We start from the raw sequence: 111338 nt of genomic DNA, 5'->3' as shown, positions 1-111338 counted from the left end.
TCCGGGTCTGCGGTCACCAGCGGTGTCGAGGTCGCGACGGTCGCATCCGCCGGGTCCAGCGCGGGATCCATGCCACGGACGGCCACCGCCACCTCGAGGGCGGTGGGGCGCTGGGCCGGGTCGGACGCGGTCATCGCGGTGAGGAGCGACTTCCACTGGTACCCGAGCTCGCCGGGGATCGTCGGCGGCGCGTTCAGTCGCGCCATGAGGGAATCGTGCGTGGTGGTCTGCGGGTAGGCGCGGCGACCGGTCAGCGCTTCGAGGAGCACGAGTCCCAACGCGTACACGTCGGCTGGCGTCGCCGGGTCCGCACCACGGACCAGCTCTGGGCTGAGATAGGCGACCGTGCCCATCAACGAGCCAGGCGCGGTCATCCGGGTGCTGTCGATGAGGTACGCGATGCCGAAGTCAGCAAGCTTCGCGCGATACTCCTGGTGGGGCAGGATCGTCGGTCGCAGCAACACGTTCGACGGCTTGATGTCGCGGTGGACGACCCGCGCCGCGTGCACGGTGTGGAGCGCCTCTGCGAGGTCGACGGCCATCGCGGCGACCTCGGACGACGGAAGCGGCGACCGGGCGATGCGTTGGGACAGCGTCGGACCGTCGACGTGCTCCATGACGAGGTACGAACCGTCGCCGGCGACGACCCTGGCATCGAACAGGGTGACGAGGGCGGGGTGGTTCAGCGACGCCAGCAGGCGCGTCTCCGAAGTGGTCCTGGCGCCGTCGGTCGCATCGGTCGTGCCCGGGCGGAACAGCTTGACCGCCACCTTGCGCCCGAGCACCTCGTCGGTCGCCAGATGGACGGTCGCCATCCCGCCGGCACCGATCGGTCGCTCGAGTCGGTACCGACCATCCAGGAGCTCGCCGGTGCGAGGCGGCGCGGTAGCCGGGTCGGTCATGGGTGGCGCGGTCGGTCCGGTCGTCAGAGGACGGGGCCGTCGTTGTCGGTCGTGCTTCGGCGGGTCACACGCTCGCCACTGCTGGGGTCCACGGCGGAGCGAGTCGTCGACGACACCTGTCGGTGGCGCAGCACGAGCACGAGGGAGATGAGGAAGACGACAGCACCGGCCGCCATGAGGATGTATCCGATGAGTGTGAGGTCGACCGCGGGGACGTCGACGTTCACGGCGAAGGCGAGGATGGCGCCGATGACGATCAAGGCGATTCCGGTTCCGATACCCATGACAAGCTCCTCCTTCAGGTGACCGGGACCTCGGGCGGGCGTGCTCGAGCGCGTTCCACGGACGCCTGCATCTATTATTGAGTCAATCACGGTTGAGTCGTCGGGGGTTGTGTCGGTGGAGTCGCTGGCGGTAAGGGCGTCGAAGTTCGCCGCGCTTTCGGAGCCTGCGCGGCTGCGCATCGTCGATCTCCTGGCGCTCGGCGACCTCTCGCCGACCGAGATCCAGCTCGCCCTCGGGATGGGCTCGAACCTCGTCGCCCATCATCTGAACGTCCTGCAGCGGGCCGGGATCCTGTCGCGGTCGCGGTCAGAGTCCGACGGTCGCCGCAACTACGTGCGGCTCGTGCCCGGGGCGTTCGACCGGCTCGCACCGGCGCCGATCCCCGCCCCGGCGCGGGTCGTGTTCGTCTGCACGGCGAACTCCGCGCGGTCGCAGATGGCGGAGGCGCTCTGGCAGGACCGCAGCTCCGTCCCCGTCGCATCGGCGGGTAGTCGGCCAGCGAGCGAGGTCAACCCGGGCGCCGTTCGGGCCGCGGCGCGCCACGGCGTCCGGATCCGTCCGAGGGTCCCACGCGCGACCTCGGAGGTCCTCCGGCACAGCGACTTCGTCATCACCGTGTGCAACCGGGCGCACGAGGAACTCGAGGGGAGGGACGACCTGCACTGGTCGATCCCCGACCCTGCCGCGCCCGCGACGGACGAGGCCTTCGACGAAGCGTTCCGGGACATCCGCCTGCGCGTCGACGAGTTCGTCAGTCGGCTGGCGCCGGCCGCCGGGTAGGAGCGGGACGCCCTGCGGTGGCAGCTGGTCGCGGCACCGACCTCACCCGGCGTCGGGCAGGAGTTCCGGGCACTCGCCGCCGGGGACGGTCGCCAACTCGAAGTGCCAGATCTCGTTCGCGTAGGTCTGGCAGAGGCCGTAGTCGGCGCCGTGCTCGATGAGCCAGTAGTCCGCGTCCGTCGCGCCGATGTCGACGGCCGCCCCGCGCGTGTGCGAGGAGCCGTCCGGCGTGGCGACGTACTGCCGGGCGGCCGACTCGCTGCCGTACTGGAGGATCGCCTCGTCGAGCAGGTGCTGCTGGTACGCCGTGCTCCGCCAGCCGGAGCTCACGTACAGCGCGATGTCGTCCTGCGCTGCTGCGTCGGTCGCCTGCTGGACGGCCTCCAGGAGGTCCGCATCGAGGTTCGCGATGGCCGGGAGATCGGTGTCGTAGGCCGAGTACCGGTTCTCCTCCAGCACACCGTCGTCGGCCCCGAACGCGCCATCCGTCGTGGTCGCGGTTCCGGCATGCGCGTCTCCGGACGGCCGCTCGGCCAGTGCGGTGATCCCGCGAGTGATGGTCGGCGCGACGCCCGTGCACGCCACCAGGGCGATCGCGGCGGTGAGGGCGACGGCCGTGGCGGCGAGGATGACGACGGCTCGGTCGAAGCCTCTGCGGGCGACGGTGCTCCGTCGGCCCGGGCGCCGGTGCGGCTGGTGCTGGATGTCGTGCTGCATGATTCCTCCTCGGTCGGTCGTCGGTGTTCGGCACGCGACGACCAGGCCCCAGTCCAGCTCGTCAGCGGTTGCGCGGGCGTCGGATGATCACCAGACGGTTCCGAAACACGGTGCCGCCTACGATCGACACGACGCCCATCGCGGGCGCCGGAGTGACGCCATCGACGCGTCGTCCGTCACGAACACCGGAGGTCCCATGCGTGTCCTGATCGCCGAGGACGAGCAGTACCTCGCCGAGAGCATCCTCGAGGGCCTGCAGCACGAGGGGCTTGCCGCGGACCTCGTGTTCGACGGCGACACCGCGCTCGAGCGACTCGCCGTCAACGCCTACGACGTCGTGGTGCTCGACCGTGACCTCCCTGGCACGCACGGCGACGACGTGTGCCGCTGGATCATCGCCCAGGAGCTGCCCTGCCGGGTGCTCATGCTCACCGCGGCCGCCGACCTCGACGACAAGGAGAGCGGCTTCGAGATCGGCGCCGACGACTACCTGACCAAGCCGTTCGAGCTGCGTGAGCTCGTCCTCCGGCTCCGGTCGCTGGCGCGTCGACCCAAGGCGTCGCTCCCGCCCGTCCTCGAATACGCCGGTGTGCGGCTCGACCCGTTCCGCCGCGAGGTGTACCGCAACGGCCGGTACGTGCGCCTGGCGAAGAAGCAGTTCGCGGTGCTGGAGATCCTGCTTGCGGCCAAGGGCGGCGTCGTGAGTGCCGAAGAGCTCCTCGAGCGCGCCTGGGACGAGCACGCCGACCCGTTCACGAACGCGGTGCGGGTGACGATGTCGACGCTCCGCAAGGTGCTCGGCGAGCCGTGGATCATCCACACCGTGCCGGCCGTCGGCTACCGGGTCCTGCCGCCGGGTGAGGCTCCCGCCGAAGCGAGCGGTGCGGACATCGACGACGAGGACGACGAGGTGGGCGCATGACCGCCGCTCCGGCCGTCGGTGACGACGCCCGGCCGACGTGGATGACCGCTCGCGTCAAACTCACCGCGACCTATGCGGCCTTCACCGTCGTGACGGGACTCATCGCGCTCATCGTCATCAACGTGATCATCTGGCGGTTCCCCGACTACCCGCTCGCACTGGCGAGCGATCCGAGGCAGTTGTCCGGCATCACGCGCGGTGAGATCCGCGATTCGCTCATCAACTACTCGATGCTCGCGCTCCTCGCGATGGCCGTGATCGGCACCGGCGTCGGCTGGATCGTGGCCGGACGGGTGCTGCGGCCGCTGCGGGACCTCAACGCGGCCGTTCGCGCGGCGGCGGAGGGCTCGCTCGACCACCGCATCGCGATGACGGGTCGCCGCGACGAGTTCCGCGAGCTCGCCGACCGCTTCGACGACATGCTCGCACGCCTCGAGCAGTCGTTCCTGACGCAGAAACGGTTCGCGGCCAACGCCTCGCACGAACTGCGGACACCGCTCGCGACGATGAAGATGCTCATCGAGGTCGCCCAGGCCGACCCGGAGGGCCGTGACGTCGACCGAGCGTTGCGGCGGCTGCACGAGACGAACGAGCGGGGGATCGCGATCGTCGAGGCGCTCCTGCAGCTGAACCAGCTCGACCGCCGACCACTCGTCACCTCGCCCGTCGACTTGGCGGCGGTGGCCCGCGACGCGTCGCAGCTCATCTCGCCGGAGGCCGCGGACGCCGGGGTCACGATCTCGTCGACCGTCCGGAGCGCATCCGTGCGCGGTAACCGCGTGCTCCTCCAACAGCTGTTCACGAACCTGCTGTCGAACGCCGTGCGATACAACAGCGGCCCGGACGGGTGGGTTTCGGTGTGGGTCGGACCCGACCCGCAGGCGCCGGGACGCGCCGTCGTCGTGGTCAGCAACTCGGGGCCGCTGCTCGACGAGGCCGAGGTGGCGCGGTTCGTGGAGCCCTTCGACCGGCGGGACGCGCGGATGGCGCGGGCTGCCGGTCGCGATCGGGGGAACGGTCTCGGGCTGACCCTGGGTGCCCGCATCGTCGAGCTGCACGGTGGGTCGCTGCGGCTCGCACCGCTGCCGGCGGGCGGGCTCGAGGCGACGGTGCTGTTGCCGGCTCACGACGCCGACCAGGCCGGAGCCTGACCGCGGAACGAGGGAACCTGGAACGATGGAACGGCCGACCGATCACGGGATCGGTCGGCCGCTCAGGCTGGTGTGCCGGTCACTGCACGGCGCAGGCCCTGGCCTCATCGAACAGGTCCTCCGGCAGGTCCCACGCTCCGTTCGCATCGGGGTCCGGGACGTCGAACCCCTGGTCACGCAGGCACTGGGCGCGGAGCCGGAGCTCGTCGGAGATCTCGGCCTTGCTGGGCTGGTCGGGGTTCACCGGCGGCGGGCCGAGTTGGTCGGCGCAGGCGTCGTAGGCCGTGTTCATCGCCTCGCCACCGTCGAGGGTGATCGCGGTACCGGGTTCCGGGTCCGGGACGTCGAACCCCTGGTCGCGCAGGCAGCCCGCGAGGGAGATCGTGTAGTCGTCGAACGCCTCGGCGTACGAATCGGCGGTCGAGGGCGATGCACCGCTCGACGGGGCCTCCGCGGATCCGGAGCAGGCGGTGAGCCCGAGCATGAGGGCGAGGACGGGGACGGCGAAGCCGATGGCTGTGGGTCGGCGCATGGGTGGTCCTTTCTGACGGGCGACCGGTGTCGGTCACCTGGCCATCCCATCAACCGGCCTGTTCCGTCCTCGTCTCCCGATCGCCAGACGTCCCCAACACCCCGCCCGTGCCCGCGAACTGTCACCAACGGCTCGTCGGGGCGGCCCGGACTGGCAGCACGTGACAGTTCGCGGGAAGGGGAGGGGTCAGTTCATGCGTGTGACGATCCAGACGATCAGCGTTCCGACGACGAAGGCGACGGGGATCCACCTCCCGGATCGTCGCAACCTGCGGCCGGATGAAGCGACACCCGGCGGCGGGGTGAGCAGCCCGATCGCGGGTGGGCCGGCCTGAGCGCCGGGTGCAAGCGGGTGCTCCGGAGCTCCGGACGTCTGCGGCTGCAAGCGGTCGTCCCGCCACCGAGCCCACTGGTCCAACTTCGTCATCAGCGCGTCGACGATGCCGAACAGCCAGGCCCAGGTGTCGGGATCGAGGGTCGACACCTCCCGTTTCGTGTAGAGGAACAGCCAGTCGTCGATGATCTCCACGTCGAGCTCGGCGGCGTGGTCGATGAACCTCGCCATGATGTCCGGCGTGAACAGGTAGAGCGCGTCGCGTTCGTAGCCTTCGGGGCAGTAGAGCGTGAAGTGCCGGTCGAAGTCGCCTTCCAGGGAGAGTCGCTGGGCCCGTTGGAACGCCGCCGGGAGGTTCGAGCCGAACCCGTTGTTGCCGATCGCATCGAGCACGATGTTCGGCAGGGGGACGTCGAGCTTCACCGCGACGTATCCCCAGTGGTGGGTCGTCGAACTCTTCCCGTGACGGACCGTGTACCGGTAGTTGCCGAACTCCACGGCGCGGGGACGACCACCCCGCAGCACGTCGGTCGACTGCCGCGACGATCCGATCCCGAAGATCATGCCGGGGAACGGAGGGTAGCTGAGGTCTGCGGTGTAGGTCATCCCGTTGGCCGCGGCGAATCGGGAGAGGCGGAAGCGCTTGATGCGCCTCGTACGCCAGGAGAGGACTGCGAACACCGCGACGGCGGCGGCCGCGAGGAGCCCGATCCCGAGCAGCGGCGTCGGGCCGGAGTCGCCTCGAGAGGGCGAGGGCAGCGTTCCCAACAGGACGAACCCGGCGACGGTGACCACGACGATCGCCGCGAGCAGGCCGATGAACAGCCGGGCGGACGGCGCGCGATGGAACGAGGGCGCTTTCGCCATGGCGTCACGGTCGATGGGGTCGATGAGCGCGCGGGTGTCGATCGTGCCGTCCATCCCCTCACGCTACCTGCCCGCGAACGGTCACCAACGGCCAGTCCGAGCGGCCCGGACGAGCAGCACGTGACAGTTCGCGGGCAGGGGGAGGGGACTACATCGAGCGGCGGAGCCAGCTTTCGACGCCGGAGACATGGACCGTCACAAGAGCACGGGTGAGTTCGGTGTCGCGCTTCTCGAGGGCGTCGACGATCGCGTGGTGCTCCTGCAGGGTGCGGGCGACGGCCTTCTCCTCGGTGAGGCCGCGCCAGATGCGGGCCCGGACCGTCTTGCTGCCGAGCGCGGCGAGCAGACTCGCGAGGTAGGCGTTGCCACTCAGCTCGATCACGCGGGCGTGGAACTGCAGGTCGTGCGCGACGAGGTCCTCGACCGTCGTGGACTCGTCGACCTCGTCGACCATGCTGCGCAGCTCCGCGATCCGCTCGTCGTCGAGGTGCTGGATGGCCATCACCGACGCGGAGGGTTCGAGGATGCGGCGCACCTCGAACATCTCGATGAGGGAGGCGTCGGCGTGCATGTCGATGACGAACGACATCGCCTCGTGCAACAGACTCGGCTCCAGCGTCGTGACGTAGGTGCCGTCGCCGCGGCGGACGTCGAGCACGCGGATGAGCTCCAACGCCTTCACCGCCTCGCGGAGGGAGCTGCGGGAGAGTCCCAGGGTCTCGCTGAGCTCCTTCTCCGGAGGGAGGCGCTGACCGGGGGTGAGGTCGCCGGCGACGATCATCGCCTGGATCCGCGCGATCGCCTCGTCCGTGACTGCCATGCGACCCCCTGCTCGAGCGAGACGGTCACGTGGAACACCGCCTCGCGCCATGATACATCCGACGTTTCCGCGGGCCGCGCCCCGACCTGCCTCCACGCACCGCCGACACCTGGCACCTTGTGTTACGTCAGGTTGAGCGCCCTCTCGCGGCCCGTCCGATCACTCCCTACTGTTGCTGCAACCCGACGTCCCGGTGCGCCCCGACCGCACCGACAGCGGACGCCGGCACGCCCCACCACCCCCTGCACCGTCCCGCACCCCACCGTCATCTGGAGTCCCCATGCGTCGTCGATCGCGCCTCGCGCTGTCTCTTGTCACCCTGGCCGTCGTGGCCGGCCTCGCCACCGGCTGTTCCCTCAAGCAGTCCTCGTCCAGCGAGTCGACGAGCGGCGCCGCTGCCAGCTCCGCCGCCTCCGACGTCGACGTCCCCTCGCTCGAGGGCAAGACCGTCGGCGTCGCCGCCAAGGACGTCGTCCGCGACTTCGGCCGCCTCACCTACCAGGGTGTGCAGGACCGCCTGGAGGAGCTCGGCGCCAAGGTCGTCGCCACCCAGGCCGACGCACAGGACGACAAGCACCTGGCCAACGTCGAGAACCTCGTCTCGCAGAAGGTCGACGCGATCGTCGTCATCCTCGGCGACGCGACCACCCTGGCCCCGGCGTTGCAGCAGGCGAAGGACGCCGGTATCCCGGTCTTCACGATCGACCACGCCAGCGAGAACTCGGTCAACAACATCGGTTCCGACAACTGGCAGATCGGCTCCACCCTCGCCCGCACGCTCGCCGAGGACATCGGCGGGAAGGGCAAGGTGCTCGTCTTCAACGGCTTCTACGACGTCACCCCCTGCCAGATCCGCTACGACGAGTTCAAGCTCGTGCTGAAGAACTACCCGAACATCGAGATCATCGAGCCCGAGCTGCAGGACATCTACGAGGGCACCATCGAGGACGCCAAGCAGAAGACGAACGACGCGCTCACCCGCTACCCCAAGGGCGAGATCTCGGCCGTGTGGTCGTGCTGGGACCTCCCCGCGATCGGTGCCTCGCAGGCCATCGACGCGGCGGGCCGCGATGAGATCAAGGTCTACGGCGTCGACGCCGAGCCCGGAGCGCTCGACCTGATCCAGGACCCCGACTCGGTGTACCAGTTCACGGTCGCACAGCAGCCGACCCTGTTCGGGACGACGAGCGCGAACAACGTCGCCCTGTACCTCGGTGGCAAGCAGGACGAGGTGCCGCTGAGCACCTACCTCGACGCCGTGTTCATCGACAAGGCGAACGTCGCCGACGAGCGCAAGCGACTCGGCCTGGAATGACGCACGACACCTCGATCGACGGTCAGGCCGCCCAGCGCTCGCTGGGCGGTCGGCCCGGTGCCGCCACGACCGAAGCCTCGGCTCCCGCCGTGAGCATGCGTGGCATCGCGAAGGACTTCGGCGGCGTCCGGGTGCTGGACGACGTCGACCTCGAGGTGCACTCCGGCGAGGTCGTCGCGCTCGTCGGCGAGAACGGCGCGGGCAAGTCGACGCTCATCAAGATCCTGACCGGCCTCTACACGGCGAGCGAGGGCGCCATCGAGATCGACGGCGAACCGGTCGTCATCCGCAACCCGGGTGACGCCGAACGCCTCGGTGTCCGCGTCATCCACCAGGACCGCCACCTGGCCGGTCGACTCACGGTCGCGGAGCAGCTCTTCCTCGGCTCGCGCACCGCGTTCCTCACCGGCCGGCAGCTCGACCGCCGCGCCGAGCGCGAGCTGCTCGACCTCGTCGGGCTGGACGTACCGGGCAAAACCCTCGTCGACGAGCTGAGCGTCGCCGAGCAGCAACTCCTGCAGCTCGCGATCGCGACGATCACGCGCCCGCGGGTGCTCGTGCTCGACGAACCCACCGCACCGCTCGCCGCCGGCGACGTCGAGCGGCTGTTCCGCACCGTCCGGACACTGCAGAGCCAGGGCGTCGCCGTCATCTACATCTCCCACTACCTGCAGGAGGTGCGCGACATCGCGTCCCGCGTCGTGGTCCTCCGCAACGGTGAACGCGTCGGCGCCCTCGACCTCGCCGATCCCGACGCGACCCTCGACGCCATCGTCCAGCTCATGGTGGGGCGGAGCGTCGAGGAGTTCGGCGACCGCGAACGGATCGTCGCCGACGCCGGCGCCGAACCGGTGCTCGCGATCGACGGACTGACGGTCCCCGAACGCCTGCACGGCGTCTCGATCGCCGTCCGTCCGGGCGAGATCGTGGGCGTCACGGGCCTCGTCGGCTCGGGCCTCGAAGAACTGGCCGACGCGGTCACCGGCTTGCGTGCGCACGGCGGAACCGTGCGGCTCGGCCGGGCGTCGATCCGCTCGCCGCGCGCCTTCGTCCGGGCGGGTGGGGCGTACGTCCCGGCGAACCGTCACCGCGACGGCATCCTGAACCGTCAGTCCGTCCGCGAGAACCTCACGCTCGCCGCGCTCGACCGCATCACCGGGCTCGGCGGGATCCTACGGGGTCGACGCGAGCGGGAGATCGCCGCAGACCTCGTCACGAGACTCGACGTCCGGCCCGCGAACGACACCGCGGTGGCCGGGAGCCTCTCCGGCGGCAACCAGCAGAAGGTCGTGCTCGGTCGGTGGCTCGCGGCCGGGTCGACGGTGTTCGTGCTCGACCAGCCGACCTCCGGCGTCGACATCGGGTCGCGTCAGCAGATCTACGCGGAGATCGACGCGCTCGTCGCGCAAGGCGCCGGCGTCCTGCTCGTGAGCGTCGACCTCGAGGAACTGATCGGGCTCGCCGACCGCGTCCTCGTGCTGTACCGCGGGACGATCCGGACGGAGCTGCCCCGATCGCAGGCGACCGCCGACACGATCCTCGCCTGGTCGACGGGCGCCGCCTCGTCGTCCGCCGACGCCTCGACCGGCTCCGAGACCGAGCCGTCACCCACCCGAGGAGCCTCCGCATGACCGCGCTCTCCGCTCCACCCGCTGCGCCCTCGGCTGCGGCGGAGTCCACGACGAAGCGTCGTCCGGTCTCCCGGTTGGGACTCATCGGCTACGCGATCGTCGTCATCGAGGTCGTCGTCTTCGCGGTCGCCTCGCCCGGCTTCCTCGACCCGGCCAACCTCGCGACGATCCTCACCCAGTCCGCGGTCTACGCGATCGCGGCCTTCGGCCTGTCCATCGTCGTCGTCACGGGTGGTGAGGACGTCGTCCGCGGCGGCATCGACCTCTCCATCGGCGCCGTCCTCGGCTTCTCCGGCGCGCTCGTCGCGGTGCTCCTGCAGGCCGAGCTCGGTCTGCCGCTCGCGCTGCTCATCGGGCTCGGAGCCACGGCGGTCATCGGGCTCGTGAACGGTCTCGTCGTCGTCGCCGGGATCCGCCCGCTCCTCGTCACCCTCGCGATGATGAGCATCGTCACGAGTCTCACGATCGTCATCACGAACAACGTCAAGGTGCCCGTCTCCGACGCCGGGCTGGTCTGGCTGCGGAGCGGACATGTCGTCGGTGTCCCTGCCGCGGTCGTCGTGCTGCTCGTCGTCTTCGCGGTCGCCGCCTTCGCCACCGGGCGGACCAGCTGGGGCGTGAAGAACGCCGCGGTCGGGCAGAACCCGACGGCCGCGCGGGTGGCCGGGATCCACGTCAACCGCCACATCGTCGTCAGCTACGTCCTCGCGGCGGTCCTCGCCGGGATCGCTGGCGTCCTCATGACCAGTCGGTTGTCCGCTGCCCTGCCGGGGATCGGCGAGCAGTCGCTCATCGACATCCTCCTCGCGACATTCCTGTCCATCGCGTTCTCCCGTCGGCTCGTCGTCACGATCACGGGGACCCTGTTCAGTGCCGTGTTCGTCGCGATCCTCACCAACGGCTTCAGTCAGCTCGGCGTCCCGAGCCAGTGGATCGGCATCACCAAGGGTGTGCTGATCCTGCTGGTCCTCGCGGTCGCCGCGATCCGCGAACGGAGCGTCAAGCGATGAGTGTCGACACACGCGCACAGTCCTCCGCGACCAGTGGCCTCTCCGTCCCGAACGCCGGGTCGGCTGATCCGGGAGGAGGCGGCGGCGGCAAGCGTCCCGGTGGCCCGCTCGCGAGTCTGACGGTCCGAGGCCTCGGTGCCGCGGTCCCGCAAGCGCTCGCCCCCGCCGTGCTGGCCGTGCTGCTCATCGTGTTCGCAGTGCTGTCGCCGTCGTTCCTCACCGCCGACAACCTGCTCGGGGTGCTCAACCAGAACGCGCTGCTCCTCCTCGCGGCCGTCGCGATGACGGTCGTCGTCCGCGCCGGTGGCATCGACCTCTCGATCGGTGTCGCCATCGACCTCGCGGCGCTCACCGCGTCGGCGCTCCTGGCCGACGACTACGTGGCATGGGTGGCGATCGTCGGCGGTCTGGTCGTCGGTCTGCTCGTCGGGGCCGTGAACGCGTTCCTTATCGTGGTGCTGCGCATCCGACCGTTCCTCGCGACGCTGAGCGTCTGGTTCATCGGTGGTGGCGTGCAGCAGGTCGCGACCGACGGCGGGTCGCCCATCTATCTGTCGCGGAGCAGCGTGCCGGACGAGTTCGCGTGGTTGGGTGCCGGCACCGTGCTCGGCGTCGCCGCACCGATCGTCGTCGCCGTGCTCGTGCTGATCATCGTCTGGGCTGCGCTCGAACGGAGTCGCTGGGGTCGGGTGCTGATCGCGGCGGGGGAGCAGCCGACGGCGACCCGGATCTCCGGGCGGTTGGCTGGGACGTCGATGGCGACGGCGTTCATCTTCGCCGCCGGGATCGCGGCCATCGCCGGGCTGATCCTGGCCTCGCGGAGCCAGGGCTTCGTCGCCAACAGCGGCCAGCTCTACGTGCTCGACTCCATCGGTGCGGTGTTCATCGGGACGACGCTGAGTCGGACCGGGCGGCCGAACCTCTTCGGAACGCTCGTCGGTGTGCTCATCTTCGCGCTGCTGACGAACGGGATGAACCTCGTCGGGCTGTCCTTCTACTGGCAGGGTCTCGCCCGCGGCGTCGTCCTGATCCTGATCCTGCTCCTCGGCGTCCTCCTGGCGAGCGACCGGTCCCGCAAACCCCTCACCTGACGCCCACCCGACCCTCGCTGTAGTGGTGTGGTTGCGCCAGCGCGGTGCGCTGACGCGAGGAGGAATGACTCGGCGTGCGCGCGCCCCACACGCGTGAGCGCGGGTCTCTGGAGACCCGCGCTCACGTCCATGCCCCGCGGTGACGTCAGCGCACCGCGCTGGCATCACCCGAAGGGACGGATCAGACTCGGAGGTCGAGCCAGGCGACCTGCTCCGGGGTCAGCTTCAGGGACAGGGCGTCGGTCGACGAACGCGTCTCCTCGATGGACCGCGGCCCGATGAGGGCGAAGGTCGGGAAGTCCTGCGCCAGCACGTAGGCCAGGGCGATCGCGGTCGGCGCGACACCCAGCTCGGTGGCGAGCTGACGGGCACGGGCCAAGCGCTCGAAGTTGTCGTCGCTGTAGTAGCAGCGCACGAGATCCGGGTCCGACAGGTCCTCGGGTTCGGCACGCCCGGTGAAGAAGCCGCGTGCCTGCGACGACCACGGCAGCAGCGGCGTCTTCGTCTCCTCGAGCCACGCGCGGCTCGTCGGATCCGTCACCTCCACGCACCCGGCCCACGGTACGTCGAGTGCGCGGGCGAGACCGAAGTGGTTGCTCAGCGCCGCGAAGCCCCGCTTCCCGTTCGCCGCCGCATAGGCGTTCGCCTCCTCGAACCGCTCGATCGACCAGTTGGAGCCACCGAACGCACGGATGCGACCGGCCTCGGCGTGCTCGTTCAGCACGTCGACGAACTCGCCCACCGGGACCTCGACGTTGTCGCGGTGCATCAGGTACAGGTCGAGGTGGTCGGTGCCGAGCCGGTCGAGGCTCTCGAACAGCTGACGCGAGATCGACTCCGGGTCGCAGAACGGCGTGTGCGCACCCTTGCCGATCACCACGACGTCGTCCCGGAGGCCACGGTTGGCGAGCCAGCGTCCGAGCAGCTGCTCCTGCAGGCCGTCGCCGTACAGCCAGGCCGTGTCGAAGGCGTTGCCGCCGCGCTCGAAGAAGTCGTCGAACATCGCCGACGCATGCGACAGGGTCTGCTGGTTGTCGACACCCATCACGAGGCGGGAGATGTCGTGGTCGATGCCCGCGATGCGGCCGGTCGGCATCGGGAGTTCGGCGCGCACAGTGAGCGGCCGGCCGGAACCGGTCGGGATGTCGGTGTCGATCGACTCGAACGGGTACTCGAGGCCGACCGCTTCGCGCCAGCGGTCGAGGGTCGCCGCGTTGCCGAGCGAGTCCGCCCAGCGCATCTGCGGTGCCTGACCGGCGTCGGCGAACGCAGCGACCGCGTCGGCCTGGATCGCGTACTGCGGCGCCCCGGGGATGTGGATCGACTCCGTGCCCGAGACGGTGCGGACCTCGATCGTCGACCCGTCCTCGACCGACGGCAACCACGGGTCGGACACGATGATCTGGCCCGTCGAACCCGTGACGACGACGCGGTTGTCGTCCTGCACGCGCACGCCGCTCGTGACGTGCGCCGTGATGCCTGACGGGAACACGAGCGACGCGCTGGCCCACTCGTCGACGCCGGTCGAGCCGATGGTGCCGTTCCCGGTGACCTCCGTCGGGTCGGCGAACGGTGCACCCACGGCGGCACCGGCGACGAGCCTCGCGATGGAGACCGGGTAGCCACCGACGTCGAGGATCCCGCCGCCCGCCAGCTCCGGGTTCATGAGTCGGTGCTCGGCCGGGAGGTTCGCGGCGAACGCGAACGACGCCTCGATGTGCTCGACCTCGCCGATGGCGCCGGACGACACGAGTTCGACGAGCTTGGCGGTCTGCGGGTGGAAGCGGTACATGAACGCCTCGGCGAGGTACACGCCGGCACGACGGGCGGCCTCGATCGCGAGCATCGCACCGGCGCGGTTGACCGAGAGCGGCTTCTCGCTGACGATGTGCTTGCCCGCTTCCGCCGCTTCGATCACCAGCCGGACGTGTTCCGTGTGCGGGGTCGCGATGTAGACCGCGTCGACGCCGGGGTCGGCCAGCAACTCGGCGACGGAGCCGTACCCGCGGACGGGAGCCGTGCCGTCCCCGAAGCGCTCGCCGAACTCCTCGGCACGCGACGCGTCGCGACTGGCGACGGCGGCGAGTCGACCGGTGCGACTCGCGTGCAGCTCGGTCGCGAACCGTTCGGCGATCGTTCCGGGTCCGATGATGCCCCAGGCGACGTGTTCCATATGGTGGTGCTCCTCAACGTTGATCGGCGGTGCGATGGTCTGTGGTGAACGTCACCGTGAACGTTCACGGTGTGAGCGTATCAGTACGATGTGACCATGACCAGGCCCCGCGACGATCACGCTCCAGCGCGAGCGACGATCATCGACGTCGCCCGGGTCGCCGGTGTCTCCCGCCAGACCGTGACCCGAGCGCTCAACGGGATGCGCGACGTCAGCGACGCCACCAGGCAACGGGTCGTCGAGGTCGCAGCCTCGCTCAACTACCGACCGAACCGCGCTGCGCAGCACCTGGTGAGCGGCCGGACGACGACGCTCGGACTGGTCGTCGACGACCTGCGGAACCCCTACTACCCGGAGCTCGCGGCCGCCCTCGTGCAGCAGGCCGCAGAGCGCGGATGGACCGTGTTGGTCGCCGAGGTCGGGGGAGCGGCGAACGCATCGGGCGACCGACCCGCCGCAGCGGATCGCGGACCGGACCTCCCCGACGCGGAACGTGCGCAGCTCGCCGAACTCGCGCGGCAGGTCGATGCGGTCGTCGGGCGCAACGGCGCCGACCACGGAGCACTCCAGGGCGCCTTCGCCACCATCCCGTTCGTCTCCCTCGGCGACCATCGGCCAGAGGAGTCCGAGGCCGGAGCGGACCCGTCCGACGCCCAGCCCGCGCTGCAGGTGGCGGGCGTCGACATCGACTTCGAGGACGGCATCCGACAGGCGCTCGCCCACTTCGTCGCGACCGGGCGCCGGTCGATCGCCATGATCGACGCCTCGGCGGAACCGTCCGGACGTCGTCTCGCGTACCGCGCGTTCCTCAAGGAACACGGCCTGCCGTGGTCGGAGGCGTCGGAGACCTGGGCGGAGGACACCCACCAGGGCGGGGTCTCGGCCGCCCTGCGGTGCCGCGCCGCGATGCCCGACGTCGACGCCGTACTCGTCTTCAACGACGTCATGGCGGTCGGCGTGCTCAAGGGCCTCGCCCGTGCCGGGGTCGGCGTGCCGGAGGACGTCGCCGTCATCGGCATCGACGGACTCGACCTCGGTCGCTTCGTCACCCCTGAGCTGACGAGCGTCGCCGTCGACAAGGGTGACATCGCACGGCACAGCCTGGAGTTGCTCGACGGCATGATGTCCGGCACGCTCCCGCTTTCGGGGCCGTCCGTCCGACGCTCGGTGGGTGTCTCGCTCGTCGTCCGCGAGTCCGCCTGAGCTGATCCACTGAGCCACTCCGCCTCAGCCGCACCGGCCCCGTCGTCCGGACGGTCGCGGACGACACGGCAGACTGGTCACATGTCTGAACTCCTCGCCCTCTGTCGCGTCGAAGCCCTCCGGGTGGACGACGGGTCGATCGGTGTCACCGCGATCGACAAGCGCCCGGTCGACGAGCCGCTGCACGTGCGGCCGATGGGGCTCTACGGCGACGTGCAGGCCGATCGCAAACACCACGGCGGCCTGACGAAGGCGCTCTACGCCTACGCCGAGGAGGACGCGCGGTTCTGGGAGGGCGAGCTCGGTCGGGAGATCACGCCGGGGCTGTTCGGGGAGAACCTCCGTACGCAGGGGCTCGACGTGAACGGTGCCGAGATCGGTGAACGCTGGCGGATCGGCGACACCCTCGTCGTCGAGGTGACCTGTCCGCGCACCCCGTGCGGCACCTTCCAGCGGCGCCTGGGCGAGCCACGGTGGGTGAAGCGCTTCGCCGACGCCGCACGGCCCGGCGCCTACCTCAAGGTGGTCAAGAGCGGGACGGTGCAGGCGGGCGACCCGATCGAGATCGTCCGACAGCCCGGCCACGGCGTGACCATCGCCTCCTGGTTCGCCGCGGCGGACGAGGCGCAGGCCGTCACCCTCGAGCAGTCGGAGCGGTCCGGCGCCGTGGTGCTGGCCCCCGAGATCCATGAGTCGATCAAGCAGCTCCGCCGCAAGCCGACCGTCTGAGCTTCGCCGTCGCGTCCTCGCACCTGTGCGACCGCTGAGTGCAAGCCCCGCCCGGAACAGTCCGGAAGCGGACGCTGTTGCATACCATGGAGCCGAAGACCGGAGCACGCGGGGACCCCGCACGGTGCTCGGCACGAAGGAGGAGTCACGATGAGTGCAGCAGACGAGCAGAGCACGACGACCGAGCGCGCGGTGCTGGCCGGCGGATGCTTCTGGGGCATGGAGGACCTCGTCCGGAAGATGCCGGGCGTGAAGTCGACGCGCGTGGGCTACAGCGGTGGCGATGTCGCCAACGCGACCTACCGCAACCACGGCACCCACGCGGAGGCCCTCGAGGTCGTCTTCGACCCGAGCAAGCTGTCCTTCCGCGAGCTGTTGGAGTTCTTCTTCCAGATCCACGACCCGTCGACCAAGAACCGCCAGGGCAACGACGTCGGCCTGAGCTACCGCTCGGCGATCTTCTTCACCTCGCCCGAGCAGGAGCGCGTCGCGCGCGACACGATCGCCGACGTCGACGCCTCAGGGCTCTGGCCCGGCAAGGTCGTCACCGAGGTCGAGCCGGTCTCCGAGTTCTGGGAGGCCGAGCCGGAGCACCAGGACTACCTGGAGCGCATCCCGTGGGGCTACACCTGCCACTTCGTGCGCCCGGGCTGGAAGCTCCCGCGCCGCGCCGAGGTCGCGGAGCAGGCCACCGCGTAAGTACCTTCGCAGCGCCCGTCACCTCGGTGTCGGGCGCTGTGCTGTGCGTGGACCGGCGGGCTCAGACCGGCAGACTCAGACGCCGTCGGCGCGCGAGGAGTTGACGGCGTCCGAGGCCAGTCGTGGCGCGAATCGCGGGTCGAACTGCAGCGGTGGATCGTCGGGTGACGCGAGCGACGGTTTGCCGAGGCGAACCCACTCGAGGTACTGGAGGTAGGGGTCGGACCCGGCATCGACCGGCGCATCGACGATGCGCTTGCGTCCCCACGGCCACTTCCACCCCACGATCAGCATCCTACGGACGGTTCCTGAGGATCCGCGGACCATCACGGCACGATCTCGCAACGATGCCATCGCCTCGTGCTCGTTTCGTCGGACGGATAGGGGAGTTGTCCATCCCGCGGCCGTGCTGTCATGATGAAGCACGGCGGTGATAGCTAGACAGTCGAGATACTTCGACGGTTGTCCGGACCCGGTCGTCGCACCCGCCGAGAGAGGTCGTTCCATGGGCTCCACCGGTAGCGAGACGTCTGAACTCCGCCGTGCGTGGGTGGAGCAGCTCACGGCAGACCGCTTCGGCGTCTTCGTGGGCGACCGGCGCGTCGGGTTCATCGACGTGGACTGGCCACTGCACGTGGCCCTGCGCGGAACCGACTACGAGACGGCGGTCGAGGTCGATCGCGCGATCCGGTTCGATCAGGCGCTGCGTGCCGTCCTCGCCGCCTGAGTGGCCTCCGGTGTCCGGCGGCTATGATCGCAGCACGATTCGGGTGGACGATAGTCGTTCGGGCCCGCGAGGCGGAGGGGGACTGGCATGACCGACTCCTTCAGTGCCGAGCCGTGGGCATCCGGCCTCCCGGTCCTCGAGCTGCCGATGTTCCCACTCGGCTCCGTGCTGTTCCCACACATGCCGCTCGCCCTGCGGCTCTTCGAGGAGCGCTACCTCACCATGTTGGCGCACCTGCTCGAGGCCGAGGACCCGGCGTTCGGCGTCGTGCTCATCGAGCGTGGCCGTGAGACGGGAGGCGGTGAGCACCGCTTCCGCACCGGGACCGTGGCGGAGATCGTCGAGGTCGACGGCGGCGAGGGCTTCGTTGCGGTGATCGCCGAGGGCGGTCAGCGCTTCGAGGTGACCGACTGGCTGCCGGACGACCCGTATCCACGCGCTGAGATCCGAACGCTCGACGACCTGGAGTGGGACGCGCGCTGGGAGCCGCTGCGGGATGAGACCGAGGCGGCGGTGCGGCGTTCGCTCGCGGTGGCCAGCGAGTTCAGTGAGCAGCAGTGGGCCTCGGTCGTGGAGCTCGCCGACGACCCGCTGGAGTCGTCCTGGCAGCTGGCGGGCATCGCGCCGGTGAGCGAGATCGACCAGATGCGGTTCCTGTCGGCCGGTTCGCTCGAAGAGCTGCTGGTCGGCGTGCGCGATCGCGCCACCGAGGCCGGCGAGGCCTTCATCGCGGGTGGCATCGCCGACGCGGACGACGAGGACTGGGACATCCTCGGCGACTGAGCCCCGACGCCGCGCCTCGACAGGCTCGGTGACCGGAGTGGTCGTGACCGGGTGCACTCGGTGACCGGTTGGATTCGGTCCCCGGAAGCTCGCCTCCCGCTCCACCATTCACTGACCCTCCCCTCCGCCGGTCACTGAGCTTCCCTTCCGCCGGTCACTGAGCCTGTCGAAGTGCCCTTGCGCATTCGTGGAAACGCTTTACTATTTCCTATAGGATCTTTTTGACCGGGAGCACCAGCCCCGAGCAGTCCCTGAGCGCAATGGAGCATCATGACGGATACGACCGCGACCGCGTCGACCCCCCGATGGACCGCCGACACCTGGCCCATCGCCACCTGCCTGCACGGCATCCCACCCGTCGACCGCAACGGCGTCTCCCTGCACGACGCGGAACCCGAAGCGTGGGACGACCTCTTCGCGCAGGTCGCCGGCGTCGGGTTCACCCTCGCCGAACTGCCCGACAGCCATGTCCGGCCCGCCGACCTCGAACCGTCTCGTCGCGACGAGTTCCTCGCCATCGCGAAGTCGCACGGCGTCGGCGTCCCGTCCGTCCACCTGCAGCGGCAGAGCGTGATCATGCCGGGCCACGAGGAGCGCAACCTCGAGTACGCGCACCGCACGATCGACGCCGCGGCGGAGTGGGGGATGCAGGTCTTCTCCACCGGCCTGCACCAACCGTTCAACGACGCGCAGCGCAAGGCGCTGTGGTTCTGGACCGCGCAGGGCCCGAAGGACCCCGACGACCCCGAGGTCTGGAACGCCGCCGTCAGCCGCATCCGCGAGCTCGGCAAGCACGCGGCCGACGTGGGCCTGCCGCTCGCACTCGAGCTCTACGAGGACACCTACCTCGGCACCGCCGACAGCGCGGTCCGGTTCGTGGAGGAGGTCGGGCTCGACAACGTCGGCCTGAACCCCGACGTCGCGAACCTCATCCGCCTGCACCGCCCGGTGGAGGACTGGCGCGAGCTGTTCGCCAAGACCCTGCCCTACGCCAACTACATGCACGTGAAGAACTACACCCGCGACGAGGCGGCCGACGGCAGCTGGGCGACGTCCGTGCCCTCCACCATGGAGGCCGGACTCATCAACTACCGCCAGGTCTTCCGCGACGCCGTCGAGCTCGGCTTCAACGGCATCATCCTGGCCGAGCACTACGGCGGCGACAGCCTCGGCATGTGCTCCACCAACCAGAAGTACATCAGGACCCTGCTGCCGCAGGCCTGATCCAGACGACCACAGGAGAGCCTCATCATGACCACACACACCATCGCCGTCGTCGGATCGGGGTACATGGGCGGCGGCATCGCCCAGGTGCTCGCGCTGTCCGGCGCCACCGTCCGCATCGCCGACATCTCCGAGGAGATCGCGCGCAAGAACTACGACCGCCTCATCGCCGAGGCCGAGCAGTTCGTCGCCGACGGACTCTTCCCGGCCGACGCCGTGGAGCGGATCCGCGCCAACGTCTCGCCCGCCGCGTCCATCGAGGAGGCGGTCACCGGAGCCGACTTCATCGAGGAGGCCGTCCCCGAGAAGATCGAGATCAAGCACGAGACCCTCCGTCGCATCAGCGCCGCAGCCTCACCCGACGCCATCATCGGCTCGAACACCTCGACCATCCTCATCGGTTCACTCGCCGAGGCCGTCACGAACCCGGAGCGGTTCCTCGGCGTCCACTTCTCGAACCCTGCCCCGTTCATCCCCGGCGTCGAACTCATCCCGCACGAGACCACAGCCGATGCGGCGATCGCCACCGTCGAGGAGATCGTCGCGGCGACCGGCAAGGAGACCGCCCGCATCAAAGACGCCACGGGCTTCGTGCTCAACCGCCTGCAGTACGCGCTGTTCCACGAGGCGACGCAGCTCGTCGAGGAGGGCGTCGCGACGCCCGAGGACATCGACACGATCGTCCGCACCACCTTCGGCTTCCGGCTCCCCGTCTTCGGTCCCTTCGCGATCGCCGACATGGCCGGACTCGACGTGTACTCGTTCTGCTACGCCTCGCTCCAGACCCGGTGGCCCGAGCGGTTCGCCACACCGGACTCCCTCAAGGAGCTCGTCGACGCCGGCAAGTTCGGCACCAAGTCGGGTGCCGGCTACCTCGACGTCCCGGCCGACCGCACCCCCGAGCTGATCGCTTACCGCAACAAGGCGTACGTCGCGATCAAGCGGCTCATGGACGAGCTCGGCCCCGCACCCATCAACTGAGCGCGGCGCCGACCGAACGCAACGTCCGACTCGATCGGACACCGACTTCACCACTCCCACGCAGAAAGGCCGGCCATGACCGCCACCACCTTCCCCGAATCCAAGACCGTCGTCCTCACCGGCGCAGCCTCCCCGCGCGGCATCGGTCGCGCCTCAGCCCATCACCTCGCCGAACTCGGCTGGAACATCGGGATCATCGATCTCGACGAGGCTGCGGCGCAGGCGGTCGCCGCCGAGATCGCGGAGCAGCACGGGGTGCAGGCGGCCGGCGCCGGCGCGAACGTCGCCGACGAGGCGCAGGTGCGTGCCGCGTTCGACGCGCTCGAGGCCGCCCTCCCACAGCTCGTCGCCCTCGTGAACCTCGCGGGCGTCGCCTCACCGGTGCCCTACCTCGAGGTGAGCGCCGACGAGTGGCAGCGCGTCATCGACATCAACCTCAACGGCGTCCACTACACGACCCGCCGTGCGGTCGAGTCGATGGTGTCGAACGGCGTCGGTCGTGTCGTCAGCCTGTCGTCCGTCTCCGCCCAGCGTGGCGGCGGCACCTTCAGCAAGACGGCCTACTCAGCGGCGAAGGCCGGCGTGATCGGCTTCACCCGCAGCGTCGCCCGCGAGCTCGGCCACGACGGCATCACGGTCAACGCCATCTCGCCCGGACCCATCGACACCGACATCATGGGCGGCACCCTCACCGAGGAGCGCAAGACGGCCATGGCCGCCGACGGCGTCCTGCCGCGCATCGGCACCCCGCGCGACATCGCGGCCGCCATCGCCTACCTCATCAGTGAGGACGCCGGCTTCGTCACCGGTCAGACGCTGAACGTCGACGGCGGCCTCTACATGCACTGATCCACCACACGCACCACGAGCGAACGGAGCAGCACCATGCAGCACCTCACCGGTCAGTGGACCAAATCCCGGTTGATCTTCCTCGGTCTCGGCGTCGTCTTCGTCGGCATCGGCCTCTGGATGATCATCCCCTCGATGGTCTCCTGACCACCGCCAGCAGCAGCAGTAACGCCAGTAGCACCCACCCGCACCAGTCATCTCAAAGGAGAGTGTCTTGTCCACACCCAATCCGCCGGCGATCGGATCGACCAACGATCCGGCGCTGAAGTCGGCGATCCGCAAGGCGTCGAAGCACCTCATGCCGATGCTCGTCATCCTGTACTTCGTCGCGTTCCTGGACCGCACGAACGTCGGCTTCGCCGAGGAGGCGCTCAGCGTCGACCGCGGCATCTCGAACGGTGCCTTCGCCCTCGGTGCCGGCATCTTCTTCATCGGCTACGCGATCTTCGAGATCCCGAGCAACCTGCTGCTGAAGAAGTTCGGCGCCCGGTTCTGGCTCGCCCGCATCGCAGTGACCTGGGGCATCGTCGCCGCCCTGTTCGCCTTCACGACGAACGACACGATGTTCATCGTCCTGCGCTTCCTGCTCGGCGTGACCGAGGCCGGGCTCTTCCCCGGCGTCATCATGTTCCTGTCGGAGTGGTTCCCGAACAAGGTCCGCGTCCAGATGTTCTCGATCTTCTACCTGGCACAGCCCTTCTCGCAGATGCTCGGCGCGCCGCTGAGCGGTGGCCTCATCAGCTTCGGTGACGCCCTGACCCCGTGGCACGGCTGGCAGGTGATGTTCTTCGCCGAGGGCATGCTCGCGGTCCTCGCCGGTTTCGCCGCGCTCTACTTCCTCACCAACTCGCCGCAACAGGCGAAGTGGCTGGACCAACAGGAGAAGGACTCGTTGACGGCCGCGATGGAACGCGAGGACACCGTCCGGCAGTCGGACGGCCCGACCGGTATCGCGAAGGCGATGACGAGTTGGAAGGTGTGGTACTTCACCATCATCTACTTCTGCCTGCAGATCGCGGTGTACGGCACGACGTTCTACCTCCCGCAGCAGGTGTCGAACCTCATCGGTCAGGACGTCGGCTGGCAGGTCGGTCTCGTGGCGGCCATCCCGTGGCTCGTGGGTCTGTTCGCCTGCTACTACGTGGGGCGGAACGCGAACACGGTCGTCCGGCGCCGCACCTGGGGCACGTGGTTCTACATCTCCACCGGCGTGTTCATCCTGGCCTCGGCCTGGGCGGGTGCGAACAACCAGCCGATCCTCGGCATCCTGTTCATCACCATCGCGGTGGCGAGCTTCCTCTCGGTCGGGCCGATCACGTGGGCCTACCCGACGGCGTTCCTCACCGGAACGGCTGCGGCGGCGGGCATCGGCCTCATCAACTCGCTCGGTAACCTCGGCGGCTTCGTCGCCCCGATCATGCGCACCGGGATCAACGAGAGCGTGCCGACCGACAGCGGTGTCTGGGGTGTGGTCTCGCTCGGCGTGTTCGCCTTCCTCGCGGCCGCGATGCTCTACTGCACCCGGTTCTTCCGTGGGGCGAAGGCGGACGAGCTGCTCGAGACGACGGCGACCCGCACGGCGCACTAGTCACGACGCAACTCCCGGACGGGGTCGATCGCTCAGGCGGTCGGCCCCGTTCTGCGCCCTTCGACAGGCTCAGGGACCGGAGGAAGGCGGCTCAGTGCTCGGCGTCGGTGCGGGCGCGGGTGCGCACGAGCTCGATGTGCGAGCGCATGGCCGCCGCGGCGGCCTCGGGGCCGTCGGAGAACGCGTCGAGGATGGCTCGGTGCTCGACGACGGCCTGGTCGGCGTCGGTGACACCCGTCTCGACCGTCTGGCGCATGCGGTGCACGCGGGTGGAGATGCCCTCGGACATGTCGAGGAGGAAGGGGTTGCGGGTGCCCTCGAAGATGAGGTGGTGGAAGTTCCAGTCCACCGCGAAGTACTCGCGGAGGAGTGCGACGGGGATCTCGCCGGCCGATGCCGCGGCGCGCACCCTGGCGGTCATCTCGACGTGCTGCGCGAGGGCGACCTCGAGGGCCGGGACGAGCTCGTCGGCGTGGGCGGCGGCCAGCGCGGTGGCGCCGCTCTCGAGCACGATGCGGGCGTCGAACAGCGACTCGAGCTGATCGTCGGCGAGCGGCGGTGCCACCCGGTAGCCCTTGTGGGTGACGCGGGTGACGAGCCCGGTGCGTTCCAACTGGACGAGTGCCTCACGGACGGGCGTGGGTGAGACGTCGAGGTCGCGGGCGATGGCGTCGATGGACAGCCGGGCGCCCGGTTCGATGCCGGAGCTGAGCAGCATGTCGAGCACCAGCTCGTAGACGCGGTCGCGCAGACCACGGCGCTCGAGCGAAGAGGAGGCGCCGAGCGGGAACACGGCATCAACCACGGCAGGCTCCGAAGGGTGTGCTCGAGGCGTCGTCACGGAGGGGGACCTCCGGTCGAGCGGCCGCGATGATCGTCGATGACCAGTTTACGGGGCCTCCAGCTGTCATCGCGGCAGGTCGGAGCCCGCGCGGTCGAGACCGGCCACCTCGTCGAGCACCAGCGCGAGGGCTGCCGGATCGTGGGCGAAGCGGCCGAGGAAGACCCCGTCGACCGCGTCGCCGATCGTGGTGAGCAGGCCGGGTCCGGCGCTCCCGCCGTAGATGACGGCCGAGGAGGTGTCGACCACACCCCTCGTGTCGAGGACGTCGAGGTGACCACGCAGCCGGAGGCACACCGCGCGGATGTGGGCTGGACTCGCGGCCTCAGAGGCGCCGATGGCCCAGTGCGGTTCGTAGGCGACGATGAGGCGGCCCACGATCCCGGCGGCGACCGCCCCCGCCAGGGCGTCGTCGAGCTGTGCGACGCATTCCTCAGCCGCCGTCTCGGCGTCTCCGCGCTCGGCCTCTCCGATGCACAGCACCGGCGCGAGCCCGTTGCGGAGCGCGGCGGTCGTCTTTGCGCGGACGACGTCGCGCGTCTCGCCGAACAGTCGGCGTCGCTCCGCGTGTCCGACCTCGACGACCTCGCAGCCGACCTCGCGGAGCTCCGCACCGCTCACCTCGCCGGTGAACGCCCCGGTGTCCTCGGTCGCGAGGTCCTGAGCCCCCACGGACGCGACGCCGTGGAGCCGCTCGACCGCGCCGGTCACCGAGAGGTATCCGGGGATGACGAACAGCTCAGCCGCGCCGGATCGGAGTGCGTGGTGCTCGGCCGACACCCCCGCGACGACCGAGCACCAGTCGAGCGTCTGCGCGTGCCCGAAGTACATCTTCAGGCTCACGCCGACGAGTCTGGGACGTCCTGACATCAGGACGCTTCGTACGCGCTGATCTCCTGCACCTTGTCGTTCGACGCGCTCGAGGCGTCGAACTCGTAGGTGAGCCACTCGCGCACGTTGCGGCGGGCGAGTTCGATGCCGACGACGCGCTGGCCCATGCAGAGCACCTGGGCGTCGTTCGACAGCACTCCGCGTTCGACGGAGAATCCGTCGTGTGCGGTGACGGCTCGGATGCCCTGGACCTTGTTCGCCGCGATCGCGACACCGAGGCCCGTGCCGCAGATGAGCAGCGCGCGGTCGGCCTCGCCGCGGGCGACGATCTCGGCCGCGGTCACCGCGACGGTCGGGTAGTTGGTGTGGCCGTCGGCGTCGACCCCGACGTCGACCACGGAGGCGACCAGATCGCTCGCCTCGAGGTCGCGCTTGAGGATCTCCTTGTAGTCGTAACCGGCGTCATCGGAGCCGATGACGATTCGCCAGGTGCGGGTCATGGTGTGCCTTTCGTTGTTGGAGCGGGGCCCGTCGACAGGCTCAGGGACCGGTGCAGGGGTAGCTTCAGGGAGCGGGTTGTGTGTCGGTGGATCGGGCGTCAGCGCTCGGCGAGGAGGGTGCCGACACGCTCGACGATGAGGGCGAGCGAGACGGCTCCGGGGTCCTCGACACCGACGGCCTTCGAGCCGTGCGAGCGGGCGCGGCCCATGCCGGGCATGAGACCGGCCGTGTCGTGGGCCGCGGTGGTGGCCGCTGCCGCCGCCGTGGTCCAGGCGGTGGAGAGGTCGTCGCCGGCGGCGACGCGCTCGGCCAGCGTGTCGGCGAACGGGACCAGCGCGTCGACGAGCGTCTTGTCGCCGACGGACGCCTTGCCGTAGCGCATGACGGCGTCCTTGGCGGCGGTCACGCCCTCGCTCACAGCGGTGGCGGTCGGGCGCTCGGCGTCGCCGAGGCGCTCGCCGAGGGTGCGGAGCATGACGCCCCACAGGGCACCCGAGGTGCCACCGGCGCGGTCGGACCAGGCGTCGCCCGCGCGGTCGAGGAGGGTCGCCACGCCGGCTCCGGTCTCGCGCAGGCGTCCGGCCTCCTCGGCGGCGGCGGTCGCCCCGCGGTCCATGCCGATGCCGTGGTCGCCGTCGCCGACGATGGCGTCGAGGCGTCCCAGCTCGTCCGCGTGCTCCGCGAGGAGTTCGTGGATCGCGGAGATCGCGTCGGCCACGACGGCCGCCGACTCCTGCGACTCGAGCGAGGCGTCCGGGACCTGGAAGGCGACGTCCTCGGTGTCGTCGGCGGCCACGGTCTCGAGCGCGCCGGTGTCGACGGCACCCGTGCGGAACGCGGGTGTGTCCGCAGCGGCACTCCACAGTCGCTCCAGCTCCTCGTCCACCCAGAGCAGGGTGAGCGAGACACCGGCCATGTCGAAGCTCGTGCAGAACTCACCGACCTGCGGGTCGACGAGGGTGATCCCGGCGTCCTCCAGCAGGGAGGCGATGCGGTCGTAGACGACGAACAGCTCTTCGGACTTCACGGAGCCGAGGCCGTTGAGGATCGGGACGACACGCGCTCCCTTCGGCGTGACGCCCTCCGGGATCTCGGCCTCGGCCAGGAGGTGGTGCACGAACAGCTCCGCCAGTCCGTCCGCGGAGGGGATGTCGGTCTCGTCGATGCCGGGCTCGCCGTGGATGCCGAGCCCGACGGCCATGCGTCCCTCCGGCACGGAGAACAGCGGTTCGTCGGCACCGGGCAGCGTGCACCCGGAGAACGCGACACCCATCGAACGGGTCCGGGCGTTGGCCAGGACCGCCACGCGCTCGACGTCGTCGATGGAGTACCCACCAGCGGCAGCGCCGCCCGCGACCTTGAAGACGGTGAGGTCGCCCGCGATCCCGCGGCGCTTCTCGAGTTCGGTGGGCGGTGCGCTGAAGATGTCGTCGGTCACGGTGACGGTGCGGCAGTCGATGCCGTCGGCACGCACGGCGTCCTGGGCGGCGGTGAAGTGCAGGACGTCGCCGGCGTAGTTGCCGTAGCTGAGGAGGACGCCCCGTCCCTGCTCGCTCGCGCGGACGACGCTCTCCACCTGGTGCGCGGACGGCGAGGCGAAGAGGTTGCCCATGGCCGCGCCGTGGGCGAGTCCTGGGCCGACGAGGCCGGCGAAGGCGGGGTAGTGGCCGGATCCGCCACCGATCACGAGGGCGACCTCCGGTTCCGCGGACTTCGTGGAGCGCGACACCCCGCCGGAGACCTTGCGTACCCAGCGTCCGTTGGCGCGGACGAAGCCGTCCACCATCTCATCCGCGAAGTCGGCCGGTCGGTTCCAGAGCCTGGTCATCTGCATCTCCTCGTCATCGAGTCCGTCGATCCGGCGCAAGCCGGCGCATCGCGACAATCCTATAGGATATTGGAACCGACCGGAACCCTGAGCTGCGCAGAACTCAGGAGACCGCCGGCGGGTCGGCACCGTCGGGCAGCAGCCGGAGACGACGCGCCGGGGAGCACCTGAGTTGTGAGCGTGTGACTCGAGGGGCACACGTCGACGGCGTCCCGACGGCTGAACCTGCCGAGGCTCGAGTGGGGGAGACTCGGCCCCGGCAGGTTCGGCGATCGGGACGCCGGCGATCAGGGACGCGTGGCGGTCGACTCCGTCTGCGCGGATTCGACGCGTTCCGCTCGGCGTGCCGCGAGGAGCGAGGGCGTGATCGCGAAGGTGATGCTCGATGAGCGGCGCGGAGCGGTCGCCCGCAGGAAGCCGAGCCGCTCGGCCAGGGCGATGGACCTGGTGTTCTCCGGCTCGATGACCGCCGTCACGGTCTTCGCCCCGACCTCGCGGAACGCCAGGTCGATCATGGCGGCCGAGGCCTCGCTCGCGAGACCGCGTCCGCCGACGGCGGGGTCGAGGACCCATCCGATCTCGACCGAGCGCTCGGCGGGCTGGACGTCGCGGAGGTGCAGGGAGACGTCGCCGACGAGCCGTCCGTCGTGCTCGACGGCCAGGGCGAGGAAGTCGCCCGACTGCCAGAGGCGGCTGTGCCGGACGCGGTGGCGCAGGTGCTCGCGGGACGCCTCCCGGTCGCGGACGGGCCACGGCAGGTGCTCGACGACCTCGGGCGTGGACTGGATGCGGTACCAGGCCTCGGCGTCCTCCAACCGGTGGCGACGCAGGACGAGGCGGTCGGTGCTGATCGGGTGCGCGTCGACCGGAGCCTCGATCCGCGGCCCGCGGAGGAAGCGAGGACGTGAGACGCCTGCCGGGAACAGGGGACGCAGAGCCCGGACCGCGGCGGCGAGGCCGCTCCGGATCCGGTCCGCGGGCTCGGCCGTCGCTCCGGCCGTCCGGCGACGGCGGGGGGCGAACGACGTGCCCAGGGGCTCTGCTCGGGTCATGCCCTCCACGGTAGGCACCGCACCCATGGGCTCGGCCTGAAAAGATATGAGGCCTCTATGAATCGCCCGTCGCTCCCGCGCCTCGCAGCTCGACGACGGATAATCGACCCATGCCCTCCGACCTGCCAACGCAGATCGTCGACTCGGGGCGCCGCCGGGCGGTCCTCGCCAAGCTACCGCGGATGTACCGGGCCGACGGTTCACCCATCCGCGTCCTCCTCGTCGACGACGAAGCGGTCCTGACCGACCTCGTGAGCCTGGCCCTCGGCTATGAGGGGTGGGTCGTGGACGTCGCCACCAACGGTCGCGAGGCTGTCCAGCGCTACCGCACGGAACGTCCGGACGTCGTCGTCCTCGACATCATGCTGCCCGACATGGACGGGCTGAGCGTCCTCCGCCAGCTCCGCAGCTTCTCGCAGGGGGAGCCGGAATCGGGCACCCCGACCCTGTTCCTCACCGCACGCGACTCGGTGGACGACCGCATCATGGGACTCACCGCGGGCGGCGACGACTACATGACGAAGCCGTTCTCGCTCGAGGAGCTCGTGGCCCGCCTCCGTGGTCTCCTCCGCCGCACCGCGCACGTCGTGTCCGACGACGACTCCCGCATCACGATCGGCGGGCTCTTCCTCGACGAGCGCAGCTACGAGGTCAGCCGCGACGGCGAGCCGGTGGCGCTCACGACGACGGAGTTCGAGCTGCTCCGCTACTTCATGCGCAACCCGAAGCGCGTGCTGAGTCGCGCCCAGATCCTCGACCGCGTGTGGAACTACGACTTCGCCGGCAAGGCCAGCATCGTCGACCTCTACGTCTCCTATCTCCGCAAGAAGATCGACGCCGACCGGGCGCCGATGATCCACACCGTCCGCGGTGTCGGATACGTGCTGCGGCCGGTCGAATGAGCACCGCTTCGGTTCCGACTGCGGGCGTGCCGACGCCTCGGGTGGACCGGCGGCACCCGTGGACGCTCCAGCGACGGCTGGTGACGGGCATCGCCGCGGTCATCGCCGCGGTCCTCGCGGTGTCGGGCATCCTCACGATCGTCACGGTCGAAGCGTCGGTCACCGCCGTCGTCGACACCCAGCTCACGGGATCGATGGAGGCCTTCGAACACTCCGTGGTGAAGTTCCACGATCAGCAGGCCGGTGGGGGAGCCGTGGTCGACCCCGATGCCACCCGCGGCGAGCCCGGTTACGTAAAGCCGTTCGTGGACTACGTCGGCCATGGTCCCGGCACGCTCATCGCGCTCGTCGCTGACGGTGCGATCGTCGACTCCGCGCGCTTCACCCAGTCCAACGCTACGGCGCTCGACGTGCGGACGAAGGCGCTCATCGAGGAGGCCGTCGCGGCCGACGGCTCCGAGCGACAGAACATCGAGTTGGGATCGCTCGGCGGGTACCGGCTCGAGTTCCTCGACCACGGCGACGGCGAGACCCTCGTGGCCGGCGTCTCGCTCGCCACCCCGCGAGCGGCCGTGCAGCAGGAGGCGATCGTCATCGCGATCCTCGCCGTGCTCGCGCTCGCGGTCACCATCATCGGGGCGATCATCGTGGTACGCCTCGGGCTCCGACCATTGTCCCGCGTGGCCGCCGCCGCCGAGGAGGTGTCCACGCTGCAACTCGAGCGCGGTGACACCGGGATCGACGTGCGGGTCGATCAGGCCGACACCGACCCTCGGACGGAGATCGGCAAGGTCGGCGAGGCGCTCAACGGCCTCATCGACCACGTCGACCGCGCACTCGCCGTCCGAGCCGCGACCGACAAGCGCATGCGTCGGTTCGTCACCGACGCGAGCCACGAACTCCGGACGCCGCTCGCCGCGATCCAGGGCTACGCCGAGCTCACCCGTCAGGACAGTGAGAGTCTCCCGCCCATGACGGAGCACGCGCTCGCCCGCATCGAGTCGGAGGCGACCCGGATGAGTTCGCTCGTCAGCGAGTTGCTCCTGTTGGCGCGTCTCGACGAGGGCCAGGATCTGCACCTCGACGACGTCGACCTGAGCGACCTCGTCGCCGCCGCCGTGAGCGACGCGGCGGTCTCGGCGCCGGCGCACCACTGGTCGGTCGACGTGCCGGAGCGCGCGATCGTCGTGCGCGGCGACCGCGAGCGCCTGCATCAGCTCGTCGTGAACCTGCTGTCGAACGCCGCCGTGCACACCCCGGCCGGCACCTCCGTGGTCACCCGCATCAGCGCACCGAAGAGTCCCGACGAGCCGCAGCGCGCCTCGCTGACGATCGCCGACGACGGACCCGGCATCGACGAGGCCTTCCTCCCCGAACTCTTCGACCGGTTCGCCCGGGCCGACTCGTCGCGCTCGCGTGCGGCCGGCAGCACGGGCCTCGGGCTGGCGATCGCCCTGTCGATCGCCGAGGGCCACGAGGGCTCGATCGAGGTCGCCTCGTCCTCCGCCGGCACGACGTTCACGGTGACGCTGCCGTGGTCGGGTCCGTCCGAGGAGCACCCCGCGGTCCGCCCGGCGGCCGACGCCACCGGCTCGCTGCCGGAGACGGTCACCTCGACGCGAGGCTGATCGCACGACCGCGGTCGTCGAGTTCCATCCGGTCACCGAGCCGCTCACGGTCACGGTCACCGAGCTTGTCGAGGCGCCCTTCGACAGGCTCAGGGACTGGAAGGGGAGGGGTGGCTCAGGGAACGGACCGGATGCTTTCGGGGGCCGATCGGCGGAGCGCGATGAGCTGTTCCGCCGAGTGCGCGAGGTGCGCGCGGAGCTCCTCCTCGCCGTGGTCGCCGCTGAGGGCGTCGACGAGTCGGTCGTGCTGGGCGATGAGTTCCTCCGGCGGGAGGACGCTCCGGAGCTGCACCATGAACAGGCCGAGCTCGGCGAGCAGGCCAGCGTGCGCCTCGCTCAGTCGAGGGCTCCGGGCCGCGGCGACGATCGCGTGGTGCAGCTCGGCGTGCGCGACCTCGATGGCGCGGTGATCGCCGGGCCGGTCGATGCAGATGCGTCGGAGGTTGTCGTTCGCCGCGATGATCGAGGCCGGTGGGCGCGACGACGGCTCAGCACGTGTTCGCAGCAGCCGGACCGCCTCGGCCTCGATCGCCGTCCGGTACTCCATGAGGGCGAGCACATCGGCGTCGCTGAACGACCGCACCCGTGCGCCGCGGTAGGCCTCGAACGTGACGAGGCGCTCCGCCGCGAGCGCCTGCAGTGCCGCCCGGACGGTGTGCCGGTTGACGCCGAACCGGACGGTGAGGGCGGTCTCCCGCAACGGCTCGTCCGCGCCGAGTCGTCCGTCGAGGATGTCCTCCCGCAGTGCATCTGCGACGGCGTCGACCGCGGTCATCGGGCGACCTCGCGACGATCGGTGCGCGTGGGCACGACGAGGATCGCGAGTCCGGTCACGAGCAGCGCTGCACCGACGATGGTCGAGGGCCCGAAGGACTCTCCGAGGAGCAGGATGCCGAGGAGCGTCGCCGTCAACGGCTCGAAGAGCGTGAGCGTCGCGACCCGTGACGCGGGCAACCCGCCGAGCGCGTAGCCGAACAGCAGGTACCCCGCCACCGTGTTCACCAGCGCGAGCCACACGACCGCGAGTGCGCCGGGTGCCGTGAGGATCCAGGCGGTCTCGGTGGCGAGGAGGATCGGCACCGAGACGAGCGCCGCTCCGCCGAAGAGCGCCGCCATGGTGCCGAGCGGTGTCCACCCGTGTTCGATGAGTGCCTTGCTGCAGAGCGTGTACAGGGCGTACGAGGCTCCGGCGCCGACGGACGCGAGCAGCCCGTCCACCGAGACGGTCCCGATCCCGCCGCCCGTCACTCCGGACAGGACGGCGACACCGGTCGCGGCGACGATCGTGGCCAGGAACCAGCGACCGCTCGGGCGCCGGCGATGGATCGCCCATTCGAGGAGGCCGGTGATGGCGGGTGCGGAGCCGAGCGCCGTGAGGGTCCCGATCGCGACACCGTTGCGTTCCACTCCGAGGAAGAAGAACGGCTGGTACGCGGTGACGCCGACCGTACCGACGATGACGGCGATGATCAGGACGGGCCTCCCGAGTTCCACGGCGCCGGGGCGAGGCGGCCTCGTGGACCCGGAGCGATGGGCGAACGCCGCCCACACGAGGACGAGCAACGCTCCGCCGAAGACGATGCGTGCGGCGCCGAAGGCGACCGAACCCACCTCGATCGGCAGGAGCGCGTGAGCCGTCCCCGTCGTCCCGAAGCACACGGCGGCGAGGATCGCGGCGGCGACGGGCAGGCGCCCCGCGGCGGTGCTGCTGCCGGTCGTCGGGGTCGCCATCGGCGAACGGGTCATGGGGACAGCTTGCCGCAAGATTGTGTAACAATCAACGGCTGCATGGGATGTCCGGTACACACGCCACGACGCCCACCCGCTCGAGGAGCGGACGGGCGTCGGGAGGGAGACCGGGTCAGCCGGCGTAACCGCCGCTGATCACCGACACCCCGAGCAGGAGGGCTGCGCCGGCGGCGACGATCAGGGCGAGCGCCAGCATGGTGCCGGAGATGATGACGGCGGTGAGGGCGAAGCCCTTCGACTTCGGCTTGCGGGCGAGCGCGATGATGCCGAGCACGAGCGAGGCGATCGGCAGGAGCACGAACGACGGCGCGACGACCGCGGCGATCGACAGGGCGAACGCGATGATCGACAGTGTCTGGGTCGAGCTCTCGCGGTCGACGGCCGTCGGGGCGGGTACGGGTGCGAGGGGCACGGGCGTCGTCGGCTGGGTCGGCGCGACCTCCTGCACGGGCGTGGCCTGGGTGAGGGGCTCGGGGCCGAACGCTTCGGTCGGGGCGTCTGCCAGGGTCACGTCCTCGGCGGGCGAGATCGTGGTGGACTCGGTTGTGGCTGAGGCGGACATGAACTGGTTCCTTCCTCCGCGGTGTGCGGAGCTGTCTCCGCGGTGTGCGGAGCTGATCGGTTGATGGTTCCAGCCTGCTCGGACCGCCTCCGTTCCGAATCGCCCGCGCGCCTGATCCCCCGTCCTCCTACGGAGGTATCCTGCGCGGCCCGTCCGTGGGCCGCTGGTGCCACACACGGCGACTACCACGGCTCGAGCCGACCCCCCGTAAACGGGACAGAGGGGTTTCGCAGGCGACGGGTGTCCGTTTATCCTGGCGCCCATGACCCGCCGCATCGGAGCCGCTGTGCTCGCCCTGCTCGGAGCCTCCGCGCTCGCCCTCACCGCAGCCGTCCCGGCGGCCTCCGCCGCGACCACGTCGAGCTGGGCGACGTGGCCCACGTTCTCCGGTGCATCGGGGTCGTACCAGGGCACCATGACCCTGGCCGGTCAGCCCGCCCTCACCGCGGCGTTGACGAGCGACTCGGTCGGTGGCGGTGGCGTCGGCGTCATCTCCGGCGCCTCGACCTGGCTGGCGGCCTCGACCCCCGTCGGTGCCAAGTACGGCAGCAGCCGGGATCAGCCCTACCTCAACCTCCGCCCGAAGGCGAACAACGCGGCGTCGCCCTCGACCACGACCTACTCCTTCGCGACGCCGACGCCGCCGTCCGGCTGGACCTTCGTCCTCGGCGACATCGACGCCGACCAGATCACCGTGACGGCGATCGGTCCCGACGGCGCGGCGCTCACCCCTGACGAGCTCGGGTTCAACGGCGGCTTCAACTACTGCGCTCCCGGCCTGGTCGGCAAGCCGTCCTGCACCGGATCCGCAACGGACGTCCCCACCTGGGACCCGACGACGCAGATACTCCGCGGCAACGACGCCGCTGCGGACACCGCCGGCGCGGCAGGGTGGTTCGAACCCTCCGCCCCGATCTCCAGCCTCACCTTCTCGTTCCGGCAGCGGTCGGGCGCGCCCGTCTACCAGGCGTGGTTCGCGTCGATCGCGCGTGACGTGACCGGCACGGTGACCGACCAGACCGCGGGCCCGCTGGACGCCGTCGGCGTCCGGCTCATCGACCGCGACGGCCGGGTGGTGGCGTCGACCACGACCGCGGGTGGCGGCACGTACACCTTCGCCGGCTACTTCGCGACCGACGGCTACACGGTGCAGCTCGTCCCGCCGACCGGCAAGATCGCCGTCGGTCCTGCACGTGCCGCAGTTGACCTCACGGACACGGACGCCGTCGCGGACTTCACCGTCCGCGACATCGTGCCCGTCGCCGTGTCGGGGACCGCGCTCGACACGGACGGCGTCCCGATCGTCGGTGCCACCGTCACCATCGACGGTGTCGGCAGCGTCACCACCGACACCGACGGGAACTACCTCTTCGACACCGTGCCGGTCGGCGACCACTCGGTGGTCATCACGGCACCGTCCGGGTACGCGGTCCAGACCGCACCGGCGTCGTTCACCGTGCCGGTCGGCAGCGAGACGCCCATCACCGAGCAGGACTTCGTGCTCGTCGCGAACCCCAGCCTCGGCGGCGTGGTCCGCTCCGGCGGGGTCGGTGTGGCCGGCGTCACCGTGAGCGTCGACGGTCCGAACGGTGTCGAGCGTGCCGTCACGGCCGCCGACGGTTCCTACCGTTTCCCGCTCCTGCCCGCGGGGTCCTACGAGGTCTCGGTCGTCGCCCCCGAGGGGTACGTCGTCTCCGGAACCGCAACCCGGGCGGAGGAGCTCGCCGGCGCCGATCTGGACGCGGTCGACTTCGAGCTCGCTCGGCTCGGCACCGTCATCGGCGACGTCCGGACGGACACCGACGCCCCCGTGCCCGCCGCGACGGTCACGGTGACGACGCCGGGCGGCCCGGTCGCCCTGACGACGACGGCCGAGGGGTCCTACGGGCTCGCCGACCTGGCGCCGGGCAGCTACGAGGTCACGCTGACCGTCCCGGTCGGGTACTCCGTGCCCGCGGGGGGCGCCACGACCGCCACCGTCGTCGTCGGCACCGACGGCGCTGTCCAGACGGTGCCCACCTTCGTGCTCGTCGCCGACGCCGTGCTCGGCAGCCTCGCCGGAACGGTCGAGACGGACGCGGGTGCTCCGATCGCGGACGTGACCGTGACCGTCGAGACCCCGGCCGGCCCGGTCGACGTCACAACGGACGCCGACGGCGCCTACGACCTCGACGGACTCGCGCCCGGTTCCTACGAGGTGTCCGTGGCGGTCCCGGCGGGCTACACCGCCGAGGGGGCCACCACGGCGACCGCGGTCGTCGCCGCAGACGGTTCCGTGGTGTCTGTGCCGGCCTTCGTCCTCGTTCCCGACGCCGTCGTGCCCGTGCCGTCGGCGAATCCGAGCGACCCCGCCGTTCCGGGCAACTCGGGTCGCCTGCCCTCGACCGGTGCGGACGCGATGCCGTGGATCGTCGCTGCCGGAGCGCTCTTCGTCCTCGGCGCCGCCGGTGTCGTCACCGCGGCCGTCCTGCGTCGTCGACGCTCGAATCGGGACGAGCTGTCCGGCGAATGACCGTTTGAACGACCCCTCGGGGATGGGAGGGCTCGGCTCGTCCGTAGACTTGGGCGAGCCGCGCCCCACCCAGGAGTGCGGGTCGCACTGCTGAACGGGGATCCGTGGACATCATCGGGTGGGTGAACGACGCCGCGACGGCGCTGCCCGATCCGCTGATCTGGCTCCTCGGGCTCCTGTTCACGACCGCCGAGTCCGGCCTCTGGCTCGGCCTCGTCGTCCCCGGTGAACCGGTGGTGCTCCTCCTCGCGGCCATGCTCGACTCCACCCCCGGTGCCCTCGTGCTGTTCCTCGTGGTCGCCCTCGGCGGGTCGCTCGGGGATCAGATCGGCTACCTCGTCGGTCGTCGTTCCGGTGGCCGCCTCCGTGACTCGGCCGTCATCCGGCGCCTCGGTGTCGACGGCTGGGACCGCGCGGTCGAGGCGCTCGAGCGACGCGGGGCCCAGGCCGTCTTCCTCACCCGGCTCGTGCCCGTGCTCCGATGCCTGACACCGACCGCCGCGGGGGTCGCCCGCGTGCCCTACCGGTCGTTCCTCGCGGCATCACTGCTGGGCTCCCTCCTCTGGTCCGCCGTCTACGTCGGCGTCGGCTCCCTCGTCCGTGCCACGCTCGACACGGTCCGCCAGTACCTCGGTGCCACCGGCTGGGTGCTGCTGTTCGCGCTCGTCGTCGTGGTGACGATCGTCGCGATCGCCCGATTCCGCCGCGGTGCCGCGATCCCCGGTGACGAGGCGATGATCCCGGTGACGCTGCACGAGAAGACGCCGCTCGCGCGCCTCCGGACGCAGCTGTTCTCCGACGACGACTGGAAGAACCTGCCGAACGCGATCACGGCGGGACGTATCGTCCTCCTGCCGGTCTTCGCCGCCCTCGTGATCACCGGCTCCTACTGGGCCGCGCTCGTCGTCGGTGCGGTCGTGTTCCTGAGCGACGTCGCCGACGGACAGATCGCGCGCCGCATGGGCACGGTCTCCGCGCTCGGCACCTGGCTCGACGGGGTCGCCGACCGCCTGACCGTGGTCGTGGTCGCCGCGTCGTTCGCCATCGCGCAGATCATCCCATGGCAGGTGTTCGTGGTCATGATCGTCCCCGACCTCCTGCTCGCGTTCGTCGCCGTCGTCGCGTTCCGCGGGACGCCGGAGGTGCCGGTGAGCATCGCCGGCAAGATCCGGACGGTGTTCCTCTTCGTCGGCTTCTTCGCGCTGCTCACGGGCCTCGCGCTCGGCGGCGGGGATCCGGCGTCGGCGCTCCACCGGGTCTTCGGCGGGGTCGGCTTCGTGGCGATCCTGCTCGGACTCCTCGGCCACTTCGTCGCGGCGACCCAGTATGCGCGACGCATGGTCGTCACCTGGCAGCGACAGGGCGTCCGCGCGGCCCGCTGAGCGCCGCGCCGACCATCGTCGGAGGCCCCCAACGGATGGCACACGGCCACAGCGCAGGCGGCGTCGTTTAGGCTCGGAGCATGCCAGTCGACTATCCGGACCTCGTCATCTTCGACTGCGACGGCACGCTCGTCGACACGGAACGCATCTCCGTCCGGGTGAACCTGCAGCTCCTCAACGAGGTCGGCGGCGACTACACCGAGGCGGAGGTGCGGGAGCTCTTCGTCGGCGCCTCACTCGAGACGTACGCGACGCTGGTCGAGCAGCGCCTCGGGAAGCCGCTCGAGGCCGACTGGATCCAGCGCTGGAGCGACATGTTCCGCGGCATCTGCGAACGTGAGCTCGAGGCCGTCGACGGGGTCGTCGACGCCCTCGACGGTATCGCTGCGACCGGGGTGCCGCTGTGCGTCGCCTCGAACGGGATGCTGCACGACGTCGTCCGCAACCTCGGGCAGGTGGGCATCCACGACCGCTTCGACGGGCGCATCTTCAGCGCGACCGACGTCGCCGTCGGCAAGCCCGCACCCGACCTGTTCCTGCACGCCGCCGCCGACTTCGACACGGCCCCCGAACGGTGCGCGGTCGTCGAGGACAGCGTCGTCGGCGTCCTGGCTGCCCGTGCGGCCGGCATGACGGTCTACGCCTACGCCGGTGGCATGACGCCCGCCGAGCGGCTCATCGGCGACGGCACCCACGTCTTCGACGACATGCGCCTGCTGCCCGACCTCATCCGCGACACCTGGGCGACCTCCGCGGCACGCTAGCCGTGCCGCGCTAGCTGCGACTGCGGAGCTCCGGGAAGCCGTCCTCGTCGTCGGGGATCGGCTGCGCCGCGACCGCCGGTGCCGACGTCGCATCGGACGGTTCGAGATCCTGGGCTGAGGCGTCCTGCTGCTCGGCGCGACGTCGGGTGCGTTCGCCACCGCGCTTGACCGCGCGGTCGAACAACTGCGGGCCGGTCGTCGCCAGGCGCCTCCAGGGGAGGGTGCCCTCGATCTCGATCTGCAGGGAGAAGCTCAGCAGGGTGCGGATGACGACGATGATCGCGAGGACGAGCGCGTCGGTCAGCGACGGCGTCGACGTGACCGTCTTCACGAGGTCTGCGGCCACGAGGATCTCCAGCCCGAGCAGGATGACCGAGCCGATCGTCTCCCGCAGCATCCGGAAGGCCCGAGCGCCGTCGCGCGTGCTCCACCACAGACGGGCCGAGAGGGTGACGGCGATCACGAAGCCCACGACCATCGCCCCGACACCGGCGACCTCGAAGACGATGGTGACCAGCTCGAAGAAGTCCATCCCTCCATCATCCTCGCCCGCCCGCTGGACGGGAAGCCGGGCCGACCCGCTAGGGTGGTCGCGAGTGACACGGGGTGCCGATCCCACGACGATCGGCTGAGAACACACCCGTCGAACCTGATCTCGTTAGTCCGAGCGAAGGGATGTCGCGAATGAGCGTTCGCACACCGCAGCAGTCCGCCCACCCGTCCACCGACGACTCGTCCGGCGGCGAGTTCGCGAGCGCGTCCGGGGACCTCCTCGAGCGCCTGCGCGAGCGCACGCCGCTCGTCCAATCGATCACGAACGCTGTGGTGACGAACTTCACCGCGAACGTGCTGCTCGCCATCGGCGCCGCCCCGGCGATGACCGACATCCCCACCGAGGCCGGGCCGTTCGCCCGCATCGCCTCCGGGGTGCTCCTCAATCTCGGGACGCCGCAGGCGGAGCAGCGCGAGGCGATGGTCGAGGCCGCCTCCGCCGCGGACGACGCCGGCACACCGTGGGTGCTCGACCCCGTGGCCGTCGGCTTCCTACCGGTGCGCACGGCGCTCGCCGCCGACCTCCTCGACCTCCGGCCGACGATCGTCCGCGGCAACGCCAGCGAGATCATCGCCCTCGCCGGACTGGGCGCCGGCGGTCGCGGGGTCGACAGCACCGATTCGGTCGACAGCGCGATCGAGGCGGCCACCGCGATCGCCCGCACCTCGGGCGCCGTCGTCGCGATCTCCGGCCCGACGGACGTCATCACCGACGGTGAGCGCATCGTCCGCTGCTCGAACGGGCACGCCTGGCTCACCCTCGTGACGGGCGGTGGCTGTGCCCTCGGTGCCGTACTCGCCGCCTTCGCCTCACTCGATGACGACCGGTTGCTGACGACGGTCGCGGCGACCACCGCATACACGGTCGCCGCGCAGCTTGCGGCTGCGGAGAGCCGCGGCCCCGGCTCCTTCGCTCCCGCGTTCCTCGACCACCTCCACGTCCTCGAGGCCGACACCGTCCGCAGCCTGGCGGTGATCGCGTGAGCGCCTCGACCACCGCGGACCGGGTCCTCGCGGCCCGTTCGCACGCCGAGCTCGTGCGCCGCGGCATCGCCACCTACCTCGTCACGGACGCCTCGGCCAGCGGGGATCGCGGTGTCCTCGACGTCGTGCGCCGAGCCGTCGACGGCGGGGTGACCGCGGTCCAGCTGCGGGAGAAGACCGCGTCGGCGCGAGCGCTGTTCGACCTGACCGTGCGTGCGGCGGAGGTCGTCGCCGGTCGGGCGCTGCTCCTCGTCGACGACCGGGTGGACGTCTTCCTCGCGGCCCGTTCCGCCGGTGCCGTCGTCCACGGCGTCCATGTGGGTCAGAGCGATCTCCCGGTCGACGCCGTGCGTCGCATCGTGGGACAGACCGCCGTCGTGGGACTGACGGCGAACACTCCGGCGCACCTCGACGCGGTCGCAGCGCTGTCACCGGGGACGGTCGACTACCTGGGCGTCGGCGTCATCCGCCCGACGACGACGAAGCCGGACCACCCGGCGCCGCTTGGCGTGGAGGGGTTCGCCGCGATCGCCACCGCGACCCCGCTCCCGTGCGTCGCCATCGGTGGGGTGTCACTGGACGACACGGTCGAGCTCCACGCCGCCGGTGCCGCTGGTCTCGCCGTCGTCTCCGCCATCTGCGCCGCCGACGATCCGGCCGATGCCGCACGGGCGTTCCGCGCGGCGTGGACCGAGGTCTCGGCATGAGCGCCGTGGAACCGTCGACGACGGCGGTGTCCGTGACCTCGAACCGGGTGCACGGCAGACGTCTTGTCGTGGTCCGCGAGACACCCCGGGTGCTGAGCATCGCCGGGACCGACCCGACCGGTGGTGCCGGGATCCAGGCCGACCTCAAGAGCATCGCCGCGAACGGCGGATACGGCATGGCGGTCGTCACCGCGCTCGTCGCGCAGAACACCCGGGGCGTCCGGTCCGTGCACACTCCGCCCGTCGGGTTCCTCCGCGAGCAGTTGGACGCGGTCGCGGACGACGTGGTGATCGACGCGGTCAAGATCGGGATGCTGGGCGATGTCGCGATCATCGACACCGTGTCGACCTGGCTGCAGGAGACCGAGACCGGACCCGTCGTCCTCGACCCGGTGATGGTGGCGACGAGCGGCGACCGTCTCCTCCACCGCGACGCCGAAGCGGCCATGCGCGCGCTCCTGCCGCACGTCGACCTCGTGACCCCGAACCTGCCGGAGCTCGCCGTCCTCGCGGACGAACCGGTGGCGACGAGCTGGGCCGACGCACTCGCGCAGGCGGAGCGGGTCTCGGCGCGGGCGGGCGTGATCGTGCTCGTGAAGGGCGGGCACCTGACGGGGACGACCGCGTGCCCGGATGCGCTCGTCGACGCCACCGGTGGTCTGGGTGACGACCGATCACTCGTCGAGTTCGACGGTGCGCGGGTCGACACGGTGAACACCCACGGAACCGGGTGCTCCCTGTCGAGCGCGATGGCCACCCTCGTCGCCCGGTCGGGGTCCTGGACCGAGGCGCTCGGCGAGGCGAAGGCGTGGCTCACGACGAGCCTCCGGCACGCGGACGCGCTCGAGGTCGGCTCGGGCAACGGCCCGATCAGCCACTTCGCCGAGCTGTGGGCAGCGGGCGGGACGACCTCACGGCGGCAGGGCGGTGCCGACATCGTCGCGGACTGGTGGGAGGAGATCACCGAGGTGCGGACGCGGATCGATCACCTGCCGTTCGTGACGACGCTCGCCGACGGCACCCTCGATCCGGCCCGGTTCGCCTGGTACCTGCAGCAGGACGCGATCTACCTGCGGGCGTATTCCCGGGTCCTCGCACGAGCGAGTGCCTTGGCACCGACGGCCGAGGAGCAGGTGTTCTGGGCGACCGGCGCCGCGGGCTCGATCGAGGCCGAGATGGAGCTGCACCGCACCTGGCTCAGCGCGTATGCCGTCAGCGGTATGGAGGTGGAACCGTCGGCGACGACCACGGCGTACCTCGACCACCTGCACGCGGCGACGGTCGACGGCGACTACGGGCGGGTGGTCGCCGCCGTGTTGCCCTGCTATTGGATCTACCAGGATCTCGGTGAACGGCTCGTCGGCGCATCACACGCGGAGCACCCGTTCGCCGCGTGGCTCGACACCTACGCCCACCCCGCCTTCGCGACAGCGAACACCCGGGCGATCGAGATCGTCGCCGGGGCGGCAGCCCGCGCGGACGAGACCGGCCGCGACACGATGCGACGGGCGTTCCTCGCCTCGGCCGCCCACGAGGAGGCCTTCTTCGCCGAGCCGATACGATGAAGGCCGGATCCGCCGCCGCGGTCCCGGACCACGACGAGAGGCCCCTGATGCTGACGAGCAACGAGTACTTCGACGGCAACGTGAAGTCGATCGGCTTCACCACGAACGAGCCCGGTGCGGAGTCGGCCAGCGTCGGAGTGATGGAGCCGGGGGAGTACACCTTCACCACCGGCAAGGCCGAGGAGATGTCCGTGATCTCCGGCAAGCTCCGCGTGCTGCTGCCGAACACGAGTGCGTGGCAGGACTTCGGGCCCGACGCGCAGTTCAGCGTCCCGGGGAGCAGCAGCTTCCAGGTCGAGGTCGAGGTCACCACGGCGTACCTCTGCCGTTACCTCAACATCTGAACGCCCTTCGACAGGCTCAGGGACCGGTTGGGGGTGCGCCCTCCGAACGGCTCAGCGGCAGGTTCGGTTCGTCCGAGTGCCCGGCTCAGGATCGGTCGACGACCTCGAGCGTGAGGACGACGGTCGAATCGTCCGAGCTGTTCGTCAGTGTCACCGTCGTGCTCCCGACCTCGAGCGGCTGCAGACCGGGGTTGAAGGACGCGCCGCCGCGGGAGCCGCCCGGCACGTACTCCGCGATCGACGGATCCTCGATCTCCGCGGACCACACGGTCGGATCGACGGCGACGAGGTCCACCACGTTGTCGAGGCCGACGGTGACGGTGCGGCCGTCCTGATCGACGAGCTGCACGATGACGGGTGCGATCACGCCGGCCTCGCTCGCGGAGCTCTGACCGGAGGGTGAGTCCGCGCCACCGGTGCAGGCACTCGTGCCGAGCACCGCTCCGACGATCGCGATCACGGTCAGCCCACGGGTGGCACGGCGCATGGCGGTCCTCTTTCGACGTGACCTCACCCTACCGCCGGGCGACGGAGGACCTCAGGACCGCAGGGCCAGCGCGTCGGCGGCGGCGCTGAGTCGACCGTCCTCCATGACGAGCACCTGGTCCATGCGGTCGAGGTGACTCCGATCGTGGGTGACCAGCAGCGTCGCGGCGCCCGAGGTCGCGGTGAGTTCGAGGATGAGCTCGATGATCGCGGATCCCCGCTCGTGGTCGAGCGCACTGGTCGGCTCATCCACGACGAGGGCGTCGGGCTCGTTCATGAGGGCGCGCGCGATGTTGACCCGCTGCCGCTGACCACCCGAGAGCTGATGCGGCCGCTTGCCTGCCTGGTCGCCGAGCCCGACGGCGGCGAGCAGCATCGCGGCCCGCTCGCGGGTGCGCGTCCGGTCGGTCCGCGACGTGCGGCCGCCGAGCGTCCCGAGGACGCACAACTGCTCGAGGGCCGTGAGCGACGGCAGCAGGTTGGCCTGCTGGAACACGATGCCGAGCCTCGTGCGGCGGAAGTCGGTGGCCGCACGGCGGTCGAGGGAGGTGACGTCGACCCCCGCCACCTCCACCAGGCCGCTGTCGGGCCGGATGAGGCCGGCTGCGACGGCGAGCACACTCGACTTCCCGGAGCCCGACGGCCCGGTGAGCGCGGTGACGGTCCCGGCCGGGACGGTGAGGGTCGCGTGGTCGACGGCGGTGACGCGGTGGTCGCCGTCGGGGAAGGTGAGGGTGACGTCGGTGAGCGAGATCATGGGGAGACTCCGATGGTGACGAGGGTGGGTGCGAGGAAGGAGACAGGGAGGTCGGGCGCGTTCACCGGTTGCCGCCGAGCGCGGTCAGCGGGTCGGCCGAGAGGATGGACCGCAGGGCGAACGCCGCTCCGATCAGACCGAGGACGATCATGATCACCCCGGGCACGAGCGTCGTCAATGGGCTGAGCACGAAGGGCAGTGCCGTGCCCGCCGCGGAACCGAGTGCGGCGGTGATGCCGATGCCGAACCCGACACCGATGACGAGGAGGACGAGCGCCTGGCCGAGCGCATCGAGCGACAGCCGACGGGTCGTCGCGCCCAGCGCTTTGAGGATCGCCACGTCACCCGCGCGCTGCATGGTCCACACCGTGAAGAAGGCTCCGATGACGAGCGCGGAGATCCCGAACAGCATGGCGACCATGAGGAGGAGCGATCCGATCTCGGAGCGGAACGAGCCGATCGCGAGCAAGGACGACAGGACGTCCTTCGACACCGTGCCGGTGGCCTGCTCCACGCCCGTCACCGCTTCAGCGCTCGGGTTCCCGGTGATGGCGAGCGCGGTCGCTCCGTCGCCGGGGGACCCTTGCGCAGCCTGCAGCGACCGCCACTCGGCCAGGCTCGTCCAGACGACCGGCGTGTGGCTGTACCACTGGTCGTCGACGACCGAACCGACCTCGAGTTCGCTGCCACCGATCGAGACGGTGTCGCCTCGGGAGACGTGGAGGGCCTCCGCGGCGGTCCGACTCAGGCGGGCGGTCCCGTCGGCGGGCACGTCGACGGTGCGACCCGCGACGGCGTCACCACTGATCCCGAACAGCGCCACGGAGGTGCGCGCATCGTCCGTGGTCATCCGCGTCTGGCTGATGCCGAGCTCCTGGACACCGTCCACCCCGGGGACCGCAGCCCACGTCATGGCCGCGTCCGCGTCGATCGCGGAGTCCGCGAACGTCGCCTGCTCGCCGTCGGACGGGGCCGTAAGGACGATGCTCGACGCACCCAGCCCGGTGATCGCCGAGATGTTCTGGTTCGCCAGTCCCGCGGTGAGGCCGCTGAGGAATCCGACGAGCAGGGTGATGAGGGCGACGACCGCCCCGATCAGCACGAAGCGACCGGTGGCGAAGCGCATGTCGCGCCAGGCGACGAACATGGGGACTCCTTGTCAGCCGCCCGACGGCGTCTCCGTGGTGCGGCGTGGTTCCAGCCTCGTCGCGTCGCCGAGCCAGGGCATCGTCGGACGGGACGGTCCTCCGGCGCTGTCGGGTGGAGGCGACGTTCCACCTTTCTGATGATTCGCGAAGACGATCCTCGCCGTACGCTGGGCGGATGAAGCACTCGGCACTCAGCCCCGTGTTCACCGGCCTGCAGCTCGGCCTCCACGGCCTCGTCACCGCACTCATCGTGCTCGTGATCGCGCGATCCGTCTCGGTCGGTGGCCAGGCGGCGCTCACGGCGATCGTCCTCGCCGTCGTCATGCTGCTCACCTACGCCGCGGGCGCGATCCTCGGCGGTCGTGTCCGCCGTGCGGTGGCCGCCAGCGGCACCACCGATCGCGACGCTGCTCCTGTCGGTGTGCGTCGAGGTCGGGTGTCCGTCCTCGCCTGGCTGGTGCTGCTCAGCGTCGAGTGGGTGGTCCTCGTCCTCCTCAGCCCGGATGCCGCCTACCTCGTCTTCCCGTTGTTCTTCCTCTATCTGCACCTCCTGCCCAGGGCCGTCGCGGTGCCCGCCGTGGTGATCGCCACCGTCGCCGCGGTCGTCGCGATCGGCCTGCACGCCGGCTTCAGCGTCGGGGGAGTCGTCGGCCCGCTCGTCGGTGCGGCCGTGGCCGTCGCGATCGGACTCGGTTACGAGGCGCTGGCCCGGGAGGCGGCGGAGCGGGAACGACTCATCGCCGAGCTCGTCGCGGCACGCGAGGAACTCGCCGAGCGGGGGCGGCAGGCGGGCAAGCTGGCGGAGCGTGAGCGCCTCGCCGCAGACCTCCACGACACGGTCGCCCAGGCCCTGTCGAGCATCCAACTGCTCCTGCACGCGGCCGAACGCTCCGCCGCCGAGCGGCCGGGCACGGAGCAGCTGCGTTCGCACATCGGGCTGGCCCGGGACGCCGCGGCGACGGCCCTCGCCGAGACGCGCAGCCTCATCGACGAGCTGAGCCCGCCGGCTTTGGTGGGTGCGACGATCGCGGACGCGCTCGGTCGCCTCGCCGAGACGACGACCGCCCAGAGCGGCACGCCGGTCTCCACGACGGTCACCGGCGATGCGTTCGTCCTCGGCACGCCGGTGACGACCGCGCTCCTCCGGGCTGCGCAGAGCAGTCTCGCGAACGTCGTCCGGCATGCCGGAGCGAGCCGGGCGGACGTCACCCTCACCTACCTCGACGAGGAGGTCATCCTCGACATCGACGACGACGGGGTGGGGTTCGATCCGGCAAGGGTCGCCGAGCGCACTGCGGGCGGTCCGTTCGGCATGATGTCCATGCGCCGTCGCATCACCGAACTGGGTGGCGAGGTCGAGGTGCGCAGTGCGCCGGGCGCCGGCACGACCATCACCGTGCGGTTCGCGGCACCAGGAGCGGAAGGGGACGCCCATGCGTGACGATGCGACCGATGCCGGCGAGCCGCCGGTCATCCGGGTCGTGGTGGCGGACGACCACCCGATCGTCCGAGCCGGACTCATCGCGGTGCTCGCGCCGATCGCCGACATCGAGGTGGTCGGGACCGCATCGACCGCAGCCGAGGCTGTGGCCGCCGCACCCGGCGCCGACCTCGTCCTCATGGACCTGAGCTTCGGCGACGGTCCGACGGGGATCGATGCGACGAGGGAGATCGCGTCGCTGCCGGACGGCCCGTCGGTCCTCGTGCTGACGAACTACGACTCCGACGCCGACATCCTCGGCGCGATCGAAGCCGGAGCCGCGGGGTACCTGTTGAAGGACGCCGCCCCGGAGGACCTCATCGACGGCATCCGCTCGGCGGCCGGCGGGAACTCGGTGCTCGGGCCGGCGGTGGCGACCCGGCTGGTCGCTCGGGTGAGCGCACCGCAACAGGCGCTGAGCGCGCGGGAGATCGAGGTGCTCGCGCGGGCGGCCGAGGGGCTCACCAACCTCGAGATCGCCGGGCGACTGCATGTCGGGGAGACGACGGTGAAGTCGCATCTCGCGCACATCTACACGAAGCTCGACGTGTCGAACCGCTCGGCGGCGATCGCCGCGGCCCAGCGTGCCGGTCTCTTCCGCTCCCGCTGACCCCCACCCCGGTCCCTGAGCCCCACCCCGGTCACTGAGCTTGTCGAAGTGTCGCAGGACGACGGCCCGGAGCTACGCCCCCTTGACCTGCTCGTACGCCGCGAGCGCAGCCTGCCTCGTCTCGCCGAGGTCGACGATCGGCTCGGGGTAGTCGGGCGTCCCGAACTCGGGCACCCACCGCTTGATGTACGCGTCGTCGGCGTCGAAGCGTTCGCGCTGTCGCTCGGGGTTGAAGATCCGGAAGTAGGGCGAGGCGTCGAAGCCGCTGCCGGCCACCCACTGCCAGTTGAAGGGGTTGGACGCCGGGTCGGCGTCGACGAGCGTGTCCCAGAACCAGTCCTCGCCGAGCTTCCAGTGGATGAGCAGGTTCTTGGTGAGGAACGACGCCGTGACCATCCGGATCCGGTTGTGCATGGTGCCCGTCGCCCACAACTCCCGCATGCCGGCGTCGACGAGCGGGATCCCGGTCTTCCCGGCGGTCCAGGCGTCGAAGGCGTCGTGGTCGACGTCCGGCCAGGGGAACCGGTCGAAGGCCTGACGCCAGTTGCGCGTCGCGAGGTCGGGGAAGGCGAAGAGGCAGTGGTAGGCGAACTCGCGCCAGCCGAGCTCCTTGAGGAAGGTGGCGCCGTCGTCGCCGAGGTGTCTGCGTCCGTCGCGGGCGGCGTACCAGATCTGCGGCGAGCTGATCTCGCCGAAGCGGAGGTGCGGGGAGAGCCCGGAGGTCGACGGCTGGGCCGGGTAGTCGCGATCCTCGGTGTAGCCGGAGACGCCACCGCCGAGGAAGTCGGCGAGCCGCGCGTCGGCGCCTGCCTCGCCCGGCGTCCACTGCTCGCGCAGTCCCGCAGTCCAGTCGGGCTTCGTCGGGAGCAGGTCCCAGGACTCGAGCTCGTCGCCGGCGGGCGGCTCCGACATCGACGTCAACGTGGTGGGTGCGGGGAGCGGGTGCCTCGGCGGGTTCGCCGCGTGTCGCTGGAGCGACGCCTTCCAGAACGGGGTGAAGACGGAGTACGGCTGGCCCTGGCCGGTGACGATCTCCCACGGCTCGGCGAGGAGGTTCGCGGCGAAGCTGCGCGCGTCGAGGCCGGCATCCTTCAGCTCCGACTTGATCCCGGCGTCGATCTCCCGCTCGGCCGCGCCGTAGCGACGGTTCCACAGGACGGCGCCGGCGCCGATCGAGTGGGCGAGTTCAGGCACGATGGTCACCGCACTTCCGGATCGGAGGAGCAGCGTGCCGCCGAGCCCACGGATGTCGTCTCCGAGGGCTTCGAGGCTGTGGTGGAGCCACCACCGGGACGCGCCGCCGAGCGGTCGCAGCTCCTCGCTGTCGTCGAGGACGAACAGGCAGAGGATCGGGGAACCGAGCTCGACCGCCGCGTGCAGTGCGGGATTGTCCGCCAGGCGGAGGTCGTCACGGAACCATACGATCGTCGGTGCGGCAGCCATGCCGTCAGCCTACGCGGACGATCCGTCCGAGCCGTGGGGTTGACCGGACCCGCCCATTCCGGTCATCGGCCGCCTGGTCGCGGCGCCCTCCTCCGGTCGCTGTGCCCTCTCCGGTCACTGAGCTTGTCGAAGTGCCCACGGGCTGACGCCGCCCTTCGACAGGCTCAGGGACCGAGCACGAGTACCTAGGGACCGTGGACGGGTACTCAGGGACCGTGACCCCTCTTCCCCGGTGCGCTCAGCTCAGCGCGGCCTCGCGGTCGAGCAGCGACCGCTTGACGTCGAGTCCCCAGGCGAACCCGCCGAGCGTCCCGTCGGTCCGGAGGACCCGGTGGCACGGGACGAACAGGGCGGGCGCGTTCGTCGCGCAGGCGCTCGCCGCAGCGCGGACCGCCGACGGCCGCCCGCTCGCCGCGGCGAACTCCGTGTAGGTCACCGGGCGTCCCGCGGCGATCGTCCGCAGCACCGTCCAGGCGTGCGTGCGGAACGGGCCGCCGAACTGGGCGACCGGCACCACGTCGATCGCCGTCAGGTCGCCGTCGTAGTACGCGCGGACGGCGTCCATCGCCCCGATCGTCCCCGCCACCGTCTCGGCGGGGCGGTCGGCGGGTCGGATCCGTTCGAGCATGACGCCGATGTCGTCGGACCACCCTGAGGAGAGCACCGCCCCGTCCTCGCGCGCGAGGATCGTGAAGGGGCCGTCCGGGGTGTCGACGGTCTGGCTGGTCGCGGTGAGCAGTGCGCCGGACGCGTGACCGTCACCGCGGCGGATCCTCGTGCTGGAGATGATGGTGGTCATGCTGCTGGACCTTTCTCGAGGGCTGATGGTGCGGAGGACGGTGCCGGTGTGGAGGCCGCCTTCCACAGGTGGAGGCAGAGATAGGAGCGCCATGGGGCGAAGGCGTCCGCTTTCGAGGTGAGCGTGCGCGCGTCGGAGGGCAGACCGAGCCGGCCCGCACCCGTGCGGACGGCGACGTCGCCGGGCAGGAAGGCGTCGGGGTTGCCGAGCACCCGCATGCTGACGTAGTCGGCCGTCCACGGGCCGATCCCCTTCATGGCGAGCAGGCGGGCTCGGAGCTCGTCACGGTCGTCACCGAAGCCGATCGTGAGTTCACCGGACACGAGTGCCCGCGCGACGCCGAGCAGGCTGTCGATCCGCGCTCGGGGCCCGACGAGTGCGGCCTCCCCGCCGTTCGCGATCTGCGTCGCCGTCGGGAAGAGCCGGTGCAGTCCGTGTCGTTCGGGGACCGTCGTGCTCACCTCGTCCGCGACACGACGGAGCTGGGTGCGCGCCGCGGCCACGGTGATCTGCTGCCCGACCATCGCCCGGACCAGCATCTCCTCCGGGTCGACCGCCCCGGGGAGTCGGATGCCCGGTGTGGCCGCGACCGAGGCGGCGAGACGCGGGTCCGTCGCGAGGACGGCGTCGGCGGACGTGGGGTCGGCGTCGAGGTCGAAGAGCCGGCGGACCCGCGAGACGAGCACCGGCAGGTCGGCGAGGTCCGTCACCTCGGCGGTGAGTCGGAGGTCGTCGCCGACCTGCCGGACTTCGAACCACGCCGTGCCACCGGGGAGGGCGAGGAGCCGGGCGTAGTGGTCGGGGCCCGCGAGCTCGACGCCGTCCACCGCCCGTGGGGCGAGCCACGCGAAGACGCCCGCTGCGTCGAACGGGCGGCGGAACGGCAGGGTCAGGGTGATCGAGCCGGGGGCGTGTTCGCCGACCGTCCGGTGTTTCGCGCGTAGCTCACCGGGGGTGAGCTCGAACACCTCCCGCATCGTGTCGTTGAACTGCCGGATGCTCGAGAACCCGGCGGCGAAGGCGATGTCGCCGAAGGGGAGGTCGGTGCCGGTCAGCAGCTGTCGAGCACCCTGCGCACGGTGGGCACGTGCCAGCGCGAGTGGACCCGCGCCCAGCTCGGCGCTGAGGATCCTTGTCAGATGGCGGCTCGAGTACCCGAGACGCGAGGCGAGCCCGGGGACACCCTCGCGTTCGACGACGCCGTCGGCGATGAGGCGCATGGTGCGCGCGGCGACGTCGTTACCGAGGTTCCAGGCGGGCGTGCCCGGGACGGCCTCGGGCAGGCACCGTTTGCACGCGCGGAAACCGGCCTCGTGCGCTGCAGCGCTCGTCGCGTAGAAGGTGACGTTCTCCGGCTTCGGGGTCCGAGCCGGGCATGACGGCCGGCAGTAGATCCCCGTGGAGCTCACGGCCGTGATGAACTGCCCGTCGAAGCGCTGGTCGCGGGCTTGGATCGCGCGGTAGCGTTCGGCGAAGTCCATGCTCCGGGTGTCGTCCATGATCCGAGTCTGACACGCGCCACCGGGTCGGACGAGCGGAAATCGGACACGACAGTGGGGGCCGTCCGCGTCGGGTCAGTCGGCGCGGCTCACGCTCCGCGGAGCTTGTCGCTGAGCGCCGCGAGGGTCGCCATCTCCTGCGGGCTGAGCGAGGTGGTCACGCGTTCGGCGATCGTCGCACCGTGGGCGATGGCGACCGCACGGTAGACCTCGTATCCCGCGTCGGTCATGCGGACGAGGGTGCCGCGGCCGTCGTCCGGGTCGGGGCACTTGCCGACCAGCCCGCGCGCGACGAGCCGATCGACCAGACGGCTGATGCTCGGCTGCGAGAGCAGCACACTCGAGTTGAGGTCGCGCAGACGGATGCGACGATCGGGCTCCCGCGACATCGTGTGCAGGACGTCGTACTCGTTGAGTGAGATGCCGTGGCTCGGGAAGTCGTGCGAGATGTGGCGCATCACGTCGACCTGCGCGCGGAAGAGTGACTCCCACGCGGCGATCGCGAGTCGCCTCTCGTCCATACCTGCTCCCGCTGCCGTCCGACGATCCACCACCTGAATCTATCCTGGACGGACGTCGAGCCGCGCGTCGGGACGAGGTGGTTGCGATCCGTATCGTCTCCGGACATGACGAGAGCCGGTCGCAGAGGCTACGACCGGCTCTCTTTCCCTTGCACCAAGAGTGTCCTGCAATCACATTCCGTCAGCTGCCACAGCAAAACAACCAACGTTCCAAAACCATATAACGGATCGGTAACGAGCGGTAGTTATCAGAACGTTATTTTTACTGGGAGTTGTCCGAGTGCGCTACCAGCGCGGAGCGCGAACGCAGGACGAACCCCTGGAAGCCGGACGCAAGCCGATCCGCGTTCCTGTCGCAGCGGGGACCCTGCCGTCGGGTCAGTCCTGGGAGCCGCTCGGGACGACGTCGATCACGCGGACGGTGATGGACGGAGCGCCCTCGCCGGGGGACGAGGGGAGCCGGTCCGCGATGGCGCGGTGGACCGCCTGCGCGACGGCAGGGGAGGTCGCCTCAGCTGCCACGGAGATGTTGGTGTGGACGGTCAGGACACCTCTGACGCGCCTGACGCTCACCCGTGCCTGCTGGTCGGGCGAGCCGAGCAGCGCACCGACGCCCTCCTTGGCGGCCCGGAGCAGTGTGGGCTCGACGGCGGTCAACCCGTCGACGCCCGGTACCGCCAGCACCACGTCGTCGAGTGAGCTCGCGAGCGCTCCGAGATCGTCGTCCGTCTCCGTCAGGTCATGCATCGTCCCCCGCCTCTCCGATCTCGTCGGCCTCGAAGTGCAGGTCGTCGACGACGATGTCGAGTCCAGCCACGACGAGGTCCGTGTGCTGCTGGAGGCTGGCTGCGACCTCCTCGCGGAACAGCGAGACCGTCTCGGCGACCGACTTGCCCCAACCGATGCTCACGGTGACATGGAGCATGATCGGTTCGCCGATCACGGTGACGTCGCCCTCGAGCACGCAGCGACCCACGAGCACGCCGGGGGTGCGGTCGCCGGCACCGCGGACCAGCCCGCGGACCGTGCCCTCCGTGATGACGAGCGCCGCGTCGTCGTCGGATGCGGCGAACGGGATGTCGCGCCCGGCCTTCGCCTCGCGGCCGATGTTCTCCATGATCCCGCGGATCCAGTCCTGGTCGAGCGCGGTGACCGCCGCCTCGTCCGCCTCCCGCAAGGGCGTGGCCAGCGCGCGGACACGTCGAAGCGACCGGAGGATCCGCTGGCATTCCGGTGAGTCGTCGATCGACGGGTCGGCCGGCAGCATGTCGCGTTCGAGGTAATCCGTGAGGGCGTCGATGCCGTGCGCGCAGCCGCCCGGCTCACCCGGTCCGGGGCCCGGAATATCGGTGTTCATCGCCACCCCTCCATCTCCTTGACCAGTGTCGCCCGAGCCCGTGCGAGACTCCCTCGGACGCTGGCGACGCTCTGCCCCAGTTGTTCGGCGATCTCCTCGTACGAGTATCCGCCGATCTCTCGGAGCACCCAAGCCTGGTGCTGTCCGTGCGGCAGTCTGTCGAGTGCTGCTGACAGTGCTCCCAGCTGCGACGATGCCTCGGCCTTCCGTTCGGGTCCGTCGCGCTCCGGGGCCTCGATGATGGCGTCGTCGGTCGACTCGGTGTCCTTGCGCTGCCGCATGAGGTCGATCGCCCGACGGCTGACGATGCGCATCAGCCAGCTCTTGACCATCGCGCCGTCCTCGAGCGTGTCGATCCGCTTCCAGGCCGAGATGAGAGCCTCCTGGACGACGTCGTCGCCGTCCGCCGAGGAACGCGTGAGTCGCACGGCGTACGCCTTCATCATCCGGCCGTAGCGCGTGATGAGCACCTGGAACGCGCGGGTGTCGCCGTCGACGCACCGTTCGACGAGGGTGCGGTCGGTCGCCTGGTCGAGGAGGCCGGCCGATGTGCGCACTGGATCAGCTCCCACCGTCGCACCACCTCTCTGTTCCGGCCCGAGACGACTTCCGCCGATTTCGTCGTACCGGACCGTGACATCAGCGGGTCGGGCTCCGTCTCACTACTGTAGGCACAGAGCGGCGGTCCATGTGAACGCCCCCAGCACCACGACGGCATCATCACCGAGGAGACCGCACCATGAAGACCCCCAAACTCCGGTTGCCCGGGTTCTCCTCCACCCCGGAGGAACGCGAAGCCAGGCGCGCCAAGCACCAGGAAGCCAAGCAGGAGCGTGCGGCGAAGGCCGCCGCATCCTCCCCGCCGTCGGCCGCCGTGGTCGCCGCCCTCCAGCCGTCGGCTCCGAGCGTCCGTATCAACGCGTTCCGGATCGGACTCGTGGGTGGCATCGGCGTCCTCGTCGCGCTCGTGATCGGGAGCATCGTCTCGCAGCTCAGCACCACGCTGATCTACGTCGGCGTCGCGCTCTTCATCGCGCTCGGCCTCGACCCGCTCGTGTCATGGCTCGAGCAGAAGCTGCCGCGCGGCCTCGCCATCGCCGTCGTCTTCCTCGCCGTGATCGGCGCGTTCGTCGGGATCATCTTCGCCATCGTGCCGTTGCTCGTGACGCAGATCTCGAACTTCGTGAGCGACTACCCCCGGATCTCCCAGCAGTTCCTCAACAGTGACTTCGTCGCGTGGGTGCAGAACACGATCGGGAACACGCTCGACATCGACTCGGCGCTCAACGACGCGTTCTCCTTCCTTAAGGACCCCAACAACCTGCTGAACATCGGTGGCGGCATCGTCGCGGTCGGCGCGGGGGTCGCGTCGGGCATCACCGGCTCGATCATCGTCCTCATCCTGACCCTCTACTTCCTCGCCTCCCTGCGGTCGATGAAGGCCGTCACGTACCGATTCCTCCCCGCCTACCGCCGCGAGGGCTTCGCGCAGGTGCTCGAGGAGATCACCCAGGCCGTCGGGCGCTACGTGGTCGGACAGGTCGGACTCGCCCTGGTCAACGGCGTGCTGAGCTTCATCTTCCTCAGCATCATCGGAGCGCCGTTCCCGCCGCTGCTCGCCCTGCTGGCGTTCATCGGATCGATGATCCCGCTCGTCGGCACGCTCAGCGCCTCGATCGTGAACAGTGCGCTCTGCCTCTTCGTCTCGCCGGTGACGGCACTCATCGCGATCATCTACTACCTGATCTACATGCAGATCGAGGCGTACTTCCTCAGCCCGCGCATCATGAACAAGGCGGTCGCCGTCCCCGGAGCCCTCGTCGTGATCGCGGCGTTCGGTGGCGGCGCCCTCGGTGGCATCCTCGGAGCCCTCGTCGCGATCCCGGTCGCCGCGTCGATCATCATCATCGTGCAGAAGGTCGTCTTCCCGAGCCAGGACTCCAAAGTGGTACCGGAGAACAAACTCGGTGACGCCGAGACGGCGGCCGTCGGCACGAGTGCGGCGGCGAAGTGATGGCGGCCACGTCGTTCCCGGCCCTTGCGGCCGGCGCCCTGCTGCTGTCTGGTACAGCCGGTGTCGTCGCGCAGTCCGCCCGCACTGCGGTCGACATCGACATCCCCACGATCAGTGTCACGCCGTACCAGGCGATCGGCATCCCGATCGCGCTCGTCGGAGCGTTCTTCCTCGCGGTCGGGACGCAGTTGCAGTCCCGCGGTGTCGGCAAGGTGGAGGCGGCGTCGTCGGCCTTCGGTCTGAAGCAGCTGCCGCAGCTCCTCGGGCGTCCGTCCTGGCTCATCGGGACGCTGCTCCTCGGCCTGGCGATCGTGTTCCAGCTCGTCGCGCTCGGTTTCGCTCCGCTCATCGTCGTGCAGCCCCTGGGGGCGATCGCCCTCGTGATCACGGCGCTCCTGAACGCCAGGGTCACCCGGGTCAAGATCACGAAGGAGCAGACCCGCGCGATGGTGCTCTGCGTCGCCGGTATCGGTCTCTTCGTCATCGTCGCGGCGCTGTACGCGGTGGAGGAGCCGATCCGTCAGCCGCAGCTCATCATCATCCTCATCATGCTCGCGGTCGTGACCGCTGCACTCGCGGCGGCGTACGCCCTGTGGCGGCGGAAGCTGCACACCGTCTTCTACGTGGTCGCAGCCGGTGTGCTGTACGGCTTCGTCGTCACGCTCGCGAAGGTGGTCATCAACCGGGTGATCACGCAGAACTTCGAGGGGCTCACCGTCGTCGGCATCATCGGCCTGCTCGTGGCCGCCGGGCTCGGTGGCTTCTTCGTCCAGAAGGCGCACCAGAGCGGGCAGCCGGACCTCGTGGTCGCCGGACTCACCGTCGTCGACCCGCTCGTCGCGGTCGGCATCGGCATCGTGGTGCTGGGCGAGGCTTCGAACGCCCCCTGGTACGCCCTCGTGCTGTTCGTCGTCGCCGGAGCGGTGGCCGTGTTCGGCGTCTGGAAGCTCGCGATGCGACCGGTCCCGGCTCCCGGCGACAAGCCGAAGAAGCCCCGCGTCATCTGACGCAGAACCTTCGACGGGCCCGGTGAGTGGAACACCCACGCACCGGGCCCGTCGTCTCGTCGGTGGGGCCGCCGAACCGGCTCAGAACAGGTCGGGCGACGGGGTGCTGGCGTAGCGGATGGAGACGTCCGCGTGGCGGTCGAAGCGGTAGCCGACACCGCGCACGGTGCGGACGATGTCCTCGTAGCGGCCGAGCTTGGCGCGGAGGCGACGAACGTGGACGTCGATGGTCCGCTCGTTCGGAACCTCTTCGTCGTCGCCGGCGCGCCACAGCGAGGAGATGAGCTCCGCGCGCTCGATCGTGCGTCCCTCGCGGAGGACGAGGTATTGGAGGAGCTCGAACTCCTTGTACGTGAGCGGCGCGGCCTCGTTGTCGAGGACCAGGCGCTTCCGGGAGATGTCGACGACGACACCCGCGTGGGCACGGTCCTGCTCCTCCTCGTCGACCTCGTCACGGTGGGCCGCGAGTGCCGAGGGGTCCTGCAGGGCGAGCCGGACGACGTCGAGGTCGCGGCCGCCGGCACCGCGCGGGGCCAATGCGACGGCTGCGTGCGTCTCGGCCTCCGGGGCGAACTGGGCGGTCAGGGCCTTGATGGCCTCGACGATCTCACCGAGGCTCGTGCCGGCGGCCGCCGCCTTCGCCTCGTCGAGGCCGACGTAGAGGACGAAGCCTCGGGCTTCGGGGCCGGCCGGAACGGCACGGACGTGCGGGGTCGCGGCCCGAGGTGCGTCCTCGACGGCGGCGAGCTGGCGGGCGGGGCGGGTGGTCTGAACGGCTGCAAGAGACATGGGTGCGAGGTCCTCGGGAGTGATGATGCTGCGACGGATCGTGCGCGGTGCGCTCGGGGTGATCCCGCTTGCCTGTGGGCAGTTGCGGTCCCGCGATCCGGGAAGTGGCGCGTCGGCCGGGTGCGGACGGGGTGCGTCCGGGAGTCGGCTCACCTGGTGGGGGAGCGGCGGACTCGGAGGTGCTGGGAGCAGTGGAGCGGATCCGTGTGGATCGCTACCGGTGCTGGAGGAGTCGGATCAGCGACACATTCGACAGCACATGACAGCGCGGCCGGGCATCATCATGCCGGCGTTCCCAGGGGCCTCGAAGGAGGTCGGGGTGGGCGCGTTGGTCGTCATAGTCCGCAATACAACAGGAATCCCCCGGATCCTGTCAAGTGCGAGCGGAAGATGACGTTCTGTTACTCGGGGATTGCCAGCTGGCGGCACAACTGAGATGAGGCGGATCGTCGTCCAGCACGGGGATGGACGACGATCCGCCTCATGTCGGCGGGAGCAGGGGTCAGACGACGCCGTAGAGGCGGTCGCCGGCGTCGCCGAGCCCGGGGACGATGTACCCGTTCTCGTCGAGCTTCTCGTCGAGGGCGCCCAGGACGATCGTGACGTCCTTGCCGGCCGTCTCGGCCTCGAGGCGCTCGAGCCCTTCGGGGGCGGCGAGCAGGCAGATGGCGGTGACGTGCATCGCACCGCGCTGGAAGAGGAAGTCGATGGCAGCCGCGAGCGAGCCACCGGTCGCGAGCATCGGGTCGAGCACGAAGCACTGGCGGTCGGACAGGTCGTCGGGGAGGCGTTCCGCGTAGGTGGTGGGTTCGAGGGTCTCCTCGTTGCGCACCATGCCGAGGAAGCCCACCTCGGCGGTGGGGAGCAGCTTCACCATGCCCTCGAGCATGCCGAGGCCGGCCCGCAGGATCGGGACCACGAGCGGACGCGGCTCGCTGATCTTGACGCCGACCGTCTCGGTGACGGGCGTCTGGATCGTGATCTCCTCGACCGTGACGCCGCGCGTCGCCTCGTAGGCGAGCAACGTGACGAGCTCCTCGGTGAGGGCACGGAACACCGGTGAGGGTGTCGTCTTGTCGCGCAGCACCGTGAGCTTGTGGGTGATGAGTGGGTGGTCGGCTACGTGCACTCGCATACGATCAATCTAGTCGCTCGCGCGGCGACCAGGATTTCGGGGAGATGACGGATGCACGCACCGGCCGAGTTCGCCGTGTGGATGGACCTCGCCGTCGCCGAGGCCGAGGCGGCCCTCGCCAGCGACGACGTCCCGGTGGGCGCGGTCCTCGTCGCCCCGGACGGCACGGTCGTCTCCGTCGGGCGCAACGAGCGCGAGCTGCACACCGACCCGACCGCCCACGCCGAGGTGGTCGCCATCCGGGCTGCCGCGGCCGCGCTCGACGACTGGCACCTGACGGAGCTGACGCTCGTCGTCACGCTCGAGCCCTGCGTGATGTGCGCCGGCGCCATCCTCGCTGCCCGGATCCCAAGGGTCGTCTTCGGGGCCTGGGACGAGAAGGCCGGTGCGGTCGGATCCGTCTACGACGTCCTTCGCGACCGGCGACTGCAGCACCGCGTCGAGGTCTACGCGGGCGTGGAGGCCGAACGCTGCTCGACGCTCCTCACCGACTTCTTCCGGGGCGCGGACGGCGTCGGGGCCTCCTGAGGGCGCAGGCGGCCCCGGAGATCTCCATGCGTCGACACGATCGCTGACCGGATGCGGTTGCTCCCAGCACTTCCGGAGCCCGTTGTCGGCGGGTGATGGCAGGATCGCAGGATGCAACCCGGCGTGATCCTCGACATCATCCTCGTCGTCGTCCTGATCGGCTTCCTGATCCGCGGGTGGCGAGCGGGGCTCCTCGGGAGCCTCGGCGGGCTCGTCGGGCTGGCGGCCGGCGGGGTCGGCGCGTTCTTCGCGATCCCGCTCGTCGCCTCGTGGGTGCCGGACGCGGCCTGGCGTGGCTGGGCGGCCGTGGCGGCGGCGGTGGTCGTCCTCGCCGTCGGCTACACGATCGGTGCGTTCATCGGCGGGGCCATCGGCTCCGTCGTCCGCAAGACCCCGCTGCGCGGTCTGGAACGGCTGCTCGGCGCCGCCCTCAACCTCGTCGTCACCGCGCTCGTCCTCGTGACGGCGGCCCTCGGTGTCGGCTCCCTCGGCATCCCGCTGCTCGCCCAGGCGGTCGGGTCGTCCGCGGTGATCGGCACGATCGACCGCGTCACGCCCGTGCAGGTGAAGAGCACGCTCGCGCAGCTCCGCTCCACGGTGGTCGACGGCGGGGCCCAACGCGTCATCGAGGCGTTCGGCGGAACCGCGGACGTACCCGCCGCCCCGCAGCTCGACACCTCGACGCCGGCGCTGCAGACGGCCTCCGCGTCCGTGGTGCGCATCAGCGGCACGGCCGAGTCCTGCTCGCGGAGCCTCACCGGGAGCGGCTTCGTGTTCGCCGACGACCTGGTCATGACGAACGCGCACGTCCTCGCCGGCGTGACGAACCCGGTCGTCGAAGTCCCGGGGGCCATGCCCAGGGAAGGACGGATCGTCTACTTCGATCCGGTCGACGACCTCGCCGTCATCCGCGTCGACGACCTCGGCGCCCGATCGCTGCCGCTCGCACCGAATCCGGCTCCCGGCTCGAACGCCGTCGTCGCCGGGTATCCGTTCGGTGGGCCGTACACGGCCGGCGGCGCCCAGGTCATCCTGGTCGGGCCGAGCCTCGTCGCCGACATCAGTGGGAGCAACCCGACGAGTCGTCAGGTCGTGACGCTGTCGGGCACGGTGCAGCCGGGCAACTCCGGTGGCCCGCTCCTCACCGAGTCCGGTGAAGTGGCCGGCGTGATCTTCGCCCGCGACGCGAACTCCGCGCCGGTCGGGTACGCGCTCGCGATGGACGAGGTCCTGCCCGTCGTCGCGCTCGCCGGGTCGCTCCAGTCCGCGGTCCCGTCGGGTGCCTGCCTCGCCGACTGACGCGGCCGGGCACGTGCCGACGAGCATGCAGGTGCCTAGAATCGCAGGGTGAGTGAAACGATCAGCCTGCCCAGCATCGCCATCCTCGGAGCCGGTTCGATGGGAGGGGCCGTCCTCCGCGGTCTCGTCCAGCCGGGTGTCGAGGTCGACGGTGGCATCACGGTGACGAACCGGACGATCACCAAGGCGGAGGCTCTGGCCGAGCTGCCGGGCGTGACCTCGATCGCCCTCGAGCAGGACGCCGACGGCAACCGGCGGGCGGCAGCCGCGGCGAAGATCGTCCTGATCGGCGTGAAGCCCTACATGGTGGCCGACCTCCTCGCCGAGATCGCCGACACGTTGCAGCCGGGCACGATCGTCGTGAGCCTTGCGGCCGGCATCCGCGGTGCGGCCTTCGAGGCCGCCCTGCCGGAGTCGGTCTCGGTGTTGCGTTCCATGCCGAACACCCCGTCCTACGTGGGGCTCGGCGTCACCGGGCTCGCGCCGGGCACCCGGTCGAGCGAGGACGACCTCGCCATCGTCACCGCGCTCTTCGAGACCGTCGGCCAGGTGGTCGTCATCCCCGAATCGAAGATCGACGCCCTCAGCGCCATCTCCGGTTCCGGTCCGGCGTACGTCTACTACCTCATCGAGGAACTCACCCGGACGGCGATCGGCCTCGGGTTCACCCCGGAGCAGGCGTCCGTGATGGTCGACGGCACCTTCCGTGGTGCGACGGAACTCCTCGCGACGACGGGGGAGAGCGCCGAGCAGCTGCGGATCAACGTCACGAGCCCCAAGGGGACGACGGAACGGGCGCTCGCCGTGCTCGCCGAGGCGGGTTTCAGCGAGACGTTCGACCGTGCTGCGGCAGCCGCCATCGCACGCGCCGAGGAGCTGTCGGCGTCCTGACGGCGGCGATCCGATCAGTCGAAGGACCGCACGAAGCAGTCGAGGCCGGGTCTGCCGTCCCAGGACGCGACCGCGACGAAGCCGGACCGCCGGTAGAGCGCGATCGCGGCGGAGCGCCAGTGCCACACGGAGAGACGGACGGCGACGTCGCCCCGCTGCCGGGAGACGGTCGTCGCAGCCTCGAGCAGGGCTGCGGCCACGCCCCGGCGACGGGCGCGCGGGTCGACCCAGAGTCGCTTGAGCTCCGGCGACGGGCCCTCCGTCAGGACGACGCAGCCGAGCACCCGGTCGTCCTCGACGGCCAGGAGGACCTCCTCGGAGGCGAAGGCCGTGCCCGGGTCGGTGATCTCGGCCCGGTAGCGGTCGGGGAGGGTGGTCGTCGGAGCGGGCTCGTCCGGACGCGGCTCTCGGCCGAGGAGTTTCTCGTGCTCGGTCCGACGGTGGTACTCCTCGAGCAGCTCGGCGAAGCGATCTCGCCGATGGGCCGGAGCATCGGCCCGGCGTTCCACGACGATCATTCGCCGCTCGTCTCGTCGAGCCCGAGGACGAGCAGCAGCCGGTCGAGCGCGGCGACCTGGGCAGCGGCGTCGTAGTGGTCGTCGTCGGCTGTGCTCAAAGTGCTGACGCCCTCGATGAATCCGACGACGGCGGTGGCCGTCGCGGCGACCTCGGCCTCGGTGAGCTCGGGGCGGATCTCGGACACGAGGCGGCGGGTGCGCGCGACGAACACGCCGTGACCCGCACGGTGCCGTTCGGCGAGCACCGCGTCGTCGAGTGCCGCCGCGAGGTAACCGAGCCAGACCCGTGCCTCCTGGCGCGTCTCGTCCGTGAGGGACAGGGCCTGCCGGAGGACGGCGCGCAGGGCGTCACGCGGGGTCGCGGCCGCGGCTTCGAGCGCCTCGGTCCGCGCGGCCGTCCGCTCGTGGAGCAGATCGCGAGCGTGCAGCAGCAGCGCGCGCTTGTCGGGGAAGCGATGCAGGACGAGGCCGGTCGTGCACCCGGCCCGCTCCGCGACCGCGCGGAGGGTCAACCCGTGCGGCCCGCGTTCGCCCAGCACCTCCCAGACCGCGCGCGAGATCCGCGCCTGGGCCGCTGGGTCCTTGGTTCTTGCCATGTCGTGATCACCTCGGAACCGATGTTACCGTAATGCTTGTTACGGAATGACTGGAGAACGCGAATGACGATCAGGATCAGCCGGGTGGCCTGGGATGACGAGGCGGGCACCGCGCTGCGGGCCGCCCAGCGCCGCGAACTCGACGCCCGCTACGGGAGCGACGATCACGAACCCGGCACACCGCCGACCGCAGCCGACATCACGCTCTTCCTACTCGCCAGCGACGTCGACGACACCCCGCTGGGCTGCGGCGGCCTGCGGATGCTCGGTGAGGACCGGGCGGAGATCAAACGCATGTTCGTCGTGCAGCAGGCCCGGGGGACCGGCGTCGCCACTGCGCTCCTGCGGGCACTGGAGGACGAAGCGCGGTCGCTGGGTCTCGGTGAGCTCCTCCTCGAGACCGGCACGGAACAGCCGGACGCGATGCGGTTCTACGAGCGCGAGGGATACCACCTGATCGAGGCGTTCGGGCCGTACGTCGACGAGCCGCAGTCACGCTGTTACGCGCGCAGCCTGAGCTGAGGGGGCTTCAGCCCTCGAGCGAGGCGAAGCGCTCGATGTCGGCCGACGTGCCGGAGACGATGATGAGGTCGTGGTTCGACACGACGGTGTCGGCGGTCGCGTAGGTGAAGGGCTTCCCCGGTGACTTCACCCCGACGACGGTGATCCGGTACTTCGTCCGGACACCCGACTCCGTCAGGTTCAGCCCGCGGATGGGCTTCGGCGGGTACATCTTGACGAGCGCGAAATCGTCGTCGAACTGGATGAAGTCGAGCATGCGGCCCGACACGAGGTGGGCGACGCGTTCGCCGGCCTCGCGCTCGGGGTAGATGACGTGGCTCGCCCCCACCCGGGCGAGGATCTTGCCGTGCGACTGCGAGACGGCCTTGGCCCAGATCTGCGGGATCTTGAGGTCGACGAGGTTGGCGGTGATGAGCACGCTCGCCTCGATCGAGGAGCCGACCGCGACGACCGCGACCGAGAAGTCCTGCGCGCCGATCTGCCGGAGCGCCTCGATGTTCTTCGCGTCGGCCTGCACGGTGTGCGTGACCCGGTCGGACCACTTCTGCACGAGGTCGGAGTTGTCGTCGATCGCGAGCACCTCGCGGTCGAGCCGGTCGAGTTCGCCGGCGCAGGCCGCACCGAACCGACCGAGTCCGATGACGAGGACCGGGGCGTCGTGCTTGATGCGGTCAACCAACGATGGGCCTCTCTTCGGGACGTTTGAACAGCTGGCCGCTCTGACTCGCGGCCACGGCTGCAGCGAGTGTCACTGTACCAACGCGGCCCAGGAACATGGTGACGGCGAGGACGTACACCCCGGCGTCGGGCAGGTCCGCGACGAGGCCGGTGCTCAGCCCGACGGTCGCGAAGGCGGAGATGACGTCGAACAGCACGTGGTCGAGCGGAGCCTTGGTGATCTGCAGGATGACGATCGTGGACAGGGCCACGATCGTCGCGCCCCAGAGGACGACGCTCACGGCGACGCGAAGCACGTCCTGCGGGATGCGCCGGCGGAAGACCTCCACACCCTCGCGGCCGCGGGCCTCGGCGAACGCCGCCAGGAACAGGACGGCGAGCGTCGTGACCTTGATCCCGCCGGCGGTCGAGGCAGAGCCGCCGCCGATGAACATGAGCATGTCGGCGACGAGCAGGGTCGAGCCGTTGAGGTCGCCGATGTCCACGGTGGAGAAGCCGCCCGACCGGGTCATGGCCGACAGGAAGAACCCCTGGAAGATCGTGTCCCAGAGGTTCCACTTGTTCCAGGTCTCGGGGTTGTTGAACTCGAGCAGGATGAAGGCGAGCGCTCCGGCGAAGAACAGGATGATGGTCGTGACGAGCGTGAGCTTGACGTGCAGCGACCAGCGGCTCGGCCGACGGAAGTTGCGGCTCAGCGCGTAGATGACCGGGAAGCCGATGCTGCCGAGGAAGACCCCGAGCATGAGGATGCTGAGGAACCAGTAGTCGTTCTCGAACGCCGCGAGGCCCTCGGCGTTCGGCGTGAAACCGGTGTTCGTGAAGGCCATGGCCGCGTAGTAGACGCTGTTCCAGGCGGCGTCCCACGGGTTGATGCCGTCGAGCAGCATGCGCGGGAAGAGCAGGACCGCCAGTGCCGCCTCGATCACGAGCGCGCTGACGGCGACGGTGACGAGCAGGTTGCCGATCTCCCCGAGGCGGACGGCCTGACCCTCGGCGACGGGGCCGTGGTGCGACCGCAGGGGGTTCGTGTCGCTCGCCGCCATGAGCTTCTGGCGGAGCCCGAGTCGTCGGGCGATCACGAACCCGAGGATCGAGGCCAGGGTCAGGACGCCGAGCGCGCCGATCTGGACGCCGATGAACACGAGCACGTGACCGAAGAGGGACCAGTGCGTGGCCATGTCGACGGTCGAGAGCCCGGTGACGCAGATGACGGAGACGGCGGTGAAGAGCGCGTCGGCGATCGGGGTCACCTGGCGGTCGGCGCTCGCGATGGGGAGTGAGAACAGCATCGTGAAGACGAAGATCAGGAAGCTGAACACGAGGATGGCGAACCGGGAGGTCGACTTCGCCGCGAAGTCGCTGACGGCCTCCCGGACCCTCGCGAGGCCGTGGCGCACGATGATCTCGGGACGACGACCCATGGCATTGCCGCTCATCTGACCCCTCAACACCTCAGGACTGCGCCGGAGGCAATGGTACTCCGTGCGCTCCATCACTATCGTTGGACCATGGCCGACATTTTCGACGTGATCGCTGACACCACCAGGCGGGACATCCTCGCGCTGCTGCTCGAACGGCACGGTGGCACCGGGACGAGCGTCTCAGAGATCGTCGCGCAGCTCGGCCTCAGCCAACCGACGGTGTCGAAGCACCTCAAGGTCCTGCGCGAAGCAGAGCTCGTGGAGGTGCGCGAGGAGGGCCAGCACCGCTACTACAGCCTGGACTCGGCGCCGCTCGAGGACGTGGAGGACTGGCTCATCCCGTTCCTCAGCGTCGACTACCAGGACGACGGTGTCGATTTCGCGGCGTTGTCGCTGCCGGACCAGGCCAAGGCGGTCGCCGGATCGGTCGGCAAGGTCGCGGCGGACGTGACCCACGCGGTGCAGTCGGTCACGAAGAAGCTCCGCCCCTAGGCCGGCCTCGCATACCGTTCACACAGGGGATGTACAGGGCGGGCGTCGGACCTCTAGAGTTGCCATGCGGCGTTCCGGTCCTCGGGGCGCCGTTCAAGCAGGTTTCCAGAGGCGTAGGAGGGGTTCGATGACGCAGGACACTGCCGACGTCCGCTTCCTCACCGTGGCCGAAGTCGCCGAGATGATGCGGGTGTCCAAGATGACCGTGTATCGCCTGGTGCATTCGGGGGAGCTCCCGGCCATCCGGTTCGGGAAGTCGTTCCGAGTGCCGGAGACCGCCGTCGACGCCGTCCGGCAGCGCCCGGTCGCCGACGCCGGCTGAGGCGTTCCCCGCTCCTAGCAGCCTGCAGGCGTACGGCGTGTGAACGACGCGCGCTGCAATCGGCTAGACTGGCAACAAGACTTGTTCTCTTCGGTCGCGATCCCTGCGGCCAAGCCCCCCAATTCTGTGAGGTAAATCCGTGGGTTCTGTTATCAAGAAGCGCCGCAAGCGTATGGCGAAGAAGAAGCACCGCAAGCTGCTTCGCAAGACCCGTCACCAGCGCCGCAACAAGAAGTAGCCGGCTGCTCCGTTCGGAGCGCCTGACGACTCTTCGTCCACCGGAAGCGCCTGCCCAATGGGGTACGGCGCTTTCTGGCGTTGTCGAGGTGATCGTCTCGTCGCCGGTCGTGGCGTGGGATCCCCGCGGGTCGAGCGGCGTCGAGGTTCCTCCACAGGCGAGGCCGGAGGGGACTGATCCACAGCGCGTCGCGGCACGCGATCCGTCGGCCCGAGATCGTCGGCGGTCCTTCGTACGGTGTTCGCATGACCCGCGATCTTCCTCCAACCGCCCGCCGCAACCGACGCGAGCTCGCCTACCGGGTGCCGTTCGTCGTCGAACGAGACGACGCGCCTCGCTATCGACTCCGGAACGTCGGTGACGAAGCCGTGCACTGGGTCGTGCTGCGCCTGAACGGGCCCGGACTCCTCGCCCCACTGGAACCGTGTCGCCTGACGCCTGGCAGCGCTCTGGAGTTCGAGGTGTTGGGCACCGAGTTGGCCCGCGCGACCAGTGTGCAGGTGTCCTGGTTCCGTCCCGGCGGTCACCAGTACCTCTGGCGGGTCACCTTCTGACGGACGCCATCCGGTGGAGGGGAGTGGTCTCCGATGCGCGGATCAGCGTTCCTGGTCGCGGCGAGCGGCCAGCAGGTCGCGGGCCGTCAGCTTGTGCGCCCGGCCCGGGTACATGTCCGCGTTGAGGCCCGTGATGAACGGGGCCGGGTCGAGGTCGAGCGCGGTACTCAGTCGGACGAGCGTCTCCACGCTCGGGTGCACCTGCCCTCGCTCGATCTTGCCGATGTTCGTCCAGTGCATCCCCGCCAACACGCCCAGGTCCTCGAGGGTCAGCTGTCGCTCGTTGCGGGCGGCCCGCAACCGCTCGCCGAGGATGGTCGCGGCTTCCGAATGTGTAGGCATCACTCAATGACAACGGACCTCGACCGGCGCATGCCAGAGCGTCTGTGTCGGGTGGATACGCCACCTATGGTTCTCGTTCCTGGGTTCAACGGCATCATCACTCCGGCATCGTGCCAGATGTCGTGAAGAAACACCACACGTGTCGGATCTCTGGACGTGCTGCGGCCTCGAGCACCCCGTACAGTTGAGGAGGTGTCCACTCTGCACGTCACGCTCATCGGCAAGCCCGGCTGTCACCTCTGCGACGACGCGCGAGCCGTGATCGACGAGGTGGTCGCAGGCCTCCCGTCCGACGGCCCCACGATCGAACGCGAGGAGCTCTCGATCCTCGACGATCCGGCGCTCCACGACCGCCACTGGGAGGAGATCCCCGTCGTCCTCATCGACGGCAGGGTCCACAACTACTGGCGCATCGACCCCGACCGCCTGCGGTCCGCGCTGCTCGCCGACTGATCCGCACGACCATCCATCCACATCGACCCTTGGGGGCCCAGTGACCATCCGCCACATCGTCAGCTGGAAGCTGGCAGCAACGGACGAGGCCGAGCGCGACGCGGCGTTCGCCACGATGCAGTCCGAACTCGAGGCACTCGCCGGGTTCATGCCGGACGACATCGAGCGCCTCCAGGTCGGACGCAACATCGCCTACCCGGAGAGCAACTGGGACGTCGTGCTGGTCGGCGACTACCCGAGCCTCGAAGCCTTGGAGCGCTACCAGGTCCACCCGGAGCATGTCCGCGTGGTGCAGATCGTCCGCCAGCTCGTGGTCGAGCGCTCCGCGGTCGACTTCCAGCTCGACTGAGCCCGGCGCCCGCAGGACTCAGGCCATGACGCCGACGGCCACGGTGCCGTCGAGCTCGTCGTCGCGGACGATCGACGCCGTGAGGCCCGCCGCCCGCATGAGCGTTGCGGTCTCGGGAGCCTGACGTTCGCTCGTCTCGATCAGGATGGCGCCGGTCGGAGCGAGCCAGTCCGGGGCCTGCGCGATGATCCGACGCTGGACGTCGAGCCCGTCGGCACCGCCGTCGAGCGCGATCACGGCCTCGTGCTCCCGAGCCTCGGGCGGCATCGTCGCCATCGACGCCGTCGGGACGTAGGGGGCGTTCGCGAGCAGGACATCGACGCGCCCCGCGAGCGCTCGGGGTAGCCCGTCGAACAGGTCTCCGAGCAGGGCGTGCCCACCGAGCGGCTCGACGTTGCGCCGTGCGCAGTCCACCGCGGCGAGGTCGATGTCCGACGCCCAGACATCGATGGGGCCGGGCGCCTCGGTGAGGAGCGCACTCCCGACGGCCGCGGCACCGCAGCAGAGCTCGACGACCACCGAATCCTTCCGGAGGCGCGGGAGGGCGACGTCGACCAGGAGCTCGGTGCGTCGCCTCGGCACGAAGACCCCGTCCTCGACGACAACCCGGCGGCCCCGGAACGCGACCCAGCCGAGGACATGCTCGAGCGGCCGGCCGGCGACCCGTGCCGCGACCATCCGTTCGAGTCGATCCGGATCATCCGATTCGGCGAGGAGGAGAGCCGCCTCGTCCTCGGCGAAGACGCACCCCGCCGCACGAAGGCGCAGGACCACGGATTCGGCGGTCGCGTTCATCTGGCCTACACCCCTCGCCCACCTGCGACGGACGCCGCACGGTCGGTGCGAGTCACGCTACCGTCGCGTCCGGGCTCGCACCAGAGCGGTGGTCAGAGCTGTTCTGCTGCGGCGAGCACGCCGGGCAGCCAGGCGAGCGCGACGTCCTTCTTGCGCTCGAACCCGCCGTCGTCGTGCAGACCGAACTCACCGAACCGGGTCGCGCCGTGCTCGGTGAGCAGGGCGTCGAGCAGCGAGCTGCCCTGGTTGTACGTGTCCTCGTAGCTGCTGTCGCCCAGCCCGAAGATGGCGTACCGGAGCCCGTCGAGTTCCACGTCGGACTCCTCGAGCGCCTCGTAGAAGATCTGGCCGGTCTCACCGAGGAGGCCGTCGCCGTACGTCGACGTGATGAAGATGTGGATCTCGTCGGCCGACAGCTCCGCGGGGTCGACGTCGCCGAGGTCGACGACGCGCCACTGGTGCTGTGAGCCGATGGCCTTACCGAGGTCGCCGGCGAGGCGTTCGGCGTTGCCGGATTCGGTCCCGTACAGGATGACGATCTGCATGGCGTCCTTCCTGCGGGGTTACGGGGCGAGGCGGGTCGGGCCGCGGAACAGGTAGGTGACCTCACGGATGGAGGTCTCGTGCAGCATGAGCATGAGCACGCGGGCGAGGCCCATGCCGAAGCCGCCGTGCGCCGGGACGCCGTAGCGGAAGAAGTCGAGGTAGAACTCGAGCTCCTCGGGCTCCAGACCCTTCTCCTTGGCCTGCTCGACGAGGACGTCGACGCGGTGCTCGCGCTGCGCGCCCGTGGAGATCTCGACGCCGTTGTAGATGAGGTCGTAGCTGTTCGTGAGCGAGCCGTCCTCGGCGTTGCGCATGTGGTAGAACGGCCGGATGCTCGACGCGTAGTCGGTCAGGAAGACGAAGTCGTGACCGAACGTCTCCTTGACGTAGGCCGCGATCTGACGCTCGCCCTCGGGGTCCATGTCGTCGTCGGCGCGGGGGATCTCGTAGCCGCGCTCGGCGACGATGCGCTTGGCCTCGGCCAGCGGGATGCGCGGGAACGGACGCGACGGGACCTCGAGCTCGATGCCGAAGAGCTCCGAGATCTGCTCGCCGTGCTTGTCCTTGACCGCCGTGAAGCCGGTGACGAGGAGCTCCTCGTGCAGCTGCATGACGTCCTCGTGGGACTCGATCCAGCTGATCTCGGCGTCGACGCTCGTGAACTCGGTCGCGTGTCGGCTGGTGAACGACGGGTCGGCGCGGAATGCGGGTCCGACCTCGAACACCTTGCCGAAGCCGGCGGACTGCGCCATCTGCTTGAAGAACTGCGGGGACTGCGCGAGGTACGCCTTGCCCTCGAAGTAGTCGACCTCGAAGAGCTCGGCGCGCGACTCGCTCGCGCTCGCCATGAGCTTCGGGGTGTGGATCTCGATGAAGTCGTTGTCGATCCAGTACTGACGCAGTGCGTGCTCGAACGTCGTCTGGATGCGGAAGATCAGTGCCTGCTTCGGCTGGCGCAGGTCGAGGAAGCGCCAGTCGAGCCGCTTGTCGAGCGAGGAGTCCGCAGCGATCGGCGTCTCGGGGTTGGCGGCGGTGACGACCTCGAGCGTGGCGACCTTGACCTCGATGCCGCCGAGCTTGACGCGCTCGTCGTGCTTGAGCTCGCCGGTGACGGTGATGAAGGAGCCGTGCGCGAGGGCGGAGATCGCCTCGGTGGTGGCGAGGCGGTCGGCGGAGCCCTCGACCTCCGGGTCGACCTCGCGGACGGCCGGGTTCACCAGCTGGACGGCGCCGCTCTCGTCGCGGAGGACGACGAACTGCACCTTCTTCTGGTCGCGGACGGTCTCGACCCATCCGGAGACGGTGACGGGACCGTCGGACAGGGCGGCCAGGTTCTTCACAACGACGCGTTCACTCACCCCGACAGCTTAGCCGTCGCTCGTGGCTCGGACCTGGACGGAGGTCACGGTGAATCCGCAGCTTGGGGAAACGTACACTTGGAGGGTGGTAGCCGACCAGATCCATCTCGTGCGTCACGGCGAGGTGCACAATCCTTCTCGTGTGCTCTACGGTCGACTCCCCGCATTCCGACTGTCCGAGCTCGGTGAGCGCATGGCACAGGCCGCCGCAGACGACCTCGTGAGCCGTGATCGCACGGTGGGCGCGCTCTACGCGTCCCCGCTGCAGCGCACCCAGGAGTCCGCCGCGCCGGTCGCCGCCGCGTTCGGGCTCGCCGTCGTCGCCGAGCCGCGCGTGATCGAACCGTTCAACGAGTTCGAGGGCAAGCGCATGAGCCGCGCCCTGAAGAACCCGCTCAACTGGCCCAAGCTCCGCAACCCGTCCCGCCCGAGCTGGGGTGAGCCGTACGCGTCGATCGTCAACCGCATGACCGCGGCCGTCGAGGACGCCTGGCGCGCGACGCCGTCGGGAGACGTGGTCATCGTCAGCCACCAGCTGCCCATCTGGATGCTGCACAGCTCTGTGGTCGGGGCGCCCTATCGTCACGACCCGCGGAAGCGACGGTGCGCCCTGTCGAGCATCACCAGCTTCGAGCGGACCGAGCAGGGCTTCGTCGAGGTCGGCTACGTCGATCCGGCCGCCCGTCTCTCGTCCGGTGCGACCGATGTCGGGGCCGTCTGATGGCCCGCAGATCGAGGACGTTGGCCGTCGCCGCCGTGCTGGCCGTCGGGGCGCTCCTGCTCACGGCGTGCGGGAGCGACCCGCTCGCCGAGCAGTATCGCGAGGGCAGCAGCAAGGGGTACGTCGCGGGCGACGGCAGCGTGACCGAGGTCGCGCTCGACGACCGTGGCGAGTCGATCAGCTTCTCGGGCGTCGGCGAGGACGGCGAGCAGATCTCCTCCGCGGACCACGCGGGCCAGGTCATGGTCGTGAACTTCTGGTACGCCGCCTGCGCACCCTGCCGCGCGGAGGCGAAGGATCTGCAGGCGCTCAACGAGGCGTACACCGACCAGGGCGCCACCTTCATCGGGGTCAACGTCCGCGACACCGCCGACACCGCGAAGGCGTTCAACGGCACCTTCGGCATCACCTACCCCTCCATCCTCGACGTCGACAGCGGGGAGGCGAAGCTCGCCTTCACGGGCAGCGTCCCACCGAACGCGGTGCCGACCACCATCGTCCTCGACGCCCAAGGTCGGGTCGCCGCACGCATCCTCGGGCAGCTGCAGGACCGCACCATCCTCGACACCCTCATCCGCGACACGATCGCCGAGAGCGCCCCAGAGTGACCCCCGGCGAGCTCGTCTACGGCGGCCAGCTCCTCGTGGCGATCCCGATCGCCATCGCGGCCGGTCTGCTGTCCTTCCTCTCGCCGTGCGTCCTGCCGCTCGTCCCCGGCTATCTCGGATACGTCGGCGGCATGACGACGGTGGAGGAAGGGCGCTCCGGTGCGGGTCGCCGGCGCGTGTTGCTCGGCGTCAGTCTCTTCATCCTCGGCTTCACCGTCGTGTTCGTGGCGATCGCTGCGTTCGTCGGGACGATCGGCGCCTGGTTCGTCGAGTGGGAGGGCGTCATCACCCGCGTCCTCGGTGCGGTCGTCATCCTCATGGGGCTCATCTTCATCGGCCAGTTCTCCCGGCTGCAGCGCACGGTGCGCACCAGCTGGGCACCCGCCACCGGCCTCGCCGGCGCGCCGCTGCTCGGCTTCGTCTTCGCCATCGGCTGGACGCCCTGCCTCGGCCCGACGCTCACCGCGATCAGCGCGCTCTCCCTCTCGGGCGGCTCCGCGTGGCGCGGAGCGCTCCTCGGGCTGTTCTACTGCCTCGGTCTCGGCATCCCATTCCTGCTCGTCGCACTCGGACTCGGTTGGGTCACGGGGTCGTTGGCGTTCCTCAAACGGCACATCCGCACGATCAACATCATCGGCGGCGTGCTCCTCATCGTGATCGGTGTGTTGATGGTGTCTGGTCTCTGGTCCGCTTGGATGTACTCGTTGCAGGGGGTGATGAGCGGCCTTGTCACGCCCCTCTGATCACATCGACTCTGCCGCACCGGCTCCGGCCGACGGCATCAACCAGCCGAAGCTCGGGTTCGTCGGTTGGCTCCGCTTCTTCTGGCGTCAGCTCACGAGCATGCGCACGGCGCTCTTCCTGCTGCTGCTGCTCGCCATCGCCGCGGTGCCCGGGTCGCTCGTCCCGCAACGGTCGAGCGACCCGAACGGCGTCACCCAGTACTTCACCGACAACCCGGACCTCGCGCCCATCCTCGACAAGGTGCAGGCGTTCGACGTCTACAGTTCGGCCTGGTTCTCCGCGATCTACCTGCTGCTGTTCATCTCGCTCATCGGCTGTGTGATCCCGCGGACGAAGCACCACTGGCTCGCCCTGCGCTCCCGCCCGCCGCGGACGCCCGCGCGCCTGTCTCGGCTCTCCGCGTTCGAGCGTCGCAGCGACGACAGCGGCGCGACCGCCGCCGAGCTCATCGACGACGCGACGAAGCAGTTGAAGCGCCAGGGCTACCGTGTCGAGCGTTACGACGCCGAGGGGTCCGCATCGGTGTCCGCCGAGCGCGGCTTCCTCCGCGAGACCGGCAACCTCGTGTTCCACTCGGCCCTCGTCGGCATCCTCGTGACGGTCGGTTTCGGCGGCGGCTTCGGCTTCTCCGGTCAGCGCGTGCTCGTCGAGGGACAGACCTTCGTCAACACCCTGCTCGACTACGACTCCTTCAACCCCGGCCGCTTCTTCAACGAGTCGGAGCTGGCCCCCTACAAGTTGACGCTCGACGAGTTCGGCGTCACCTACGAGACCGAGAACCTCGACGCGTACGGTCAGGCGATCGACTACCGCGCGAAGGTCACGACGACCTCGCCCGGCGGGAAGCCGCAGGACGCGACGATCAAGGTCAACGATCCGCTGCGGTTCGAGGGCACCGACGTCTACCTGCTCGGCAACGGCTACGCGCCGACGATCACCGTCCGTGATCCCGAGGGCAAGGTCGTGTTCAGCGACTCCATCCCGTTCCTGCCGCAGGACGCCCAGCTCACCTCGCTCGGCATCGTCAAGGTCCCGGACGGTCTGGCTGAGCAGCTCGGCATGATCGGGTTCTTCTATCCGACGCAGGCCGCGTCCAAGCCGCCGTTCTTCTCGTCCTACCCCGACCTCGCCTACCCGGTGCTGACGCTCAACGTCTACTCCGGCGACCTCGGTATCAACGCCGGTGCTCCGAAGTCGGTCTACGCGCTCGACGTCGACGACATGAAGCAGCTCACGGGCGGCGACACCGGCGTCGAGTCGATCGAACTCACGCCTGGCCAGATCACGGACCTCCCCAACGGCCTCGGCACGGTGTCCTTCGACAACGTCGCCGCCAACCCGTCGACCGAGAACTACGCCGGCTCCGTCAAGCGGTTCGCCTCGTTCGACGTGCACCATGACCCGACCCAGCTCTGGGTGCTCGCATTCGCCATCCTCGCCCTGTCCGGCCTCATCACCTCGCTCTTCGTCGCCAGACGCCGCGTCTGGGTGAAGGCCGTGACCGGGAGCGACGGCACCGTCTCCCTCGAATACGCCGGGCTCGCCCGCGGCGAGGACCCCGGCCTCGAAGCGGCCGTCGCGGCGATCGCCGAAGCGCACAGTCCAACGCCTGTCCCGTCCGAACCCGAAGGTAGAATCACCCCGTGACCCTCGTCGAAATCTCGAACCTCTGCCTCTGGTCGGCCGTCGCCGTCTACGCGCTGGCGTTCATCGCCTTCACGTTCGACCTCGCGCGCCGCAGCGCCGAGGTCACCGCGGCGATCGACGCGGCCGAGCGGGCCGAGCTGGAACGGTCGGCAGCCGCCGAGGAGCGCGTCGGCGCACTCGCCTCCGCGGCGGCGCGGACCGCCGCACCGATCGTCACGAGCGACGGTGTCCCGCGCAAGACCCGCCGTCCCTCGGACGAGCCCGAGCAGCAGGCGTCGCGCAAGTCGCCGAGTCTCCGGGTCGGGGTCTCGCTCACCGTCATCGCCTTCCTGCTTCACCTCGTCGCGGACGTGACGCGCGGTATCGCCGCCGGTCGTGTCCCGTGGGCGAACATGTACGAGTTCGCGATGACGGGCACGCTGCTCATCGTCGCGGTGTTCCTCGTGGTCATCGCACGGGTGGACCTCCGGTTCCTCGGCAGCTTCGTGATCGGCCTCGTGACCGTGCTCCTCGGCCTCGCGACCGCGAACTTCTACGTCGAGGTCGTCCCGCTGCCGCCGGCGCTGCAGTCGGCGTGGCTCGTCATCCACGTGTTCGTCGCGAGCCTCGGTACGGCGTTCTTCGCCATCGGCTTCGCGTTGAGCGTCGTGCAGCTCCTGCAGGGGCGTCGTGAGCGTCGGCTCGGGCTCGTGCAGCCCACCCAGGGCTCCGGGCGTCTCCGCTTCCTGCTCACCCTCCCGAACGCGGAGCGCCTCGAAAACCTCGCATACCGCGTCAACATCATCGGCTTCATCTTCTGGACCTTCACGCTCATGGCCGGTGCCATCTGGGCGGAGCGCGCCTGGGGTCGGTACTGGGGCTGGGACACCAAGGAGGTGTGGACCTTCATCATCTGGGTGATCTTCGCCGGGTACATCCACGCCAGGGCGACGCGCGGCTGGCGCGGATCACGGGCGGCCACGCTCGCGATCATCGGCTTCAGCGCCGTGATGTTCAACTTCGTCGTCGTGAACGTGTTCTTCAAGGGTCTGCACGCCTACAGCGGTCTGTAGGTCTCCGACGCACCGGTCCCTGAGCCTGTCGAAGGGCTAGCCGAGCAACGCGTGGGTACGGCGGAGTCGGTCGAGCCACCAGGCCGTGCGCTCCGGAGACGCCGTGAAACGCTCGAGGAGATCGGCGTCCACCTCGACGCGGCGGACGGCGATGCCGCCGTCCACGGGATCGAGCGGGGCGGTCGTCACGTCGCCGCCGAGGAGCGCGGTGGTGGCGAGGCCGCAGTCGTAGTCGAGTTCCGGCAGGGCCGCCGCGAGGTGGGCGCCCATGGAGATGCCGACGGAGGTGTCCAGCGCGCTCGAGACGACGATCGGCAGGCCGGCCTCGCCCGCGATGCCGAGCGCGGCGTGCACGCCGCCGAGCGGCTGCGCCTTCACGACGAGCAGGTCGGCGGCGCCGGCGCGAGCCACGGCCAGGGGGTCCTCGGCTTTGCGGACGCTCTCGTCCGCCGCGACGGCGACGTCCAAGGAGGAGACCCGTTCGCGGATCTCGGCGAGTTCCGCGACGGTCGCGCAGGGCTGCTCGACGTACTCGAGGTCGAAGGGTTCGAGGGCGCGGATGGCGTGTTCGGCCTCGTCGACGGTCCAGTTGGTGTTGGCGTCCACACGGAGTCGACCCTCGGGTCCGATGGCCCGCCGGACGGCGACGACGCGCGCGACGTCGTCGGCGAGCACCTGCCCGCGCTCGGCGACCTTCACCTTCGCAGTGCGGCAGCCCGGGAAGCGGGAGAGGATCGACGGGACGTCCGCCGCATCCACGGCCGGGACCGTCGCGTTCACGAGGATGCGATCCCGGTGGAGGGGTGGGAGGTCCGACCAGCCGAAGTCGATGGCGGCCCGGAGCCACGCGGCCGACTCCTGGTCGTCGTATTCGACGAAGGGGGAGAACTCCGTCCACCCGGCGGGCCCGCGGAAGAGGACGGCCTCGCGGGTGTCGATGCCCCGGAACCGGACGCGGAGGGGGATGGAGACCACGCGGGCGGTGGCGAGGACGTCGTCGAGGTTCGCTTGCATGTCCCCATCCTGCACCCGGAGGTCGGAAGCCGTCGCGGGACGCCCGTGACACAATCGATCCCGTGCCGCTGTTCTCCCGACGCAAGCCGATGCCCGGCGATCGGCGAAGCGTGCCCGCGGACGAACCCGCCGCCTTCTCGGTGCCCGAGCCGATCTTCGAGCGGAGTCCCGAGGCCGAGGTGCCCCCGGTGATCGAGGAAGCGCCCGGCGGATCCTCAGACGAGCCGCGCGATCCGAACGCCCCGCCGATCCCCGGGGCGCCGCCGGCAGCCGCGTCCTCGGCCGCGCGAGTGCCAGCCGCCCCGGAGCGCACGCCCGAGGAGCTGGAGGCGGAGACCGCCAGGTTCCGGCGTCCGGGGTCCCGAGGACGACGGACACCGCGGGAGCCCGCATCGCGGAAGCCGTCGTCGCGTCGGCAACGGAAGGCGGCGGAACGCGCGCCCACCTCGCAACCGGAGGTCGCGGCGATCCACGCCGACGACGGCGAGCGGACTCCGGCGGCGCACCCGCCTGCCGCCGGTGCATCCCCGACGGGTCTGGACGAACCCGGCGCGCGGAGTCGGGGTGTCGTCGCCTCCTTCTCCCCGCTCGCCCTGCTCGGCGCGGTGGTGGCGGTGACGCTCTTCACCGTCCTGCTGGCCGTCAGCTACCGGCCCGGCGAGGGGGCCTGGGCCATCCTCGTGGCGTTCGCCCTCGTCGTCGTCGTGCAGATCGTGCTGCTCGTCGGGAGTGTCATCGTCATCCGCCGGAAGGTGCGGCGCCGCTGGGGCGTGCTGGCGCTGGTGCTCCTCCTCGTCGTCAATCCGGCCACGGCGATGGCGGTCGGAGGTCTCTCCACGGACCGGGCGGGGGACGGCTCCTCCGCCGGCGGCAGCGGCGACGAGGAGCACGACCCGATCTGGGACACCTACCCGGGGTCCGCCTACGTCGACGCGAAGGAGACCCTCGACGGGCCGAGCTACGAGGACTTCGTCGGGACGTCCGACGAGATGCTCGCGGAGATCCGGACGGCGTTGACCGCGGAGTTCGGATTCGACTGGGTGGAGCGACAGCCCGCCGAGACGGAAGTCGATCAGAACGGGTACGGCGGGGACTCCATGCTCTTCGAGTACACGGCGCCGGTGTGGCAGACGACGACGACCGTGCGCACCTTCGAGGAGAAGTCGCGGGTGGTCGAGCTCATCCGACAGGTCCTGCTCCGCTACGGCATCGCGAACCTCGATATGCAGAACGCGCCGTCCTCCTGGCGTGAGCCGGGCGAGCTCACCGAACGGTACGGTGGCGAGACCCTCGACACCCAGGCGCTGTGGGATCTGCACACCTACAACGCCATCACGGGGGCCGGCGACTTCCGGACGAGCATCGTCGATCTCACGCTCGACTCGGCCGGCACGGTCGCGAAGGACCGCGAGTTCGACGTCGACTACTCCGACATGGCGGCGGAGGGCATCGAGCTGCACCTCGACTCCTACGCGCTCCTGAAGGATGCGGACCGCGCCGACTACCTGGAGGCGCTCAAGCCCTACGCGGACCTCGACAAGCCGAAGTAGTGCCTAGGCTGGACGCATGAGCGATCGAGTGTCCGAACTGTTCGACCCGGAGATCTGGGACGTCGTACCGGGGTTCGAGGACCTCACCGATCTGACGTACCACGTCGCGCGCGAGGGCGGCTTCGTGCGCATCGCGTTCGACCGCCCCGAGGTGCGCAACGCCTTCCGCCCGCACACCGTCGACGAGCTGTACCGCGCGCTCGACCACGCGCGCCAGAGCCCGACGGTCGGCGTGGTGCTGCTCACCGGCAACGGTCCGAGCGCGAAGGACGGCGGCTGGGCGTTCTGCTCGGGCGGCGACCAGCGCATCCGTGGTCGCGACGGCTACCGGTACGCGAGCGACGACGCCGCAGACGACGAGACGGCGAGCGGCATCGACGCCGCGCGCAACGGTCGCCTGCACATCCTCGAGGTCCAGCGCCTCATCCGCTTCATGCCGAAGGTCGTCATCAACCTCGTTCCAGGGTGGTCCGCGGGCGGTGGGCACTCCCTCGGTGTGGTGTGCGACCTGTCGATCGCGAGTCGGGAACACGCGCGGTTCAAGCAGACCGACGCCGACGTCGGTTCCTTCGACGCCGGGTACGGGAGCGCGTACTTCGCCAAGCAGGTGGGTCAGAAGTTCGCCCGCGAGGTGTTCTTCCTCGCCCAGGAGTACGACGCGGAGCGCGCGCTGCAGGCGGGCGCGATCAACGCGGTCGTCCCGCACGCCGAGCTCGAGCAGACGGGGGTCGCCTGGGCCCGCACCATCCTCGGCAAGTCGCCGACCGCCATCCGCATGCTCAAGTTCGCCTTCAACGCCGTCGACGACGGTCTCGTCGGCCAGCAGGTGTTCGCAGGTGAGGCCACCCGCCTCGCCTACGGCACCGACGAGGCGGTGGAGGGGCGCGACGCCTTCCTGGAGAAGCGCAAGCCGGACTGGGCTCCGTTCCCCTGGCAGTTCTGAGCTCCGTGACGTCGAGGGGTCGGCGGAGCACCGATGGACCCGGCGTACGCTGAATCCATGACCCGTCAGCTGCTCCCCGTCGACGCGTCCGCCTCGGCGATGCTCGCAGCCCTGGAGACGGCGCTCGACGGTTCCGGACCGGCAGTGCTCCCGGCGCAGCGCGGATCCTCCGCGGCACCGGCCGTGGTCGACGACCGGGTGGCCCTCGTAATCGAGACGTCCGGCTCGACGGGCGTGCCGAAGCGGGTCGCCCTCGCGGCCGACGCCCTCCTGGCCAGCGCGGCGGGTTCCGCGGTGGCCCTGGGCGGCCCTGAGGCCCACCGCCGTTCCTCGCAGTGGATCCTGGCGCTCCCGACGCATTACATCGCCGGCGTCAATGTGCTGCTCCGGTCGATCGTCGCCGGGACCAGGCCGATCGAGGCCCCGGCTGGATCGTTCGACGCCCGCGCGTTCTGCGGACTCGTCGAGCGGCTCGACGCCGATGACGGCTTCGTGGCCCTCGTGCCGGCGCAGCTGCGCCTGCTCGTCGACGCCGCCGAGACGAGCCCATCCGTGCGTGACGCGCTCGCCGGACTCGCCGGGCTGCTCGTCGGGGGACAGGCCACCCCCGCTCCGCTGCTCGAGCGGTCCGCAGCGCTCGGCATCCGCGTCGTGCGGAGCTACGGTTCCAGCGAGACGTCCGGCGGCTGTCTCTACGACGGCGTGCCGTTCCGCGGTGTCGAACCCCGGCTGGCGGACGGGGAGCTCCTCCTCGCCGGGCCGGTGCTCGCCGAGGGCTACCTCGGCGAACCGGACCGCACGGCGACCGCCTTCCCGGACGACGGCGGCCGACGGTGGTACCGCACCGGCGACACCGCCGAGTTCGTCGACGGCGTCGTCCGGGTGACCGGGCGGGCCGACAACGTGATCATCAGCGGCGGGGTGAACATCTCCCTCGACCGTGTGCAGGCGGTCGTCCGGTCGGTGCCGGGGCTGGCCGAGGCCGTCGTCGTCGCCGTCGCCGAGGAGCGGTTCGGTCAGGCGTCCGTGATCGTGACGGACGCCGCGACCCCCGCCGATCATCTGGCGGACGACGCACTGCTCCAGGCCGCGCGGGACACGGTCGCGGAGGCGCTCGGCCGCCCGGCCCGCCCCGCCCGACTGGTCCGTCTGGCAGAGCTGCCGCTGCTCGCGAGCGGCAAACCCGACCTCGTCGCACTCCGCTCGCGACTGGGTTGAGCCCGTCCTCCGCGTGACCGCGAGGGCCGGTTTGCAGGCGGTTGTCGCATAGGGCATGCTCTCTCATGCGTGTCGACGAGCGACCGTAGCCGGGGGACGACGACAGGTGACAACGGGGACCGACACGGGCGCTGCGCCCACGAGGCCGACGACGGCGTTCCGCGCCGACATTCAGGGGATGCGGGCGGTCGCAGTCACCGCCGTGATCCTCGCCCACGCGACCGGCCGACCGGCCGGCGGCTTCGTGGGTGTGGACGTGTTCTTCGTGATCTCCGGCTTCCTCATCACCGGGTTGCTCCTGCGCGAGCACGAGCGTTCCGGACGCATCTCCCTGCCGGCCTTCTTCGGTCGGCGGATCAAGCGGATCCTGCCCGCGTCGCTCGTCGTCCTCGCCGCGACCGTCGCGCTGGCGTCGTGGCTCTTCAACGCGCCGCGGGCGCTCGCGACCTGGTGGGACGCGGTGTCGGCCGCGCTGCTCGTCTCGAACTGGCGCTTCGAGGCGTCGGGCACCGACTACTTCCACGCGACGGACGCCGCATCACCGCTGCAGCACTTCTGGTCCCTCTCGATCGAGGAGCAGTTCTACCTCGTGTGGCCGGTGCTGCTCCTCGTCCTCCTCGCCGTCGCGGCCCGCGGAGCCCGACCCGTGATGCGCTCGCGCCTCGTCGTCGGTGGCGTCCTCGTCATCCTCATCGCGGCCTCCTTCGCCGTCGCCGTGTGGCAGTCGGGGGCGGCCCCGCAGGCCGCCTATTTCGCGACCGGCGCGCGAGTGTGGGAGCTGGGGGCCGGCGCACTCCTGGCCGTGTTCGCTCCGCTCCTCGCCCGGGTGCCGCCGGCGCTCCGGGTGGTCGCCGGATGGGCGGGGCTCGTCGGCATCGTCGCATCCGCGCTGCTCATCACCGGGTCGATCGGGTTCCCCGGGCCCTGGGCGGTCGCCCCCGTCGCCGCCGCGATGCTGGTCATCGCCGCCGGGACCGGAGCCGGTCCCGCGTACCCGCGCTGGATGTTCCCGCTCACGAACCCGCTGAGCCGTGGCGTCGGAGCGATCTCCTACTCGCTCTACCTCTGGCACCTCCCGATCCTCGTGTTCGTACCGATGCTCGTCCCCGACACCGCCCTCAGCACGGTCCCGGGTATGCTCGGGCTCATCCTCGGGGTCTCGGTGCTCTCCTTCCTGCTCATCGAACAGCCGTTGCACCGCACGCCGCTCGTGGGTTCCTTCCACGGCGACCGCGACGCCAGGGACGCCGCCTGGACCGCCTGGCGCGAGCGGTTCGCCTCCCAGTTCCTCTACTCGGCGGTCGGGCTCGTGATCGTCGCCGGGCTCGCGGTGATCGCCATCGGCCCCGCGCTCCGCATGCCGGTGGCCACCGGGGGACCGGCGGCAGTCGCGGCACCGGCGGGAGACCCGCTCCAGGGCATCGCCGCCGAGCTGCAACTCGCGAGCCAGGCTTCCGCATGGCCCGACAACCTCTCGCCGAGCCTCGACGACGCGATCCGCGCGACCTCGAGCACCAACCCCGCCCGGGCCTGTTTCGACCTGGGTTCGACGCCCGACGACGGCTCGTGCACCTGGGGCGATGCGTCCGCGCCGAAGCACGTCTACCTCGTCGGCGACTCGACCGCGCTCGCCTACGCGCCGGCGTTCCGGGCCATCGCCGATCAGAGCAGCGGGGCCGTACGGATCACCACCATCGGTCTGTACGGGTGCCGCTTCACGCAGGATCTCATCCAGAACAGCGGCGCGGGGGTGATGGACGACTGCCCGACCCGGAAGCACGACATCGCCGAACGCATCGCCGCGGACCAGCCCGACCTCGTGATCGTCTCGAACGCGTTCGCCGCAGGTCGCACCACCGACGGCCGATCGCTCGACACGACGTCGATGGTCGAGTCGGCGCTCGCCGAGACTGCGGGCTATCAGGTCCCCGGCCGCGTCGTGTTCCTCGCGCCACCGCCCCTCGGCGCGGATCTCGGGTCCTGCTACTCGAGGGTGTCCAGTCCGCAGGACTGCGCCGTCGGCGTCGACGCGGCCTGGAACGAGTTCGCGGCGGCGACCGAGTCGGCCGCGACGGCCGCCGGGGAGCGGTTCGTCTCGTCGCTCCCGTTCAGCTGTGTCGACGGCGTCTGCCCGGCCTTCGCCGGGACCACGCCGACGAAGTACGACAGCGTGCACCTCACCCCGGCGTTCGCCGAGCACATCGCCCCGGCGGTCCTCCAGACGCTCCAGGCCGCCGGGGCCCTGTGACGCCGTCCGCCCCGAGGCGCCGCGGGTAGACTCGCCGTCGTGGCACATGGAGCACGGCCAGCAGCGCCGAAACAGCAGAAGACGTCCGCACAGCGCCCCACGGCGGGTCGTGGCGCGAACGGTGGACGATCGGGCAACCCCGCACGCGGTGGCGGTCGCAAGGTCCCCCTCGCGAAGCCGGCGACCTTCGGCGACTGGGTCGGTGCTGCGCGGATCCGCACGCTGCCGATGGCCGTCGCCCCCGTGCTCATCGGCACCGGCGCCGCGACGATCATCGCGGGGCCCGGGGTCTACCACCCGGTCCGTGCACTGCTCTGCCTCGTCGTCGCGCTCGCGCTGCAGATCGGCGTCAACTACGCCAACGACTACTCCGACGGCATCCGCGGAACGGACGACCTGCGGGTCGGCCCGAGCCGATTGACCGGTTCCGGCGCGGCGAAGCCCAAGACGGTCCTCACCGTCGCGCTGGTGTTCTTCGGGATCGCGGCCGTGGCCGGCATCGTCCTCACGATCCTCACCCAGTTCTGGTGGCTGCTCCTCGTCGGGGCGGTCGCGATCGTCGCCGCCTGGTTCTACACGGGCGGGAAGCGTCCCTATGGGTACTTCGCGCTCGGCGAGGTCTTCGTCTTCGTGTTCTTCGGCCTCGTCGCCACACTCGGCACGACCTTCGTCCAGGTCGGGACCGTGAACCAGGAGGCATGGTTCGGCGCGATCGGCGCGGGCCTCATCGCCTGTGCCGCGCTCGTCGTCAACAACCTCCGCGACCTCGAACAGGACAAGGCGGTCGGGAAGCGCACCCTGTCGACCTTCATCGGCCGGATCGCGTCGAAGGTGCTCTACTGCGTCCTGCTGCTCGTGCCGTTCGGCATCGCCGCGTTCCTCGCGCTCTTCTACCCGATCGCCTGGTTCACGATGTTCGCGCTGCTCGCAGCCATCCCGGCGTGCGTGATCGTGCTGTTCTCCACGACGGCCAAAGAGCAGATCCTGGCGCTCAAGCTGACGGGGCTCGTGCAGCTAGCGTTCGGGGTGATCCTCGGTCTGGCGTTCTTCTACACGCCCGGCATCGCCGGCTGACGACGCTTCCGGTGTCGCCGCGCTCGCATCGAGCGCCGCGTCCTCGGAGTCCTCGTCGTCGTGCGGCGTCGGCTTGTCGCCGTGTCGACGGGCGTACAGCTCCTGCGCGACGGTCTCCCGCGGAGTGCGCAGGAAGATGTAGGACACGCAGAGCCCGATGATCGCGGCGATGATCGCGGCGACCCAGGGCTGCAGACCCGTGAGGAAGACGAGGAGCAGGAGCGGCACCACGAACGCCAGGAGGCGGAGGATGGTGTACCGGACGGCGGCGGGAACGCGTTTCACCACATAAGTCTAGGCGTCCCGCCTGAAGGCAACCCCAGGTAATCACGTCACCTGGCGTTTACGATGGAGACATGGTTCGTCTCTGGATCGGCCTCGCCGTCGCGGCAGTCGTCTTCATCGTGTACTCGGTGGTCGACTGTGCCACGATGCCGCGCGACCGCGTCCGAGGGATCAGCAAGACCTCCTGGATCATCGCCATCCTCCTCCTGCCGGTCATCGGCGGAGTCCTCTGGTGGATCATCGGCCGGGTCCGCGCTCCGAAGGCCGTGCCCCGCGGCTCAGCCCCGGACGACGACCCGGACTTCCTCAAGAAGCTCGACGCCGACCGCGCGCAGACGAAGCGCATCCGCGACCTCGAGGACGAGCTCAACCGCTTCGACGACGAGTCGGGTGAGAGCCCGGATGCGACGACGCACGACGACCCCGCGCCAGGATCAGACACGCCCGACGACGGCTCCGGCCGCAGACCGCCTGGCGCCCCGAGCGCCTCGTGAACCCGTCCGCCGCTCCCGAGCCCGTCGGCTCGGCTCCCTCATCGAGCCCGGCCAGCGCGTCGGCATGGACGCTCCTCGACGAGCTCGTCGCCGCGGGTGTCTCCGACGTCGTCGTCTGTCCCGGCTCCCGGTCCCAGGCGCTCGCGCTCGCCGCCGCCGAGCTCGCGGCCTCCGGACGGATCACCCTGCACGTGCGCATCGACGAGCGGGTCGCCGGCTTCCTCGCCTTGGGCCTCGGCGTCGAGACCGACCGTCCGGCCGTCGTGATCACGACCTCGGGGACGGCGACCGCGAACCTGCATCCGGCGGTCCTCGAGGCGCATCACTCTCGCGTGCCGGTCATCGTCCTCACAGCCGACCGGCCCGCCGAGGCGCACGGCATCCGGGCGAACCAGACGACGAAGCAGGACGACCTCTACGGGTTCGCCGCGCGCCTCGCCGTGGTCGTCGAGGCCCCGACCGGTGAATCGGGTGAGCAGGACGCCGCCCGCGATCTCGCCCGGCGGGCGTACCGTGCCGCGACGGACGTCCTCGACCCGGGCCCGGTGCACCTGAACCTCGCGTTCCGGGAGCCGCTCTCGGGCAGCTTCGAACCGGAGGCGACCGAGACGGCCCCCGATGTCCCGGTCGCGACGGACGCCGTCACGGAGGCACCGCTCTACCCGGGTCGACCGCATCTCGTGCTCGAGCGTGGACCCAGGACCCTCGTCGTCGCCGGGCACGACTCCGGCCCGGCCGCCGAGCAGCTCGCGGCGGACGGCGGGTGGCCGCTCATCGCGGAGGTGTCGAGCGGATCGCGGTTCGGGCGGAACGTCATCGCCGCCTACCGGGAGCTGCTGCGCGAGGACGACTACCGCGAGGCCGTCGAGCGCGTCGTCGTGTTCGGCCACCCGACACTCAGCCGCGAGGTCCCGCTCCTGCTCCAGCAGCCGCAGGTCGAGACGATCGTCGTCGCCCAGGCCGGAGCCGAGGTCTACAACCCCGGACGACGGGCCGACCGCATCGTGTCCTCGGTCGCCGTCGAGGCGGGTCCCGCGGATCGCGCTTGGCTCGGAGCGTGGGTCGTCGGATCCCGCGAACGGGTGATCGACCCCTCGCCCGCAGCCCCCGATCTCGACGGGCTGCACTCGACGACACCCGCCGAGCGACTGGCCTCCGTCCGGGCCGAGCTCGAGGCCGTCCGGCTCCCGGTCACCCGCGAGGTCCTCGTCGACGCGGTCTGGCGCGCCACCTGGCCGCACGACCGTCTCGTCGTCGGTGCGTCGAGGCTCATCCGCGTGGCCGACGGCCTCGTCCCCGGCCGCAAGATCAGCGTGCACGCCAACCGTGGACTCGCGGGCATCGACGGCACCATCGCCACCGCCACGGGGATCGCGCTGGCGAGCCAGGCCGACGGTGGTCCCGGTGTGACGCGGGTGCTCCTCGGCGATCTCGCCTTCCTCCACGACGTCGGCGCGCTTCTCCTGGACGACGGCGTCGCGCCGCGTCTCCAGGTGATCGTCGGCAACGACGGCGGTGGCACCATCTTCGACGCGCTCGAGGTCGCCCAGAGTGCACCCGGAGCGCTCTTCGACCGCGTCCAGTACACGCCGCAGCACGTCCGGCTCGAGTCGCTCGCGACGGCCTACGGCTGGGAGTACCGCTCGGCCCGCACCCGCACGGAACTCGACCAGGCGTTCACCGCGCCGGTGACCGGTCCCGTCCTCATCGAGGTCCCGCTGCCGCGCGCCTGATCCGTTGGTCCTCCCGGGGTCGACTTCCGACGCGACCTGCGGCCACAATGGGCGGATGACGGCATCGAAGCACGCATCGACCTGGACCGCACCTCCTCGAGACACGCTGCGCGTGGGCGAGGGGTTCAGCCTCGCCGACGTCGATCCCCGGTCGACGCCGGGCTTCGACGGCGACAAGCAGCAGGGCAGGCTCGAGCTGGACGCGGGGGTGCCCGCCCTGTCCGAACTGCAGGAGCGACTCTTCGCGGCGAGCACGCAGGGAGCCCCGGAAGCGGTGCTCCTCGTCCTGCAGGCGATGGACACGGCGGGCAAGGGTGGCATCGTCAAGCACGTCGTCGGCTCCGTCGACCCGCAGGGCGTGCACCACTACGCCTTCAAGAAGCCCACGGAGGAGGAGCGCTCCCACGACTTCCTCTGGCGGGTGGAGCCGCACCTGCCGAAGCCCGGTCAGATCGGCGTCTTCGACCGTTCGCACTACGAGGACGTCCTCATCGGCCGGGTGCGTCGGCTCGCGGAGCCGGACGAGATCGAGCGTCGGTACGGAGCGATCAACGACTTCGAGGCGGGGATCGTCGCGAGCGGGACCCGCATCGTCAAGGTGATGCTGCAGATCAGCGCCGACGAGCAGAAGGAACGGCTCGCCGATCGGCTCGCGCGTCCGGACAAGCATTGGAAGTACAACCCCGGCGATGTGGACGAACGGGAGCTGTGGCCGGCGTATCAGGACGCGTACCAGGTGGCGTTCGAGCGCACGAGCACCGAGGCAGCCCCGTGGTTCGTCGTGCCGGCGGACCGCAAGTGGTACGCGCGCATCGCGGTCCAACGTCTGCTGCTCGACGCCCTCGAGGACATCGATCCGCAGTGGCCGCCGGCTGACTACGACATCGCCGTCGAGCAGGCGCGACTCGCGGCGAGCTGAACCGGTGGGGCCTCGGCTCAGCCGAAGGCCTCCACGATCGGACGGAACTTCATCTTCGTCTCGACGAGCTCCGTCGCGGCATCCGAGTCGGCCACGATGCCGCAGCCGGCGTAGGCCGTGATGTCGCCGTCGGGTGCGATCTGCGCACAGCGGAGGGCCACCGCCCACTCGCCGTCGCCCGAGGCGTCCACCCACCCGACCGGACCGGCGTAGCGACCGCGGTCGAACGGTTCCAACTCGCGGATGAGGGTGACGGCGTCGCGGGTCGGGGTTCCGGCGACGGCGGCCGTCGGGTGCAGGCCGTCCATGAGGTCGAGCGAGGACGAGCCGTCCGAAAGTCGTCCCTCGATGTCGGTCGCGAGGTGCCAGAGGTTCGGCAGCTTGAGGGTGAACGGGACCTCGCTGCGGCGCAACTGCGGACTGTGAGATTGCAGCGCCGTCAGCACCGACTGCACGGCGAACTGGTGTTCACCCTGGTCCTTCGCGCTCGTCATGAGTGCGACGGCCTGGTCGTGGTCGCTCTCGGCGTCGGGACCACGCGAGATCGTGCCGGCGAGGACGCGCGCCGAGACGGCACCCCGATCCACTCGGACGAGCGTCTCCGGGCTCGAGCCGATGAAGCCGTCGACCGCGTAGGTCCAGCAGTCGGGGTAGGCGAGGGCGAGGTCGTGGAGCACCCGGCGGCGGTCCGCTTCCTCGGGGAGGTGCCCGGTCAGGTCGCGAGCGAGCACGACCTTGCTGAGGCCGCCGGCCTTGATGCGGGCGATGGCGCGCTCGGCCGATTCGAGGTAGCCCTCGCGGCTCTGCACGCCGGGGGTCAGCTGGATGCGGTACTCCGGCCCGTACGCCGTGGTCACGGGATCGACGTCCTCGGCGCCGTCGCCGAGGGAGACCCGCGTGATGAAACTCGCGTCGGGGTACCGGCCGATGATCGTGCGCGGCACGATGAGGACGCTCGTCGCGGAGGACTCGTCGTCGAAGGCGAACGTGCCGAACGCGACCAGGCCGGTCCCGGGCCGCCGCACCTCGTCCGTCACCACGGCTGCGGCGCAGACGTCCCGCCAGGCCGCCGCGGCACGCGTGAACCGGTCGGGGCCAGAGAACTCCAGGCGGAGCGCCTCACCCAGTCCGACCAGCCCGTGACCCTTCCGCACCCAGAGGAGCGGCGAGGTCTGGTCGGCGAACGGGAGGAGCTGGCGCGGGTCGTCGATGGCGACGGTCTGGGCGACCAGTGACGAGGTCAGGGGAATGGTCACCGTTCAACCCTACGCCCGCGCAGGAGGGGTCACTCCCCGCCGCAGCCCGACCGGTGGCGGGGTGCTCACGGCCTGGTCGGCGGGGCGTTCACCGGCCGGGCGTGCCGATCGTCTGCAACCCGGTGACCCCGAGCAGTGCGAGTTTCGCCGCGTCCTCGGTGCCCGGTGCCGCCGTGTAGACGACGATGCGCAGGTCGCCGCCCGGCGTGGACAGGACGTCGCAGTCGACGGTGATCGGTCCGACCGGCGTCCGCGTGACCGTCTTCCGGCTCGCCCGGTGCTCCGCGACCCTGGCCTCCGCCCAGCGCCGCTCGAACTCGGGCGACACCGATCGCAGCCGGGCCACGAGTCGAGCCAGCTCGTCGTCCCGCGGGTAGCGCCCGACCGCGGCCCGGAGGTCTGCGGCGAGGTCGCTCGCGAACTCCTCCTCGTGCTGCTCGTCGAAGTCGGTGCCCTCGTGCCCCGCGGTGAAGTGCCGCCACACCAGGTTGCGATCGTCGCCGACGAGGGCGGAGGGATCGCCGTTCACCGCGGCCCACAGCGGGTTCCAGAGCAGGATGTCGTGGGCGGCGGAGAAGACCGCCAGCGGCACGTCGCCGAGCCGGTCGACGATGCGCTGAACGCCCGGACCGATGTGCCGGGGGACGACCCCGGGCGGTGGTGGAGCGGCTCCGGCGACCCGGTAGAGGTGGTCGCGCTCCTGATCCGTCAGTCGGAGGGCGACCGCGAGGGCCCGGAGCAGTTGCGGCGAAGGATTCTTGGCGCGACCCTGCTCGAGCCTGACGATGTAGTCCACGCTGATGCCGGCGAGGGCGGAGAGCTCCTCGCGGCGCAGGCCGGCAGTCCGTCGTCCTGAGCCGGCGGGGAGACCGACCTCGGCAGGGGAGACCCGTTCGCGCCAGGCCCGGAGCACACCGGCGAATTCGTCCATCCGGCCATTGTGCCCCCGGCGGCGGTCCGCATCCTGGTACTGCCGGTCCTCCTGTCGACCGGGGCCTGGCGGACCGACCATGCCGGGCGGAGCATGGACCCATGACCACCACACTCATCACCGGGGCCAACAAGAGCCTCGGACTCGAAACCGCACGCCGACTGATCGACGCCGGCCACACCGTCTACGCCGGCATGCGCGACCTGGGCCGTGGCGATGCCGTCGCCGCACTCGGTGCCCACCCCGTCCAGCTCGACGTCACCGACCAGGCGAGCGTCGACGCGGCCTTCGCGGCGCTCCCGGAGCTCGACGTGCTCGTCAACAACGCCGGCGTGCTCGGCACGTCCTTCGGCGTCGACGACCTCGCCCCGGAGTCGATGCAGGACGTCCTCGACACGAACGTCGTCGGTGTCGTCCGCGTCACCCAGGCGGCGTTGCCCCTCCTGCGTCGTTCGTCCCGACCCGTCATCGTGAACGTCGCCTCCGGGGTCGGGTGGCCGCGCTTCCTCACCACCGAGGGGGCCGACGAGTTCGCGGTGCCGACGATCCCGTACGCCGCGTCGAAGGCGGCCGTCATCGCGCTCACCGTGCAGTACGCGAAGAACCTGCCCGGGTTCCGGGTGAACGTGAGCGACCCGGGCTACACGGCGACCGACTTCAACGGGCACGGCGGCCACCAGACGGTGACCGAGGGGACGGACGCGACCGTCGCGCTCGCCCTGCTCGGTCCGGACGGTCCCACCGGCGAGTTCCACAACCGGCACGGACGCATCGACTACTGAGCGTGAGCCTGGGAGCCGTGCTCGGACGGCCGGCTCCCAGCGGCGCGGACGTAGGATGGACGGGTGAACCGCGCCGACCTCTCCAAGCAGCCCGAGCAGGTCTCGGCCATGTTCGACGACGTCTCGACGAAGTACGACCGCATGAACGCGGTCCTCTCCGTCGGGAACGACGCCCTGTGGCGCATCGCGACCACTCGTGCGGTCGGTCCGGCCGCCGGTGAGCGCATCCTCGACCTCGCCGCCGGCACGGGAACGTCCTCCGCGGCGCTGGCCCGCAACGGGGCGCAGGTCGTGGCCGCCGACTTCTCGCCCGGCATGATCGCCGTGGGTCGCGACAAGTACGCCGACCGCTCCGACATCCAGTTCGTCGAGGCCGACGCGACCGACCTCCCCTTCGCCGACGAGGAGTTCGACGCCACGACGATCTCCTTCGGTCTCCGCAACGTCGTCCGTCCGAAGGACGCCCTCGCCGAGATGCTCCGGGTCACGAAGCCCGGCGGCCGGATCGTCATCTGCGAGTTCTCCACGCCGACGTTCGGGCCCATGCGCGCCGCGTACAACCTCTACCTCGAGCGGGTCATGCCGCTCGTCGCGGGCGTCGCGTCGTCGAACGCCGAGGCGTACACCTACCTGAACGACTCGATCCGCGCCTGGCCGAGCCAGCCGGAGCTGGCCGCCTGGCTGCGCGAAGCGGGCTACGAGCACGTCGCGTACCGCAACCTCACCGGCGGGATCGTCGCCCTGCACCGGGGACTCAAGCCGGCCTGAGTCGCGTCACCATCGGGGTTCGTCTCGGCATTCTCGAGGGGTGGAACCGGTTGATCCCGTCACTTCCCATGAGGCCGCGCGACTGATTCCGTAGCCCAGTCCCGAACGGGAGCATTGACACACGGGTGCACCCGGCCCTACCGTTCCGTCATGACAGCACAGGACACGGCCCGCGGGTCGCAGCCGGCATCACCCACCGGCGGCAAGGGTCTCGCCACCGGCACCCTCGGCCTCTTCGGCTCCGTGATCATCGGCCTGGCGTCGACCGCGCCGGTCTACTCGCTCGTCGCGACGCTCGGGTTCGTCGTGCTCGCCGTGGGCGCCCAGGCGCCGATCGCCTTCATCGTCGCCTTCATCCCGATGCTGTTCATCGCGTTCGCCTACCGCGAGCTGAACCGTGACGTGCCGGACTGCGGCACCACCTTCACCTGGGCGACGAAGGCCTTCGGCCCGGTCACCGGCTGGATCGGCGGGTGGGGCGTCGCGCTCGCCGGCATCGTAGTGCTCGCGAACCTCGCACAGATCGCGGGGCAGTACCTGTGGCTGCTCATCGGCGACGGTTCCCTCGCCTCGAACGTCCCACTCGTCACCGCCACCGGTGTCGTGTTCATCGCCCTCATGACGTGGGTCTCGTACCGCGGCATCGAGCTGGGGGAGCGGATCCAGAACATCCTCCTGGCGATCCAGTACCTCGCGCTCGTGCTGTTCGCCGTGTTCGCCTTCATCGGCGTCGCGAACGGCACGGCTCCGAACGCCACGCCGGTCTCGCTCGACTGGTTCAATCCGTTCGCCTTCGGCGACTATCACGGGTTCATCGAGGCCGTGCTGCTCGCGCTGTTCATCTACTGGGGGTGGGACACCTGCCTGGCCCTGAACGAGGAGACGAAGGACCCGCAGAAGATCCCGGGTCGCGCAGCGCTCATCTCGACCGTCGTCCTCCTCGTCACCTACGTCACGGTGACGGTCGCCGCCATGGCCTACGCCGGGCTCGGCGACACGGGCACCGGGCTCGGCAACGAGGACAACGCGAACGACATCTTCCTCGCGCTCAAGGACCTCGTGCTCGGCCCCTGGGCCTGGATCCTCGTCGTGGCCGTCCTGATCTCGGCCGTGTCCTCGACGCAGACGACGATCCTGCCGACAGCTCGTGGAACGCTCTCGATGGCCGCCTACAAGGCGCTGCCGAAACGGTTCGCGACCGTCCACCCGACGTTCAAGACCCCGTCGTTCTCCACACTCGTCATGGGCATCGTGGCGATCGTCTACTACGTCGGCATGACGCTCGTGAGCGAGAACATCCTCGCCGACTCGATCCTGTCGCTCGGACTCGCGATCGCCTTCTACTACGGCATCACCGGGTACGCGTGCGTCTGGTACTTCCGCAAGGTGCTCTTCCGCTCCGCACAGGACTTCTTCTTCAAGGGGCTGTTCCCGCTGCTGGGTGCGCTGATGCTCACCTACGCCTTCGTGCAGAGCTGCATCGACATGTTCGACGTGGACTACGGCTACACGGTCCTGTTCGGTGTCGGCGGCACGTTCGTCATCGGAGTCGGTTCGCTGGCCTTCGGGTTCGTGCTCATGCTGCTCTGGTACGGCCGCAAGGCCTCGCGGCCCTTCTTCCGCGGGGAGAGCCTCAACCGCGACACCGAGGTCCTCGTGCCGGACGAGCCGATCGAGTACGGCCGCTCCGTCGACGGTGGTCTCACCTGACCTCCGGTCCCTGAGCCTTCCTCCGGTCCCTGAGCCTTCCTCCGGTCCCTGAGCTTGTCGAAGGGCATCTCCCGGGGTCGTCCAGGCGGGCCGGGCATACTGGAGGGATGTTGGACACCCTGCCAGGCGGCCCGTGGATCTGGGGCATCGCGATCGTCGGTCTCGTGCTCGTCGTCATCCTCATGAACGCCAGGCGGGCGAAGTCCGCGTTCGCGAAGCCGTACGAGCGCTACGACACCACGGAGATCCCGCCGGACACCCCGGGCACCCGAGAGTTCATCGTGCGAGACGACGCGACCGGTGCGCGGCTCCAGTTCGTGGCGTCGGGACCGTCGGCCAGGATCGCCCTCGTCGTCGTGCCGCCGAAACACCTCGGGACCGGCGTCGAGGCCGGCCTCTTCCGCGCCGCACTGCCGACCGCTCAGGGCGTCGACGCCTGGACGTGGCCGCCCCTCAACACCGACGGGTACTCGATGCTGCTCGACCTCGCGCACGAGTTCCCGCACCTGGCGTTCTACGACGCCGAGGGTGTGCAGCTCCGCTGAATCGCGTCGTGTGGTCCGACCACAGCTGCCAATCGCCTGACCGCGCCCGTGGATTCCGGTCCTCCGGCACCGGTGACGGGCTGCCCCGGCTAGGCTAGAGCTGTGAATCCCAGCGCGACCCGCCGTGTCAGCAACCTGGCCAGCCAGGCCGGGCTTGCCGAACGCATGTTCGCGACCGGTGCAGACCGCAAGCTCGCCAAGACCATCGACGACGGCGTGGCCCGCCTCGAGATCGGTCTGGAGGAGCAGCTCGGGTTCACCGACGACCTCGTGGACGTCACCGCGCGCTATCTGCTCGAGGCCGGCGGCAAGCGGGTTCGCCCCCTGCTCACCATGCTCATCGCCCAGCTCGGCGACGGCATCACCGACAACGTCCTGCGGGCGGCCGAGGCGATCGAGATCACCCACCTCGGGTCGCTCTACCACGACGACGTCATGGACGACGCCGACAAGCGTCGAGGCGTGCCCAGCGCCCACCAGGTGTTCGGCAACAACACCGCCATCCTCACCGGCGACCTCTTGTTCGCCCGTGCCAGCCAGATCATGGCCGACCTCGGTGAGCGGGCGATCCGGATCCAGGCCGCCACGTTCGAGCGCCTCGTGCTGGGGCAGTTGCACGAGACCACCGGTCCTCGCGAGGGCCAGGACGAGGTCGAGCACTACATCCAGGTCCTCGCCGACAAGACAGGGTCGCTCATCGCCGCCGCGGCCCGGAGCGGCGTCATCTTCTCCAACGCCCCCGAGGCGTACGAGAGTGCGGTCGTCGAGTTCGGCGAGAAGGTCGGCATCGCCTTCCAGCTCATCGACGACGTCATCGACCTGTCGCCGCAACCGGAGGAGACCGGCAAGGTCCCCGGCACCGACCTCCGGGCCGGCGTCGTCACCCTCCCCATGCTCTACCTGCGCCGCGAGGCCGTCGCCGACCCCGAGGCGGCAGCGCTGGTCGCCCGTCTCGACGCCGAGGTCACGGAGACGGACCACGACCCCGTCCGGTTCGCCGCGCTCGTGGCCACCCTGCGCGACCACGCCGTGACCGCGCGGACCTTCGCCGAGGCCCGGCAGTGGGCCGACGAGGCGATCGCTGCACTCGCACCACTGCCCGAAGGCTCGGTCAAGAAGGCGCTCGTGCACTTCGCGAAGGCGATCGTCGACCGAAGGAGTTGATGGCGGCGCCGCTCCACCGGGGCGGCACGGCATCCCAGATGCGCATGCATGACGGCCGGAGCGCTCCACCGGCTGCACCCGGAACCCCGCACGGGGACACGAAAGGAACCACCGTGACCAAGCTCAGGCTGGCCATCGTCGGCGCAGGACCCGCAGGCATCTACGCGGCGGACATCCTCCTCAAGGCGGAACGGAAGTTCGACGTCTCCATCGACCTCTTCGAGCAGCTTCCGGCCCCGTACGGCCTGGTCCGCTACGGTGTCGCGCCCGACCACCCGCGTATCAAGGGGATCATCAACGCGCTCCGCGACGTCCTCGACCGAGGCGACATCCGGATCTTCGGCAACGTCCGCTTCGGCGTCGACATCACGCTGGACGACCTCAAGCACCACTACAACGCCGTGATCTTCTCCACGGGTGCCGTCGAGGACGCCCCGCTCGACATCCCGGGGATCGACCTCGACGGGTCGTACGGTGCCGCCGAGTTCGTGAGCTGGTTCGACGGACACCCCGACGTCCCACGCACCTGGCCGCTCGAAGCGGAGTCGATCGCCGTGATCGGCAACGGGAACGTCGCGCTCGACGTCGCTCGCATGCTCGCGAAGCACCCGGAGGATCTGCTCCCGACCGAGATCCCGGCCAACGTCCACGAGGGGCTGCAGCAGTCGCCCGTGACCGACGTGCACGTCTTCGGGCGTCGCGGGCCCGCACAGGTGAAGTTCACGCCGCTGGAGCTCCGCGAACTCGGGGAACTCAACGACGTCGACATGATCCTCGCCGACGAGGACTTCGACTACGACGACGCGTCGAAGGCGGCGGTGGCGAGCAACAAGCAGGTCATGGTCATCGACCGCGTCCTGCAGCAGTGGCGCAAGCGGGAGACCGGTCAGGCCTCGCGCCGACTGCACCTGCACTTCTACGCGAAGCCGGTCGAAGTCGTCGACGACGGTTCCGGCAAGGTCGCCGCCTTCCGGTACGAGCGGACGAGACCAGACGGTCAGGGCGGGGTCGAGGGCACGGGTGAGATCCGCGAGGTGCCGATCCAGGCGCTCTACCGCGCGGTGGGGTACTTCGGAAGCCCGCTGCCCGGCGTGCCCTTCGACTCTCGGCACGGCGTCATCCCCAACCACGAGGGCAAGGTCCTCCACCCCGAGAGCAACGAGCGCGTCCCGGGCGTCTACGCGACCGGGTGGATCAAGCGTGGTCCGGTCGGCCTCATCGGCCACACGAAGTCGGACGCGATGGAGACCATCAGCCACGTCATCAACGATCAGGCGGACTGGTGGGCGCCGGCCGAACCCGAGGAGGAGGCCGTCGTCGCGCTGCTCGAGTCGCGCGGCGTGGCCTACACGGACCTCGAGGGCTGGCACCTCCTCGACCAGCATGAGATCGCGCTCGGTGAACCACAGGGTCGCGCCCGCATCAAGGTGGTGCCGCGCGAGGAGATGGTGGCGATCTCGCGCGCGCAGCCCTCGGGCACCGGGACACCGTCCGCCTGAGCCGCGCCCGCGATCCCGCCGATCGCCCCGCGTCAAGCCGCTCGACGGAACCCGGTTCCGACGGGCGTCGGTCACTATGCTGGACGGATGACCGACCCCAACGCGCCCCAGAACGTCCCGTCGGAGCAGCCGACGTCCGTACCGCCGTCCGAGCCGCCGGCATTCGTCGCCGACGGCCGGCAGCAGCACCAGCAGCAGCCGCGCTACGGCGAGATGCACCCGGATCCCGTGCAGCAGCAGTGGGACCAGGCGGGTCAGCAGACCCCGGCTCCGCAGCAGGGTGGCCAGTGGGGCCAGCCGCAGACCGGTGAGCAGACGGGCCAGTGGGGTCAGCCGCAGCAGGGCCAGTACGGCCAGCCGCAGCACCCGGGCCAGCCGCAGCACAGCGGCCAGTACGGTCAGGACACGGGGCAGTACGGCCAGCCGCAGCAGACCGGTCAGTACGGAGCCCCCCAGGGGCAGTACGGTCAGCCGCAGCAGGGTCAGTACGGTCAGCCGCAGCAGTACGTGCAGGCTCCGCAGAAGGCGCCGAACCCTCGTGCACGCGAGACGCGTCTCGCGCTCGTATCGGTCGGCATCGCAGCGGGTATCGCTGCGGCCGTCGCACTGGTGGGCATCATCGGGTCCTTCTTCAGCATCTCGGAGTACTTCCCCGTCGGTGACGTCCTGCTGGGCTTCGGCGCGAACCTCGTCAACATCGCCCTCTGGGGCGCAGGGGCGGCACTCATCCTCATCATGGTCCGTCCGCTCACGCGGGTCCGCACCGCCCGCGACCTGATCCAGTCGGTGGGCATCGCCGCGGCCGTCGGCACCGGCGTCCTGCTGCTCGTGGTGCTCATCGTCACCATCGTGCGCGGTGTCGTCGAGCAGTACGGCACGCCGGCGTTCTTCGTCAACCAGGGCTTCCTGTCGCCGATCCTCTACGGGGTCACCCTCGCGGGCTTCCTCACGATCGGTGCCGTGCTCGCGACGCGGTTCGTCGCACCCGAGGGCCTCGCCGACGCTCCGCACGAGCAGCACAGCGGTCAGCAGCACGGTCAGCAGTTCCTGCAGGGTCAGCACGAGCAGCAGGGCCAGCACCAGCAGGGTCAGCACGACCACGGCTCGCAGCAGCACGGTCAGGCGCAGCAGCCCTACGGACAGCAGCCGCAGGCCCCGCAGCAGCACAATCCGTACCAGCAGTAGTCGGAACGTCGGATGGTCGGCGGGCGAGCCCGACCATCCGACCATCGATCACGGGGCGCGGTAACGTGGCGGTATGGCCGGATCTCGCGGGTGGACCGCCGACATCCTCGGCGGGGGCTTCCAGCAGCGCACGCTGACCCTCGAACCGGACGATGAAGGTGACGTCGTCGCGACCCTCGTCCGCTACCGGATGCCGCCCCTCGAGCAGCTCGGCGAGTTCCTGCTGCCCGACGTCGCGGACGGCATCGATGTCCTGTACGTCCACGGCTGGTCCGACTACTTCTTCCAACGCCATCTCGCGCGATTCTGGGCCAGGCTCGGAGCGCGGTTCTACGCACTCGATCTGCGCAAGTACGGCCGGAGCCTCCGCCCGCACCAGACGCCGGGATACGTCGACGACCTCCGCACCTACGACGAGGACATCGAGGCAGCGCTCTCGGTGATGGGGCATGGCTCCGACGAGCACGCCGCCGGGCGGCGGACCCGGCGCCGACTCGTCCTCCTCGGCCACTCGACCGGCGGGCTCACGCTGAGCCTCTGGACGGCCCGGAACCAGGATCGCGTCGCCGGTCTCGTCCTGAACAGTCCGTGGCTCGAATTCCAGGCGAGGCAACTCGGACGGCTCGCGATCGCCCCGCTCGTCCAAGCCGGATCGCGGATCGACCCGCGTGCGCAGCTCCCCGTCGTCGACCTCGGGTTCTACACCCGCTCCGTGTCGAGCACGATGGACGGGGCCTGGGACTACGACCTCGCCTGGCGGCCGCTCCACGGGTTCCCGCTGCATCCCGGGTGGTTGAACGCGATCCTGCGAGGGCATCGGCTCGTCGACGCGGGCCTGCAGCTGCGCGTGCCGGCCCTCACGCTGCTGTCGGCACGGAGTGTCCTGTTGCCGCGGTGGAACGACGCGATGATGCGGAGTGACACGGCGCTCGACGTCGACGCGGTCGCGGAACGCGCGCTCGACCTGGGCGAGACCGTCACGATCGTGCGGCTCGACGGCGCCTTGCACGACGTCTTCCTGTCCGAGGAGCCCGTCCGACAGCGCGCGTTCGAGCAGATCGTCGCGTGGGGACGCGGCTACCTCACGAAGCCGCCGACCGCCGACCGCTAGCGTTCAGTGGGCGGGAGGTGTCGTCGCGAGCCCATCGGACGGCGGGGATCCGGTCGCCCGGCGGCGAGCCAGTCGGCGTAGCTGTGGTTCGCACCGATCGCGCACCAGCACGGGACACCGACCTCTTGGCCGGCGCGCGAGGTCCGGAAGAGTTCGAGATGCGACCCGTCCGCGGGTCTCTGGTGATCCACTGCTGCACTCCAACCATCGAGCCCGCTCGCGCGGGTGCGGTTCGTCCGGCACCGTGCCGAACGGGAGCCCACCGGATCGGGTGCTCCGGTGAAGAGAGTGGTGCGGGGATCGATCATGACGCGATCGAGGTGATCGACCGCGTCCGACCCGCTAGCGGTAGTTGACGAACTGGAGGTCGATGTCGAGGTCGGCACCCTTCAGCAGCGCCATGGTGGCCTGGAGATCGTCACGGCTCTTCGACGAGACACGGAGCTCGTCGCCCTGGATCTGCGACTTGACCGACTTCGGGCCCTCGTCGCGGATGAGCTTGTTGGCCTTCTTCGCGATCTCCTGGCTGATACCCTCCTTGAGGGTCGCCTCGATCCGGTACTCCTTGCCGCTCGCGAACGGGTCGCCGACCTCGAGGCTCTTGAGCGAGATGCCGCGCTTGATCAGCTTCGACTCGAAGACGTCGAGGATCGCCTTCACGCGCTCCTCGGTGTTCGCCTTCATGAGGATCTTCTCGCCGCTCCAGGCGATCGAGGCACCGACGTTCTTGAAGTCGTACCGCTGCTCGACCTCCTTGTGCGCCTGGTTGAGGGCGTTGTCCGCCTCCATCTTGTCGACCTTGCTCACGACGTCAAACGATGAATCTGCCATGTGGACCATGGTAGCGCCGGTGTCGCTCAGGCAGGTGTGGTTGGGTGGGTGCGATGCGCAGCCCGGTGAAGCAGGACCAGCGGACCATCGTCGGACGACGAGGGGCGCTCGCCGGAGCGACCCTGGTGATCGGTGTGCTCGTGTTGAGCGGTTGTGCTCCCGAGCCGGCCCCCGTCCCGTATGCGGTTCCCGTCGAGCTCCCGCCGAAGAGTGACGCCCCCGACGGCGGTGTCGCGAACGTCGACCTCGCCGATCCCCAGTGGATCACCGAGGTCGCCGAGGCGAGTGACATCCCCGAGCGCGCCCTGCGGTCCTATGCCGGTGCCGCCATCCGCAAGGCCGAGCTGACGCCGGAGTGCGGCATCGGCTGGACGACGATCGCGGCTGTCGGGTTCGCCGAGAGCGACCACGGTCGCCACGACGGCTCGAAGCTCGGCGAGGACGGCGTCGTGACACCGCCGATCTTCGGTGTGCCGCTGAAGGGTGGCGAGACCGAGGAGATCACCGACACCGACCAGGGGGTCATCGACGGCGACCCGGTCCACGACCGTGCCGTCGGCCCGTTCCAGTTCATCCCGCAGTCGTGGGAGAACTGGGGGACCGACGCGAGTGGTGACGGCGTGCTCGACCCGCAGAACCTCGACGACGCGGCGATGGCTGCCGCGAACTACCTCTGCCGGGCGAGCGACTACGACATGCGGACGGAGGACGGCTGGCTGAGTGGGATCCGGGCGTACAACTCGTCACCCGAGTACCTTCGGCGGGTCGCCGCCGCGGCGAACGAGTACGCCGAAGCCGCGCCGTCCGACAAGCGCTGAGCGGCTCGGCGACGGATGCCGATGCTGATTTCGCGTCCGGCGGTCTGACGGCTATATTGGTCAAGCGCTTTCGGTTGGCTGTTCGAAAGTCGGTCGGGCGCGCTTGGCGAGTTACCCTAGCGGCCAAAGGGATCTGACTGTAAATCAGACGGCTCAGCCTTCGGGGGTTCGAATCCCTCACTCGCCACGGACAAATCGCCTCATCCTCCGGATGGGGCGATTTTCGTGCTGGCGAGCCGGGGGGAACCCCGCCGGTCCCTGAGCCTGTCGAAGGGCACACAATGAGCCTTCCACAACCGACCCGACTCGGCATCTGGAATTTCAGTGGTCCATGATGGACTGGAGTCATGACCGAGACCACCACCTCCGCAGTTCGAGCTGGCGACGACTACGCCGCGCGGCTCGCGGAGTTCTCGGACGAGTGGGCGGACCTCCACCGGCAGCAGGCCGTCCTCGACGCACGGAAAGCGCGCCTCCTCGCCCGCTCAGCTGCCTACGCGGACGCTTTCGCCGACGCCACCGTCCCTGCGATCTTCCCGCCGGCCGAGCGCCGGGCGCTGTCTCGTCGGTCGACGTGTGCGGCCCTCGCGATGGCGACCCGGATCCCGGAGCGGACGGTCCAGTGTGCGACCAGCGATGCCGAGCGGCTCGTGAACGAGGCGCCGGCCGTGCTGGCGTCGCTTGAGGCGGGGCGCATCTCGGCGCGGCATGCGCAGGTGATCACTGACCAGCTCTGCGACGTCCCGGCCGCTGGCCGGGCGGTGTTCCTCGAGCAGGTGCTGCCGGTCGCCGAAGGCGCGACCGTCTCGTACCTCCGTCAACGCACCCGCGTCCTGCGCGAGCGCCTCCATCCGGAATCGATCACCGCCCGAGCCGTCCGCTCCGAGGCGGATCGCCGGGTGGAATTCGAGCCCGCAGCGGATGGCATGGCCTGGGTGCATCTCTTCACCACCGCGCCCATCGCCCAGGGCATCATCGAACGGGTTGAAACGGCCGCCGCCGAGTCACGCGAAGCGGGCGACACTCGCACGTGCGCCCAGCTGCAGGCGGACGCCCTCGCGGCCCTCGCCCTCACCGGTGTGACGCCGGAAGATGTCATGTCGAGCCCGGTCCTGCCACACCCGATCGAAGTGCAGCAACACGTCGTCCCCACCGTGCAGATCACCGTCCCGGCGCTCAGCATGGCCGGTGTCTCCGAGGCGCCGGCAACGCTCGACGGGTACGGCCCCATCGACCCGGAGACCGCCGCGCGCATCGCGGTGAACGCCCCCAGCTTCACCCGGATCCTCGTCCAGCCCGAGACCGGCGCGGTCCTCTCCGTCGGCCGGAATCAGTACCGGGTTCCGGCCGACCTGCAACGGGCAGTGCGGTTGCGGGACGGCACCTGTCGAGCACCGGGCTGCGGCAGACGAGCCAGAGCGTGCGACCTCGATCACTCCGTCGCGTGGGAGGACGGCGGCGCGACGGATGTCGGGAATCTCGCGTGCCTGTGTCGACATCATCACCGAATGAAGCATCTGCCCGGGTGGAACCTCGACCACAGACCCGGCGGAGTCCTCGAGTGGACGACACCCGACGGCAAACACCACCGGACCGAACCCGATCCCGCGCCGTTCTGACCCCGCCGACGAAGGCTCCTTCGTGGGCACTTCGACAAGCTCAGTGACCGGGAGAGGCGTGCCCGGAAACGCTCCGGTCCCTGAGCTTGTCGAAGGGCACTCAAGTCGTGCCGCCATAGGGTGGTGGGGTGACCGGACACGAAGAACTCCTCCAGATCGCCACCGACATCGCCGCAGAGGCCGGCGAGCTGATCCTGCGCCGACGCCGCGAGGGCGTCGAGATCGCCGCGAGCAAGTCGTCGGTCGAGGACGTCGTGACCCGAGCCGACCGCGAGTCCGAGCAATTCATCCGCGAGCGCCTCCTCGCCGCACGACCGGACGATGGATTCCTCGGCGAGGAGACCGGCACGGAGGGCGGCGCGACGGGGACCTCCGGCCTCACCTGGGTCGTCGACCCCATCGACGGCACCGTCAACTACCTCTACGACATCCCCGCGTACGCCGTCAGCATCGGGGTCGTCGAGGGCGAACCGGACCCGGCCACCTGGACCGCCCTCGCCGGAGCCGTGGTGAACCCGGTCCTGGGTGAGCACTACACCGCCTCCCGCGGCGGCGGAGCGCGACTGAACGGCCGCGCCCTCGAAGTCAACCGAGGTGTGGCGCCGAACGTGGCGCTGCTCGGCACCGGCTTCTCGTACACCGCCTCGCGGCGCATGGAGCAGGCGGCCGTGCTCGGCGCCCTCCTCGGGACCTTCCGGGACGTCCGTCGTATCGGTTCCGCCGCACTCGACCTCTGCAGTGTCGCTTCCGGCCGCCTCGACGCCTACTACGAGAGCGGGCTGAAGCCGTGGGACCAGGTCGCGGGCGCGCTCATCGCATCCGAGGCGGGCGCGACGGTCTCCGGCTTCGACGGAGCTCCGGCCACCACGCAGCTCATCATGGCCGCCGATGCGCCGCTGCTCGCGGTCCTCGAACGGCTCCTCGTCGAGCAGGGCTTCGCGACGCCGATCGGGTGACGCCCCATGCCCGCCGCCGCCGCTCTCGGTGGCGCTCCGGTGGCGACTCGTTCATAAGAGAACTCTCATATGGCCTCTGATCAGGGCTTTCTCGGATAAAACCGAGCACTGCCATGGCTTTTTCAGCCTCCCATTGCTAGCATTTATGCATTCGTTACCTTCGCGTTCCCCCGCGCGGATGGACGTCGAGACCTTCCTGCAAGCCCATTGAAAGGCCCCCGCCCCCTTGTCACGCCATGCCAGCCCTGAGGACACCCCTGTGCTTCCCGACCCTCAGGACCCGCAGAACACGTCTGTCGAGAACGACGCTGCACCCCTGCAGACGCCGCCGCTCAGCCGCCGTGAACTCCGCGAACGTGAGCGTCAGGCGGCGGCCGCCCTGGAGCACCAGGAGTCCGTGCTGCAGGACCCGACGCACGAGGCCAGCGCCGACCAGGAGGAGACGGCCGCGGCTGTCGACCCGGTCGACCAGATGATCGCCGAGGCGATCGACGCCGTGCACACCACCGACGTCGCCGACATCGCGCCGGTCGAGGCAGAACCGCTCATCACCGAACCGGCCGTGGCTTCAGACTCCACCCCGGCCACCGAGTCCATCACGGTGACGGTCGACGCCTCCACGGTCGACGCCGCCCGTGTGCGCCGCGCAGCTGCACCGAAGCCGGCCCCGAAGCCCCGCGCATCGTCCCGCCCGGCCGCCACACCGGCGTCGCCCCGCCCGACGAGCATCGCGCGCAAGCGTCGCATCACCACCAAGATCTTCGCGGGTGCCGCGATGGGCTTCGTCGCCCTCATGGCCGTGGCCACCTCCGTGCCTGCCAACGCGCTGCTCACCGCTGAAGACGTCGCGACCTCGGTGGCCGAGGCCTCGCAGGCAGAGCTCGGCGACGGCAACGGGCTGAGCAACCAGGCGTCGCAGTCGCTCGACAGCGAGGGTTCGGCCGAGCTGACCTTCACCCGCGACGACTACACGACGAGCACCGTCGAGGAAGCCGCCGCCGCCATGGGCATCCGCCCGGCGAACACCTTCACGAACAACCCGAACGGGACCATCCAGTGGCCGTTCGCGGTCGGTGTCACCATCGGTGACCGCTTCGGTGCCCGCGACTGCGCCGGGTGCTCCAGCGACCACCACGGCCAGGACTTCAACCCCGGCAACGGCGCACCCATCCAGGTCATCGCCGACGGTGTCGTCCGCCACGTCGAAGACGGCGAAGGCTCGCTCGGCGTCAACGTCATCGTCGACCACACCATCAACGGCCGTCTCGTCTCGAGCGTCTACGCGCACATGCAGCATGGTTCGGTCCGAGTGACCGAAGGTCAGGCGATCAAGGTCGGCACGATCCTCGGACTCACCGGTAGCACCGGTATGTCCACCGGCCCGCACCTCCACTTCGAGATCCGACTCGACGGCGTCACCTGGGTCGATCCGCTCGAATGGCTCTACGCGAACGTCAACTGACGCCGCGGAACCTGACGCTTCGACTGCCTCGCCCGACTCCGGGCGGGGCAGTCGTGTTTCGCCCCGGGGACTTCCTCCGGTCACTGAGCTTGTCGAAGTGCCCACGGGGTGCGTCGCCCTTCGACAGGCTTCAGGGACCGGTGTTGGGGCTGAGGGAGCGGGGTCGGGGCCCAGGGACCGCTGCCCGGTCTCCGGGACCGGGTCTTCAAGCGCAGGGACCGGGTACGGAACGACAAAGGCCCGCCCGGCTGACACCGGACGGGCCTTCACTGAGATGCTGGAGGGCTACTGACCCTGCTCTTGGTACTTCGCCTCGGTGGCTGCCTTCTGTGGCTTCCACCACGACTCGTTGTCGCGGTACCAGGCGATCGTGTCGGCAAGGCCGGCCTCGAAGTCACTGAACGCCGGGGCCCAGCCGAGCTCCGTGCGCAGCTTCGACGAGTCGATCGCGTAGCGGAGGTCGTGGCCGGGACGGTCGTTCACGTGGTCGTAGGCGTCCGCCGGCTGACCGAGCTGGGTGAGGATGAGCTCGACGACGTCCTTGTTGTTCTTCTCACCGTCGGCACCGATGAGGTACGTCTCGCCGATGACCCCCTTGTCGAGGATCGTGAGGACGGCGGACGAGTGGTCGTTCGCGTGGATCCAGTCGCGGACGTTCTCGCCCGTGCCGTACAGCTTCGGGCGCTCACCGCCGAGCACGTTCGTGATCTGGCGCGGGATGAACTTCTCCACGTGCTGGTACGGACCGTAGTTGTTGGAGCAGTTCGAGATGGTCGCCTTGACGCCGAAGGAACGCACCCACGCGCGGACGAGGAGGTCGCTGCCGGCCTTCGTCGAGGAGTACGGGCTCGACGGGTTGTACGGCGTCTGCTCGGTGAAGCGCTCCGGGTCGTCGAGTTCGAGGTCGCCGTAGACCTCGTCGGTCGAGATGTGGTGGAACCGCGTGCCGTGCTTGCGAGCCGCCTCGAGCAGCGTGTACGTGCCGATGATGTTCGTGTCGAGGAACGGGCGCGGGTCGTGCAGGGAGTTGTCGTTGTGCGACTCCGCCGCGTAGTGCACGACGGCGTCGTGACGGGCGAAGAGCTCGTCGACGAGCGTCGCGTCCTGGATGTCGCCCACGACCAGCTCGAAACGATCGGCCGGGAGGCCGTCGAGTGAGGCGCGGTTGCCCGCATAGGTCATCTTGTCGAGGACGGTCACCGAGTGATCGGTGTTGTTCAGGACGTAGTGGACGAAGTTCGAGCCGATGAATCCGGCGCCGCCGGTAACGAGAAGTCTGGACACGGTAGACGAGTCTACCCGGCGGTCTCCGGATACCGCGGGGGAATCCGGCTGTCGTTCAGTGACCGGGCAGGATGCGGCGCAGCAGGTTCGTGTTCGCGAGGTCGAGCAGTTCGTCGCCCCTGCCCGACATGACCGTCCGGAGCGCGTACAGGGTGAACCCCTTCATCTGCTCGGCGGTGATCGTCGGCGGGATCGACAGCTCCTGCCTGGCGGTCACGACGTCGACGAGCGCCGGACCGTCGTGGTCGAAGGCCCGACGGATGGCACCCTCCAGCTCGCTCGCCCGCTCGACGCGTTCGCCGTGGATACCCATGCCCTCGGCCACGCGGGCGAAGTCGGGGTTCTCGAGGTCGGTGCCGTAGTTGACGAACCCGGCCGCCTTCATCTCCAGCTCGACGAAGTTGAGCGAGGAGTTGTTGATCACGATGATCTTCACGGGCAGCTTGTTCTGGGTGAGTGAGATGAGCTCGCCGAGCAGCATGGTGAGTCCACCGTCGCCCGCGAGCGCGACGACCTGACGACCCGGGTGGGACGCTTGCGCCCCGAGCCCGTGCGAAACGGCGTTCGCCATGCTGCCGTGGCTGAACGATCCGATGAGTCGACGCCGCCCGTTCATGGTGAGGTAGCGCGACGCCCAGACGACGGGGGAGCCGACGTCGGGGATGAACACGGCGTCGTCCGTCGCCAGCTCGTCGACGACCTTCGCGAGGTACTGCGGGTGGATCGCCTGACCGTCGTGGTCGGCCGTCGCCAGATCGTCGAGCCCCTTCCGCGAACTGCGGTAGTGCTTGAGCGACTCCTCGAGGTGCTTGCGATGGGTCTTGCGCTCGAGCTTCGGCAGCAGCGCGTCGAGGGTGTCGCGGACGGTGCCGACGAGTGGGAGGTCCACCGGGTGCCGCCGGCCGATCTGTTCACCCCGGATGTCGACCTGGATGACGGTCGCGTCCTCGGGGAAGAACTGCGGGTAGGGGAAGTCGGTGCCGAGCATGAGGAGGACGTCGCACGACAGCATCGCGTGGTAGCCGCTGGCGAATCCGAGGAGGCCGGTCATGCCGACGTCGAAGGGGTTGTCGTATTCGACGTGCTCCTTGCCGCGGAGGGCGTGCACGATCGGTGCGGCGAGGGCGTCAGCCGTCTCGATGAGCTGTGCGTGAGCGCCCGCGACGCCCGCACCGGCCAGGATCGTGACACGCTTGCCGGCGTTGAGGATGCGTGCGGCCTCGTCGAGCTCATGCTCCGACGGCAGGATCCGAGGCTGCGTGGCGCGGATGGCGGAGACGTGCTCGCTCACGGCCCGCTGGAGCATGACGTCGCCCGGCACGACCACGACGGCCACGCCGCGGCGCTCCACGGCGGTGCGCATCGCGATCTCGAGCACCCGTGGCAGCTGCTCCGGGACGGACACGAGCTCGACGTAGACGCTGCACTCACGGAAGAGCTCCTGTGGGTGGGTCTCCTGGAAGTAGGTGCTGCCGATCTCCGAGCTCGGGATGTGCGCGGCGATCGCGAGCACCGGCACCCGCGAGCGGTTCGCGTCGAAGAGGCCGTTGATGAGGTGGAGGTTCCCGGGGCCGCAGCTCGCCGCGACGACCGCCAGCTCGCCGGTCAGCTCCGCCTCCGCAGCTGCGGCGAAGGCGGCCGCCTCCTCGTGGCGCACGTGCACCCAGTCGATGCCGCCCGAGGAGCGGAGGGCGTCGGTGAAGCCGTTCAGGGAGTCGCCCGGGAGGCCGTAGACGCGTTGCACACCGCTGGCCTGGAGGGTTGCGACGACGGTTTCAGCGACAGTGGACATGGGTGCTCCTCGCAGCAGACGACTCGGCCCGGGTTCCCCGGCCCCCTCCATGGTCCTCGTCGCGGTTCGGGGCCCGCAAGGGAGCATCGTGGTCTTGCCGACGCCTACCAGGTGCGCTAGCCGTTCTCAACACTCCGACACGAATCCGGCGGAACGACGAACGCCTTGTAACGTGGTCGCTGGAACAGCCTGCCGAGAACGCGGTGGCGCGGCCAACATCGACTGCACCGTGAAGGGGGCGGCCGTGAGCGACTCCCTGCACCGACCGCCGGCACACGCCGGGTCGATCACCGATCCATCGGTGATGTTCACCGAGCACACCGAGACGGTCGTCACCGGTGTCAGCCTGTCGAACGGGCGATACAGCATCGGCGAGCAGCTCGGCTCCGGCGGGTCCGCCAACGTCTACCGGGCTCGCGACGAACTGCTCTCCCGTCCCGTCGCCGTGAAGCTCTTCCGCGACGAGGCCGCGACCGCGAACGACCGACTGCGCCAGGAGCGGGAGATCCGCCTGCTCGGCGAACTCCGTCACCCGGGCCTCGTCGAGCTCTACGACTCCGGTTCCGTCGTCCACCGTGGGGTCGAACACCGGTTCCTCGTCATGGAGTACATCCCGGGTGCCACGCTCACCGACAAGCTGCAGGCCGGCCCGATGCTCCCGCGTGACGCCGCCGCCCTCGGTGCGCAGGTCGCCGACGCGCTGTCCTTCATCCACACGCGATCGATCGTGCACCGCGACATCAAGCCCGACAACATGCTGTTCAGCGACATCGCCGCGTTCGGGCACGCGAACCTCGTGAAGCTGTCCGACTTCGGGATCGCGCACTTCGTGGGTGGGTCGCGACTCACGAACACCGAGGCCATCTCGGGCACCGCGTCCTACCTGTCGCCCGAGCAGGCGCTCGGGGAGACGGTCAGCACCGAGACGGACATCTACTCGCTCGGGCTGGTCCTGCTCGAAGCCATCACGGGGCGTCGGGAGTTCGACGGCGGGGTCGTCGAAGCCGCGGTGGCCCGACTGCACCGCGACCCGGTGATCCCGCCTGAGCTGCCCGCCGCCTGGCACCCGCTGCTCCGGTCGATGACCGCTCGCAAGCCGGAGGACCGCCCGGCCGCCCACGAGGTCGCATCCAGCCTGCGCGAGATCTGGTCGGAATCGCGCGTCCGCCGCGTCCGTCGGGTGCGTGCCCGGCTCGGACTCGTCGTCGACCAGGGCGTCGACCCGCGGATCGCCATGCTCCTCGCCGCCGCCACGGCCGCCGCGGGCCTCGCGATCGGCGTGGCCATCGGCATCTTCGCGTTCTGATCGGCCCATTACCACGTTTCGTCCGGATCCGGGGAAGTCACCCGGCCGGTGTACCGTCTCAACAACGATCGATCCCTTCGAGTGAAAGGGCGCCATGACGCTCTCGACCCCCTATCCGCTCGGCGTCACCCTTCGGGGCGATGGTGCGAACGTCGCCATCTACTCGGAGACCGCCGACGCCGTCACCGTGTGCATCTTCCCCGAGGGCGGGGAGGAGCAGCAGACGCGCCTCGAACAGCGAACCGGCCACGTGTTCCACGGACTGGTCGATGGTCTCGTCCCCGGGACCCGGTACGGCATCCGTGTCGACGGCCCATGGGACCCGGCGAACGGGCTCCGCCACAACCCGGCCAAGGTGCTCCTCGATCCGCACGCGACGGCGATCACCGGGCGCTACGACCTCGGCCAGGCACAGTTCAGCCACCGGCTCGACGCGCCGGAGTCGATGGACGACAGCGACTCCGCCGGCCATGTCGCGCTCGGCGTCGTCACCGACCCGTCCTCGTTCGACTGGGACGCCGACGGCCAGGACGTCGCTCCGCGCATCCCGCTCGCCGAGACGATCGTGTACGAGGTCCATGTGAAGGGCTTCACCAAGCAGCTCGCCGAGGTGCCCGAGGAGATCCGCGGCACCTACGCCGGCCTCGCCCACCCGGCGGCCATCCGCCACCTCACCGACCTCGGTGTGACGGCGGTCGAACTCCTCCCCGTGCACCAGTTCGTGCAGGACAGCCACCTCGAGGAGAAGGGCCTCCGCAACTACTGGGGCTACAACTCCATCGGCTTCTTCGCCCCGCACGGCGAGTACGCGGCCGCGGGAGACGCCGGTGGGCAGGTCGACGAGTTCAAGGCCATGGTCAAGGCGATGCACGCGGCCGGCCTCGAGGTCATCCTCGACGTCGTCTACAACCACACGGCCGAGGGCAACCACATGGGCCCGACCCTGTCGTTCAAGGGCATCGACAACGCGGCCTACTACCGCCTCGTCGACGAGGACCGCGAGCACTACTTCGACACCACGGGCACCGGCAACAGCGTCAACGTCGGCCACCCCGCGGCGCTCGGGCTCATCATGGACTCCCTGCGCTACTGGGTGACCGAGATGCACGTCGACGGCTTCCGCTTCGACCTCGCGACGACGCTCACCCGCCAGGACGGCTCCGCCGAGATCCACAGCGCGTTCCTCTCGCTCATCGAGCAGGACCCGGTGCTCGCACCCATCAAGATGATCGCGGAGCCGTGGGACACCGCCGGCTACCAGGTCGGTGGCTTCCCCGCGAGCTGGTCGGAGTGGAACGGGAAGTTCCGCGACGACGTCCGCGACTTCTGGAACGGCGCCGACAGCGTGCTCGGCACCATGTCGCAGCGCGTCCTCGGCAGCCCGGACGTCTACGAGGCGTCCCGCCGCTCGCCGCTGTCCAGCGTCAACTTCGTCACCGCGCACGACGGCTTCACCCTGGCCGACCTCACGGCGTACTCGAGGAAGCACAACGCGGCGAACGGCGAGGACAACAACGACGGCGAGAGCGACAACCGCTCCAGCAACAACGGCGCGGAGGGCCCGACGGACGACACCGCCGTGAACGCGCGCCGCGACCGCCAGCGGCGCAACTTCCTCGCGACGGTCCTGCTGTCGGCCGGTGTCCCGATGATCCTCGGCGGCGACGAGATCGCCCGTACCCAGGGCGGCAACAACAACGCGTACTGCCAGGACAACGAGGTGTCGTGGTTCGACTGGGAGCACGCCGACCACGACCTCCTGGGGTTCACGAAGCGCCTGATCGCCCTGCGCCTCGCCGAGCCGGCCCTACGACCCGACTGGTTCCGCCAGGGGCCGGGCTCCAAGTCCGACGACCGGGTCTTCATCACCCGGTCCGACGACGAGCCCTTCGCCGACGAGGACTGGGACAACCCCGACGCCCGCTCGATCACCTTCGTGTTCCGTCACGCCGGATCGGCCTCGTTCGCTCTCCTGCTCAACGCGGCCGAGAACGGCGTGGAGTTCAACCTGCCGAAGGCTCCCGGCCTGCCGTGGACGCTCGTCGAGTCGAGTGACCCGGAGCAGATGCTCGCCGAGGGGTCGACGACGGTGATCGTGCAGGGGACCTCCTTCACCCTCCTGCGATCGGGGGTCGCATCATGACCGACGTGTCCGGCGGCGGGCCAGAGCGTTCCGCCGTGCCCGTCTCGACCTACCGCCTCCAGCTGACCGCCGACTTCCGGCTGCAGGACGCCGCGGTGCTCGTCGACTACCTCCAGGCCCTCGGCGCCGACTGGGTCTACCTGTCGCCGATCCTCCGAGCGGAACCCGGATCCACCCACGGCTACGACGTCGTCGACCACACCGAGGTCGACCCGGAACGCGGGGGTACCGACGGGCTCACGGCGCTCGCCGAAGCGGCCCATGCGGCGGGCCTCGGCGTCCTCATCGACACCGTCCCCAACCACATGGGCGTCGCGACGCCGGTGGAGAACGCCTGGTGGTGGGACCTGCTCCAGCACGGTCGCGAGGCAGAGCACGCGGCCGCGTTCGACGTCGACTGGGAGGCCGGCGACGGCCGCGTCCGGGTGCCGATCCTCGGCGACGATGAGGACGGCCGCAGTGCGCTCGACGACCTCCGTGTCGAGGACGGCGAACTGCGCTACTTCGACCACCGACTGCCCATCGCCCCCGGGACGGCCGACGACGACGCGAGCCCGCGCGAGGTGCACGACCGGCAGCACTACGAACTGGTGAACTGGCGTCGGGCGGACAGCGAGCTGAACTACCGACGGTTCTTCGCCGTCAACACGCTCGCCGCCATCCGTGTCGAGGACCCGGCGGTCTTCGACGGCTCGCACGTCGAGATCGGCCGCTGGTTCGACGACGGCCTCGCCGACGGGATCCGCGTGGACCACCCGGACGGGCTCCTCGACCCCGGTGCCTACCTCGAGCGACTGTCCGAGCGCATCGGCGGCGCACCCGTCTGGGTGGAGAAGATCCTCGAGGGCGAAGAGGACCTCCCGGCCGAGTGGGCCACGCTCGGCACCACCGGCTACGACGCCCTGGGCGACATCGACCGGGTGCTCGTCGACCCGACCGGTCTGCCGACGCTCGGTCAGCTCGCGGGGGTCGAGCTGACGCGCGACGCCTGGGACGACCTCGTGCACACCACCAAGCGGGGCATCGCCGACGGAATCCTCGGTTCCGAGGTCCGACGCCTCGCGAGGCTCGTCCCCGAGGTACCGGACGCCGTCGACGCGCTCGCCGAGATCCTGACCGCGTTCCCCGTCTACCGTTCCTACCTGCCGCTCGGCGACGAGTACCTGGAGGCCGCCCTCGACGAGGCCGAGACCCGCCGCCCGGAGCTCGCCGACGCCTTCGCCGCGCTGGCTCCGCGCCTGCGCAACGCGAGCGACCCGCTCGCCGCACGCTTCCAGCAGACCTCGGGCATGGTGATGGCGAAGGGCGTCGAGGACACCGCGTTCTACCGCTACACGGCGCTCACCTCGCTGACCGAGGTCGGCGGAGACCCCGCCGAGACCGACATCAGCGTCGCCGAGTTCCACCACCGACAGGCGCGGCGGCAGGCGGAGTGGCCGTCCTCGATGACGACACTCAGCACGCACGACACGAAGCGCAGCGAGGACGTCCGTGCCCGCATCGACGCGCTGAGTGAGGTCGCGGACCGGTGGGCGGAGCACGCCGTCGCCCTCCACACCTCGAACGGCTTCCCTGACCGGCAGCTCGAGCAGCTGGTCTGGCAGGCGGCCGTCGGTGCGTGGCCGATCGAGCGCGAGCGACTGCACGCCTACGTCGAGAAGGCCGCCCGTGAGGCCGGCGACTCGACCACCTGGACCGCACCGGACGAGACCTTCGAGGCCGCCCTGCATGCGGCGGTCGACGGACTGTACGACAGCCGTCGTGCGAACGCCGCGCTGCTCGACGCCGTCGCGGACGTCGAGGCGGCCGGATGGTCGAACAGTCTGGTCGCCAAGGCGATCCAGCTGACGATGCCGGGCGTGCCGGACGTGTACCAGGGCAGCGAGCTCTGGGATCGATCGCTCGTGGACCCCGACAACCGTCGCCCAGTCGACTACGCCGAGCGTCGCGCGGTGCTCGCCCGTCTCGACGACGGCTGGCTGCCGCCGGTCGACGCCGACGGAGCGGCGAAACTCCTCGTGACCAGTCGCCTGCTGCGCTTGCGACGGGAGCACCCGTCCCGGTTCGCCGAGTACACCCCCATCGGAGCTGACGGGCCGGCCGCCGACCACGTCGTCGCGTTCTCACGTGGTGGCGTGACCACGGTGGCGACCCGGCTCTCGCTCAGGCTCGCGGAGCACGGTGGCTGGAAGTCGACCACGGTCACGCTGCCGGAAGGCCGGCTCGTCGACGTGCTGACCGGCCGTGAGTTGCAGGGCGGCGAGGTCCGTCTCGCGGCGCTGCTGGAGCAGTATCCCGTCGCCGTCCTGACGCGGCCCGACGATGCAGCAGAGACCGCAGGCGAGGAGTGAGTACGATGACGACCAGCACCACGAGTCCGGCTGACGGGTTCCGCGTCTGGGCACCTGCGGCCCAGCGCGTCGACCTCGTCCTGGACGGCGAGCAGCACCCGATGGACCGCGACGTCTCCGACGGGTGGTGGATCGCGCTCGACGGTGCCGAGCCACGTGCGGCGGTCGTCGACAGTGACTACCGTTACCTCGTCGACGGCGAGGGCCCGTTCGCGGATCCCCGCTCGCGTCGGCAGCCGGAGGGCGTCCACGGGCCGTCACGCGTCGTCGCGTCCGACCCCGTGCCGTGCGACGGGACCGGCTGGCGGGGTCGCTCGCTCATCGGTGCCGTGCTCTACGAGCTCCACATCGGCACCTTCACCGAGGCGGCCACCTTCGACGGGGCGATCGAACGCCTCGACGACCTGGTCGAGCTGGGCGTCGACGCCGTCGAGGTCCTGCCGGTCAACGCGTTCAACGGGGTCTGGAACTGGGGCTACGACGGCGTCTTCTGGTCGGCGGTCCACGAGGCCTACGGCGGACCGGACGGCTACCGTCGCTTCGTCGCCGCGTGTCACGAGCGCGGGCTCGCCGTCATCCAGGACGTCGTGTACAACCACCTCGGTCCCTCCG

112 protein-coding genes, 1 tRNA gene and 1 riboswitch (2 of these 114 only partly in view) are annotated in these 111338 nt (G+C 70.1%); of the genes, 69 read left to right on the top strand and 44 right to left on the bottom strand.

From position 1 onward, the window contains the following. On the bottom strand, nt 1–902 hold the 5' portion of the coding sequence (locus AC4PMY_RS13060; RefSeq protein WP_491622915.1) for a serine/threonine-protein kinase. 379 nt of this gene lie to the left of the window's left edge; 902 of the gene's 1281 nt are visible here — the first part of the coding sequence; the start codon lies at nt 900–902; the stop codon falls past the left edge of the window. A 23-nt stretch (nt 903–925) separates the two neighbouring features. Beyond that, nucleotides 926–1186 (bottom strand): DUF6458 family protein, encoded by a 261-nt coding sequence (locus tag AC4PMY_RS13055; RefSeq protein WP_071258592.1) that lies wholly within the window; start codon nt 1184–1186, stop codon nt 926–928. Nucleotides 1187–1301: 115 nt separating this feature from the next. Here AC4PMY_RS13055 and AC4PMY_RS13050 point away from each other — a divergent pair, with 115 nt between their 5' ends. Further along, a complete protein-coding gene (locus tag AC4PMY_RS13050; protein WP_491622914.1) occupies nt 1302–1967 on the top strand; it encodes an arsenate reductase/protein-tyrosine-phosphatase family protein in 666 nt (221 codons plus the stop codon). Between the two features lie 42 nt (nt 1968–2009). On the opposite strand, the gene AC4PMY_RS13045 is transcribed toward AC4PMY_RS13050, so the two are convergent. Next, a complete protein-coding gene (locus tag AC4PMY_RS13045) occupies nt 2010–2684 on the bottom strand; it encodes a M15 family metallopeptidase (RefSeq protein WP_491622913.1) in 675 nt (224 codons plus the stop codon). 196 nt (nt 2685–2880) lie between these two features. Between AC4PMY_RS13045 and AC4PMY_RS13040 the strand changes: the two genes are divergently transcribed. Beyond that, nucleotides 2881–3606 carry a response regulator transcription factor gene (locus tag AC4PMY_RS13040; RefSeq protein ID WP_314140367.1) on the top strand — a complete coding sequence of 242 codons (726 nt, stop codon included), beginning with the start codon at nt 2881–2883 and terminating at the stop codon, nt 3604–3606. Beyond that, nucleotides 3603–4757 (top strand): sensor histidine kinase, encoded by a 1155-nt coding sequence (locus tag AC4PMY_RS13035; RefSeq protein WP_491622912.1) that lies wholly within the window; start codon nt 3603–3605, stop codon nt 4755–4757. The genes AC4PMY_RS13040 and AC4PMY_RS13035 overlap by 4 nt, the downstream gene beginning before the upstream one ends. Before the next feature lie 79 nt (nt 4758–4836). On the opposite strand, the gene AC4PMY_RS13030 is transcribed toward AC4PMY_RS13035, so the two are convergent. The 3 genes from AC4PMY_RS13030 to AC4PMY_RS13020 form a co-directional block, all read right to left on the bottom strand. Then, on the bottom strand, nt 4837–5289 hold the full coding sequence (locus AC4PMY_RS13030; RefSeq protein ID WP_491622911.1) for a hypothetical protein: 453 nt from the start codon (nt 5287–5289) through the stop codon (nt 4837–4839). 186 nt (nt 5290–5475) lie between these two features. Then, nucleotides 5476–6543: a hypothetical protein gene (locus tag AC4PMY_RS13025; RefSeq protein ID WP_491622910.1), complete on the bottom strand. Its 1068-nt coding sequence runs from the start codon at nt 6541–6543 to the stop codon at nt 5476–5478. Between the two features lie 94 nt (nt 6544–6637). Then, the gene (locus AC4PMY_RS13020; RefSeq protein WP_064295672.1) at nt 6638–7309 is read right to left on the bottom strand and encodes a FadR/GntR family transcriptional regulator; all 672 of its coding nucleotides are present in this window, start codon (nt 7307–7309) and stop codon (nt 6638–6640) included. A gap of 280 nt (nt 7310–7589) precedes the next feature. Between AC4PMY_RS13020 and AC4PMY_RS13015 the strand changes: the two genes are divergently transcribed. The 4 genes from AC4PMY_RS13015 to AC4PMY_RS13000 are packed head-to-tail and all read left to right on the top strand — an operon-like array spanning nt 7590 to nt 12356. Further along, complete coding sequence (locus AC4PMY_RS13015) at nt 7590–8624, top strand: sugar ABC transporter substrate-binding protein (RefSeq protein WP_064295673.1); 1035 nt, start codon at nt 7590–7592, stop codon at nt 8622–8624. After that, nucleotides 8621–10255, top strand: coding sequence for a sugar ABC transporter ATP-binding protein (locus tag AC4PMY_RS13010; RefSeq protein ID WP_082916099.1), 1635 nt, complete (start codon nt 8621–8623; stop codon nt 10253–10255). Before AC4PMY_RS13015 ends, AC4PMY_RS13010 begins: the two co-directional genes overlap by 4 nt. After that, on the top strand, nt 10252–11265 hold the full coding sequence (locus AC4PMY_RS13005) for an ABC transporter permease (protein WP_491622909.1): 1014 nt from the start codon (nt 10252–10254) through the stop codon (nt 11263–11265). The genes AC4PMY_RS13010 and AC4PMY_RS13005 overlap by 4 nt, the downstream gene beginning before the upstream one ends. After that, nucleotides 11262–12356: an ABC transporter permease gene (locus tag AC4PMY_RS13000; RefSeq protein ID WP_491622908.1), complete on the top strand. Its 1095-nt coding sequence runs from the start codon at nt 11262–11264 to the stop codon at nt 12354–12356. Before AC4PMY_RS13005 ends, AC4PMY_RS13000 begins: the two co-directional genes overlap by 4 nt. A 181-nt stretch (nt 12357–12537) precedes the next feature. Here AC4PMY_RS13000 and AC4PMY_RS12995 read toward each other — a convergent pair whose 3' ends face one another. Continuing rightward, entirely contained in the window at nt 12538–14529 is a 1992-nt protein-coding gene (locus AC4PMY_RS12995; RefSeq protein WP_491622907.1) for an aldo/keto reductase, read from the bottom strand. A 96-nt stretch (nt 14530–14625) separates the two neighbouring features. On the opposite strand from AC4PMY_RS12995, the gene AC4PMY_RS12990 reads away from it, so the two are divergent. The 3 genes from AC4PMY_RS12990 to msrA all read left to right on the top strand — a co-directional run bounded on the left by AC4PMY_RS12990 (nt 14626) and on the right by msrA (nt 17160). After that, complete coding sequence (locus AC4PMY_RS12990; protein WP_064295675.1) at nt 14626–15732, top strand: LacI family DNA-binding transcriptional regulator; 1107 nt, start codon at nt 14626–14628, stop codon at nt 15730–15732. An 81-nt stretch (nt 15733–15813) separates the two neighbouring features. Continuing rightward, nucleotides 15814–16461: an MOSC domain-containing protein gene (locus AC4PMY_RS12985; protein WP_064295676.1), complete on the top strand. Its 648-nt coding sequence runs from the start codon at nt 15814–15816 to the stop codon at nt 16459–16461. 150 nt (nt 16462–16611) lie between these two features. Further along, entirely contained in the window at nt 16612–17160 is a 549-nt protein-coding gene (gene msrA, locus AC4PMY_RS12980) for a peptide-methionine (S)-S-oxide reductase MsrA (RefSeq protein ID WP_064295677.1), read from the top strand. 75 nt (nt 17161–17235) lie between these two features. Here the strand turns inward: msrA and AC4PMY_RS12975 are convergent, their stop codons facing one another. Beyond that, nucleotides 17236–17445, bottom strand: a complete 210-nt coding sequence (locus tag AC4PMY_RS12975) for a hypothetical protein (RefSeq protein WP_124767435.1) — start codon at nt 17443–17445, stop codon at nt 17236–17238. A gap of 220 nt (nt 17446–17665) precedes the next feature. Here AC4PMY_RS12975 and AC4PMY_RS12970 point away from each other — a divergent pair, with 220 nt between their 5' ends. From AC4PMY_RS12970 to AC4PMY_RS12945, 6 genes are all read left to right on the top strand, one after another. After that, nucleotides 17666–17887 (top strand): hypothetical protein, encoded by a 222-nt coding sequence (locus tag AC4PMY_RS12970; protein WP_064295679.1) that lies wholly within the window; start codon nt 17666–17668, stop codon nt 17885–17887. An 87-nt stretch (nt 17888–17974) separates the two neighbouring features. After that, nucleotides 17975–18670, top strand: a complete 696-nt coding sequence (locus AC4PMY_RS12965; protein ID WP_231884359.1) for an LON peptidase substrate-binding domain-containing protein — start codon at nt 17975–17977, stop codon at nt 18668–18670. A gap of 270 nt (nt 18671–18940) precedes the next feature. Continuing rightward, nucleotides 18941–19894 (top strand): sugar phosphate isomerase/epimerase family protein, encoded by a 954-nt coding sequence (locus AC4PMY_RS12960; protein WP_064295680.1) that lies wholly within the window; start codon nt 18941–18943, stop codon nt 19892–19894. A 27-nt stretch (nt 19895–19921) separates the two neighbouring features. Next, nucleotides 19922–20875 (top strand): 3-hydroxyacyl-CoA dehydrogenase family protein, encoded by a 954-nt coding sequence (locus AC4PMY_RS12955; RefSeq protein ID WP_491622906.1) that lies wholly within the window; start codon nt 19922–19924, stop codon nt 20873–20875. 75 nt (nt 20876–20950) lie between these two features. After that, the gene (locus AC4PMY_RS12950; RefSeq protein ID WP_064295682.1) at nt 20951–21724 is read left to right on the top strand and encodes an SDR family NAD(P)-dependent oxidoreductase; all 774 of its coding nucleotides are present in this window, start codon (nt 20951–20953) and stop codon (nt 21722–21724) included. A 214-nt stretch (nt 21725–21938) separates the two neighbouring features. Then, nucleotides 21939–23312 (top strand): MFS transporter, encoded by a 1374-nt coding sequence (locus AC4PMY_RS12945; protein ID WP_064295683.1) that lies wholly within the window; start codon nt 21939–21941, stop codon nt 23310–23312. A 91-nt stretch (nt 23313–23403) separates the two neighbouring features. Here the strand turns inward: AC4PMY_RS12945 and AC4PMY_RS12940 are convergent, their stop codons facing one another. The 5 genes from AC4PMY_RS12940 to AC4PMY_RS12920 all read right to left on the bottom strand — a co-directional run bounded on the left by AC4PMY_RS12940 (nt 23404) and on the right by AC4PMY_RS12920 (nt 28365). After that, on the bottom strand, nt 23404–24117 hold the full coding sequence (locus AC4PMY_RS12940; RefSeq protein ID WP_240555556.1) for a GntR family transcriptional regulator: 714 nt from the start codon (nt 24115–24117) through the stop codon (nt 23404–23406). Nucleotides 24118–24219: 102 nt separating this feature from the next. Continuing rightward, on the bottom strand, nt 24220–24996 hold the full coding sequence (locus tag AC4PMY_RS12935) for a triose-phosphate isomerase family protein (RefSeq protein WP_491622905.1): 777 nt from the start codon (nt 24994–24996) through the stop codon (nt 24220–24222). Nucleotides 24997–25022: 26 nt separating this feature from the next. Further along, on the bottom strand, nt 25023–25484 hold the full coding sequence (locus AC4PMY_RS12930; RefSeq protein WP_071258616.1) for a ribose-5-phosphate isomerase: 462 nt from the start codon (nt 25482–25484) through the stop codon (nt 25023–25025). Nucleotides 25485–25582: 98 nt separating this feature from the next. After that, complete coding sequence (locus AC4PMY_RS12925; protein WP_491622904.1) at nt 25583–27313, bottom strand: dihydroxyacetone kinase family protein; 1731 nt, start codon at nt 27311–27313, stop codon at nt 25583–25585. A 287-nt stretch (nt 27314–27600) separates the two neighbouring features. Continuing rightward, complete coding sequence (locus AC4PMY_RS12920; protein WP_071258618.1) at nt 27601–28365, bottom strand: GNAT family N-acetyltransferase; 765 nt, start codon at nt 28363–28365, stop codon at nt 27601–27603. 110 nt (nt 28366–28475) lie between these two features. Between AC4PMY_RS12920 and AC4PMY_RS12915 the strand changes: the two genes are divergently transcribed. Both AC4PMY_RS12915 and AC4PMY_RS12910 read left to right on the top strand, forming a co-directional pair. Further along, a complete protein-coding gene (locus AC4PMY_RS12915; protein WP_064295688.1) occupies nt 28476–29267 on the top strand; it encodes a response regulator transcription factor in 792 nt (263 codons plus the stop codon). Between the two features lie 80 nt (nt 29268–29347). Further along, nucleotides 29348–30895 carry a sensor histidine kinase gene (locus AC4PMY_RS12910; RefSeq protein ID WP_491622903.1) on the top strand — a complete coding sequence of 516 codons (1548 nt, stop codon included), beginning with the start codon at nt 29348–29350 and terminating at the stop codon, nt 30893–30895. Nucleotides 30896–31010: 115 nt separating this feature from the next. On the opposite strand, the gene AC4PMY_RS12905 is transcribed toward AC4PMY_RS12910, so the two are convergent. The 3 genes from AC4PMY_RS12905 to AC4PMY_RS12895 form a co-directional block, all read right to left on the bottom strand. Continuing rightward, nucleotides 31011–31670 (bottom strand): GntR family transcriptional regulator, encoded by a 660-nt coding sequence (locus AC4PMY_RS12905; RefSeq protein WP_491622902.1) that lies wholly within the window; start codon nt 31668–31670, stop codon nt 31011–31013. After that, on the bottom strand, nt 31667–32641 hold the full coding sequence (locus tag AC4PMY_RS12900; RefSeq protein ID WP_491622901.1) for a DMT family transporter: 975 nt from the start codon (nt 32639–32641) through the stop codon (nt 31667–31669). Before AC4PMY_RS12900 ends, AC4PMY_RS12905 begins: the two co-directional genes overlap by 4 nt. 115 nt (nt 32642–32756) lie before the next feature. Beyond that, entirely contained in the window at nt 32757–33206 is a 450-nt protein-coding gene (locus AC4PMY_RS12895) for a hypothetical protein (protein WP_071258622.1), read from the bottom strand. A 262-nt stretch (nt 33207–33468) separates the two neighbouring features. Between AC4PMY_RS12895 and AC4PMY_RS12890 the strand changes: the two genes are divergently transcribed. The 3 genes from AC4PMY_RS12890 to AC4PMY_RS12880 all read left to right on the top strand — a co-directional run bounded on the left by AC4PMY_RS12890 (nt 33469) and on the right by AC4PMY_RS12880 (nt 37864). Continuing rightward, entirely contained in the window at nt 33469–35718 is a 2250-nt protein-coding gene (locus AC4PMY_RS12890) for a carboxypeptidase regulatory-like domain-containing protein (RefSeq protein ID WP_491622900.1), read from the top strand. A 104-nt stretch (nt 35719–35822) separates the two neighbouring features. Next, on the top strand, nt 35823–37100 hold the full coding sequence (locus AC4PMY_RS12885) for a CDP-alcohol phosphatidyltransferase family protein (RefSeq protein ID WP_491622899.1): 1278 nt from the start codon (nt 35823–35825) through the stop codon (nt 37098–37100). A gap of 80 nt (nt 37101–37180) precedes the next feature. Next, nucleotides 37181–37864, top strand: coding sequence for an HAD family hydrolase (locus AC4PMY_RS12880; RefSeq protein ID WP_085513959.1), 684 nt, complete (start codon nt 37181–37183; stop codon nt 37862–37864). Between the two features lie 10 nt (nt 37865–37874). Here AC4PMY_RS12880 and AC4PMY_RS12875 read toward each other — a convergent pair whose 3' ends face one another. Beyond that, nucleotides 37875–38396 carry a DUF1622 domain-containing protein gene (locus AC4PMY_RS12875; RefSeq protein ID WP_064296143.1) on the bottom strand — a complete coding sequence of 174 codons (522 nt, stop codon included), beginning with the start codon at nt 38394–38396 and terminating at the stop codon, nt 37875–37877. A gap of 60 nt (nt 38397–38456) precedes the next feature. Beyond that, nucleotides 38457–38557: riboswitch (TPP riboswitch) on the top strand. Here AC4PMY_RS12875 and thiM point away from each other — a divergent pair. The 4 genes from thiM (at nt 38549) to ppnP (ending at nt 42016) form a co-directional block, all read left to right on the top strand. After that, a complete protein-coding gene (gene thiM, locus AC4PMY_RS12870) occupies nt 38549–39400 on the top strand; it encodes a hydroxyethylthiazole kinase (RefSeq protein ID WP_491622898.1) in 852 nt (283 codons plus the stop codon). It overlaps the preceding riboswitch by 9 nt. Next, nucleotides 39397–40107 carry a thiamine phosphate synthase gene (gene thiE, locus AC4PMY_RS12865; RefSeq protein ID WP_491622897.1) on the top strand — a complete coding sequence of 237 codons (711 nt, stop codon included), beginning with the start codon at nt 39397–39399 and terminating at the stop codon, nt 40105–40107. Before thiM ends, thiE begins: the two co-directional genes overlap by 4 nt. Next, nucleotides 40104–41672 carry a bifunctional hydroxymethylpyrimidine kinase/phosphomethylpyrimidine kinase gene (locus AC4PMY_RS12860; protein ID WP_491622896.1) on the top strand — a complete coding sequence of 523 codons (1569 nt, stop codon included), beginning with the start codon at nt 40104–40106 and terminating at the stop codon, nt 41670–41672. The genes thiE and AC4PMY_RS12860 overlap by 4 nt, the downstream gene beginning before the upstream one ends. 47 nt (nt 41673–41719) lie before the next feature. After that, complete coding sequence (ppnP, locus tag AC4PMY_RS12855; RefSeq protein WP_064296149.1) at nt 41720–42016, top strand: pyrimidine/purine nucleoside phosphorylase; 297 nt, start codon at nt 41720–41722, stop codon at nt 42014–42016. An 85-nt stretch (nt 42017–42101) separates the two neighbouring features. On the opposite strand, the gene AC4PMY_RS12850 is transcribed toward ppnP, so the two are convergent. From AC4PMY_RS12850 to AC4PMY_RS12840, 3 genes are all read right to left on the bottom strand, one after another. After that, the gene (locus AC4PMY_RS12850) at nt 42102–42503 is read right to left on the bottom strand and encodes a hypothetical protein (protein WP_064296142.1); all 402 of its coding nucleotides are present in this window, start codon (nt 42501–42503) and stop codon (nt 42102–42104) included. Between the two features lie 51 nt (nt 42504–42554). Then, nucleotides 42555–43259 (bottom strand): ABC transporter ATP-binding protein, encoded by a 705-nt coding sequence (locus AC4PMY_RS12845; RefSeq protein WP_491622895.1) that lies wholly within the window; start codon nt 43257–43259, stop codon nt 42555–42557. A 61-nt stretch (nt 43260–43320) separates the two neighbouring features. Further along, a complete protein-coding gene (locus tag AC4PMY_RS12840; RefSeq protein WP_491622894.1) occupies nt 43321–44406 on the bottom strand; it encodes an ABC transporter permease in 1086 nt (361 codons plus the stop codon). Nucleotides 44407–44582: 176 nt separating this feature from the next. Here AC4PMY_RS12840 and AC4PMY_RS12835 point away from each other — a divergent pair, with 176 nt between their 5' ends. Both AC4PMY_RS12835 and AC4PMY_RS12830 read left to right on the top strand, forming a co-directional pair. Continuing rightward, the gene (locus AC4PMY_RS12835) at nt 44583–45848 is read left to right on the top strand and encodes a sensor histidine kinase (protein ID WP_071258635.1); all 1266 of its coding nucleotides are present in this window, start codon (nt 44583–44585) and stop codon (nt 45846–45848) included. After that, nucleotides 45841–46497, top strand: a complete 657-nt coding sequence (locus AC4PMY_RS12830; protein WP_064296138.1) for a response regulator — start codon at nt 45841–45843, stop codon at nt 46495–46497. Before AC4PMY_RS12835 ends, AC4PMY_RS12830 begins: the two co-directional genes overlap by 8 nt. Nucleotides 46498–46569: 72 nt before the next feature. Here AC4PMY_RS12830 and AC4PMY_RS12825 read toward each other — a convergent pair whose 3' ends face one another. The 7 genes from AC4PMY_RS12825 to AC4PMY_RS12795 form a co-directional block, all read right to left on the bottom strand. Beyond that, nucleotides 46570–47940, bottom strand: coding sequence for a cryptochrome/photolyase family protein (locus AC4PMY_RS12825; protein WP_071258637.1), 1371 nt, complete (start codon nt 47938–47940; stop codon nt 46570–46572). Between the two features lie 238 nt (nt 47941–48178). Then, nucleotides 48179–48739, bottom strand: coding sequence for a methylated-DNA--[protein]-cysteine S-methyltransferase (locus AC4PMY_RS12820; RefSeq protein ID WP_083397103.1), 561 nt, complete (start codon nt 48737–48739; stop codon nt 48179–48181). After that, nucleotides 48736–50238, bottom strand: coding sequence for a DNA-3-methyladenine glycosylase 2 (locus tag AC4PMY_RS12815; RefSeq protein WP_071258639.1), 1503 nt, complete (start codon nt 50236–50238; stop codon nt 48736–48738). Before AC4PMY_RS12815 ends, AC4PMY_RS12820 begins: the two co-directional genes overlap by 4 nt. An 89-nt stretch (nt 50239–50327) precedes the next feature. Beyond that, nucleotides 50328–50759, bottom strand: a complete 432-nt coding sequence (locus AC4PMY_RS12810; protein ID WP_064294625.1) for a MarR family winged helix-turn-helix transcriptional regulator — start codon at nt 50757–50759, stop codon at nt 50328–50330. 378 nt (nt 50760–51137) lie between these two features. Beyond that, complete coding sequence (locus AC4PMY_RS12805; protein WP_071258642.1) at nt 51138–51506, bottom strand: hypothetical protein; 369 nt, start codon at nt 51504–51506, stop codon at nt 51138–51140. After that, entirely contained in the window at nt 51499–52116 is a 618-nt protein-coding gene (locus AC4PMY_RS12800) for an Asp23/Gls24 family envelope stress response protein (protein ID WP_071259268.1), read from the bottom strand. The genes AC4PMY_RS12805 and AC4PMY_RS12800 overlap by 8 nt, the downstream gene beginning before the upstream one ends. Beyond that, nucleotides 52113–52673 carry an RNA polymerase sigma factor gene (locus AC4PMY_RS12795; RefSeq protein WP_064294623.1) on the bottom strand — a complete coding sequence of 187 codons (561 nt, stop codon included), beginning with the start codon at nt 52671–52673 and terminating at the stop codon, nt 52113–52115. Before AC4PMY_RS12795 ends, AC4PMY_RS12800 begins: the two co-directional genes overlap by 4 nt. Before the next feature lie 182 nt (nt 52674–52855). On the opposite strand from AC4PMY_RS12795, the gene AC4PMY_RS12790 reads away from it, so the two are divergent. Both AC4PMY_RS12790 and AC4PMY_RS12785 read left to right on the top strand, forming a co-directional pair. Next, nucleotides 52856–54130, top strand: coding sequence for an AI-2E family transporter (locus AC4PMY_RS12790; RefSeq protein WP_064294622.1), 1275 nt, complete (start codon nt 52856–52858; stop codon nt 54128–54130). Then, entirely contained in the window at nt 54130–55137 is a 1008-nt protein-coding gene (locus AC4PMY_RS12785; RefSeq protein WP_079003302.1) for a DMT family transporter, read from the top strand. Before AC4PMY_RS12790 ends, AC4PMY_RS12785 begins: the two co-directional genes overlap by 1 nt. An 81-nt stretch (nt 55138–55218) precedes the next feature. On the opposite strand, the gene AC4PMY_RS12780 is transcribed toward AC4PMY_RS12785, so the two are convergent. Both AC4PMY_RS12780 and upp read right to left on the bottom strand, forming a co-directional pair. Next, nucleotides 55219–55926 carry a winged helix-turn-helix domain-containing protein gene (locus AC4PMY_RS12780; RefSeq protein ID WP_064294621.1) on the bottom strand — a complete coding sequence of 236 codons (708 nt, stop codon included), beginning with the start codon at nt 55924–55926 and terminating at the stop codon, nt 55219–55221. Nucleotides 55927–56428: 502 nt separating this feature from the next. Further along, complete coding sequence (upp, locus tag AC4PMY_RS12775) at nt 56429–57061, bottom strand: uracil phosphoribosyltransferase (protein WP_064294620.1); 633 nt, start codon at nt 57059–57061, stop codon at nt 56429–56431. 51 nt (nt 57062–57112) lie between these two features. On the opposite strand from upp, the gene tadA reads away from it, so the two are divergent. The 3 genes from tadA (at nt 57113) to proC (ending at nt 59779) form a co-directional block, all read left to right on the top strand. After that, a complete protein-coding gene (tadA, locus tag AC4PMY_RS12770; RefSeq protein ID WP_064294619.1) occupies nt 57113–57589 on the top strand; it encodes a tRNA adenosine(34) deaminase TadA in 477 nt (158 codons plus the stop codon). 111 nt (nt 57590–57700) lie between these two features. Then, a complete protein-coding gene (locus AC4PMY_RS12765) occupies nt 57701–58888 on the top strand; it encodes a MarP family serine protease (protein WP_491622893.1) in 1188 nt (395 codons plus the stop codon). A 48-nt stretch (nt 58889–58936) separates the two neighbouring features. Further along, nucleotides 58937–59779: a pyrroline-5-carboxylate reductase gene (gene proC / locus AC4PMY_RS12760; protein ID WP_121292615.1), complete on the top strand. Its 843-nt coding sequence runs from the start codon at nt 58937–58939 to the stop codon at nt 59777–59779. Nucleotides 59780–59793: 14 nt separating this feature from the next. Here the strand turns inward: proC and AC4PMY_RS12755 are convergent, their stop codons facing one another. Both AC4PMY_RS12755 and AC4PMY_RS12750 read right to left on the bottom strand, forming a co-directional pair. After that, nucleotides 59794–60297, bottom strand: a complete 504-nt coding sequence (locus tag AC4PMY_RS12755) for a GNAT family N-acetyltransferase (protein ID WP_071258644.1) — start codon at nt 60295–60297, stop codon at nt 59794–59796. Continuing rightward, complete coding sequence (locus AC4PMY_RS12750) at nt 60294–60893, bottom strand: TetR/AcrR family transcriptional regulator (protein WP_071258646.1); 600 nt, start codon at nt 60891–60893, stop codon at nt 60294–60296. The genes AC4PMY_RS12755 and AC4PMY_RS12750 overlap by 4 nt, the downstream gene beginning before the upstream one ends. A gap of 63 nt (nt 60894–60956) precedes the next feature. Between AC4PMY_RS12750 and AC4PMY_RS12745 the strand changes: the two genes are divergently transcribed. Next, nucleotides 60957–61415, top strand: coding sequence for a GNAT family N-acetyltransferase (locus AC4PMY_RS12745; protein ID WP_064294615.1), 459 nt, complete (start codon nt 60957–60959; stop codon nt 61413–61415). 7 nt (nt 61416–61422) lie between these two features. Here the strand turns inward: AC4PMY_RS12745 and AC4PMY_RS12740 are convergent, their stop codons facing one another. Together AC4PMY_RS12740 and AC4PMY_RS12735 are read right to left on the bottom strand one after the other, a co-directional pair. Further along, entirely contained in the window at nt 61423–62094 is a 672-nt protein-coding gene (locus tag AC4PMY_RS12740; RefSeq protein WP_056013885.1) for a potassium channel family protein, read from the bottom strand. Continuing rightward, nucleotides 62087–63529: a TrkH family potassium uptake protein gene (locus tag AC4PMY_RS12735; RefSeq protein WP_064294614.1), complete on the bottom strand. Its 1443-nt coding sequence runs from the start codon at nt 63527–63529 to the stop codon at nt 62087–62089. The genes AC4PMY_RS12740 and AC4PMY_RS12735 overlap by 8 nt, the downstream gene beginning before the upstream one ends. Before the next feature lie 72 nt (nt 63530–63601). Between AC4PMY_RS12735 and AC4PMY_RS12730 the strand changes: the two genes are divergently transcribed. The 4 genes from AC4PMY_RS12730 (at nt 63602) to AC4PMY_RS12715 (ending at nt 65120) form a co-directional block, all read left to right on the top strand. After that, nucleotides 63602–64006: an ArsR/SmtB family transcription factor gene (locus tag AC4PMY_RS12730; protein ID WP_064294613.1), complete on the top strand. Its 405-nt coding sequence runs from the start codon at nt 63602–63604 to the stop codon at nt 64004–64006. 127 nt (nt 64007–64133) lie between these two features. Beyond that, nucleotides 64134–64328: a helix-turn-helix domain-containing protein gene (locus AC4PMY_RS12725; protein WP_064294612.1), complete on the top strand. Its 195-nt coding sequence runs from the start codon at nt 64134–64136 to the stop codon at nt 64326–64328. Nucleotides 64329–64467: 139 nt separating this feature from the next. Continuing rightward, on the top strand, nt 64468–64566 hold the full coding sequence (locus AC4PMY_RS12720) for a 30S ribosomal protein bS22 (protein WP_003792170.1): 99 nt from the start codon (nt 64468–64470) through the stop codon (nt 64564–64566). Nucleotides 64567–64811: 245 nt separating this feature from the next. Then, nucleotides 64812–65120: a hypothetical protein gene (locus AC4PMY_RS12715; RefSeq protein ID WP_064294611.1), complete on the top strand. Its 309-nt coding sequence runs from the start codon at nt 64812–64814 to the stop codon at nt 65118–65120. Nucleotides 65121–65162: 42 nt separating this feature from the next. On the opposite strand, the gene AC4PMY_RS12710 is transcribed toward AC4PMY_RS12715, so the two are convergent. Beyond that, on the bottom strand, nt 65163–65462 hold the full coding sequence (locus AC4PMY_RS12710) for a helix-turn-helix domain-containing protein (RefSeq protein WP_064294610.1): 300 nt from the start codon (nt 65460–65462) through the stop codon (nt 65163–65165). Nucleotides 65463–65654: 192 nt separating this feature from the next. On the opposite strand from AC4PMY_RS12710, the gene AC4PMY_RS12705 reads away from it, so the two are divergent. After that, nucleotides 65655–65915, top strand: a complete 261-nt coding sequence (locus AC4PMY_RS12705) for a glutaredoxin family protein (protein ID WP_064294609.1) — start codon at nt 65655–65657, stop codon at nt 65913–65915. A 40-nt stretch (nt 65916–65955) separates the two neighbouring features. Next, a complete protein-coding gene (locus tag AC4PMY_RS12700; RefSeq protein ID WP_064294608.1) occupies nt 65956–66264 on the top strand; it encodes a Dabb family protein in 309 nt (102 codons plus the stop codon). A gap of 18 nt (nt 66265–66282) precedes the next feature. Here the strand turns inward: AC4PMY_RS12700 and AC4PMY_RS12695 are convergent, their stop codons facing one another. The 3 genes from AC4PMY_RS12695 to aspS form a co-directional block, all read right to left on the bottom strand. Then, nucleotides 66283–67059 carry a putative protein N(5)-glutamine methyltransferase gene (locus tag AC4PMY_RS12695; protein ID WP_064294607.1) on the bottom strand — a complete coding sequence of 259 codons (777 nt, stop codon included), beginning with the start codon at nt 67057–67059 and terminating at the stop codon, nt 66283–66285. Between the two features lie 92 nt (nt 67060–67151). Further along, on the bottom strand, nt 67152–67604 hold the full coding sequence (locus AC4PMY_RS12690) for a flavodoxin domain-containing protein (RefSeq protein WP_064294606.1): 453 nt from the start codon (nt 67602–67604) through the stop codon (nt 67152–67154). An 18-nt stretch (nt 67605–67622) separates the two neighbouring features. Next, nucleotides 67623–68963, bottom strand: a complete 1341-nt coding sequence (gene aspS, locus AC4PMY_RS12685) for an aspartate--tRNA(Asn) ligase (protein ID WP_491622892.1) — start codon at nt 68961–68963, stop codon at nt 67623–67625. An 85-nt stretch (nt 68964–69048) separates the two neighbouring features. Here aspS and AC4PMY_RS12680 point away from each other — a divergent pair, with 85 nt between their 5' ends. From AC4PMY_RS12680 to ccsB, 5 genes are read left to right on the top strand one after another with little or no spacing between them, the layout of a single operon-like run. After that, nucleotides 69049–69684 carry a histidine phosphatase family protein gene (locus AC4PMY_RS12680; protein WP_064294604.1) on the top strand — a complete coding sequence of 212 codons (636 nt, stop codon included), beginning with the start codon at nt 69049–69051 and terminating at the stop codon, nt 69682–69684. Further along, a complete protein-coding gene (locus tag AC4PMY_RS12675; protein ID WP_064294603.1) occupies nt 69684–70292 on the top strand; it encodes a TlpA family protein disulfide reductase in 609 nt (202 codons plus the stop codon). Before AC4PMY_RS12680 ends, AC4PMY_RS12675 begins: the two co-directional genes overlap by 1 nt. After that, a complete protein-coding gene (locus AC4PMY_RS12670; protein ID WP_064294602.1) occupies nt 70289–71035 on the top strand; it encodes a cytochrome c biogenesis CcdA family protein in 747 nt (248 codons plus the stop codon). Before AC4PMY_RS12675 ends, AC4PMY_RS12670 begins: the two co-directional genes overlap by 4 nt. Continuing rightward, entirely contained in the window at nt 71019–72683 is a 1665-nt protein-coding gene (gene resB / locus AC4PMY_RS12665; protein ID WP_064294601.1) for a cytochrome c biogenesis protein ResB, read from the top strand. Before AC4PMY_RS12670 ends, resB begins: the two co-directional genes overlap by 17 nt. Then, nucleotides 72680–73735 carry a c-type cytochrome biogenesis protein CcsB gene (ccsB, locus tag AC4PMY_RS12660; protein WP_491622891.1) on the top strand — a complete coding sequence of 352 codons (1056 nt, stop codon included), beginning with the start codon at nt 72680–72682 and terminating at the stop codon, nt 73733–73735. The genes resB and ccsB overlap by 4 nt, the downstream gene beginning before the upstream one ends. A 36-nt stretch (nt 73736–73771) precedes the next feature. On the opposite strand, the gene AC4PMY_RS12655 is transcribed toward ccsB, so the two are convergent. Continuing rightward, nucleotides 73772–74749 carry an o-succinylbenzoate synthase gene (locus tag AC4PMY_RS12655; RefSeq protein WP_491622890.1) on the bottom strand — a complete coding sequence of 326 codons (978 nt, stop codon included), beginning with the start codon at nt 74747–74749 and terminating at the stop codon, nt 73772–73774. Between the two features lie 62 nt (nt 74750–74811). On the opposite strand from AC4PMY_RS12655, the gene AC4PMY_RS12650 reads away from it, so the two are divergent. From AC4PMY_RS12650 to AC4PMY_RS12630, 5 genes are all read left to right on the top strand, one after another. Then, on the top strand, nt 74812–76299 hold the full coding sequence (locus AC4PMY_RS12650; RefSeq protein WP_491622889.1) for a hypothetical protein: 1488 nt from the start codon (nt 74812–74814) through the stop codon (nt 76297–76299). Between the two features lie 16 nt (nt 76300–76315). After that, nucleotides 76316–77242: a 1,4-dihydroxy-2-naphthoyl-CoA synthase gene (locus AC4PMY_RS12645; protein ID WP_064294597.1), complete on the top strand. Its 927-nt coding sequence runs from the start codon at nt 76316–76318 to the stop codon at nt 77240–77242. Between the two features lie 57 nt (nt 77243–77299). Next, entirely contained in the window at nt 77300–78460 is a 1161-nt protein-coding gene (locus AC4PMY_RS12640) for an AMP-binding protein (RefSeq protein ID WP_491622888.1), read from the top strand. 106 nt (nt 78461–78566) lie between these two features. Beyond that, nucleotides 78567–80708: an acyltransferase family protein gene (locus AC4PMY_RS12635; RefSeq protein WP_491622887.1), complete on the top strand. Its 2142-nt coding sequence runs from the start codon at nt 78567–78569 to the stop codon at nt 80706–80708. Nucleotides 80709–80747: 39 nt separating this feature from the next. Further along, nucleotides 80748–81782: a 1,4-dihydroxy-2-naphthoate polyprenyltransferase gene (locus tag AC4PMY_RS12630; RefSeq protein ID WP_071258663.1), complete on the top strand. Its 1035-nt coding sequence runs from the start codon at nt 80748–80750 to the stop codon at nt 81780–81782. Here AC4PMY_RS12630 and AC4PMY_RS12625 read toward each other — a convergent pair. After that, a complete protein-coding gene (locus AC4PMY_RS12625; protein WP_064294643.1) occupies nt 81723–82067 on the bottom strand; it encodes a DUF4229 domain-containing protein in 345 nt (114 codons plus the stop codon). The genes AC4PMY_RS12630 and AC4PMY_RS12625 overlap by 60 nt on opposite strands. A gap of 71 nt (nt 82068–82138) precedes the next feature. Here AC4PMY_RS12625 and AC4PMY_RS12620 point away from each other — a divergent pair, with 71 nt between their 5' ends. From AC4PMY_RS12620 to AC4PMY_RS12610, 3 genes are read left to right on the top strand one after another with little or no spacing between them, the layout of a single operon-like run. Beyond that, nucleotides 82139–82561, top strand: a complete 423-nt coding sequence (locus AC4PMY_RS12620; RefSeq protein WP_064294595.1) for a PLD nuclease N-terminal domain-containing protein — start codon at nt 82139–82141, stop codon at nt 82559–82561. Beyond that, nucleotides 82558–84294, top strand: coding sequence for a 2-succinyl-5-enolpyruvyl-6-hydroxy-3-cyclohexene-1-carboxylic-acid synthase (gene menD / locus AC4PMY_RS12615; RefSeq protein WP_491622886.1), 1737 nt, complete (start codon nt 82558–82560; stop codon nt 84292–84294). The genes AC4PMY_RS12620 and menD overlap by 4 nt, the downstream gene beginning before the upstream one ends. 55 nt (nt 84295–84349) lie before the next feature. After that, the gene (locus AC4PMY_RS12610; protein ID WP_071258665.1) at nt 84350–85213 is read left to right on the top strand and encodes a polyphosphate kinase 2 family protein; all 864 of its coding nucleotides are present in this window, start codon (nt 84350–84352) and stop codon (nt 85211–85213) included. A gap of 17 nt (nt 85214–85230) precedes the next feature. Here the strand turns inward: AC4PMY_RS12610 and AC4PMY_RS12605 are convergent, their stop codons facing one another. Then, nucleotides 85231–86469, bottom strand: coding sequence for an isochorismate synthase (locus tag AC4PMY_RS12605; protein ID WP_071258666.1), 1239 nt, complete (start codon nt 86467–86469; stop codon nt 85231–85233). Nucleotides 86470–86557: 88 nt separating this feature from the next. Further along, the gene (locus AC4PMY_RS12600; protein WP_491622885.1) at nt 86558–87400 is read right to left on the bottom strand and encodes a helix-turn-helix transcriptional regulator; all 843 of its coding nucleotides are present in this window, start codon (nt 87398–87400) and stop codon (nt 86558–86560) included. Between the two features lie 101 nt (nt 87401–87501). Between AC4PMY_RS12600 and AC4PMY_RS12595 the strand changes: the two genes are divergently transcribed. The 8 genes from AC4PMY_RS12595 (at nt 87502) to AC4PMY_RS12560 (ending at nt 96164) form a co-directional block, all read left to right on the top strand. Beyond that, nucleotides 87502–88182, top strand: coding sequence for an SDR family NAD(P)-dependent oxidoreductase (locus tag AC4PMY_RS12595; RefSeq protein WP_491622884.1), 681 nt, complete (start codon nt 87502–87504; stop codon nt 88180–88182). Between the two features lie 63 nt (nt 88183–88245). Further along, nucleotides 88246–88950 (top strand): demethylmenaquinone methyltransferase, encoded by a 705-nt coding sequence (locus tag AC4PMY_RS12590; RefSeq protein ID WP_079003281.1) that lies wholly within the window; start codon nt 88246–88248, stop codon nt 88948–88950. Between the two features lie 150 nt (nt 88951–89100). Continuing rightward, the gene (locus AC4PMY_RS12585) at nt 89101–90660 is read left to right on the top strand and encodes an APC family permease (protein WP_064294589.1); all 1560 of its coding nucleotides are present in this window, start codon (nt 89101–89103) and stop codon (nt 90658–90660) included. 107 nt (nt 90661–90767) lie between these two features. Continuing rightward, a complete protein-coding gene (locus tag AC4PMY_RS12580; RefSeq protein WP_071258675.1) occupies nt 90768–91205 on the top strand; it encodes a hypothetical protein in 438 nt (145 codons plus the stop codon). A 102-nt stretch (nt 91206–91307) separates the two neighbouring features. Next, a complete protein-coding gene (locus AC4PMY_RS12575; protein WP_491622883.1) occupies nt 91308–92369 on the top strand; it encodes a polyprenyl synthetase family protein in 1062 nt (353 codons plus the stop codon). Between the two features lie 113 nt (nt 92370–92482). Continuing rightward, complete coding sequence (locus AC4PMY_RS12570) at nt 92483–93868, top strand: FAD-dependent oxidoreductase (RefSeq protein WP_314140270.1); 1386 nt, start codon at nt 92483–92485, stop codon at nt 93866–93868. 87 nt (nt 93869–93955) lie between these two features. After that, entirely contained in the window at nt 93956–95053 is a 1098-nt protein-coding gene (locus tag AC4PMY_RS12565; protein ID WP_491622882.1) for a hypothetical protein, read from the top strand. Nucleotides 95054–95126: 73 nt separating this feature from the next. Then, on the top strand, nt 95127–96164 hold the full coding sequence (locus AC4PMY_RS12560) for an alpha/beta hydrolase (protein ID WP_491622881.1): 1038 nt from the start codon (nt 95127–95129) through the stop codon (nt 96162–96164). 342 nt (nt 96165–96506) lie between these two features. Here AC4PMY_RS12560 and AC4PMY_RS12555 read toward each other — a convergent pair whose 3' ends face one another. Then, nucleotides 96507–96995 (bottom strand): YajQ family cyclic di-GMP-binding protein, encoded by a 489-nt coding sequence (locus AC4PMY_RS12555; protein WP_056014685.1) that lies wholly within the window; start codon nt 96993–96995, stop codon nt 96507–96509. 53 nt (nt 96996–97048) lie between these two features. On the opposite strand from AC4PMY_RS12555, the gene AC4PMY_RS12550 reads away from it, so the two are divergent. From AC4PMY_RS12550 to AC4PMY_RS12530, 5 genes are all read left to right on the top strand, one after another. Next, entirely contained in the window at nt 97049–97813 is a 765-nt protein-coding gene (locus tag AC4PMY_RS12550) for a lytic transglycosylase domain-containing protein (protein ID WP_491622880.1), read from the top strand. A 105-nt stretch (nt 97814–97918) separates the two neighbouring features. After that, nucleotides 97919–98000: transfer RNA gene (locus tag AC4PMY_RS12545), tRNA-Tyr, on the top strand. Nucleotides 98001–98160: 160 nt separating this feature from the next. Then, nucleotides 98161–99432, top strand: coding sequence for an HNH endonuclease signature motif containing protein (locus AC4PMY_RS12540; RefSeq protein ID WP_491622879.1), 1272 nt, complete (start codon nt 98161–98163; stop codon nt 99430–99432). 128 nt (nt 99433–99560) lie between these two features. Then, nucleotides 99561–100388: an inositol monophosphatase family protein gene (locus tag AC4PMY_RS12535; protein ID WP_491622878.1), complete on the top strand. Its 828-nt coding sequence runs from the start codon at nt 99561–99563 to the stop codon at nt 100386–100388. A 259-nt stretch (nt 100389–100647) separates the two neighbouring features. Beyond that, nucleotides 100648–101850, top strand: coding sequence for a M23 family metallopeptidase (locus tag AC4PMY_RS12530; RefSeq protein WP_491622877.1), 1203 nt, complete (start codon nt 100648–100650; stop codon nt 101848–101850). Between the two features lie 285 nt (nt 101851–102135). Here the strand turns inward: AC4PMY_RS12530 and rfbB are convergent, their stop codons facing one another. Together rfbB and poxB are read right to left on the bottom strand one after the other, a co-directional pair. Then, a complete protein-coding gene (gene rfbB / locus AC4PMY_RS12525; protein ID WP_491622876.1) occupies nt 102136–103134 on the bottom strand; it encodes a dTDP-glucose 4,6-dehydratase in 999 nt (332 codons plus the stop codon). A gap of 55 nt (nt 103135–103189) precedes the next feature. Beyond that, complete coding sequence (poxB, locus tag AC4PMY_RS12520; RefSeq protein WP_285039034.1) at nt 103190–104926, bottom strand: ubiquinone-dependent pyruvate dehydrogenase; 1737 nt, start codon at nt 104924–104926, stop codon at nt 103190–103192. A gap of 244 nt (nt 104927–105170) precedes the next feature. On the opposite strand from poxB, the gene AC4PMY_RS12515 reads away from it, so the two are divergent. The 4 genes from AC4PMY_RS12515 to treZ all read left to right on the top strand — a co-directional run. Continuing rightward, complete coding sequence (locus AC4PMY_RS12515; protein WP_491622875.1) at nt 105171–106232, top strand: serine/threonine-protein kinase; 1062 nt, start codon at nt 105171–105173, stop codon at nt 106230–106232. Nucleotides 106233–106326: 94 nt separating this feature from the next. Next, nucleotides 106327–108375 (top strand): glycogen debranching protein GlgX, encoded by a 2049-nt coding sequence (gene glgX, locus AC4PMY_RS12510; protein WP_491622874.1) that lies wholly within the window; start codon nt 106327–106329, stop codon nt 108373–108375. Next, complete coding sequence (gene treY / locus AC4PMY_RS12505; protein WP_491622873.1) at nt 108372–110726, top strand: malto-oligosyltrehalose synthase; 2355 nt, start codon at nt 108372–108374, stop codon at nt 110724–110726. Before glgX ends, treY begins: the two co-directional genes overlap by 4 nt. 5 nt (nt 110727–110731) lie before the next feature. Beyond that, a protein-coding gene (gene treZ, locus AC4PMY_RS12500; RefSeq protein ID WP_491622872.1) for a malto-oligosyltrehalose trehalohydrolase crosses the window boundary here: on the top strand, nt 110732–111338 show its 5' portion. Its footprint extends 1169 nt past the window's final position; only the first 607 of its 1776 coding nucleotides appear in the window; its start codon is at nt 110732–110734; its stop codon lies off the right edge, out of view.

The organism is Plantibacter sp. MDV22-iso1 (assembly GCF_058408345.1).
Note: the sequence above shows the minus strand (reverse complement) of the source record. Positions and strands in the feature narration are given on the sequence as shown.

Coding starts and splice junctions, on each gene's coding strand:
- AC4PMY_RS12860 (WP_491622896.1), top strand. CDS start 40,104: ATGAGCGCCGTGGAACCGTCGACGACGGCGGTGTCCGTGACCTCGAAC.
- AC4PMY_RS12995 (WP_491622907.1), bottom strand. CDS start 14,529: ATGGAACACGTCGCCTGGGGCATCATCGGACCCGGAACGATCGCCGAA.
- AC4PMY_RS12715 (WP_064294611.1), top strand. CDS start 64,812: ATGACCCGCGATCTTCCTCCAACCGCCCGCCGCAACCGACGCGAGCTC.
- AC4PMY_RS12610 (WP_071258665.1), top strand. CDS start 84,350: ATGACGGCATCGAAGCACGCATCGACCTGGACCGCACCTCCTCGAGAC.
- AC4PMY_RS12815 (WP_071258639.1), bottom strand. CDS start 50,238: ATGGACGACACCCGGAGCATGGACTTCGCCGAACGCTACCGCGCGATC.
- AC4PMY_RS12785 (WP_079003302.1), top strand. CDS start 54,130: ATGGCGGCCACGTCGTTCCCGGCCCTTGCGGCCGGCGCCCTGCTGCTG.
- AC4PMY_RS12690 (WP_064294606.1), bottom strand. CDS start 67,604: ATGCAGATCGTCATCCTGTACGGGACCGAATCCGGCAACGCCGAACGC.
- AC4PMY_RS12850 (WP_064296142.1), bottom strand. CDS start 42,503: ATGCGCCGTGCCACCCGTGGGCTGACCGTGATCGCGATCGTCGGAGCG.
- AC4PMY_RS12840 (WP_491622894.1), bottom strand. CDS start 44,406: ATGTTCGTCGCCTGGCGCGACATGCGCTTCGCCACCGGTCGCTTCGTG.
- AC4PMY_RS12900 (WP_491622901.1), bottom strand. CDS start 32,641: ATGACCCGTTCGCCGATGGCGACCCCGACGACCGGCAGCAGCACCGCC.
- AC4PMY_RS12585 (WP_064294589.1), top strand. CDS start 89,101: ATGACAGCACAGGACACGGCCCGCGGGTCGCAGCCGGCATCACCCACC.
- AC4PMY_RS12875 (WP_064296143.1), bottom strand. CDS start 38,396: ATGGACTTCTTCGAGCTGGTCACCATCGTCTTCGAGGTCGCCGGTGTC.
- AC4PMY_RS12955 (WP_491622906.1), top strand. CDS start 19,922: ATGACCACACACACCATCGCCGTCGTCGGATCGGGGTACATGGGCGGC.
- AC4PMY_RS12845 (WP_491622895.1), bottom strand. CDS start 43,259: ATGATCTCGCTCACCGACGTCACCCTCACCTTCCCCGACGGCGACCAC.
- AC4PMY_RS12725 (WP_064294612.1), top strand. CDS start 64,134: ATGACGCAGGACACTGCCGACGTCCGCTTCCTCACCGTGGCCGAAGTC.
- AC4PMY_RS12620 (WP_064294595.1), top strand. CDS start 82,139: ATGGTTCGTCTCTGGATCGGCCTCGCCGTCGCGGCAGTCGTCTTCATC.
- AC4PMY_RS12895 (WP_071258622.1), bottom strand. CDS start 33,206: ATGTCCGCCTCAGCCACAACCGAGTCCACCACGATCTCGCCCGCCGAG.
- upp (WP_064294620.1), bottom strand. CDS start 57,061: ATGCGAGTGCACGTAGCCGACCACCCACTCATCACCCACAAGCTCACG.
- AC4PMY_RS12830 (WP_064296138.1), top strand. CDS start 45,841: ATGCGTGACGATGCGACCGATGCCGGCGAGCCGCCGGTCATCCGGGTC.
- AC4PMY_RS12540 (WP_491622879.1), top strand. CDS start 98,161: ATGACCGAGACCACCACCTCCGCAGTTCGAGCTGGCGACGACTACGCC.
- AC4PMY_RS12595 (WP_491622884.1), top strand. CDS start 87,502: ATGACCACCACACTCATCACCGGGGCCAACAAGAGCCTCGGACTCGAA.
- AC4PMY_RS12790 (WP_064294622.1), top strand. CDS start 52,856: ATGAAGACCCCCAAACTCCGGTTGCCCGGGTTCTCCTCCACCCCGGAG.
- AC4PMY_RS13025 (WP_491622910.1), bottom strand. CDS start 6,543: ATGGACGGCACGATCGACACCCGCGCGCTCATCGACCCCATCGACCGT.
- AC4PMY_RS13015 (WP_064295673.1), top strand. CDS start 7,590: ATGCGTCGTCGATCGCGCCTCGCGCTGTCTCTTGTCACCCTGGCCGTC.
- AC4PMY_RS12985 (WP_064295676.1), top strand. CDS start 15,814: ATGTCTGAACTCCTCGCCCTCTGTCGCGTCGAAGCCCTCCGGGTGGAC.
- AC4PMY_RS12745 (WP_064294615.1), top strand. CDS start 60,957: ATGACGATCAGGATCAGCCGGGTGGCCTGGGATGACGAGGCGGGCACC.
- treY (WP_491622873.1), top strand. CDS start 108,372: ATGACCGACGTGTCCGGCGGCGGGCCAGAGCGTTCCGCCGTGCCCGTC.
- AC4PMY_RS13030 (WP_491622911.1), bottom strand. CDS start 5,289: ATGCGCCGACCCACAGCCATCGGCTTCGCCGTCCCCGTCCTCGCCCTC.
- AC4PMY_RS12825 (WP_071258637.1), bottom strand. CDS start 47,940: ATGGCTGCCGCACCGACGATCGTATGGTTCCGTGACGACCTCCGCCTG.
- AC4PMY_RS13045 (WP_491622913.1), bottom strand. CDS start 2,684: ATGCAGCACGACATCCAGCACCAGCCGCACCGGCGCCCGGGCCGACGG.
- AC4PMY_RS12645 (WP_064294597.1), top strand. CDS start 76,316: ATGAGCGATCGAGTGTCCGAACTGTTCGACCCGGAGATCTGGGACGTC.
- AC4PMY_RS12905 (WP_491622902.1), bottom strand. CDS start 31,670: ATGACCGCGGTCGACGCCGTCGCAGATGCACTGCGGGAGGACATCCTC.
- AC4PMY_RS12550 (WP_491622880.1), top strand. CDS start 97,049: ATGCGCAGCCCGGTGAAGCAGGACCAGCGGACCATCGTCGGACGACGA.
- AC4PMY_RS13000 (WP_491622908.1), top strand. CDS start 11,262: ATGAGTGTCGACACACGCGCACAGTCCTCCGCGACCAGTGGCCTCTCC.
- AC4PMY_RS12600 (WP_491622885.1), bottom strand. CDS start 87,400: ATGGACGAATTCGCCGGTGTGCTCCGGGCCTGGCGCGAACGGGTCTCC.
- AC4PMY_RS12750 (WP_071258646.1), bottom strand. CDS start 60,893: ATGGCAAGAACCAAGGACCCAGCGGCCCAGGCGCGGATCTCGCGCGCG.
- AC4PMY_RS12930 (WP_071258616.1), bottom strand. CDS start 25,484: ATGACCCGCACCTGGCGAATCGTCATCGGCTCCGATGACGCCGGTTAC.
- AC4PMY_RS12990 (WP_064295675.1), top strand. CDS start 14,626: ATGACCAGGCCCCGCGACGATCACGCTCCAGCGCGAGCGACGATCATC.
- AC4PMY_RS12730 (WP_064294613.1), top strand. CDS start 63,602: ATGGCCGACATTTTCGACGTGATCGCTGACACCACCAGGCGGGACATC.
- AC4PMY_RS13005 (WP_491622909.1), top strand. CDS start 10,252: ATGACCGCGCTCTCCGCTCCACCCGCTGCGCCCTCGGCTGCGGCGGAG.
- AC4PMY_RS12640 (WP_491622888.1), top strand. CDS start 77,300: ATGACCCGTCAGCTGCTCCCCGTCGACGCGTCCGCCTCGGCGATGCTC.
- AC4PMY_RS12835 (WP_071258635.1), top strand. CDS start 44,583: ATGAAGCACTCGGCACTCAGCCCCGTGTTCACCGGCCTGCAGCTCGGC.
- glgX (WP_491622874.1), top strand. CDS start 106,327: ATGACGCTCTCGACCCCCTATCCGCTCGGCGTCACCCTTCGGGGCGAT.
- AC4PMY_RS12950 (WP_064295682.1), top strand. CDS start 20,951: ATGACCGCCACCACCTTCCCCGAATCCAAGACCGTCGTCCTCACCGGC.
- AC4PMY_RS12710 (WP_064294610.1), bottom strand. CDS start 65,462: ATGCCTACACATTCGGAAGCCGCGACCATCCTCGGCGAGCGGTTGCGG.
- poxB (WP_285039034.1), bottom strand. CDS start 104,926: ATGTCCACTGTCGCTGAAACCGTCGTCGCAACCCTCCAGGCCAGCGGT.
- AC4PMY_RS12920 (WP_071258618.1), bottom strand. CDS start 28,365: ATGACCCGAGCAGAGCCCCTGGGCACGTCGTTCGCCCCCCGCCGTCGC.
- ppnP (WP_064296149.1), top strand. CDS start 41,720: ATGCTGACGAGCAACGAGTACTTCGACGGCAACGTGAAGTCGATCGGC.
- AC4PMY_RS13035 (WP_491622912.1), top strand. CDS start 3,603: ATGACCGCCGCTCCGGCCGTCGGTGACGACGCCCGGCCGACGTGGATG.
- thiM (WP_491622898.1), top strand. CDS start 38,549: ATGAGCGTTCGCACACCGCAGCAGTCCGCCCACCCGTCCACCGACGAC.
- tadA (WP_064294619.1), top strand. CDS start 57,113: ATGCACGCACCGGCCGAGTTCGCCGTGTGGATGGACCTCGCCGTCGCC.
- AC4PMY_RS12925 (WP_491622904.1), bottom strand. CDS start 27,313: ATGACCAGGCTCTGGAACCGACCGGCCGACTTCGCGGATGAGATGGTG.
- AC4PMY_RS12800 (WP_071259268.1), bottom strand. CDS start 52,116: ATGAACACCGATATTCCGGGCCCCGGACCGGGTGAGCCGGGCGGCTGC.
- AC4PMY_RS12565 (WP_491622882.1), top strand. CDS start 93,956: ATGACCGACCCCAACGCGCCCCAGAACGTCCCGTCGGAGCAGCCGACG.
- AC4PMY_RS13040 (WP_314140367.1), top strand. CDS start 2,881: ATGCGTGTCCTGATCGCCGAGGACGAGCAGTACCTCGCCGAGAGCATC.
- AC4PMY_RS12735 (WP_064294614.1), bottom strand. CDS start 63,529: ATGAGCGGCAATGCCATGGGTCGTCGTCCCGAGATCATCGTGCGCCAC.
- AC4PMY_RS12805 (WP_071258642.1), bottom strand. CDS start 51,506: ATGCATGACCTGACGGAGACGGACGACGATCTCGGAGCGCTCGCGAGC.
- AC4PMY_RS12580 (WP_071258675.1), top strand. CDS start 90,768: ATGTTGGACACCCTGCCAGGCGGCCCGTGGATCTGGGGCATCGCGATC.
- AC4PMY_RS12810 (WP_064294625.1), bottom strand. CDS start 50,759: ATGGACGAGAGGCGACTCGCGATCGCCGCGTGGGAGTCACTCTTCCGC.
- AC4PMY_RS12970 (WP_064295679.1), top strand. CDS start 17,666: ATGGGCTCCACCGGTAGCGAGACGTCTGAACTCCGCCGTGCGTGGGTG.
- AC4PMY_RS12655 (WP_491622890.1), bottom strand. CDS start 74,749: ATGCAAGCGAACCTCGACGACGTCCTCGCCACCGCCCGCGTGGTCTCC.
- AC4PMY_RS12560 (WP_491622881.1), top strand. CDS start 95,127: ATGGCCGGATCTCGCGGGTGGACCGCCGACATCCTCGGCGGGGGCTTC.
- AC4PMY_RS12780 (WP_064294621.1), bottom strand. CDS start 55,926: ATGTCTCTTGCAGCCGTTCAGACCACCCGCCCCGCCCGCCAGCTCGCC.
- AC4PMY_RS12965 (WP_231884359.1), top strand. CDS start 17,975: ATGACCGACTCCTTCAGTGCCGAGCCGTGGGCATCCGGCCTCCCGGTC.
- AC4PMY_RS13055 (WP_071258592.1), bottom strand. CDS start 1,186: ATGGGTATCGGAACCGGAATCGCCTTGATCGTCATCGGCGCCATCCTC.
- AC4PMY_RS12695 (WP_064294607.1), bottom strand. CDS start 67,059: ATGAACGCGACCGCCGAATCCGTGGTCCTGCGCCTTCGTGCGGCGGGG.
- AC4PMY_RS12765 (WP_491622893.1), top strand. CDS start 57,701: ATGCAACCCGGCGTGATCCTCGACATCATCCTCGTCGTCGTCCTGATC.
- AC4PMY_RS12915 (WP_064295688.1), top strand. CDS start 28,476: ATGCCCTCCGACCTGCCAACGCAGATCGTCGACTCGGGGCGCCGCCGG.
- AC4PMY_RS12820 (WP_083397103.1), bottom strand. CDS start 48,739: ATGACCACCATCATCTCCAGCACGAGGATCCGCCGCGGTGACGGTCAC.
- AC4PMY_RS12755 (WP_071258644.1), bottom strand. CDS start 60,297: ATGATCGTCGTGGAACGCCGGGCCGATGCTCCGGCCCATCGGCGAGAT.
- AC4PMY_RS13020 (WP_064295672.1), bottom strand. CDS start 7,309: ATGGCAGTCACGGACGAGGCGATCGCGCGGATCCAGGCGATGATCGTC.
- AC4PMY_RS12890 (WP_491622900.1), top strand. CDS start 33,469: ATGACCCGCCGCATCGGAGCCGCTGTGCTCGCCCTGCTCGGAGCCTCC.
- AC4PMY_RS12555 (WP_056014685.1), bottom strand. CDS start 96,995: ATGGCAGATTCATCGTTTGACGTCGTGAGCAAGGTCGACAAGATGGAG.
- msrA (WP_064295677.1), top strand. CDS start 16,612: ATGAGTGCAGCAGACGAGCAGAGCACGACGACCGAGCGCGCGGTGCTG.
- AC4PMY_RS13010 (WP_082916099.1), top strand. CDS start 8,621: ATGACGCACGACACCTCGATCGACGGTCAGGCCGCCCAGCGCTCGCTG.
- AC4PMY_RS12880 (WP_085513959.1), top strand. CDS start 37,181: ATGCCAGTCGACTATCCGGACCTCGTCATCTTCGACTGCGACGGCACG.
- AC4PMY_RS12675 (WP_064294603.1), top strand. CDS start 69,684: ATGGCCCGCAGATCGAGGACGTTGGCCGTCGCCGCCGTGCTGGCCGTC.
- AC4PMY_RS12960 (WP_064295680.1), top strand. CDS start 18,941: ATGACGGATACGACCGCGACCGCGTCGACCCCCCGATGGACCGCCGAC.